The 115,343-nt window shown below is 59.9% G+C and carries 97 protein-coding genes, 1 tRNA gene and 2 pseudogenes (2 of these 100 running past the window's edge); 69 read left to right on the top strand and 31 right to left on the bottom strand.

Annotated features, from left to right (window positions below; all coding sequences use genetic code 11):
* The 10 genes from pstC to LOY70_RS17415 all read left to right on the top strand — a co-directional run.
* On the top strand, positions 1-147 hold the 3' portion of the coding sequence (gene pstC / locus LOY70_RS17460) for a phosphate ABC transporter permease subunit PstC (protein WP_265028638.1). The gene continues 717 nt to the left of window position 1, outside the view; only the last 147 of its 864 coding nucleotides appear in the window; the start codon falls outside the window, past its left edge; its stop codon occupies positions 145-147.
* Entirely contained in the window at positions 134-997 is an 864-nt protein-coding gene (gene pstA, locus LOY70_RS17455; RefSeq protein ID WP_265028637.1) for a phosphate ABC transporter permease PstA, read from the top strand. The genes pstC and pstA overlap by 14 nt, the downstream gene beginning before the upstream one ends.
* Positions 988-1,833, top strand: coding sequence for a phosphate ABC transporter ATP-binding protein (locus LOY70_RS17450; RefSeq protein ID WP_265028636.1), 846 nt, complete (start codon positions 988-990; stop codon positions 1,831-1,833). Before pstA ends, LOY70_RS17450 begins: the two co-directional genes overlap by 10 nt.
* A gap of 39 nt (positions 1,834-1,872) precedes the next feature.
* The gene (locus LOY70_RS17445; RefSeq protein ID WP_265028635.1) at positions 1,873-2,937 is read left to right on the top strand and encodes a methyltransferase domain-containing protein; all 1,065 of its coding nucleotides are present in this window, start codon (positions 1,873-1,875) and stop codon (positions 2,935-2,937) included.
* Positions 2,938-2,971: 34 nt separating this feature from the next.
* On the top strand, positions 2,972-3,628 hold the full coding sequence (locus tag LOY70_RS17440; protein ID WP_265028634.1) for a class I SAM-dependent methyltransferase: 657 nt from the start codon (positions 2,972-2,974) through the stop codon (positions 3,626-3,628).
* 58 nt (positions 3,629-3,686) lie between these two features.
* Positions 3,687-4,946, top strand: coding sequence for a cytochrome P450 (locus LOY70_RS17435; RefSeq protein WP_265028633.1), 1,260 nt, complete (start codon positions 3,687-3,689; stop codon positions 4,944-4,946).
* A gap of 16 nt (positions 4,947-4,962) precedes the next feature.
* Positions 4,963-5,772, top strand: a complete 810-nt coding sequence (locus LOY70_RS17430; RefSeq protein ID WP_265028632.1) for an alpha/beta fold hydrolase — start codon at positions 4,963-4,965, stop codon at positions 5,770-5,772.
* A 114-nt stretch (positions 5,773-5,886) separates the two neighbouring features.
* Entirely contained in the window at positions 5,887-6,390 is a 504-nt protein-coding gene (locus tag LOY70_RS17425) for an arsinothricin resistance N-acetyltransferase ArsN1 family A (RefSeq protein WP_265028631.1), read from the top strand.
* Positions 6,391-6,634: 244 nt separating this feature from the next.
* Positions 6,635-7,033, top strand: a complete 399-nt coding sequence (locus LOY70_RS17420) for an arsenate reductase (azurin) small subunit (protein ID WP_265028630.1) — start codon at positions 6,635-6,637, stop codon at positions 7,031-7,033.
* A gap of 13 nt (positions 7,034-7,046) precedes the next feature.
* Complete coding sequence (locus LOY70_RS17415; protein ID WP_265028629.1) at positions 7,047-9,530, top strand: arsenate reductase (azurin) large subunit; 2,484 nt, start codon at positions 7,047-7,049, stop codon at positions 9,528-9,530.
* A 95-nt stretch (positions 9,531-9,625) separates the two neighbouring features.
* Here LOY70_RS17415 and LOY70_RS17410 read toward each other — a convergent pair whose 3' ends face one another.
* Positions 9,626-10,354: a hypothetical protein gene (locus LOY70_RS17410; protein WP_265028628.1), complete on the bottom strand. Its 729-nt coding sequence runs from the start codon at positions 10,352-10,354 to the stop codon at positions 9,626-9,628.
* Between the two features lie 402 nt (positions 10,355-10,756).
* Here LOY70_RS17410 and LOY70_RS17405 point away from each other — a divergent pair, with 402 nt between their 5' ends.
* Both LOY70_RS17405 and LOY70_RS17400 read left to right on the top strand, forming a co-directional pair.
* Entirely contained in the window at positions 10,757-11,776 is a 1,020-nt protein-coding gene (locus LOY70_RS17405) for a substrate-binding domain-containing protein (protein ID WP_265038098.1), read from the top strand.
* Positions 11,764-14,793, top strand: a complete 3,030-nt coding sequence (locus LOY70_RS17400; RefSeq protein WP_265028627.1) for an EAL domain-containing protein — start codon at positions 11,764-11,766, stop codon at positions 14,791-14,793. Before LOY70_RS17405 ends, LOY70_RS17400 begins: the two co-directional genes overlap by 13 nt.
* 35 nt (positions 14,794-14,828) lie before the next feature.
* Here the strand turns inward: LOY70_RS17400 and LOY70_RS17395 are convergent, their stop codons facing one another.
* From LOY70_RS17395 to LOY70_RS17385, 3 genes are all read right to left on the bottom strand, one after another.
* A complete protein-coding gene (locus LOY70_RS17395; RefSeq protein WP_265028626.1) occupies positions 14,829-15,392 on the bottom strand; it encodes a cytochrome b in 564 nt (187 codons plus the stop codon).
* Between the two features lie 99 nt (positions 15,393-15,491).
* A complete protein-coding gene (locus tag LOY70_RS17390; RefSeq protein ID WP_265028625.1) occupies positions 15,492-16,946 on the bottom strand; it encodes an aldehyde dehydrogenase family protein in 1,455 nt (484 codons plus the stop codon).
* Positions 16,947-16,986: 40 nt separating this feature from the next.
* On the bottom strand, positions 16,987-18,363 hold the full coding sequence (locus tag LOY70_RS17385) for an aspartate aminotransferase family protein (protein ID WP_265028624.1): 1,377 nt from the start codon (positions 18,361-18,363) through the stop codon (positions 16,987-16,989).
* A 215-nt stretch (positions 18,364-18,578) separates the two neighbouring features.
* Here LOY70_RS17385 and LOY70_RS17380 point away from each other — a divergent pair, with 215 nt between their 5' ends.
* The 3 genes from LOY70_RS17380 (at position 18,579) to LOY70_RS17370 (ending at position 21,953) form a co-directional block, all read left to right on the top strand.
* Positions 18,579-19,541, top strand: a complete 963-nt coding sequence (locus tag LOY70_RS17380; RefSeq protein WP_265028623.1) for a helix-turn-helix domain-containing protein — start codon at positions 18,579-18,581, stop codon at positions 19,539-19,541.
* A 60-nt stretch (positions 19,542-19,601) separates the two neighbouring features.
* A complete protein-coding gene (locus LOY70_RS17375) occupies positions 19,602-20,330 on the top strand; it encodes an IclR family transcriptional regulator (protein WP_265028622.1) in 729 nt (242 codons plus the stop codon).
* 174 nt (positions 20,331-20,504) lie between these two features.
* Positions 20,505-21,953 (top strand): APC family permease, encoded by a 1,449-nt coding sequence (locus LOY70_RS17370; RefSeq protein WP_265028621.1) that lies wholly within the window; start codon positions 20,505-20,507, stop codon positions 21,951-21,953.
* 31 nt (positions 21,954-21,984) lie between these two features.
* Here LOY70_RS17370 and LOY70_RS17365 read toward each other — a convergent pair whose 3' ends face one another.
* The 3 genes from LOY70_RS17365 to LOY70_RS17355 all read right to left on the bottom strand — a co-directional run bounded on the left by LOY70_RS17365 (position 21,985) and on the right by LOY70_RS17355 (position 24,364).
* The gene (locus LOY70_RS17365) at positions 21,985-22,764 is read right to left on the bottom strand and encodes an SDR family NAD(P)-dependent oxidoreductase (RefSeq protein ID WP_265028620.1); all 780 of its coding nucleotides are present in this window, start codon (positions 22,762-22,764) and stop codon (positions 21,985-21,987) included.
* 131 nt (positions 22,765-22,895) lie between these two features.
* The gene (locus LOY70_RS17360) at positions 22,896-23,141 is read right to left on the bottom strand and encodes a hypothetical protein (RefSeq protein ID WP_265028619.1); all 246 of its coding nucleotides are present in this window, start codon (positions 23,139-23,141) and stop codon (positions 22,896-22,898) included.
* A gap of 332 nt (positions 23,142-23,473) precedes the next feature.
* Positions 23,474-24,364 carry a LysR family transcriptional regulator gene (locus LOY70_RS17355; protein WP_003200706.1) on the bottom strand — a complete coding sequence of 297 codons (891 nt, stop codon included), beginning with the start codon at positions 24,362-24,364 and terminating at the stop codon, positions 23,474-23,476.
* A gap of 168 nt (positions 24,365-24,532) precedes the next feature.
* On the opposite strand from LOY70_RS17355, the gene LOY70_RS17350 reads away from it, so the two are divergent.
* From LOY70_RS17350 to LOY70_RS17340, 3 genes are all read left to right on the top strand, one after another.
* On the top strand, positions 24,533-25,615 hold the full coding sequence (locus LOY70_RS17350; RefSeq protein WP_265028618.1) for a 4-oxalomesaconate tautomerase: 1,083 nt from the start codon (positions 24,533-24,535) through the stop codon (positions 25,613-25,615).
* Positions 25,616-25,732: 117 nt separating this feature from the next.
* Complete coding sequence (locus LOY70_RS17345; protein WP_265028617.1) at positions 25,733-27,037, top strand: CitMHS family transporter; 1,305 nt, start codon at positions 25,733-25,735, stop codon at positions 27,035-27,037.
* Positions 27,038-27,131: 94 nt separating this feature from the next.
* Positions 27,132-28,385 (top strand): OprD family porin, encoded by a 1,254-nt coding sequence (locus LOY70_RS17340; protein ID WP_265028616.1) that lies wholly within the window; start codon positions 27,132-27,134, stop codon positions 28,383-28,385.
* A gap of 12 nt (positions 28,386-28,397) precedes the next feature.
* Here the strand turns inward: LOY70_RS17340 and LOY70_RS17335 are convergent, their stop codons facing one another.
* Positions 28,398-28,976 (bottom strand): GNAT family N-acetyltransferase, encoded by a 579-nt coding sequence (locus LOY70_RS17335; RefSeq protein WP_123347083.1) that lies wholly within the window; start codon positions 28,974-28,976, stop codon positions 28,398-28,400.
* A gap of 79 nt (positions 28,977-29,055) precedes the next feature.
* Positions 29,056-29,919, bottom strand: coding sequence for a LysR family transcriptional regulator (locus tag LOY70_RS17330; RefSeq protein WP_265028615.1), 864 nt, complete (start codon positions 29,917-29,919; stop codon positions 29,056-29,058).
* Positions 29,920-30,031: 112 nt separating this feature from the next.
* Between LOY70_RS17330 and LOY70_RS17325 the strand changes: the two genes are divergently transcribed.
* The 4 genes from LOY70_RS17325 (at position 30,032) to LOY70_RS17310 (ending at position 32,975) form a co-directional block, all read left to right on the top strand.
* Complete coding sequence (locus tag LOY70_RS17325) at positions 30,032-30,640, top strand: LysE family translocator (RefSeq protein ID WP_265028614.1); 609 nt, start codon at positions 30,032-30,034, stop codon at positions 30,638-30,640.
* 321 nt (positions 30,641-30,961) lie between these two features.
* Positions 30,962-31,177: a DUF6434 domain-containing protein gene (locus tag LOY70_RS17320; protein WP_265028613.1), complete on the top strand. Its 216-nt coding sequence runs from the start codon at positions 30,962-30,964 to the stop codon at positions 31,175-31,177.
* A 670-nt stretch (positions 31,178-31,847) separates the two neighbouring features.
* Positions 31,848-31,939, top strand: a tRNA-OTHER gene (locus tag LOY70_RS17315).
* A 217-nt stretch (positions 31,940-32,156) separates the two neighbouring features.
* A complete protein-coding gene (locus tag LOY70_RS17310; protein ID WP_265028612.1) occupies positions 32,157-32,975 on the top strand; it encodes a helix-turn-helix transcriptional regulator in 819 nt (272 codons plus the stop codon).
* A 16-nt stretch (positions 32,976-32,991) separates the two neighbouring features.
* Here the strand turns inward: LOY70_RS17310 and LOY70_RS17305 are convergent, their stop codons facing one another.
* On the bottom strand, positions 32,992-34,671 hold the full coding sequence (locus tag LOY70_RS17305) for a thiamine pyrophosphate-binding protein (RefSeq protein ID WP_265028611.1): 1,680 nt from the start codon (positions 34,669-34,671) through the stop codon (positions 32,992-32,994).
* Positions 34,672-35,007: 336 nt separating this feature from the next.
* Between LOY70_RS17305 and LOY70_RS17300 the strand changes: the two genes are divergently transcribed.
* Entirely contained in the window at positions 35,008-35,280 is a 273-nt protein-coding gene (locus LOY70_RS17300; protein WP_265028610.1) for a CopG family ribbon-helix-helix protein, read from the top strand.
* Positions 35,268-35,561 (top strand): type II toxin-antitoxin system RelE/ParE family toxin, encoded by a 294-nt coding sequence (locus LOY70_RS17295; RefSeq protein ID WP_265028609.1) that lies wholly within the window; start codon positions 35,268-35,270, stop codon positions 35,559-35,561. The genes LOY70_RS17300 and LOY70_RS17295 overlap by 13 nt, the downstream gene beginning before the upstream one ends.
* 120 nt (positions 35,562-35,681) lie before the next feature.
* On the opposite strand, the gene LOY70_RS17290 is transcribed toward LOY70_RS17295, so the two are convergent.
* The 7 genes from LOY70_RS17290 to LOY70_RS17260 form a co-directional block, all read right to left on the bottom strand.
* Entirely contained in the window at positions 35,682-37,856 is a 2,175-nt protein-coding gene (locus tag LOY70_RS17290; protein ID WP_265028608.1) for an HlyD family efflux transporter periplasmic adaptor subunit, read from the bottom strand.
* A complete protein-coding gene (locus LOY70_RS17285; RefSeq protein ID WP_265028607.1) occupies positions 37,853-39,229 on the bottom strand; it encodes an efflux RND transporter periplasmic adaptor subunit in 1,377 nt (458 codons plus the stop codon). Before LOY70_RS17285 ends, LOY70_RS17290 begins: the two co-directional genes overlap by 4 nt.
* Positions 39,226-39,987, bottom strand: coding sequence for an efflux RND transporter periplasmic adaptor subunit (locus LOY70_RS17280; protein ID WP_265028606.1), 762 nt, complete (start codon positions 39,985-39,987; stop codon positions 39,226-39,228). Before LOY70_RS17280 ends, LOY70_RS17285 begins: the two co-directional genes overlap by 4 nt.
* Positions 39,984-41,885: a TolC family protein gene (locus tag LOY70_RS17275; protein WP_265028605.1), complete on the bottom strand. Its 1,902-nt coding sequence runs from the start codon at positions 41,883-41,885 to the stop codon at positions 39,984-39,986. The genes LOY70_RS17280 and LOY70_RS17275 overlap by 4 nt, the downstream gene beginning before the upstream one ends.
* 35 nt (positions 41,886-41,920) lie before the next feature.
* The gene (locus LOY70_RS17270) at positions 41,921-51,112 is read right to left on the bottom strand and encodes an Ig-like domain-containing protein (RefSeq protein WP_265028604.1); all 9,192 of its coding nucleotides are present in this window, start codon (positions 51,110-51,112) and stop codon (positions 41,921-41,923) included.
* A 458-nt stretch (positions 51,113-51,570) separates the two neighbouring features.
* Complete coding sequence (locus tag LOY70_RS17265; RefSeq protein ID WP_265028603.1) at positions 51,571-52,107, bottom strand: GNAT family N-acetyltransferase; 537 nt, start codon at positions 52,105-52,107, stop codon at positions 51,571-51,573.
* 130 nt (positions 52,108-52,237) lie between these two features.
* Entirely contained in the window at positions 52,238-52,735 is a 498-nt protein-coding gene (locus tag LOY70_RS17260) for a DoxX family protein (protein ID WP_265028602.1), read from the bottom strand.
* 418 nt (positions 52,736-53,153) lie between these two features.
* Between LOY70_RS17260 and LOY70_RS17255 the strand changes: the two genes are divergently transcribed.
* The 4 genes from LOY70_RS17255 (at position 53,154) to LOY70_RS17240 (ending at position 58,018) form a co-directional block, all read left to right on the top strand.
* Positions 53,154-54,005 (top strand): IclR family transcriptional regulator, encoded by an 852-nt coding sequence (locus LOY70_RS17255; protein WP_265028601.1) that lies wholly within the window; start codon positions 53,154-53,156, stop codon positions 54,003-54,005.
* 118 nt (positions 54,006-54,123) lie between these two features.
* The gene (locus LOY70_RS17250; RefSeq protein WP_265028600.1) at positions 54,124-55,515 is read left to right on the top strand and encodes an MFS transporter; all 1,392 of its coding nucleotides are present in this window, start codon (positions 54,124-54,126) and stop codon (positions 55,513-55,515) included.
* Positions 55,516-55,648: 133 nt separating this feature from the next.
* Positions 55,649-56,578 carry a dihydrodipicolinate synthase family protein gene (locus LOY70_RS17245; RefSeq protein ID WP_025214160.1) on the top strand — a complete coding sequence of 310 codons (930 nt, stop codon included), beginning with the start codon at positions 55,649-55,651 and terminating at the stop codon, positions 56,576-56,578.
* A 216-nt stretch (positions 56,579-56,794) separates the two neighbouring features.
* Complete coding sequence (locus LOY70_RS17240) at positions 56,795-58,018, top strand: OprD family porin (RefSeq protein WP_265038096.1); 1,224 nt, start codon at positions 56,795-56,797, stop codon at positions 58,016-58,018.
* Between the two features lie 110 nt (positions 58,019-58,128).
* On the opposite strand, the gene LOY70_RS17235 is transcribed toward LOY70_RS17240, so the two are convergent.
* A complete protein-coding gene (locus LOY70_RS17235; protein WP_265028599.1) occupies positions 58,129-59,136 on the bottom strand; it encodes an NAD(P)-dependent oxidoreductase in 1,008 nt (335 codons plus the stop codon).
* A gap of 110 nt (positions 59,137-59,246) precedes the next feature.
* Here LOY70_RS17235 and LOY70_RS17230 point away from each other — a divergent pair, with 110 nt between their 5' ends.
* The gene (locus LOY70_RS17230) at positions 59,247-59,852 is read left to right on the top strand and encodes a TetR/AcrR family transcriptional regulator (RefSeq protein WP_265028598.1); all 606 of its coding nucleotides are present in this window, start codon (positions 59,247-59,249) and stop codon (positions 59,850-59,852) included.
* 76 nt (positions 59,853-59,928) lie between these two features.
* Here LOY70_RS17230 and LOY70_RS17225 read toward each other — a convergent pair whose 3' ends face one another.
* The 3 genes from LOY70_RS17225 to LOY70_RS17215 all read right to left on the bottom strand — a co-directional run bounded on the left by LOY70_RS17225 (position 59,929) and on the right by LOY70_RS17215 (position 63,366).
* Entirely contained in the window at positions 59,929-60,198 is a 270-nt protein-coding gene (locus LOY70_RS17225) for a YceK/YidQ family lipoprotein (protein WP_265028597.1), read from the bottom strand.
* 155 nt (positions 60,199-60,353) lie between these two features.
* Positions 60,354-62,138 (bottom strand): IlvD/Edd family dehydratase, encoded by a 1,785-nt coding sequence (locus LOY70_RS17220; RefSeq protein ID WP_025214155.1) that lies wholly within the window; start codon positions 62,136-62,138, stop codon positions 60,354-60,356.
* On the bottom strand, positions 62,131-63,366 hold the full coding sequence (locus LOY70_RS17215; RefSeq protein WP_265028596.1) for a fumarylacetoacetate hydrolase family protein: 1,236 nt from the start codon (positions 63,364-63,366) through the stop codon (positions 62,131-62,133). Before LOY70_RS17215 ends, LOY70_RS17220 begins: the two co-directional genes overlap by 8 nt.
* Before the next feature lie 115 nt (positions 63,367-63,481).
* On the opposite strand from LOY70_RS17215, the gene LOY70_RS17210 reads away from it, so the two are divergent.
* The 5 genes from LOY70_RS17210 (at position 63,482) to LOY70_RS17190 (ending at position 69,154) form a co-directional block, all read left to right on the top strand.
* Positions 63,482-64,420, top strand: a complete 939-nt coding sequence (locus tag LOY70_RS17210; RefSeq protein WP_265028595.1) for a LysR family transcriptional regulator — start codon at positions 63,482-63,484, stop codon at positions 64,418-64,420.
* Between the two features lie 298 nt (positions 64,421-64,718).
* On the top strand, positions 64,719-66,098 hold the full coding sequence (locus LOY70_RS17205; RefSeq protein WP_265028594.1) for an MFS transporter: 1,380 nt from the start codon (positions 64,719-64,721) through the stop codon (positions 66,096-66,098).
* Entirely contained in the window at positions 66,095-66,835 is a 741-nt protein-coding gene (locus LOY70_RS17200; protein ID WP_265028593.1) for an SDR family oxidoreductase, read from the top strand. The genes LOY70_RS17205 and LOY70_RS17200 overlap by 4 nt, the downstream gene beginning before the upstream one ends.
* A 37-nt stretch (positions 66,836-66,872) precedes the next feature.
* Positions 66,873-67,721, top strand: a complete 849-nt coding sequence (locus LOY70_RS17195) for an ureidoglycolate lyase (RefSeq protein ID WP_265028592.1) — start codon at positions 66,873-66,875, stop codon at positions 67,719-67,721.
* Between the two features lie 182 nt (positions 67,722-67,903).
* Positions 67,904-69,154 carry an MFS transporter gene (locus LOY70_RS17190; RefSeq protein WP_265028591.1) on the top strand — a complete coding sequence of 417 codons (1,251 nt, stop codon included), beginning with the start codon at positions 67,904-67,906 and terminating at the stop codon, positions 69,152-69,154.
* Between the two features lie 34 nt (positions 69,155-69,188).
* On the opposite strand, the gene LOY70_RS17185 is transcribed toward LOY70_RS17190, so the two are convergent.
* Positions 69,189-70,094 (bottom strand): LysR family transcriptional regulator, encoded by a 906-nt coding sequence (locus tag LOY70_RS17185; RefSeq protein ID WP_123417069.1) that lies wholly within the window; start codon positions 70,092-70,094, stop codon positions 69,189-69,191.
* 125 nt (positions 70,095-70,219) lie between these two features.
* Between LOY70_RS17185 and LOY70_RS17180 the strand changes: the two genes are divergently transcribed.
* From LOY70_RS17180 to catA, 3 genes are read left to right on the top strand one after another with little or no spacing between them, the layout of a single operon-like run.
* Positions 70,220-71,368 (top strand): muconate cycloisomerase family protein, encoded by a 1,149-nt coding sequence (locus LOY70_RS17180; RefSeq protein WP_265028590.1) that lies wholly within the window; start codon positions 70,220-70,222, stop codon positions 71,366-71,368.
* Between the two features lie 10 nt (positions 71,369-71,378).
* The gene (gene catC / locus LOY70_RS17175) at positions 71,379-71,669 is read left to right on the top strand and encodes a muconolactone Delta-isomerase (protein ID WP_265028589.1); all 291 of its coding nucleotides are present in this window, start codon (positions 71,379-71,381) and stop codon (positions 71,667-71,669) included.
* Between the two features lie 54 nt (positions 71,670-71,723).
* Positions 71,724-72,653 (top strand): catechol 1,2-dioxygenase, encoded by a 930-nt coding sequence (gene catA, locus LOY70_RS17170; RefSeq protein ID WP_265028588.1) that lies wholly within the window; start codon positions 71,724-71,726, stop codon positions 72,651-72,653.
* Positions 72,654-72,779: 126 nt separating this feature from the next.
* Here the strand turns inward: catA and LOY70_RS30220 are convergent.
* Positions 72,780-73,340: pseudogene (locus tag LOY70_RS30220) on the bottom strand (methyl-accepting chemotaxis protein); the annotation flags it as partial.
* Between the two features lie 297 nt (positions 73,341-73,637).
* A pseudogene (locus LOY70_RS30215) lies at positions 73,638-74,831 on the bottom strand (HAMP domain-containing protein); the annotation flags it as partial.
* A gap of 343 nt (positions 74,832-75,174) precedes the next feature.
* On the opposite strand from LOY70_RS30215, the gene LOY70_RS17160 reads away from it, so the two are divergent.
* The 3 genes from LOY70_RS17160 (at position 75,175) to LOY70_RS17150 (ending at position 79,550) form a co-directional block, all read left to right on the top strand.
* Positions 75,175-76,623, top strand: coding sequence for an APC family permease (locus LOY70_RS17160; RefSeq protein ID WP_265028586.1), 1,449 nt, complete (start codon positions 75,175-75,177; stop codon positions 76,621-76,623).
* 87 nt (positions 76,624-76,710) lie between these two features.
* Entirely contained in the window at positions 76,711-78,132 is a 1,422-nt protein-coding gene (locus LOY70_RS17155; RefSeq protein WP_265028585.1) for an aldehyde dehydrogenase family protein, read from the top strand.
* Between the two features lie 95 nt (positions 78,133-78,227).
* Positions 78,228-79,550, top strand: a complete 1,323-nt coding sequence (locus tag LOY70_RS17150; RefSeq protein ID WP_265028584.1) for an alginate export family protein — start codon at positions 78,228-78,230, stop codon at positions 79,548-79,550.
* A 30-nt stretch (positions 79,551-79,580) separates the two neighbouring features.
* On the opposite strand, the gene LOY70_RS17145 is transcribed toward LOY70_RS17150, so the two are convergent.
* The gene (locus tag LOY70_RS17145) at positions 79,581-80,339 is read right to left on the bottom strand and encodes an IclR family transcriptional regulator (RefSeq protein ID WP_123417061.1); all 759 of its coding nucleotides are present in this window, start codon (positions 80,337-80,339) and stop codon (positions 79,581-79,583) included.
* A gap of 271 nt (positions 80,340-80,610) precedes the next feature.
* On the opposite strand from LOY70_RS17145, the gene LOY70_RS17140 reads away from it, so the two are divergent.
* From LOY70_RS17140 to LOY70_RS17100, 9 genes are all read left to right on the top strand, one after another.
* Positions 80,611-82,152, top strand: coding sequence for an acetolactate synthase large subunit (locus tag LOY70_RS17140; RefSeq protein ID WP_265028583.1), 1,542 nt, complete (start codon positions 80,611-80,613; stop codon positions 82,150-82,152).
* 10 nt (positions 82,153-82,162) lie between these two features.
* Positions 82,163-83,653, top strand: a complete 1,491-nt coding sequence (locus tag LOY70_RS17135) for an aldehyde dehydrogenase family protein (protein WP_123417059.1) — start codon at positions 82,163-82,165, stop codon at positions 83,651-83,653.
* A 26-nt stretch (positions 83,654-83,679) separates the two neighbouring features.
* Positions 83,680-84,474 carry an SDR family NAD(P)-dependent oxidoreductase gene (locus LOY70_RS17130; RefSeq protein ID WP_186653024.1) on the top strand — a complete coding sequence of 265 codons (795 nt, stop codon included), beginning with the start codon at positions 83,680-83,682 and terminating at the stop codon, positions 84,472-84,474.
* Between the two features lie 12 nt (positions 84,475-84,486).
* Positions 84,487-85,527: a VPS10 domain-containing protein gene (locus tag LOY70_RS17125; RefSeq protein ID WP_265028582.1), complete on the top strand. Its 1,041-nt coding sequence runs from the start codon at positions 84,487-84,489 to the stop codon at positions 85,525-85,527.
* An 11-nt stretch (positions 85,528-85,538) separates the two neighbouring features.
* Entirely contained in the window at positions 85,539-85,988 is a 450-nt protein-coding gene (locus LOY70_RS17120; RefSeq protein WP_265028581.1) for a VOC family protein, read from the top strand.
* 16 nt (positions 85,989-86,004) lie between these two features.
* A complete protein-coding gene (locus tag LOY70_RS17115) occupies positions 86,005-86,607 on the top strand; it encodes an amino acid synthesis family protein (RefSeq protein WP_265028580.1) in 603 nt (200 codons plus the stop codon).
* Between the two features lie 87 nt (positions 86,608-86,694).
* Positions 86,695-88,302, top strand: coding sequence for a bifunctional 3-(3-hydroxy-phenyl)propionate/3-hydroxycinnamic acid hydroxylase (locus tag LOY70_RS17110; RefSeq protein ID WP_265028579.1), 1,608 nt, complete (start codon positions 86,695-86,697; stop codon positions 88,300-88,302).
* A complete protein-coding gene (locus LOY70_RS17105; RefSeq protein WP_265028578.1) occupies positions 88,299-89,078 on the top strand; it encodes a 2-keto-4-pentenoate hydratase in 780 nt (259 codons plus the stop codon). The genes LOY70_RS17110 and LOY70_RS17105 overlap by 4 nt, the downstream gene beginning before the upstream one ends.
* A gap of 74 nt (positions 89,079-89,152) precedes the next feature.
* Entirely contained in the window at positions 89,153-90,094 is a 942-nt protein-coding gene (locus LOY70_RS17100) for a helix-turn-helix domain-containing protein (protein ID WP_265028577.1), read from the top strand.
* Positions 90,095-90,172: 78 nt separating this feature from the next.
* Here LOY70_RS17100 and LOY70_RS17095 read toward each other — a convergent pair whose 3' ends face one another.
* Complete coding sequence (locus LOY70_RS17095; RefSeq protein ID WP_265028576.1) at positions 90,173-91,000, bottom strand: AraC family transcriptional regulator; 828 nt, start codon at positions 90,998-91,000, stop codon at positions 90,173-90,175.
* 185 nt (positions 91,001-91,185) lie between these two features.
* Between LOY70_RS17095 and LOY70_RS17090 the strand changes: the two genes are divergently transcribed.
* From LOY70_RS17090 to LOY70_RS17070, 5 genes are read left to right on the top strand one after another with little or no spacing between them, the layout of a single operon-like run.
* Positions 91,186-92,325 (top strand): tyramine oxidase subunit B, encoded by a 1,140-nt coding sequence (locus tag LOY70_RS17090; RefSeq protein WP_265028575.1) that lies wholly within the window; start codon positions 91,186-91,188, stop codon positions 92,323-92,325.
* A gap of 30 nt (positions 92,326-92,355) precedes the next feature.
* Positions 92,356-92,778, top strand: coding sequence for a RidA family protein (locus tag LOY70_RS17085; RefSeq protein WP_123417050.1), 423 nt, complete (start codon positions 92,356-92,358; stop codon positions 92,776-92,778).
* A gap of 57 nt (positions 92,779-92,835) precedes the next feature.
* Positions 92,836-94,128 carry an NAD(P)/FAD-dependent oxidoreductase gene (locus LOY70_RS17080; RefSeq protein ID WP_265028574.1) on the top strand — a complete coding sequence of 431 codons (1,293 nt, stop codon included), beginning with the start codon at positions 92,836-92,838 and terminating at the stop codon, positions 94,126-94,128.
* Positions 94,129-94,163: 35 nt separating this feature from the next.
* Positions 94,164-95,012: an alpha/beta fold hydrolase gene (locus LOY70_RS17075; RefSeq protein WP_265028573.1), complete on the top strand. Its 849-nt coding sequence runs from the start codon at positions 94,164-94,166 to the stop codon at positions 95,010-95,012.
* The gene (locus LOY70_RS17070) at positions 95,009-96,229 is read left to right on the top strand and encodes a multidrug effflux MFS transporter (RefSeq protein ID WP_265028572.1); all 1,221 of its coding nucleotides are present in this window, start codon (positions 95,009-95,011) and stop codon (positions 96,227-96,229) included. The genes LOY70_RS17075 and LOY70_RS17070 overlap by 4 nt, the downstream gene beginning before the upstream one ends.
* A gap of 6 nt (positions 96,230-96,235) precedes the next feature.
* Here LOY70_RS17070 and LOY70_RS17065 read toward each other — a convergent pair whose 3' ends face one another.
* From LOY70_RS17065 to LOY70_RS17050, 4 genes are all read right to left on the bottom strand, one after another.
* Positions 96,236-97,168 carry a helix-turn-helix domain-containing protein gene (locus LOY70_RS17065; RefSeq protein ID WP_265028571.1) on the bottom strand — a complete coding sequence of 311 codons (933 nt, stop codon included), beginning with the start codon at positions 97,166-97,168 and terminating at the stop codon, positions 96,236-96,238.
* 72 nt (positions 97,169-97,240) lie between these two features.
* The gene (gene feaR, locus LOY70_RS17060; RefSeq protein WP_265028570.1) at positions 97,241-98,146 is read right to left on the bottom strand and encodes a transcriptional regulator FeaR; all 906 of its coding nucleotides are present in this window, start codon (positions 98,144-98,146) and stop codon (positions 97,241-97,243) included.
* Between the two features lie 106 nt (positions 98,147-98,252).
* On the bottom strand, positions 98,253-99,737 hold the full coding sequence (locus LOY70_RS17055; RefSeq protein WP_123417044.1) for an aldehyde dehydrogenase family protein: 1,485 nt from the start codon (positions 99,735-99,737) through the stop codon (positions 98,253-98,255).
* Between the two features lie 163 nt (positions 99,738-99,900).
* Positions 99,901-100,377, bottom strand: a complete 477-nt coding sequence (locus LOY70_RS17050; RefSeq protein ID WP_265028569.1) for a MarR family winged helix-turn-helix transcriptional regulator — start codon at positions 100,375-100,377, stop codon at positions 99,901-99,903.
* Positions 100,378-100,578: 201 nt separating this feature from the next.
* Between LOY70_RS17050 and LOY70_RS17045 the strand changes: the two genes are divergently transcribed.
* The 15 genes from LOY70_RS17045 (at position 100,579) to LOY70_RS16975 (ending at position 115,273) form a co-directional block, all read left to right on the top strand.
* A complete protein-coding gene (locus LOY70_RS17045) occupies positions 100,579-101,712 on the top strand; it encodes an amidase (protein ID WP_265028568.1) in 1,134 nt (377 codons plus the stop codon).
* Complete coding sequence (locus LOY70_RS17040) at positions 101,712-102,242, top strand: nuclear transport factor 2 family protein (RefSeq protein WP_265028567.1); 531 nt, start codon at positions 101,712-101,714, stop codon at positions 102,240-102,242. Before LOY70_RS17045 ends, LOY70_RS17040 begins: the two co-directional genes overlap by 1 nt.
* A gap of 557 nt (positions 102,243-102,799) precedes the next feature.
* Positions 102,800-103,972 carry an indole-3-acetate monooxygenase gene (gene iacA / locus LOY70_RS17035; protein ID WP_265028566.1) on the top strand — a complete coding sequence of 391 codons (1,173 nt, stop codon included), beginning with the start codon at positions 102,800-102,802 and terminating at the stop codon, positions 103,970-103,972.
* A 17-nt stretch (positions 103,973-103,989) separates the two neighbouring features.
* Positions 103,990-104,352, top strand: a complete 363-nt coding sequence (locus LOY70_RS17030; RefSeq protein ID WP_265028565.1) for an IacB protein — start codon at positions 103,990-103,992, stop codon at positions 104,350-104,352.
* Positions 104,353-104,468: 116 nt separating this feature from the next.
* Positions 104,469-105,743 carry an aromatic ring-hydroxylating oxygenase subunit alpha gene (locus LOY70_RS17025; protein ID WP_265028564.1) on the top strand — a complete coding sequence of 425 codons (1,275 nt, stop codon included), beginning with the start codon at positions 104,469-104,471 and terminating at the stop codon, positions 105,741-105,743.
* Between the two features lie 15 nt (positions 105,744-105,758).
* Positions 105,759-106,235 (top strand): aromatic-ring-hydroxylating dioxygenase subunit beta, encoded by a 477-nt coding sequence (locus tag LOY70_RS17020; protein ID WP_092396441.1) that lies wholly within the window; start codon positions 105,759-105,761, stop codon positions 106,233-106,235.
* A 10-nt stretch (positions 106,236-106,245) separates the two neighbouring features.
* The gene (locus LOY70_RS17015) at positions 106,246-106,986 is read left to right on the top strand and encodes an SDR family NAD(P)-dependent oxidoreductase (protein ID WP_265028563.1); all 741 of its coding nucleotides are present in this window, start codon (positions 106,246-106,248) and stop codon (positions 106,984-106,986) included.
* 52 nt (positions 106,987-107,038) lie between these two features.
* Positions 107,039-107,998 (top strand): PDR/VanB family oxidoreductase, encoded by a 960-nt coding sequence (locus LOY70_RS17010; RefSeq protein WP_265028562.1) that lies wholly within the window; start codon positions 107,039-107,041, stop codon positions 107,996-107,998.
* 11 nt (positions 107,999-108,009) lie between these two features.
* Positions 108,010-108,507: a flavin reductase gene (locus LOY70_RS17005; protein ID WP_123417035.1), complete on the top strand. Its 498-nt coding sequence runs from the start codon at positions 108,010-108,012 to the stop codon at positions 108,505-108,507.
* 206 nt (positions 108,508-108,713) lie between these two features.
* Positions 108,714-110,162 (top strand): APC family permease, encoded by a 1,449-nt coding sequence (locus tag LOY70_RS17000; RefSeq protein ID WP_265028561.1) that lies wholly within the window; start codon positions 108,714-108,716, stop codon positions 110,160-110,162.
* Positions 110,163-110,462: 300 nt separating this feature from the next.
* Positions 110,463-111,131: a GntR family transcriptional regulator gene (locus LOY70_RS16995; protein WP_123417032.1), complete on the top strand. Its 669-nt coding sequence runs from the start codon at positions 110,463-110,465 to the stop codon at positions 111,129-111,131.
* Between the two features lie 77 nt (positions 111,132-111,208).
* Complete coding sequence (locus tag LOY70_RS16990) at positions 111,209-112,015, top strand: ABC transporter substrate-binding protein (protein WP_265028560.1); 807 nt, start codon at positions 111,209-111,211, stop codon at positions 112,013-112,015.
* Between the two features lie 12 nt (positions 112,016-112,027).
* A complete protein-coding gene (locus tag LOY70_RS16985; protein ID WP_024616527.1) occupies positions 112,028-112,804 on the top strand; it encodes an amino acid ABC transporter permease in 777 nt (258 codons plus the stop codon).
* 2 nt (positions 112,805-112,806) lie between these two features.
* Positions 112,807-113,586: an amino acid ABC transporter ATP-binding protein gene (locus LOY70_RS16980; protein ID WP_025214131.1), complete on the top strand. Its 780-nt coding sequence runs from the start codon at positions 112,807-112,809 to the stop codon at positions 113,584-113,586.
* Between the two features lie 76 nt (positions 113,587-113,662).
* Positions 113,663-115,273, top strand: a complete 1,611-nt coding sequence (locus tag LOY70_RS16975) for a gamma-glutamyltransferase family protein (protein ID WP_265028559.1) — start codon at positions 113,663-113,665, stop codon at positions 115,271-115,273.
* A gap of 41 nt (positions 115,274-115,314) precedes the next feature.
* On the opposite strand, the gene LOY70_RS16970 is transcribed toward LOY70_RS16975, so the two are convergent.
* Positions 115,315-115,343, bottom strand: the 3' end of a protein-coding gene (locus tag LOY70_RS16970; protein WP_265028558.1) for a LysR family transcriptional regulator. 841 nt of this gene lie beyond the right edge of the window; 29 of the gene's 870 nt are visible here — the last part of the coding sequence; its start codon lies off the right edge, out of view — the gene reads right to left on this strand; it ends in the stop codon at positions 115,315-115,317.

The raw sequence follows: 115,343 nt of genomic DNA, 5'->3' as shown, positions 1-115,343 counted from the left end.
AATATTGCATTGGAGATGGCCTATGCAGCAGATGTTCATAGGTCGGCACTGTTCGCGAGTGGACTTGCGCTGATGTTTTTGGTGATTGCACTCGTCATGATGTCGAGCTTGTTTAATCCCAAGGAGGTGATGCGTGACATATCGTAAGCTTCCGACGAAAAGTGGCACATTGTTGACATCTCTTGTGTGGGGGTGTGCTGGTTTAATTGTGTGCGTCTCCGTCGCTATGTTGGCGGATATCTTGATGAGTGGAGTCTCGCAAATAGATTGGGCGTTCCTTACCCAGCCACCAAGCGATAGTGGGAGAAGTGGAGGTATTGGCCCCATATTGGTATCTACCCTGCTGATTTTATTTGTGTGTCTTTGCGCTGTTATACCTATAGGACTTGGAGGGGCTATCTTGCTGGCAGAGTACCTTCCCAGTGCATCCCCGCTTGGGAGAAGCTTTCGAGCGACGTTGGAGATATTGTCGAGTATTCCTTCTATCGTTTTTGGTCTGTTTGGAAATATATTGTTTTGCGATCTTTTAGGGTTGAAGTTCTCAATTCTTTCAGGAGGCCTGACCTTGGCGTGCATGGTGTTGCCAATTTTTATAAGGTCGACTGAACAGTCGCTGCAGTCAATCTCCAATACTTATCGCTATGGGGGAGCTGCGCTAGGGATGAATAAAACGGAGGTGATCTTCCAGATCCTCGCTCCGGCAGCGCTGCCAGGAGTCACTGTAGGTTTATTAATCGGAGTAGGCAGGGCCCTTGCAGAAACCGCAGCTCTTATATTTACGAGTGGCTACGTGGACAGAATGCCATCTTCGCTACTCGACTCTGGCCGCTCGTTGTCAATTCATATTTATGATTTGTCGATGAATGTTACCGGGGGGGACGCCAATGCTTATGCCACCGCCTTTATCCTGATTGTACTTATCGTTTTGATTAATTGTTTCACTGTCGCGATGAAGGATTTATGGATGCGCCAGAGAGGGGATATAGAATGTCTATAGGTTTAGAGTTCAACCGCTCTTTTATTGAAGCTAACGGTGCGAGCGATTATGTCGATATCGGGCTCGCTCCCCTTGTCGCGTTTGAAATCAGCGATTTGGCAGTGGCTTATTCGAAGAAGTCAGTCTTGTCTCATGTGAATCTAAATATTCCGAAGGGGGCAATTACGGCGTTGATAGGCCCATCAGGGTGCGGAAAGACGAGTTTTTTGAATTGTCTTAATCGAATGGTGGATCTCATTCCTGGTTGCTCTGTAACAGGACGAATTAATTACAACTCACAAAATATCCTTGAAGAACGGCATGACGTTATCGAATTGCGTCGCCGCGTTGGAATGGTATTTCAACGACCGAATCCATTTCCGACAACGATTAAGCGCAATTTGGAACTGGCGCTCTACCAGGCCGGTTTTCGAGGCGCCGAGGAAACTCATATATCGATGGAGGCTCAGTTGCGCAGGGTCGGTTTGTGGGAAGAGGTGAAGCATGATCTTAATAAACCTGCTACTCGACTGTCTGGCGGGCAGCAGCAGCGTCTCTGTATCGCACGAGCGCTTTGCCTCAGCCCGGATGTCTTGCTGATGGATGAACCTTGCAGTGCTCTAGATCCAATATCCAGTGCAAGGGTCGAAGAGCTTATAGCCAGCCTGAAAGAGCAGTGCACTATTGTTATCGTTACTCACAACTTGGCTCAGGCACGCAGGATTTCTGATCATTGCGTGATGTTCTGGATGAATGGAGCCTCAGGCCACATTGTCGAAAGTGGGGCAACAGAGTCATTGTTTGGTAAGCCACAGAACGCTATCACTGCGAGTTATATAAGCGGTGCGCTCGCTTAATTTATTAATTGAATCAGCGGTATAAACAGGGGTAGGAAAATGACAGATCATATCGGAATTTCCGTTCGCGAGGATTACGCTGCTCTGGCTGAAAAACGCGCAGATGCCCTCCTTGCATCACAGACCCAAGTGGTCTGCTGCAGTGAGGCATATGATGTAAATCTTATGAAAAAAGTGCCTAAAACGGTGGTTGATGCCGATTTTGGGTGCGGGAATCCTACCAAGTACATCCGTCCGGGGGATGTCGTCTTGGATCTGGGCTGTGGGGCTGGTATGAATTGCTATATCGCAGCTCAAATCGCTGGCCCTTCGGGCTCAGTTATCGGTATCGATTTCAACGACGCTATGCTCAGCATTGCTCGTAAGGCCCTGCCTGAGTTCTCGGCCAGCGTGGAAGCCGCGCCATTGGCATTTCGGATGGGATCTGCGCACGATCTGGCCCTCGACTTAGATCAGGCAAATGATTATCTGCGATCAAACGCACCCAGCGATGTAGCGGCCATCCAAAAATATGAGGACTTGGCCGATAAGTTGCGCCATGAGAAAACACTCATTTCGGATAACAGTGTTGATGTGGTGATTTCAAACTGCGTCATTAACCTGTTGGCAGACAGAGATAAAAATCTGGTTTTTCAGGAGATTTTCCGCGTATTGAAGCCGGGAGGACGGTTTGCAATTTCGGATAACGTTTCAAATATTCCTGTGCCGGAGTCGGTAAAAAATGATGCGATGCTTTGGTCAGCATGTTACGCAGGGGTGCTTCAGGAACAACAATTCTATTCCAGTCTGGAGGCTACGGGTTTCGCTGGGATTACAATTGAAGTCAGAAACGATGATCCCGCGAAAATCATTGAGGAGCTTGAGTTCTATTCCATTACTGTGACGGGTGAAAAGCCACTAAAAAGTTGTGGTGTGGATACGCCAAAAGTTATGTATAAAGGCCCATCAAAAGCTATTGTTGGAGACAGCGGTAAGATGTACCGGCGGGGTATTCCTGATACGCTCTCAGTTGCTGATCGGTATTTGATTGCCTCTGATGGCCCATTTTATATTTTGGATGCCGAAGTGATTAATCAAGCACCCGCTAAAAGCTCGTGCTGCTAGTTATTCGATACCTGGGTGAATGGGAGGGTTAGTCATGTCTGCGAGTCTTGAAGATAGAGCGGTTGACGGAGCGACCACGCGTGCTTTTTTCAATGAAAGATCAGTGTATTGGAGTGAGGAGCGGAAGACTTATTTTTCGGATGACGTGCGCTCCTATGTAGTTGATTTGGGGCAGTTTCAGCCAACTGATACCGTTATGGATTTTGGTGCTGGATCTGGTTTTTTGACCGAGGCTCTGCTGGAAAGTGGCTTGAGAAAAGTCATCGTCGCGGACATTAGTCCCAACATGCTCGCGGAAATAGAAAAAAATCCGCGTTTAGGCGGTAAAGTTGAAATGCGTATTGCTGAAGAGCATGGTGTCCCGGCTCAGGAAGCTGAACTGGATGGCATTGTAACAAATATGGTTCTTCATCATCTGACCTCGCCGGCACAGTTCTTTGTTGATGCTAGGAAATGTTTGAAATCAACCGGCAAATTAATTGTTACTGATCTGATTGAGCACACTCAGTTCGACTTTCAAAAGGAGCAGCATGATCGTTGGCCAGGATTCAGCATCATGCAGATTGAAGACTGGATGAGAAATGCCGGTTTCTCCTCATATACCACCGGGAAGGTGGGTAAAAAATGTTGCGGTAGCATCGTAGGGGCCGCAGGTGGTTTTGACGTTTTCTATGCTTTGGGCGTCCGCTAACGTAGGGCTTTAAATACTGTTTTCAATTTGACCACCACCGGGATGATGGGGAATCACAATGAGTACTCTCAGTTCGCTTCGATCACCAGAGACTGCCATTCACTACAATGTTTTGTCAGATGAGTTTAGAGCGAATCCTTACCCTACGTTCCAATGGTGGCATAAAAATGAAGGTATTTTTTATGATGACCAACAAAAATACTGGATCGCTTTCAAGTACGATACCGTTAGGAAACTGTTAAGGGACCCGGCATTGACGGTGGAAAGGTATGTAGAGTCTCCCAGTGGCGATGAACTTGTCTATGATGAAAAGATCAGGGAGATGCTTTCAATATGGATGTTGAATAATGATGGCGAGAGGCATAAACAGGCTAGGAACTCGTTAATTCCGTTGTTTACAACTCGTGCGTTAGCGGATTACGAAGCACTTATTCGTGAGCAGGTCGCGAGTGCGTTGGATGTTTTTCAGGCGGGTAAAGGCGCTACCGAAATATATCAGGAGGTGGCGTTCCCTCTGCCGGCAAAAATTATCATGTCAATTATGGGGCTGGGGGAACTCACGGAGCATCGGTTGAGAGATCTTCAGCGTTACTCGGATGTTATCTCCACTTATGTAGGGAGTGCAGGAAGAGCGCCGGGTTGTATTAAACCCACCTATGATGTGCTGATGGAGTTCTGCGATTTGCTCATGGAAAGCCTGGCCAATCGTCCTGTGAATTTTGATCAAACATTGACCGCGCGTCTCATTGAGATTTACGGAGATGGAACGACTCGGGAGGAACTTCACGCGACGTTGTCGAATATAATTTTATTTATTGTTTCCGGCTTTGAGACTACTACAAATTTGATTCTTAATACGTTTATGGCTCTCGCAAAAAACCCGGATATAGAAGGTTCTCTTAGGGAAAATCCCGGCTTGATCGATTCATTTGTGGAGGAGACGTTACGGATATATCCTCCTGTTAACCGAACGGCCAGGAAAGCGCGCGAGGCGATTGAGATCGATGGCGTTTGTATTAGTCCGCAAGATCTGGTTATCTTGTTTATGGGGGCCGCCAATCGAGATCCAGATGTATTTCCTGAGCCTGACTCCTTTAAACTGATGCGTCCAGAATTGAAGGAAAATCAAGCGCTCTCATTCGGCTATGGACCCCATCTGTGTATCGGTCGGATGCTCTCTCTTTTAGAATTGCGCATATTTTATCAAGAGCTGCTGACACGTTTTTCAAGTCTTAATGTGGATATTGATACGTTGAAGTGGCGTGATAACTCAATATTTAAAGGTATTCAGGCGCTAGAAGCATCTCCTTTGGTATAGCTTTGGAGTGGTGGTTATGCAATATGTGACTAATGATGGCGTTACGATTGATTATGACCGCTTGGGCGAGGGCGAGCCGGTTCTCTTTATACATGGTTGGGCGTCCAGTGCTTCTACGTTCAGTAAGCAACTGAGTTATCTGTGCGACGATTTCCTGCTATTGGCTCCAGACTTGAGGGGGCATGGTCGCTCCGCCAAGGTTACTCGGGGCGGACGTATAAGTCGCCTCGCCATGGATCTTCATGAGCTGTTAGAGCATGAGGGGCTAGAGCGCGTCAGCCTGGTTGGATGGTCTATGGGGTGTTCCGTTATATGGAACTATATAGATCTCTTTGGCGAGGGGCGGATCAATAAATTGGTATTTATCGACGAAATCCCTTTTGTACTTGGAACCTCGTCGATGATGACTGACTGGAGCGATGCGGAGCTGGATGTTCGGCCACTGACTAATCTTTATAAGCGATTTATCCCCGAGTTAACGCGTGAAGCCGAGAGCGCAAATTTCATTTCGAGTATGTTGAAGACCGCTTCGCCTAGCGAAAGGGAGGAAGTGATCGCCACTGCGAAGTTGGCATCCAGCTTCTCGGCGGTCAACATGATTATCAACAATAATGTGACTGACTGGCGGGATCTCTTTAAGCACATAAAATCGCCAACGCTGCTGGTGTCTGGCAGCGCTAGTTTCTTTCGACCCGAATTTTATGAATGGATGGGACAGCAGATTTCTGACTGCCGGATTGTGAGAAAGGAAGGGGCGGGTCACTTTTTGCATCTGGAAGAAGCGGAATGGTTGAATCCTATACTGCTTGATTTCCTCGGCGGCTGAATCACCCGTCCGTTGCAGTGATGGTGTCTATTTTGAGATGTGCAAAGGGCGGGGTCCCTTAAAGCTCCAGGCGTGGCTAGCCGCGCGGTGGACGATCGTAAGGATGAAACACAGATGCCTATTCGCTTGGCCCAACCTAATGATGCTGCAGCGGTAGCAGAGATTTATAACCAGGGGATTGAGGATCGTACCTCGACCTTTGAAACGTTACCGCGTACAGCTGAAGAGATACTCGGCCGGATCAACTCAATGGAGCGTTACCCCTATTTGGTGTATGTGGATAAGAGGGGACAGGTTGTCGCGTGGGCCAATTTGAGTCGTTATCGAGCACGTGCCTGTTATGACGGTGTCGCTGATTTCTCAATTTACCTACACCGAGACGTACGTGGTCGAGGCATAGGGAAGCGGCTGCTTTTTGCGCTTCTTGAAGAGGCCGAGAAACGTGGTTTCTGGAAACTGCTATCACGCATTTTTACCTTCAATGCCGCCAGTCTTGCGCTCTGTCGATCCTGCGGCTTTCGACAGGTTGGGATCTATGAAAAGCATGCCTGTCTTGACGGCCGCTGGCTTGATTGCGTGATCGTCGAGCGCCTTGTCCCATCCAATCAACCAGAGTGACAGTCTCTACAGATGATTCAACAGGGTCTAACCGAAGCGTCGACTGTTTACACCAAGTCCAATTAAGTGAAAGTCGCTTACTACACAGGGCCGCCCGCATCCCGGGCATAATGCGGAGGCAGAGATGACATCAATACCCAGAAGAGTCTTCCTGAAGGTGGGAGGCGGTGTTGCAGCGAGCGTGGCCATCGGAGTACCTGAGTTCACACAAGCGGCGATATCCCCGCCAGTGATAGAGGGGCGAGTGAATCTCCCTTACCCGATGAAAGCGATCACCAACGCGCAGAAATTGCAGGTCAACATACCCGTTCTATTTTTCTATCCTGACGCGGCCTCACCTTGCGCGTTGATCAAAATGGGCGCACCTGTTCCGGGGGGCGTCGGCCCGGAGCGCGACATTGTCGCCTATAGCACGCTGTGTACACACATGGGGTGTCCGGTCGCTTATGACGCAGGGCAGAAGTTGTTTAAATGCCCCTGTCATTTCAGCATTTTCGACCCTGAGAATATTGGCCAAATGGTTTCCGGCCAAGCGACTGAGAACCTGCCGAGCATAGTGCTTGAATACACTCCCCAAGACGATTCGGTACGTGCCGTTGCCGTCGAAGGATTGATCTACGGACGTCAGTCCAACCTCCTGTGATAAGGAGATTCAAATGGCAACTAACAAAGATCGTGTGGCGCTCCCGCCTCCAGGGGCCCAAAAGACCAATCTGACCTGTCACTTCTGCATCGTGGGTTGTGGTTATCACGTGTACAAATGGCCGGAAAACCAGGAAGGTGGACGGGCACCGGATGAGAACGCGCTAGGGCTCGACTTCCGCAAGCAGTTGCCCCCCTTGGCTGTCATCATGACGCCGGCAATGCAGAACACGATCATCGACAAGGATGGCAGGCGCTACAACGTCATGATTGTGCCCGACAAGCTGTGCGACGTTAATAAAGGGCTGTCGTCCACGCGAGGCGGTCAACTGGCTAAGGTTATGTACACCGCCGATGGCGTGGGTAAAGATCGGTTGCGCAGTCCACGCATCTACATGGCTGACCAGTGGCTAGACACCAGTTGGGATGATGCGCTCGCACTGTATGCCGGCGTGACCAAGAAGATTCTCGATAATGACGGGCCCGCCGAGCTCGCCTTTGACTGCTTCGACCACGGCGGCGCTGGAGGCGGGTTCGAGAATACCTGGGGCACCGGCAAGTTGATGTTCACAGCGCTGAAAACACCGCTGGTACGTATCCACAACCGGCCGGCCTATAACTCCGAGTGCCACGCTACTCGCGAGATGGGCATTGGCGAACTCAACAACAGCTATGAAGACGCCGAGTTGGCTGACGTCATTGTTGCTATCGGCTGCAACTCGTACGAGACCCAAACCAACTACTTCCTGGCCCACTGGGTACCCAACTTACAAGGGCAGACGGTCGACAAACGTAAACGGCGTTTCCCCGGGGAAACCGTTGCCCCGGCGAAAGTGATTTTTGTTGACCCTCGCAGGACACCGACCATTGCTGTAGCCGAACAAGCGGCAGGCAAGGACAACGTGCTTCACCTGGATATCGAACCGGGAACGGATATTGCCCTGTTCAACGGTCTGTTGACCTACGTGGTTGAACAGGAATGGCACGACAAACAATTTATCTCAGCCCATACCAAAGGGTTCGACCAGGCACTGCAAGCTAATCGGTTGTCGCTCGAAGAAACCAGCCGGATCACCGGCGTGCCGGTGGATAAGCTCAAGCTTGCCGCAGAGTGGGCCTACAAGCCCAAAGCTTCTGGTCATCGCCCCCACACCATGCACGCCTACGAAAAAGGGATCATCTGGGGCAATGACAACTATCTCATTCAGTCTGCCTTGGTCGATTTAGTGCTTGCGACCAACAACGTAGGGCGCCGGGGTACGGGGGTGGTGCGAATGGGGGGGCATCAGGAGGGTTATACGCGTCCCCCTTACCCAGGTACGACCAAGATCTATGTGGATCAGGAAATCATCAACGGCAAGGGCATGATGTATACCGCGTGGGGGGCCAATCCATTCCAGACCACCCTCAATGCCGAGCAACATCGCACAGCCATTCTGAAACGCGCCAATATTGTCAGGGAGGCCATGGCCAATGTTCGCGGTGGTTCAACGGCGCAGAGGGTGGATGCGATCTACGATGCAGTGAAAAACAAAGGAGGGCTTTTCCTCGTCAATATCAATCTCTACCCCACCAAGCTGGCAGAAGCCGCGCACATGATGCTGCCGGCTGCCCATCCTGGTGAGGTCAATCTCACCTCTATGAATGGGGAGCGCAGGATGCGCTTATCGCAAAAGTTCACCGATCCTCCTGGTTCGGCGAAAGCCGACTGCCTGATCGCAGCGGCTATCGCCAACACCCTTCGGCAGATGTATACCGTCGAAGGGAAACACGATATGGCGGCGCGCTTTACAGGGTTCGACTGGAAAACGGAGGAAGACGCTTTCAATGACGGCTTCCGTATGGCCGGCCAACCCGGTGCCGACCCTATTGATAGTCAGGGCGGTACCACGGGTAATCTTGTTACCTACGAGCGGCTGCAAGCCATGGGCAACAATGGAGTCCAGTTACCCGCCAAGGAGTATCGAGACGGCAAACTGATCGGCACCGAAATGCTCTACACCGACTACAAGTTCGACACACCGGACGGCAAAGCTGAGTTCAAGCCAGCGACGTGGCCAGGCTTGCCGAAGCCGGTGGCGGAACAGAAGGAGAAGCACCCGTTCTGGATCAACAACGGACGTATTAACGAGGTGTGGCAAACGCTCTATCACGACCAGTACAACAGTTTTGTGCAGCGCCGCGTGCCGATGGCTTATCTGGAAATCAACCCTGACGATGCCCTGGCGTTGACTATTGCATCCGGGGACGTGGTCGAGGTGTTCAACGACTACGGTTCTTCCTTTGCGCTGGCCTATCTAGAGCCGGATATCAAGCGGAATCAGACATTCATGCAGTTTGGCCACTTCAATGGCGTCATGGGAGATTTAACCACGCCATGGACTGATCGCAACGTCGTGCCCTATTACAAAGGAACATGGGCGAGTATTCGTCGTATCGGGACAGTGGAAGCGTTCAAAGAGACGATCAGCTTCAAGTCTCGCAGATTTAAGACATAGCGATTGGCGTCAGGGCTGCTTCGGCCAGATCAAAGGTAGATCTCCGAGCAGCCAACGCTGCCCAGATACGGCTCCGTGCTCAAGCGTGTGCGGAGTCAGACCCTCACATCGACCTTATTGACGCTGCGTTCGGTCATCACCTGCGCGACTATTTCATGCGGCATCCGCTCACCTTTACTCCACAACTGAGAAGAGAAGAAACCGTTCAGAGTCTCAGCGTTTGGCATCGCCCCTTTTTTGAGGAACAAGGCACCCAGATCGATGGTGCTGGCGAAGTTGTCCTTGTTCAGGATGTACCCACCCGTGAAGTTGCCACCCCACTTAGCGTCGGCGGCCACCAAGTCAATGGAGGCATCGCGGTAACTGCTCGCTGCCGATTTCAACGCACTGGAAGCATTCAGCAGTTGGTTCAGCCGATCCATGTCGGCAGCGCTGAGCTGGCCTGAACTGTCGAGGGCCTTGAGGTTGCCATCCGCTTCAATGGTGAAGCCAAATTTTTTGTCGGCCAGATCCGGATAGGTGTAGGCCAATGCTGACTGGAACTCTTCGAAAGAAAGTTTCAGCGATAGATGGGCGTTCTTGTGTTGCTCGGCAATTTGCGGGAAATCCGGCGACTGGGTCCGCGCGATCATGCTCTCGATCGATTCCGTTGTCGGGATCGGCACTGGGGTTTCATCGACGGGATGGTAGATCGCCGCCGGATTAATGTTAACCGACGTTTTCAGCAGGTCTTCACTGAGCGTCTTCACGGTCAATGGCTGGCTGGTTTGGCGCAGTTGAGTGGCTGAAGGCTGGATAAACGTAGCGTTAAAAGAAATTGTCATGTCGTCATCCCTGAACGTCTGAAGTCAGTAATGTATCGACGGCCTATGGAAAAACTTGAGTGCCGCACAGTGAGATCCTGACGGGCTGAAGCCCAACCCAGGCATGCCACTGAACTGGGCGTTTCTGGCGGCCCAGTTGTACTTTGCCGACAAAAAACCAGATGACAGCAGAACCGACTATTCTTTCGTAACACAGCATTCTTGGCAAAAAGGGACGTCATGCCAGACCATGATCGCGCTATCGGCTCCGGATCCGGCATTTCCTGCGGTCATCGAACCCGTCTGATCAGGCCCTGGCCATTCTGGATGGCTTCAATGGCGGTTTGCTGTCTTGTCACGGCATCTTCGGGGTACGGCCAGAGCCTGCCCGCCGCCGCAGGTGGCGAAAACGCCACGGTTACGGTGATTCAAGCACAGGAAATGGTTTCCAGGGCCACCCTCGGGGCCGTTCGCTGGAGCGGTCCTGAATCCGGCCCGCAAGCCCTGCGGGGTAAGAGCATCGCCCTTGTCGCAGAGGATTTGCGTAACGGAGGCATTGTCGGGGTTGCGCAGGGCGCTCGCGAGGCCGCCAAGGCGATGGGCTGGACGCTGAAGATATTCGATGGCGCCGGATCATCGGCCGGGCGCGCAAAGGCCTTTTCCGATGCCTTGGCCGCGAAACCCGACGGCCTCATCCTGTGCGGCTCCGATGCCATTGAGAACAAGGCGTCGCTGACCCTCTTCGCCAACAAGGAGGTACCGGTGGTGGGCTGGCACGTCGGGGTGCGCCCCGGGCCGATTGACGGCACTCCGGTGGCCATGAACGTCACGACTGACCCACTCGAAGTGGCTCGCCTCACGGCCATGGCGGCAGTGGCACAGTCAAACGGACACGCCGGAGTGGTCATCCTGACCGACTCCAAGTACAGCATCGCCATGGCCAAAGCCAAGGCCATGGAAAACGTCATTCGGGCCTGTCGGGAATGTACGTTGCTGGAAGTGCGCGATGTCGCGATCTCCGAAAGTAGCGAGAAGATGCCGGTGATCACCAAGGAGCTGCTTCAGCGCCATGGCAAGCGCTGGACCCATACGTTGGCCATCAACGATATTTATTTCGACTACTCGATTGCCTCATTGACCAGCGCCGCAGTACCCAGTGACGGCCTCAGCCTGTTGTCCGCCGGTGATGGCAGCGCCTCGGCTTTTTTGCGCATACAGGCGAAAACCTACCAGACCGTCACCGTGGCCGAGCCGCTCAACCTGCATGGCTGGCAGGTGATGGACGAGTTGAACCGGCTATTTGCAGGGCAGCCGGTGAGCGGCTTCGTCGCGCCGGTTCACCTGGTCAATGCCGACAATATTACGCTCGACGGCGGCGAAAAATTTCAGTACGACCCTGACAATGGCTATCGAGACATCTATCGCCACCAATGGAATCCCTGATATTGAACGTGACTTTCCGGCTCGCAAGGCTGTATCGCCGGTTATTGCCGCGATCGCTGCGCGCACAGTTCACACTGGCGTTTCTGACGCTGGCGCTGCTGATCCTGGCGGGCGGGGCAACGGCGGTCTACGCGCTGCGCACGTCAAACAGCGCCACCCGCCAGCTGACGGATGAGCGACTGGTGCGCATGCAAGATGGGCAGGACATGCTGCAGCGTACCTTGTTGATCGAGCGCCAGACCGATCAGCTCCTGACAACCCGTTCTCCCGACACGTTGCGCTCAAGTTATGCGGCGACCGTCGAACAGCTTGAAGCCCTCGATCAATTGGTGCAGCAGCTGACTGCCTCGAACAGTGGCGTGGCGATACTCGACATGCATCAGTCGAGTCAGATGTTTCGCAATACCGCCAACATCGTTGCACAGCTGCGAGAAAGCCTGCTGCAAACCGAGGTCACCTTCGAGCAAACCCTGAAGGATCAGACGGCCCGGTTAACCGCGACCCAGACCCGGGCCAACCTCGAACTGGCGGTGTTACTTTTCGAGCTGCCGCAGGCTGTCGACAGTGACGCCGTGCAACGGCTGCGGATCCGATATGAACGCCTGTCACAGGCCGCAGGACAGTTACCCGACGCTGATGGGGTGACGCCCGATCTCTTTTCCCAACGATTGAGGCTCATCAATCAACACAACGTCATACAGCGCTTCAATGAGGAGCTGAAGAATGAGGCAGGGGTTCTGGTGGCGGTGGCCCGTACTCAATCCAGTGCTTACACCGAAGACTATCGCGAAGCCGTGCAGCGCCTGGTCGAGGCCTCTAATCGCAGCCAGCAATGGGTGCTGATCATGTTGGGCGCCAGCCTGGTATTCGCCTGGTTCGTGACCCGGGTTTTCATGGGCCGTCATGTGCTCGCGCGCCTGAATGAAATAAGCCGGCAATTGCGTCAGGAACACACGGAAAAAACCCATTTGATGATGGCCGAACATGGCAAGGACGAGATCGGCAACATGGCTCGCGCGGTGAATCAGTTCCTCAAGGATCGAATTCAACTGGAGAAAAAAACCGTTCAATTGAGCATCGCCACCGAGCGCCTCGCCGTGCAAAACAACCGATTGGAGCAAGAAGCTATTATTCGGGCCGGACAGGGTCATGTCCTGGAGCTGATCGCCAGGAGCACCGAACTGGCAGAAGTCCTCGAGAGCCTGGCTCACCTGGTCGAGTCCCAGCTGAAGGGGATAAGGGTGTCGATCCTGGTATTGGATGAAGAGGGCAAGCACCTGCTACACGGGGCTGCGCCCAGTTTGCCGAAAGCCTACAACGAGATTATCGACGGGATTGCGATCGGTCCGAACGTCGGTTCATGCGGCACCGCGGTGTATCGACGAGAACCGGTCATCGTCACGGATATCGAGCTGGATCCGCTGTGGGAGCAATACCGTTCAATCGCTGCGCTCTATGACATTCGCTCATGCTGGTCGACGCCGATTCTGTCCCACGAACGCAAGGTATTGGGCACGTTTGCCTTGTACTCCAGCACCGTACGCAGCCCAAGCGCGTTCGAGGCGCGGCTGATCGACATGGCCACACCGCTTGCCGGCATTGCGATAGAACGGCAACTGACGGAAAAGCGCATTCGTTATATGGGGGACCATGATGCGCTGACCGGATTACCCAATCGCACGCTGCTCGAAGACCGTCTCAAGCAAGCCATACTTTATGCCCAGCGCTATAACCGTTTGGTAACGGTGGTATTTCTCGATCTGGACAAATTCAAACTGGTCAATGACAGCCTTGGACACAGTGCTGGAGACGAGCTGCTGAAAACCGTCGCACAGCGCATGCTGGGGTGTGTCCGCCGCACCGATACGGTCGTGCGGCTGGGGGGCGATGAGTTTGTGATCGTCCTGTTCGACCAGCCCTCAGACCTTGATGGCGTGACCCCGGCCCTGCACAAAATCCAGGAAGCCATCCTGCGGCCGATCCAGCTCAGCGGACACACACTCCACGTCACCTGCAGCATGGGCTTGGCGACTTATCCCACCGACGGCAGCGATACCGAGACGTTGCTCAGCAACGCGGACGCCGCCATGTACCGGGCCAAGGAACTGGGTCGCAACAGCTACCAGTTCTATACGAGCGAGATGAATAACAAAGTCCAGGGCAAGCTCGCCATGCAAGACGGGCTTCGAAACGCACTCAACCATGACGAGTTCCGCCTGTTGTACCAGCCACAGGTGGATTTGCATTCGGGCCGGATTATCGGCGTAGAGGCATTGATCCGCTGGCAGCACCCCGAGCTCGGCATGGTGTCTCCGATCAAATTCATTCCCCAGGCCGAAGAAACCGGGTTGATCGTGCCCATCGGCGACTGGGTGATTCATGCCGCGTGCAGACAGAACAAAGCCTGGCAGGATGCGGGTTGGCCGCCGATCACCATGTCGGTGAACATTTCCGCGCGCCAGTTCATCGAAAGGAACCTGATCGACCGGGTAAGGCATGCCTTGCAAGAAAGCGGGCTGGACCCGATGTACCTTGAGCTCGAGTTGACCGAAAGTCTGATCATGCAAGACCTTCAGCAAGCCATCAGCAAAATGAAGGAACTGCAATCGATGGGGATCAGCCTCTCGATCGACGACTTCGGCACCGGTTACTCCAGCCTCGCCGCATTGAAAACCTTCCCGATCGCGAGACTCAAGATCGACCAGTCTTTCGTGCGCGACCTGCCCGACAACGAGAACGACAAAGCCATCGCCACCGCCGTGATTTCGTTGGGGCACAAATTGAACCTGAAGGTCATTGCCGAAGGTGTCGAAACCGAAGAACAGCAAACGTTCCTGTATGAAAACGGCTGCGATGAAATCCAGGGCTATTTGTTCAGCAAAGCGGTCAGCGCAGAAGAAATCGGTCTATTGCTGCGTACGCCTCGGTTGCCTCAATCGAGCCGCGCTGCGAACCCTGACTCGGCAAGGCAAAAGCACGATGTAAAGGGCCCGGGCAGTCCGTTGTCCAGGCATTGATGACTCAGCGTGCGGTCAAACGCGGCCTCATTCAATCACAGCATGCGACGCAGGACGTCGTTGCGAGGGTCGCGGTCGAAGACCCGGTGCTTGAGGGCGCCCGCGACATGCAGCACGATCAGCCCGAGCAGGGTATAGGCGAGCACCTTGTGCAACCATTGAAAGACGACGAACCAGTCGTCATTTTTCGGAAGGAGCTCGGGCAGGTTGACCCCAAAGAAGAACACGCCGTCGCTCATTGTGTAGGTGCTCGACATCGAGTAGCCCATCAGCGGTACGGCGACGATCAGTACGTACATGGCGCGTTGCACCAGGCGTGACAGAAACCGCTCATGGGCGGCCAGTGTTTCCGGCGGCAACGGAAGTCTGGGGGTGCGCCAACGCAAGGCGATTTGCACCAGCACCAGCAGAAACGCCAGCACTCCGAAGGACTTGTGCCATGGGTAATAGAGCTCGTACTTGCTCGCCACTTCGTCGTCCATGCCGGTCATATGCCAGCCGGCCCAGAGGAGGCCGGCGATAAGCCCGGCGCGTACCCAGTGCAAAACTCGCAGGGATGCTGGATACCGATCAATTGTCGCTTGTTTTATGGCGTTCATCGCAGCCTCTTCATTGATCATCAAGACATCGAAAATGCACGGTTCAATACCACCCTCGGCGACACAAGGCCTCGAGGGTGGTCGGTGCAGTGATTGTTTTCAGGTCGGCAGCAGGACGGTGATGACCTTCTCCTCGGTGTAGGCCAACGCGCCGCCAAACCCGCCCTCACGGCCAATGCCGCTGGCCTTGACGCCACCCCAGGGCAGGTTGGCGTCCAGCGGGCTCCAGCAGTTGATACCCACGGCGCCAGCCTTTACCGCAGCGGCTACGCGGTGTGCTCGCACCAGGTCGGCGGTCCAGACCGTGGCCGCCAGGCCATAGGTGGAATCGTTGGCCAGGGCGACCGCTTCATCTTCGCTGTCGAAGGTGATCACAGTGCCGACGGGCCCGAAGATCTCATCCTGGGCGATCGCCATGTCATTGCGGGCATTGGCGAAGATCGTCGGCTGGACAAACCAGCCCTGTTCAGGGCTCGATACCCCGCCGGCCAGTAGCGAGGCGCCTTGGTCGATGCCCAGCTGGATGTAGCGGTTGACGCGATCGAATTGCGCTTTCTTGGCCACCGGCCCCATCTGTATGTCGGGCTGCCGGGGATCGCCCACCTTGACCGCGCGCGCAGCATCGGCAAGCGCCGCGGCGAAGCGATCGGCGAGGCTGCGGTGCACCAGGATGCGCGAGCCCGCTGCACAGATCTGGCCTTGGTTGACGAACAGGCCGAGCGCGCAGCCGCGCAGCGCGTCCTCGAAAGAGGCGTCGTCGAAGACAATCTGTGGGCTCTTGCCGCCCAGCTCCAGTGCCACGCGCTTGAACAGCACGCCGGCGGTGCGCTGGATCTCGCGTCCGGCCTCGGGGCTGCCGGTGAAGCTGATCTTGGCGACGTGCGGGTGTTCGCACAACGCGCGACCCACCTCGCCGCCGTAGCCGGTGACCACGTTGATCACGCCATCAGGGAAGCCCGCTTCCTGGGCCAGTGCCGCCAGGTGCAGGGCCGACTGCGGGGTTTCTTCCGACGGCTTGATGACCACGGTGCAGCCTGCTGCCAGCAACGCGGCGAGCTTCCACACCGTGATCATCAGCGGTGAGTTCCAGGGCACGATGGCGCCGACCACGCCCACCGGCTCGCGTATCGTGTACGAGAGGGTCTTGGCGCCGAAGTAGCCACCGGAGGGAATGGTGCGCCCCTCGAGCTGGTTGGCCCAGCCGGCGGCGGCGCGCAGGTTGGCGATCGCGTTGGGCAGGTCCATCCGGCGCGGTTCGAGCGGTGAACGACCGATGGCGTTGGCGTCCAGGTCGGCCAGCAATTCGCTGTCGCGTTCGACCAGGTCAGCCAGTTTCGACAACAGGCGAGCGCGCTGGCCGCCGTCAAGCTGGCTCCAGGCGCCACGCTCGAGTTGGGTGAGCGCCGCGCCCACGGCACGGTCCACGTCCTCGGCCGTGCCGCGTGCAGAGCTGCCGTATGCCTGTTCTGTCACGGGGTTGATGAGGGTTATGCGACGACCGTCGGAGGCTTCGAAGGACGCGCCTTGGATGAAGTGATTCAGGTGCTGATTCATTTGGGGGCCTGCGTGATAGGGAAGGGTCGGGCTGCACGCCTCATGCCTTGAGGGAAGCCAAGGCATCGCCAAAGATGTCCAGGGCCTTGAAGAACAGCGAGCGTGAGATCGTCAGCGAGGGCATGACCCGCATCACGTTGCTGTAGCGGCCGCAGGGAATCATCAGCACGCCGTGGTTCAACAGGTAGCCCATGAGCTGGCCGATCTTCTGGGGTTCCAGGGGCGCCTTGGTGACCGGGTCTTCCACCAACTCGATACCGATCATCAGGCCGCGGCCGCGTACTTCACCCACCAACGGGCTGTTGAATCCGCGGATGCGTTCCTGCGCCTCCAGCCCCAGCGCGTGGGCGCGGTTGAGCAGATCGAGTTCCGGGTCCTGCAGGATGCTGATGTTGGTCAGCGCCACTGCCGCGGACAACGAGTTGGCGGCGAAGGTATTGGGCATCGAGCCGTCAGGAATCTTGGCCGCCAGGTCCGAGCGCATGATCAGGCCGGCCATCGGCAAGTCGCTGCCGATACCCTTGCCGAAGGTGAGCATGTCGGGCTTGACGCCGGAGTGCTCGACCGCCCACATCTTGCCGGTACGCCCTGCGCCGGACTGCACTTCATCAACGATCAACAGCGTGCCGCTGCGGTCGCAGGCCTTGCGCAACAGTTGCAGGAACTCTGCCGAGGGCGGCACGTAGCCGCCTTCGCCCTGCACCGGTTCCACGATCACGGCGGCCACATCATCGGCGGCGGTGTAGGGGGTATTCAGCAGGTAGTCCACGTAATCGCCGGCGATCTGCTCGGCGCTTTTGTGGGTGGTGTCGAAGGGAAAACGGTAGGCGTAAGGGTAGGGGGCGTGAATGACGCCGCCCATTTGGGCACCGTAGCCCTTGCGGTAGGCCGTGCCTGTGGTCAGGGAGCCCGAAGCGTTCCACACACCGTGATAACCACCGTGGAAGGCGATGATCTGGTGCCGCCCGGTGATGCGCTTGGCGAACTTGATGGCGGCTTCCAGCGCATCGCTGCCGCTTTGCGTGAAGAACGTGATGCAGTCGCCACGCAAGCCGTCGGGCGCGATCTCGGAGAGCTTGGCTGCCAGTTCGGTGCGCCGGGTGCTGTTGACTTCCAAGGCATGCATCAGCACCTCGGACTGTTCGCGGATGGCCTGCACCACCTTCGGGTGGCAGCGGCCCACGCTGCTGACACCCACGCCTGCGGACAGGTCAATGTAGGTGTTGCCGTCCGGGTCCTTGAAGGTCGCGCCGAACGCACGGTCCATGGCCACGGGCATGCGTCCGCCGCCGCGCGCCATCGACTCGGTGCGCTCCGACAACGCCAGGGCCTCGCGGGTCCTGGGGCCGGGCACGGTGCCGGAGGTGATTCGCGGGGCATCCGCGAAGTGCAGGGATTCAAGTTTGGTTTCACTCATGACGGCCTCTCAGGATGTCGGTTTCAGTGTGCCGATCATCCTCGTGGCGTGTTCCTGGCCGGTAGCCCGAATCGGCACATGGGTGGGCCGCCTCGAACGGGAGGTCCAGTGGATTGACTGTTCGTCAGAGAATTGTGCAGTATTTTATCTATGTGCGAATATCACACAGGAAGACGACCTAAAAACAACAAAATTGGCAGAGGCTTTCGCGCATTATGAGAAATCAGAGCATAAGCCATTTTCGAGACATCCATGTCCATGCCGCCACCGTCCAGGAGTGGAACCAGGACTACAACCAGTTAACCGCCGGTTTGGCCGAGAGTTCGCTCATGCAGTTGACCACGGCGCGATGCCACGTCTTTCGCGAGCAGATCAACCAGCGTGTCGTGCAGCACGGCGTGGCTCCCCGGGGCAAGATGTGCTTCGCAGTGCCGATCACCGTCCCGGGCTCGACGCGGATGCAGGGGCGGGAAGTGGATGACAGCAGCCTGTTCTTTCTCCATGGTGGCGAGGAGTTCATGTTCCATATGCCGATGGGCATGGAGCTGCTGTCCATCACGTTCGAACGTGAATGGTTCGAGCAGGCGTTGGCGCAAACGGCGTCGGCCAAGGAAATCGGCCAGTTGTTGCGTCAACCGGTGATCAGGGTTTCCAGCCAGCGCTTCGCCCATGCTCGCCGCCGATTGCTGGCAGTGTTCTCCCAGGCCCTGGCGCACGAAGAGCTCGACAGCGCGGGCGATCCGGCGTTGGAGCAGGCCATGCTCGTTGAGTTGCTGCAGCTCATGACCGATCCGGCCTGCGACAAGCAGCAGCGCATCGCAAGCTCCACGCGCAGCTTCATTGTAGAGAAATGCCACCGTCTGGCGACCGCAGAGATGATCAACGTGCCCAGCGTGAACGAGCTGTGCCAGCGACTCCAGGTGAGCCGGCGAACCGTGCAGAACAGCTTCCGCTCGGTTGCCGAGACGACGCCGCTGAACTACTTGCGCTCCGTGAGGCTCAACGGTGTGCGCCGAACCTTGATGTCTACCCCCGCGTCGCACCTTTCGATCGGCGATGCCGCTGCCCAATGGGGTTTCTATCACCTCAGTCATTTCGCGGCGGAGTACCAGGAGCTGTTCGCCGAGTTGCCATCCCGTACCACGCGCGCAGCCATCCTCGGTTGCGCCCATGCCTGAACATCAGCCCGCTGCACTCAGTGTCGGGCGGCCGTTGACGCCACAAGGATGTAGAAAAAGATGAATAGTCTTCGCCGCCTGCTCATGGTCTTCGACCTGTTTCGTCCGGAACAACCGGTCATCGATGTGGACATCATTTGCCGGGAGCTCGGCTACACGCCCGCCACGGCCTACCGTTACCTGCGCGAACTCGGCGACGCGGGCTTGTTGAAGCGATTGCCGCGCGGCTACGCACTCGGCCCGCGAATCGTCACGCTGGAGCATCAGATGACCCACTACGATCCGTTGTTGGCATGCAGCCGGGACCTGGTCGACAAACTGGTTGCCGACACTGGCCTGGATGCACTGGTCAGCGAGTGGCATGGCGACTCAGTGGTCAACGTGCTGATTCGTCGCGGCTCGGATGCCGGCCCGGTCGGTGGTGACAGGGGGCGGTCGATCGATCTTTTCCACAGCGCGACCTCTCGGGTCGTATTGGCTTATCTGCTGCCGCGCCAGATCCGGCGCCTCTACGACGCTCACGCGGACCAGTCTCAATTGTTGGAGTGGAAGCCGTTCACCAAGAGTCTGCTCGCCATCCGCAAGCAGGGGTACTGCATCAGCGAAAACGAGCTGCACCCGGGACGCAGTGGCGTCGCGGCGCCGATCTTCGACGAAAAGCGGCGAATCCTCGCAAGCATGACCCTGGTTGGGAACAGTGAGCGGTTCCGTGCGTTCCAGCAGAGCTACCTGTGTGAGCTGGTGACTGGCGCGGCGGCGGGACTGACGGCGCGTATCGCCTTGCAGTAAGTCGTTGCCTTGGCCTGTTATGAAACGAGGTACCGATTTGGGATATCGGGGCGTTCACGGGGAGGCATAGGATCAGGTCCAGCATGCACAAGAGCGACAAGCTATTCGGTGATGGTGAGCGGCTGACTGCACCGACCCTACAGCGATTGCCTCATACAATAAGGTCAAGAAAAAATGACGGTATCTGTTCCGATCAACAGTTCGACTGGGTTGAAGCGCGGTGCCTTGGGTGTCGGCTTCATCATCTTCTTCGTGGTTTCGGCCGCCAGTCCTTTGAGCGTCATCGCCGGTGGTTTTCCCATTGGCATCATGCTGGGTAACGGTGCGGGTACGCCGGCCCTGCTGATATTGACGCTGCTGGTGTTGTTGGCCTTCTCGGTGGGCTATACCACCATGGCTCGTCATGTGACCAATGCCGGTGGTTTCTATGCCTTCTCATCCCGCGGCTTGGGTGGTTTGGCTGGCGGTGCCGCCGGGATGCTGGCGATGTTTGCCTACAACATTCTCCAGATCGGACTCTACGGTATGTTCGGGGGCGTGGTGAGTAGCACGATGGCCAGCATGTTTGGGCTGGAGCTGGCGTGGTGGTCTTACTCGCTGATGGCGATGGCCAGTATCGCGATCCTCGGCTATCGCAAGATCGATCTGTCTGCCCGGGTGCTCTCGATTGTGGTGATTGCCGAATACCTGGCCATCCTGACCCTGGATTTCGCCATTCTCAAAACCGGTGGCGACAGTGGTATCAACCTGGATTCGTTCAGTCGCAGCCATGTGTTCAGCGGTACGCCTTCAATTGGCGTGTTGTTCTGTTTCGCCGCCTTTATCGGCTTCGAGGCCACGACTATTTACGGCGAAGAAGCCAAGGACCCGCAACGGACCATTCCGATTGCCACCTACTGCTCGGTATTGCTGATCGGCAGTTTCTACGCACTGTCGGTCTGGTCAATGATAGTCGGCGTGGGGGCGGATAAAATCGTCGCCACCCTGCAAGCCTTGCAGGACCCGACGACGTTTATTTATGGCATGTCCGACCACTTTGTCGGCCCGTACCTGACCCAGATTATCCGGGTGCTGTTCATGGTCAGTATCTATGCCGGGTTGTTGGCCTTTCATAACGCAGCGGCACGTTACTTCTACGCCATCGGACGTGACGGGCTGTTGCCGAGCCGGTTGGGTACTACCCATCGCGTTCACCAGAGCCCCCATATGGGGTCGGTGTTGCAGAGCCTGATCTCAGCCGTGGTCGTGCTGATTTTCGCAGCAATGGATGCCGATCCGATCCTACAGCTGTTTGCCTGGTTCTCGAACTTGGCCACCCTCTGTGTAATCTTGTTGATGGCGCTGACTTCGGCGGCAGTATGGGCCTACTTCCGGCGTCATCCTGAACTCAAGATCGGTCTCTGGCGCGGCCGGATCCTGCCGGGGATTTCCTGCCTGGCGCTGCTGGTGGTGCTGATCCTGGCGGTGGTTCATTTCGATGTGCTCACCGGGGCCAGCACGGTCCTGTCCTATGGCCTCTGCGCCATCATCCCCGCGGCCCTGCTGGCTGGCGTGTTCCTGGCGGCTCGACTGCGCAAGGCGTCGCCGCAGCGTTACCTGGCATTGGGTAGCCACAAGCTTTGAGATCTCACGCCATGGCGGGGCCGGGTAGGGATTAAACGGCCTTGTTCTCGACCAAACAGTTGCCGCCGTCCACCACGATGACCTCGCCAGTGATGTAGCTCGCGTCTGGAGATGCAAGGAAAGCGACCAATGCAGCCACTTCCTCGGGACGTCCCGCTCGGCCCATCGGCGTGTAGCCTGCGGCCTTGACTTCTTCGGGCGTACTCGAGCCTGTATTGATCCAGCCGGGAGCGACGCTGTTCACAGTGATTCCCTGCTGGGCCACTTCAAGCGTCAGGCCCATGCTCATCCCGACCATTGCAGCCTTCGCGGCGCTGTAAGCCGTTTCGCCGCGATTGCTGCACCGCGTGCCGGTCGTGGAGCTGATATTGATAATGCGCCCGTAGCTGCGCGCCTGCATACCGGGCAGGACAGCTCGGGTAAGAAGAAAGGCTGTTGTCAGGTTTCGAGCCAGCGAAAGGTTCCACGTCTGCAGATCCATGCTCGCCAGCTCCGAAAAAGTCTCCGGACTTCCTTGCATGGCCATGCCCGCGTTGTTCACCAGTATGTCGATATGTCCCCAGAGGGACTCCGCCCAAAGACAAAACTCACGCACCTGGTTTTCATCGGTGAGGTCGATGGCCCGTCCTTCGACTTCGAACCCTTCGGCGCGCAGGTCTTCGACTCGATCAAGGATGCGGGCGCTGCTCGCCGTGACGATCAATTTGGCGCCGGCTGCGCCAAGCCTGCGGGCGATGGCCATGCCTATTCCGATCTCACTTCCAACACCACTGACGAGTGCCACGTGATCTTGCGCGATAGCGTTCAACATGCTGATCTCCGGATACGGTTGAAGAGCGTACCGTAGTTCAGATTCATGTTTTGTGGGCATCTTTCTTTTGCAGTGTCTGAGCGTCTGTAACGGGGCGATCTGTCCAGCGTCACCCGCGTAAATCGGCACGCCTAGGGCTGTCCTTTAGCGCCGGTCGAGACGACGCTTTCGAAACCGGCTGCATGCGGCATCTCATTGGGCACCACCAGCGACCGCTCGCGGCGACATTTGAATTTCACGCCTTTGCGCGGCGCCATGTCCCTGGCCGTTTCCATGCAGATTTCTTTGGTGGCATAGGTAGGCCCAGGCTTGCGTTCTTCCACGCAACCTTCGTTGCCACTGCAAATCGCCATAACCACAAAGTATACGGTCATCATCCTGTGTTGCTCCCATCGAAGCGATGCGATTGATGCGTCCTGCGTTAGCCCTGAAGGGCCCAAACGAGTAGCAATGACAGGCGGATGATGAGCCTTCATTCAAATCCCCAGCAATGGCACATTGATGCCTTTTGTCGGAAAAATGGCACTATTTTAAACTTTTATTATTTCGTCAAAATCGACGCCAATATGTTGGCGTTTTTGCCGGCTGAAGCGGGTAAATCCTATGAGGAGGGTCTCCCGGATCAAACAAGGAAATTCGCCTTGAAGTCCGGGGTTTTTCCGGTAGATACACGCGGTTTGCGCTGTGCAGCGCAGCTTTCAAATAAGCCTCACTGCGGCCACTGCTCAAGCAGAATCGAGACAAATTTCTCTGCGGCGGGGGACAGAGAGGCACCTCGTCGATAGACCAGGCCCAGCGATCGGTTTACCACCGGTTCGATCAGCGGCACGCTGACCAGGGTCGGATGATCCCCGGCAGGCATTGCCAGGCTCGGCATTGCCGACACCCCCAGGCCAGCCTCGACCAACCCCAGCGACGTGGACAGGTGTTGCACTTCGTAGAACCACTGCGGACGCCAGCTCAGACCCGACAAGGCATGGTCGAGCAGCATGCGGTTGCCGCTCAGGCGACCGACACCGATCAGTCGATAATCACTGAGTTCCGACCAGGTGACGGCGCTGCGTTCAGCTAACTCATGGTCGCGTCGGCACGCCAATACGAAGGGTTCGTTGACCAGGGGGACGAATTCGATGTCCGGATGCTGGCCGCTCATCATGTTGATGCCGAAGTCGGCTTCGCCTCGTAGCACCGCCTCCAGGCCTTCATTGGCACTGAGGTCGAGCAGGCGAATACGAATTTTGGGATAGCGCTCGTTATACAAGCGGATCACCGAAGGTAAAAAATAGAAGGCTGCAGTCGGGATGCAGGCCAAAGTCACCCGGCCGATCTGTCGCTCCGCCAACTCGCGAATATTGAGAATCGAGTCGTCGAAATCGTCCAGCAAGCGCCTCGCCTTGGGCAAGAAATCCCGCCCGACGCTGGTCAAGCTGACTTTGCGCGTTGTGCGATCAAGCAAGGCTGTACCCAAACCTTCCTCAAGTTTTTTCATCCGTCGGCTCAGGGCCGGTTGTGACAGATGCAGCGCATCGGCGGCTTCATGAAAGCTGCCTAGTTCGGCGATTTTCACGAAAGATCGTATGTCCTGAAGCTCATATTCCATGTCTTTTCCCACCCGAAAGAGCCCTGCGTGGCTTAAATTATCCTAAAATAATTCATTCGTGAAACGCAATAATCTCTCTGATCTTTGCATTGGAAACACTTTTGAAAGCCTGCCACTCTTGTTCCTAGAACATCAATTATCCAGATTGATCAACAAGAGTTAGTGTTCATGCAACGAATTCCATGTGTGCTAATGCGTGGCGGTACATCCAAAGGACCGGTATTTCTCGCCTGGGATCTACCCACTGCAATTGCCGAACGCGATGAGCTGCTGCTCAACCTGATGGGCTCCGGCCATGAGCTGGAAATCGACGGTATCGGTGGCGGCAGTCCGCAGACCAGCAAAGTGGCGATCGTCAGCCCCTCCCTGCATTCCGAGGCGGATGTCGATTATCTCTTTGTCCAGGTCATGGTGTCCCAGCGTCGGGTCGATACCGCGCCTAACTGCGGCAACATGCTTTGCGCCGTTGGCCCATTCGCCATTGAGCAGGGATTGGTCAAGGCTTGCGGTGACTTGACCCAGGTGCGTATTCGCAACCTCAATACCGGGACCTTCGTCATTTCCGATGTGCAAACCCCTGGAGGCAAGGTCTGCTATGAAGGCGACACCGCCATCGACGGCGTGCCAGGCACCGCCGCTCCGGTGCAATTGACCTTTCTCGATGCGGCAGGCAGCAAGACGGGGAAACTTTTCCCCACCGGGCAACCGCTGGATATGATCGACGGCATTCCGGTGACTTGCATCGACATGGCGATGCCGATGCTGGTCGTCGAGGCGAGTCAGCTCGGCAAGCGCGGCGACGAAAGCCCCGCCGAGCTGGACGCCGATAAAGTCTTCCTGCAGCGCCTGGAGTCCCTGCGGCTGAAAGCCGGCCTGGCCATGGGCCTCGGCGACGTCAGCGGCAAGGTGATCCCCAAGCCGGTACTGGTGTCGCCAGCAAAGTTTGGCGGAACTCTTCACGTGCGCTACTTCATGCCGCATAGCTGCCATCGCGCTCTGGCGATCACGGGCTCCATCGGGCTGGCCACCGCTTGTGTGACCGAAGGCAGCGTAGCCGCTCAATTACTCGGCGGAACCCGCAAGCCACGCTTGCAGCAGGTTCGCATCGAGCACCCAAGCGGCGCAATAGATGTCGTGTTGTCCTACACCGGCGACGAGGGGAAGACCATTCGTGCCTCGGTGGTGCGTACCGCCCGCAGGCTTTTTTCAGGTTTCGTCTACGCCACGACTTCGCATCGCCTCGCCGGATAGCCCAGACAATCATTGGCGTTCGCGTCCAGTCAGGCACACTGAGTGTGTTGCCAGGCAGGTTGGAGGCCGTGCGCCAGGGTGTTGGTGAAGTACTCATAACAACAAGAGATCAAACATATGCTCGCTTTACTTGGCTTGGCCATGGTGGTGGTCTTCACCTTCCTGATAATGACCAAACGTTTGTCGCCCATCGTGGCCCTGACGGTCGTGCCGATTGTCTTTGCGGTCATCGGCGGGTTTGGCGGTACCACCGGCAAGATGATGTTGGACGGCCTGAAAATGGTCGCTCCTTCGGCGGCCCTGTTGCTGTTCGCGATCCTGTTTTTTGGCCTGATGATCGACGCCGGCCTGTTCGATCCGCTGATTCGCAAACTGCTCAAACGGGTCAATGGCGACCCGATGAAAATCGCCGTAGGCACGGCTCTGTTATCGCTGGTGGTGGCACTGGACGGTGACGGCACCACGACCTACATGATCACCTGCGCCGCCATGTTGCCGCTGTACAAACGCATCGGCATGAACCCCATGATTCTGGCCACCGTTGCAATGCTCTCCTTGAGCATCATGAGCGGCATGACCCCTTGGGGTGGCCCGGCGACCCGTGCGATCGCTGCGTTGGGCCTGGATGCCGGTGAGTATTTCGTTCCGTTGCTGCCCACCATGATCGGTGGCGCCATGTGGGTGGTGTTCACTGCCTTTCTGCTGGGCCGTGCCGAGCGCAAGCGTATTGGCAATGTGCAGCTGCAAAGCGGCGGCAGTCATTGCTATATCCAGGCGATCATCGAGGATACCCCGCACAAGCGTCCAAAACTGGCCTACGTCAATCTGCTGCTGGTGATTGCGGTGATGGTCGCGCTGGTGATGGGGCTCATGCACTCGGCGATCCTGTTCCTGATTGGTTTCGTCCTGGCGCTGATGATCAACTATCCGCAACTGGATATTCAAAAGGAACGTATCCTCGCGCACTCGGGCAATGCCATGACAGTGGTTCTGCTGGTATTTGCCGCTGGCATCTTCGCCGGGATTTTCTCCGGGACGAAAATGGTCGATGCGTTGGCGCAAACCCTGGTCGACTGGATTCCGCCATCCTGGGGGCACCTGTTCCCATTGGTGGTTGCGATCACCAGCATGCCGTTGACCTTCGTGCTCTCCAACGATGCGTACTACTTCGGGGTCGTGCCTATCCTGGCCAACGCTGCGGCTGCGTATGGGATCGATCCGGTGGAAATCGCACGGGCTTCCATTCTCGGTCAGCCGGTGCACTTGATGAGCCCGCTGGTGGCTTCGACCCTGTTGTTGGTGGGCATGGTTGATCGCGATCTCGGCGATTTCCAGAAAGCCACCGTCAAGTGGGCGGTGCTCACGTCCCTGGTGATTACCGCGCTGGCCTTGCTGACCGGGGCGTTGACCCTGTTTTCCTGATTCACCCAGACACTTTTGCTGTTCTGCCTGACACGCCTCGCCATCGAGGTGTGCGCTGGCCCGCACGCCAAATAACAACAACGAGAAGTTTGACATGACTACTTTTCTTACCCGTGGGGCTTTGTTTCCAATGCTTGGCTTGTTGCCGTTGGCCACCGCCAGCGCCGAAGGCTTCATCGACGACAGCAAGCTGAAGCTGCAACTACGCAACGTCTACTTCAATGAGAATTTCCGCGACGAGCACGGCATGAGCGCACGCGCGGCGAGAACCGCGAAGAGCGAGCGCACTGAATGGGCCCAAGGCTTTCTGTTGGATTACCAGTCAGGTTTTACGCCAGGCACCGTCGGCTTTGGCGTCGATGCCTTGGGCCTGCTCGGGGTCAAGCTCGACTCCGGGCCTGGCCGCAGCGGCACCGGCCTGTTACCGGTGCACGACGACGGCCGTGCGGCCGACGAGTTTGCCAGCGCCGGCATGACCGCCAAGGCCAGGGTGGCCAAGACCACGCTCAAGTACGGCACCTTGTTGCCCAAGATGCCGGTGCTGATCTACAACGATGCGCGGTTGTTGCCCCAGACTTACCAAGGCACACAGGTCAGCAGCACTGACATCGACAATCTTGCCCTCACCGCAGGTTCCCTGGAACGCTTCAAGCTGCGGGACTCGAGCGACAGCATGCCGATTGTGCCTGACGGCTATGGCGGCGATGAGTCAGGCGATTTCAATTACGCCGGCGCCGATTACAAGTTGGGCAAGAACATCCGCCTGAGCTACTTCTACGGTGAGCTGGAGAATTTTTATCGGCAGAACTTTGCCGGTATCCAGCACGATGTGCCGCTGGGCGCCGGGGTCCTGACCAGCGACCTGCGTTACTTCAACAGTGTCGATTCGGGTTCGGCCTACGGCGGTAAGATTGACAACGACATGCTCAGCGGTCTGCTGTCCTATGCTGTTGTCGGCCACACGTTCAGCGCTGGCTACCAGAAACTCAGCGGTGAGGCCGGTTTGCCTTACATCAGCGGTGCCACAGTCTATTCCTTCAGCAATGCCGGGATCGGCAAGTTCATTGAAGAGGACGAGAAGACCTGGATGCTCGGCTACGGCTACGACTTTGCCCGCCTCGGTGTTCCCGGCCTGACCTTTTCCAGCCGCTACCTTAGCGGTAACGATGGCAAGTCCAATACCGCAGTCAAGGAATGGGAGCGTGACGCAGAGATTGCCTACGTTGTGCAGCAAGGCACCTTCAAAGGGCTGGGTGTGAAGCTGCGCAATTACGTCTATCGCTCGGATTTTTCACGTGGCCGGGACAGCAACCGGATTTACGTTTCCTACGACATTGCCCTTTGGTAGGGGAAGGGCGCATCAGCGAGCCAGCTGGGCCACTAGCATCGCTTTAACCTGCGGCCATTCGGAATCGATGATGCTGAAGCGGACCGAATTGCGCTTGCGTCCATCGGGCATGATGCGTTCGTGGCGCACGATGCCCTCCTGCACGGCACCGAGGCGCAGGATGGCCGCGCGGGATTTTTCGTTGAGTTCGTCGGTGGTGAACTGCACGCGCACGCACTCCAGCACTTCGAACGCATAAGTCAGCAGCAGGTGCTTGGCTTCGGTATTGATCCCGGATTTCTGCGCCGATTCAGCCAGCCAGGTATGGCCGATTTCCAGCTTGCGATTGACCCGGTCGACTTTCCAGAAACGCGTACTACCGACCACCTGGCCGGTGTCACGACGGACGATGGTGAAGGGAATCACCGTACCGGCGTCACGCCCTGCCAGAGCAGTGGCGATGTAGGCGTCGATGGTGTCAGGGCCGGGCACGTTGGTGACCTTGAGGTTCCACAATTGACCGTCGGCGGCGGCTTCCAGCAGCTTGCTCGAGTGTTCTCGTTGCAGGGGCCGGAGTTCGACGAGGGTGCCGCTCAAGGTGATCTCGGTCATGGGAATGCGCCTTCCAGGTGATCGTCAGTGGCCAAGCGTGCAGGCGCTGCGTGGGTGCAGGCAAGCGGTTTTCAAATGATTACGCCTGAACCCTCAGCGCGCTGATGATGAACGCATGAAGGCTATTGACCGCCTTGGACCCGCGAGAGGCCCGGCTGCGCAGAATCGAAACGTCCATGGGCTCAATGTTTCCCAAACCGTGCTCGCTGCTCAAGACCTGGAGCGATGCCTGCACGGTGCACTGGGTGATCGCGGCAATGGCGAGACCACCCTCGACGGCGGCCACCTGGCCCGCAAGGCTGGAGCTGTTGTACACCACCTTGAATTGGCGTCCCTGTTGGCTCAATGAGTTCACCGCATAGCGCCGGGCCAGGCTTTCACTTTCGTAGACGGCGATAGGCAACGGGTCCCGCCGCCACAGTTCGAACTGGGGTGAGCCCACCCATACCATGGGTTCCTTGAAGAGAAATGTACCGCTTTGAGGTGAGTCCCTGGACACCAGCGCCAGATCAAGATCGCCGCTTCGCACACGCGGGATAAGCGTGGTCGACTGTTCACAGGTCAGTTCTATTTCCACGCCTGCGTAGCGCGGCGAAAAACGCTTCAGGACGGGTGTGAGGTACCTGGCCGCGTAATCCTCCGCGACGCCAAGGCGAATTCGTCCGGTAAGCGCTTCACCGTGAAAGGCCGCTTGGGTCTCGGCATGGAGTGCTAGCATGCGCCGGGCGTAGCCCAGCAGCGTCTGGCCGTCGTCGGTCAGTTGAAGGTGCCTCGGGCCACGACTCAACAAGGGCCGTCCAAGCGCGGTCTCCAGTTTCTTCATCTGCATGCTGACAGCAGACTGCGACCTGTTGACCTCGTGGGCGGCGCCGGAGAACGAACCTGCATCCACTACTGCGACGAAGCACTTGAGCCAATCGATCTGCAAATCGCTGGCAGGCATCGTTATGACCTCTATTCGTTAATCGAATGGCTAAGACGTGAATTATGCGCTTTTCATGATAGTTGCTCACCTGCAAGATGCTCGCTTGAATCAACACACAGTGGATTTGATCATGCCATTCGAGACCTGGTTGCTCTACCTGGTTACCTGTTGCGGCATCGCGGTAGTGCCAGGGCCCAATGCGTTGTTGGCGCTTACCCATGGGGCCATTCACGGGAGTCGGAAAACACTGTTCACGATCACGGGCGGTGTGCTCGGCTTTGCCATCGTGCTTTCGTTTTGCGCTTTGGGATTGGGTGCACTGATCCAGGCGTCGGCCACCGGATTCACCGTATTGAAGGTGGTCGGCGGGCTCTATCTGATCTGGCTGGGTTTCGGGCTGTGGCGATCTCCTCCCGTCAGTCTTGATCCGACCGGGGCTACCCACTTGCGACACTGGTCGCTGTTCCGCCAAGGGCTGGTATCGGCCATTTCAAACCCCAAGGCACTGCTGCTGTTCACCGCGTTCATTCCACCCTTCCTGGACCCGCAGCGAAGCATCATCGCGCAGACGATCGCCATCGCGCTGACCTACGCAGTCGTGGAGTTCATCGTTGAGTATGCGGTCGCCAGCGCGGCGCACCGGGTCAGACCTTGGTTGGCTCGAACGGGCCGTCGTTTCAATAAAGTCTGTGGTGGGTTTTTTGTACTGTTTGGGTTGGCCTTGCCCATCCATACCTGAAGGCACGACTGCCTAGGAGATACCTCGCACCAGCGGCATGATGGCTCCAATGAACACCACGCCCTCCATGAAAAGCGAATGTCCACTTGGCGTCACGTTGCGCAGTAGATAGCGGGCAACGAATGCCCCGGGCACCGTTGCCAAGCCAATCAAAAGCCAAAGCGTAGCCGTCCAGACATCACACCTTCTGATTCCGTTTCGAGAGTACAGATCGCATGTTCCTCGTCCAATCTGAAGGTAGACCATTCTTTAGACTATGATTTTTCGCGGAGCTGTTTAGGCATTTGTGTCGCACGCGAAAATCGCAAGGAGTCTTCATTCATGATCTTTAACTGGCACAGTGACCCGCTAACAAGAAATACCAACGTCTGTGAGCATTATAAAAATACGCAAAATGTACGCAGGTTCATGGTGGAACACTGTGGCGCGGGCTTTAAATTTGACAGGGAGTTTATGGCTTGGATACGTAATGGAGAAGCTAAAACCATGGGCGATGTCGTCGATGAGTGGATACGACGACATCGTGATTCCAATTGAGCGGTTACGCTCGCTACCTGATTCAATGACGGCTTCCGGTCAAAGTCAGGCATTCGAAGGGAAGAACCTGATGGGGCGCTCACAGGTGACTTCTCCAGACGTTCACGCAAGCGCTTCGCGTGGCTCCCCCTCACGTTCCGTCCCAAAGGCTTGCTGCGGTAAGCGTGGTGTTAAACCCTCACTTAGTTATCCAAGAAATCCGTGAGTATGTCTGTGGATAACCACGCTGCCGCCAAGTGGACAGGGCCTTTTACCCGACGATCAAAAAATAGCCACATCGCCGCAAATGATCCCTTTCAGCATGGGCTTGAGCAGATTGAGTGTGCCTCTGAATCGACAGAGCGTTTCGGCACAATAGTTGAGCGTTTCGGCACAGTAATCACCTGGTGCGCTCTCTAGACTCGTGCTTCTCACCAAGACTCAGATGAGGTCACGATGAACATCAGAATAATCCTATCCGCATTGTCCATGGGGGTCGTCCTCACCGGTCATGCTGCCGAATTTTCGCTGACTAGCCAGGACATTGCGCAAAACCGTCCGCTGACCAATCGCGAGGTGTTCAATGGGTTCGGTTGTGAAGGCGGCAACACTTCGCCCGAGCTTTCCTGGAGCAACGCCCCGGTGGGTACCAAGAGTTTTGCAATCACGGTCTACGACCCTGATGCACCGACCGGCAGTGGTTGGTGGCATTGGACGTTGGTCAACCTGCCAACATCAACCAACAGCTTGCCCAGGGGCGCGGGTTCGAACCTGCCTGCTGGCGCGGTACAAGGCCGGACCGATTATGGCCAGCCGGGATTTGGCGGGGCTTGCCCTCCGGTTGGGGATAAGCCCCATCGTTATCAATTCACCGTATGGGCGTTGAAAGTCGATAAGCTACCCCTCGACGATCAGGCCAGTGGCGCCTTGGTAGGCTATATGCTCAATGCCAACGTCCTGGCCAAAGCGACCATCACTTCAATTTACGGACGTTAAAACGATGCGCCCATGTGTCGGCATACAGCACCGGGAAAATACCATCGATGCGTGTGTCATACGGGCGCGGCAGCCTCATACCTTGCAGCGAGTATCGATATTCGCCACCACCCTGTGTCGAGTACGCCAAGGGGAAAAGCTGCTGCAATGGGATGACCGGCAGATGCGCGTCGGGCCGCAACATCTGATCCTGATGCCGGCCGGACGCGAGCTGGGTATTTCAAACTTCCCGGGTCACCAAGGTCACTACATCGCCGATGCCGTGACCTTTCCCAGTTCGGTACTGCGTGACTTCAGCGCCCGGTATGGCCAGCAGGTCATGGATCGCCACCCTGCGTCGACGGCCGATCTGTGTGTCCCGCTGGACCGGCACATCACACAGGCGTGGGACCAGTTACTGGCGGCCATCAATGCGCAGGCTCCACACGCATTGCGCACACACTATGGGGAAGCGGTTCTACTGAGCCTGGGCCTTGGTGGCTTGGCCGGACCGCTGCTGATGGATCGCAACGATCCACTGTGCGAGCGCGTTCAGCGACTGGTCATGGGCAGCCCGGAGAAAGACTGGACGGTTGCCAGCGTCGCACAGCAGCTGAACCTTGGTGAGTCGACGTTGCGCCGGCAACTGGCCAATGAAGGGGACAGCTTCAGGAATATCCTGGAAAGCGTCCGACTTGCAATGGCGTTGCAATGGTTGCAAACCACTTCTCGCCCCATCGGTGAAATTGCCGGTGCCAGCGGGTATGCGTCGGCCTCGCGTTTTGCCGTGCGCTTTCGCTCGCACTACGGCCTGTCGCCACGGGATTTGCGGGCGGCGATCTAGGGGGCGAGCGATCCGCTTACCTTTTGCTCGATTGCTCTCTGATCTGAGTCAGGCTGAGTCGAGGTGTCAATGCTTCAGGGTCGACTCTGATTTCAATCAAGGAGGGCCGGGAGACTGCAAGGCAGCGTTCAAACGCTGGCGCAAATTCCGACGTGGCGGTTACCACCTCGCCATGCAGTCCATAAGCTTGGGCAAGGGCGGCGAAATCCGGGTTGTGCAATTGCGTGCCGGAGACGCGTCCAGGGTAATTGCGTTCCTGGTGCATTCTGATGGTGCCGTACATGCCATTGTTGATTACCACGAAAATCACATGGGCCCCGTATTGCGCTGCGGTCGCGATCTCCTGGCCATTCATCAAGAAGCAGCCATCCCCGGAAAACGACACCACCACGCGCTCCGGACAAGTCAGTTTGGCGGCCACGGCAGCAGGAACGCCGTAGCCCATGGAGCCATTGGTAGGGCCTAGCTGGGTGCGGTAATGGCGGAACTGATAGAAGCGTTGAAGCCAGACGGCATAGTTTCCAGCGCCATTGGTCAGGATCGCGTCATCGGGCAGCCTGCGATTCAACCACTCAATGATGTCGGCCATTTGGACAGGGCCTGGCGATGACGTAGGCGCCAGGTTCCGCTGATAGTTTTGGTTCAGTGTGCGCGTCCATTCACTGTGTCTTTGCGAGGTTGCCGCCGGGAGTCTCGCTGCCAGTTTTGCGAAGGTCGACATGCTGCTATTGATCGCCAACGCTGGTTGGTAGACCCGTCCCAGCTCCTCGATCCCCTGGTGGATGTGCACCAAGGTTTGCTGGGGGACGGGAATATCCAAAGCCGCGTAGCCGCCGCTCGAAACCTCTCCCATTCGCGAGCCTACGACCAGGAGCAGGTCGGCCTCTTTCACGGCCGATGACAGCTGTGCCGACGCCGCAAATCCAAGATCGCCAGCATAGTGGGGGCGTCGATTGTCGAACAGGTCCTGACAGCGGAAGGAGGCGGCCACCGGGATATTCTGCTGTTCAGCAAAAAGCCGGATGTCCTGCACAGACTCGGTATCCCAGCCGCTACCACCCAGCACCATCAATGGACGCTCCGAGCGCTCGAGCAGTTGCTGCATGGCCGCCATTTGTTCGGCTGCCGGGGTCATCAGGACACGTTTGAAAGCCCCGGCATCATTGACTTGCGCCATGTCGGTCAGCATATCTTCCGGCAGTGCGACCACCACAGGCCCTGGCCGGCCATTGACTGCTCGATGGAACGCCTGGCTGATCAATTCGGGAATTCTGAGGGGGTCGTCGATTTGCACGACCCATTTCGCCAAGGGGCCAAACATCTGGCGAAAATCTACTTCCTGGAAGGCTTCGCGATACTGTTGATCGCGAGCGACCTGGCCGATGAAGAGGATCATCGGTGTAGAGTCCTGGAACGCGGTGTGAACGCCAACAGAGGAGTTTGTTGCCCCTGGCCCCCGGGTCACGAAACAGATGCCTGGCTCTCCAGTCAGCTTGCCGTAGGCCTCTGCCATGTAGGCCGCTCCACCTTCCTGGCGGCACACGATCAGATCGATTTCTTCCTGCACGTCATGCAAGGCATCGAGCACCGCGAGGTAGCTTTCTCCCGGAACACAGAAAGCCCTTTTGACGCCATGGATGCGCAAGGCATCCACCAATATCTGACCTCCGCTGCGACGAGAAATGGTTTTATTCATTGTTTTCTCCTTAATCGACTGGTTCGGTGTAAATAGGGGGGAGGGCTCGCTTTCCGGCAGGTATTGACTCGATCAATGACAGAGCGACCGTGCTCAAAAAAGCACAGTGCTGCGCAAGGGATTCTGAGCATCATCGGGCAGGGGGACAAACGATGATTGGTCTGGAGTTCATTCCCTCTGCTATTGAAGTCGAGTTCGACGCCTCGTGGGGTACGCCTTAGGTTGGCTGGAGGGATGCCAAGACACCATTTGTCCAGGTGTTCTCCGAATAGACAGGCTCCCGTGTGCTTGCTATCGTATTAAAAGGTAATACCTGTGAATATCAGAGAGGCTGGCATGGCAACGTCAATCAAAATCGATGAGGATTTGAAGTACCGCATCCAGCAATTGGCGAGTGCCCGGCAACGTTCGGCTCACTGGATCATGCGTGAAGCCCTCTCTCAGTACGTCGTGCGAGAGGAGGCGCGGGAAAGTTTCAAGCAAGAGGCGCTGGCTTCGTGGACGGCCTACCAGGAAACGGGCCAGCACCTGACTGGGGCCGAGACCCGAGACTGGCTTAAAACCTGGGGAACCGACGAAGAGTCGGAGCTTCCCACGTGCCACGACTGATTCTTACCGCGGGTGCGGGTGAAGGATTGGAGCGTTGTCGTCGTTTCCTGTTAGAAAAAGACCCGCAGGTGACGCGCAGGGCAGCTCAAGCCATAGAGCAGCAGTTGATGCGCCTGGAAACCGATCCCCATGTCGGTCGACCCGTTGATGATATGCCCGAGTTGAGAGAGCTGGTGATTGCTTTTGGTGACGCGGGCTATGTCGCGCTTTATCGTTTTGTTCCCGCAGAAGAAACCGTGTACGTATTGGCGTTCCGGCATCAGAGAGAAGCGGGTTACTGATAGCCAGGGCTCACTTCCCCACACTCGACACCTGCCCAAAAAACCATGCCCAGCTACCGTTGATCAAGACCCCTGCTAATAAAGTGGCCGGCATTTTTAGCGGCGTCGAATCGATACGCCTCAAAAACCGCTTTCCCTCACCAGGATCGACAACGTATCGGTGAACAACTCGGTAACCGGGCTGACGCGGGTAGCCTCTATCGAAACGTTGCCCAGGCGCATCATCATTTGGGTGGGCGGGGCGCCCAGCTTGATTCTGACCCGGTAGAGCGCGTCACGAACCTGCAGGTTGCTGTCCGACTTGCCGGAAACGGCAATCGGTCCACCATAGGCCGTGCTCAGCATGAGGTGAGGAACGTTTTGGGTCCGTGAATCATCGATGCTGATCACTTTGCCTTCGAGCGCGCTGCCACTGTCACCGTGGGCATAAAAACGCGCACGGGCGCCAAGGGTCAGCCGTGACAGGTCCTGTTGACGGACGAAGGCTTCCACCGTCCAGCTATCGGGATTGACCAGTACCCCCAGCGGCTGATTGGGTTTGACCCAGACGCCAGGCTGCACGGAGGGGTCGACATCCGTGAGCATGCCCGCCATTGGGGCGCGTAGCGTCAGGCGTCGGAGCTCGGCTGACTGCGCCGCTGATTCGGCTTGCTGGCGGCTGAGCTGATTGGCAATCGAGGCATATTTTTCTGCCCCGCTGGCCGCCCCGGTCAGCCCGTCCAGTTGAGCGCGCAGCGCGAGGGCGGCCTTGCGTGATCGTTCGACCCTGTCACGTATTTGCGCGGAGTCGAGAACGGCCAGGACGGCATCGGCTTCGACTCTTTGACCGGCTGGCGGCATCTCCAGCAGCCTTGCCGGCAAAGGGCTGTAGAGCGTGTATTGGATTTCCGCATGCAGCCATGCCGGCGCTTGCACTTGGTTACTCCAGGGCAGGGCAGCCATCAGCATCAGCGCGCCGAGACCGAGCAAAAGCACGCGGCCACGGTGCACGGGTATTTCCTTGCGGCGGCGCCACCAGACCTTCAGTTCACGTTGAATGGGCATTATGACGAACCAGGAAATCTCAACCAGAAACAGGAAGATGCCCAGCGCCTTGAAAAACAGGTAGTACACGGCGACGGCGATCCCGAGAAAGACCACCAGGCGATAGATTCGGGTGATCACGGCAAAGAGGATGAGGAAATGCCGCAGGCGCGGGGTCAGGACTTCGGGGTCCGGTTCGTCCCAGGACAATAGGCGACGGCGCATCCAGGCTTGCGCCAATGCCCCTGAACGTTCATGAAGGTTCGGCAGGTCGAGCCGATCGGACAGCAAGAAGTAACCGTCAAAGCGCATGAACGGGCTGGCGTTAAGGGCCAGCGAAATCATCCAGCTGGTGGTGGCGAGAAAGAACAGGGCACTTTTGAGCATCGGGTTTTCGCACAGCCCCCAGCCCAGGGTGGCAAGCCCCGCGATGATCAGCTCCACGAGAATGCCGGCGCCGGCAATGTGAAAGCGCTGGCGTCGGTCGGCCAGTTTCCATGACTCGCTGGTGTCGGTGTAGAGCACCGGCCACAGCACGAGAAACGCCACGCCCATGTGCGCGACCCGCACGCCATAACGGGTGGCGGTATAGGCGTGTCCAAGCTCGTGGAGGCATTTGGTAACGGCCAGCGCTATCAGGTACCCGACCAGTCCTTCGGGAGAAAGACTTTGCTGGAAACTGGCAACGAACACGTCCCACTGCTGCCCGACGAGGAACAGGCCCAGCAGGATGGCGACGGCCACGGCGCCCAGAAACGTCCGGCTGAACAAGGGCGCGATCCAGGGCAAGGTTTTTTGCAGCAGGCGTTGTGGCCGCCACAGCGGTATCCGCATGAACAGGTAGTTATGCAGCAACCATTGCCAGCCCGTGTGCCGGCGTTGCCTGGCCATTTCTTCCAGCCGTCGGGTGCCGCTCATGTCGCTGATATGCAGCAACTGATGGCGACTGAGGAAGGTCAATAAAGCGGCCAGCTCCGCCCGGCTGACGTGCAAGGGCGTTTGTGCCGCCAGTGCGTCCAGTAACTCGGTCGGACTGCCCAGCGACCAGCGCGACAGCATCTCGAATTCGAGCCAGCCGATAGTGAAGAAACGGTTTCCGACCGGATCCTGAATCATCCACGCCGGCGAGCCATCACGTTGCGTGGCCGCCGGAATCAGACGCAAGTCTTCCCGTATCGCTGGCAGGTGTTCCGGCAGCTCGATGTTCGAATCGTCTGCCATCGCGCCGGTGGAAGGCGCCGGCAGCATGGTCGTGAAGTCGTGCTCACTCACAGACCGCTCCATTCACGTAATGCGGCCAAAGGACGCCGTAAGACGTAGTAAATCAACGGCACTTGTTCGCCGTAGAGCTTGGCGGTGCCTTTGAGACCGATCCGTGCCAGCTGGCTGGCATCGCCCTGGAACTGCCCGCGAATCCGATAGGAGGGGATGTTGTCCGGCGACAGGGTGGCTTGGTAGCTGGTCTGGACCAGGCTGGCGGTCAGTGGTGACAGCGGCGCCACGTGCAGGAACAGACGAATCTCGGAGCCGGCATCGAGGTTGATGGCATTGGCCACCGGTAGCCAGACCAACACCCCGGCATCTTGCGGGTCGGCGAGCTGCATGATGCGCTCACCCGTGACCACGGGTTTGCCGACCCAGTCATTGCTGTCGCCAAAAATCGCGATGCCGTCCCGTGGCGCCCGAACGCTGTTGCGCTCGAGCATTTCATCGATCCAGGTGACCTCGGCCTGTTTCTCCTGCACTTGCCCATTCAGGGCGGCCAATTCACCTTTGCTTTGTGTGTTGTCGAAGGCTTTCTGCGCCGCGAGCAGTGCCTCGGAGCGGGCGACTTCCAGCGCTTGCCGGGCCACTGCGCGGCGGTTGCGCAGGGTCGTGTCATCGAGGCTGAACAGCGGTTGGTCCTTTTTCACCATCTGGTTGGGCTGCACCAGAAACTCCCGCACCACGCCGTCCTGGGGGGCGGCAATGGCCATGGCGTTGTGTGCTTCGATCTCGGCCGGTGCCAGGGCACTCAGGCGGACCGGGAACAGACAGGCCAGGGCGACGGCGCAAGCCAATCCGAAAATACGTAACGGGCGTCGTCGCCAGGTTTGCCAGCGGGCACCGAGGGTGGGGCGCTTGTCCGTCAGCGCCGCGAGGCAGTACGCATAGGTTTGCCCCAGCCGGGCGAGCAGCGCCTGGGTGTGTTCGTCTGGCTCGGCGTCGCAGGCGAGCAGCAGCATGCCGCGGCGCGAATTGTCGCGACCGGGCAGTTGCAGGCACAGCAGATGCGTCGGCATCCACTCGGCCCAGCCCTCAGCGAAGCGCTCACCAAGCTCTGGTACGTGCCAAAGGCGCACAGTGGGTAAGCGAGCCGAGTCGGCCGTTACCGCAGGCGGCCGCCAAAGATGATGGGCCAGGCCTTTGAGCCAAACGGTAAACGGCGACTCCTCCGGCAGCACGGCCAGGCTCGAGACATTGCTCAGGGCCGGTTTGCCCAGCACGTCGCTGACGAAGATAAATGCCTGGCGATAGCGCAAAAGCTGCCAGGTTTCGTTGACCATCACGAAACCCAGTTCTGCGGTGCTGCGAGCCGCTTGCGCGCGTTGTTCCAGATGCAGCAGCACCGCGACGGGGTTTACAGGCGTGGCTTGGGCGTTCATTTCGGTGCTTCAAATAACGCGGTGCCACTCATCCCTGCCAGCAAATCAGTTGGCTGACCTTCGATCACCCCCTCAAGCTCGATGGTCTGGCTGACGGCATCGACTTGGGCGTTGATGGCTTTGATCCTGGCTGGATAGCGTTTGCCGGTTTCCCCCAGGTCAACCTGGAAGGTCTGCTTGGGTTTGAGCCAGGCCAGCCATTTGGAGGGCACGTTGACGCGCATCTTCAGCGGCCCGTTGCTGATGATGTCGAGCAAGGGCTGGCCCAGGTTGACGCCCTGGAAGGCTTTGACCTGTACCTTGACCACACGCCCGTCAAACGGCGCCAGGACCGTGCATTGTTGTTGCTGGGCACGGTACTGGGCGACCTGGGCAGAGGCTTTTTCCGCCGCGCTGGCCGCCAGTGAGACCTCCACCTCGCCGGCCGACTGCAACCCTTGCAGGCGCAGTTTGGCATCATGGGACTCTTTCGCGGAACTCAGGTCGGCCTGGGCCATCTTCAGGCGTGCGGCCTGTTCGTCACAGTCGAAACTGACGAGCACGTCGCCCTTGCGGAACGCCGAGCCCAGCGACGCGTTGACCGCACGCACCCGACCCACCAGTTGGCTGGCCAGGGTGGTTTCCTGATCGGCCACCAGCAACACGCGCACGCCGGCGTCGGCTTCGCTTTGTGCCCAGGCCGATTGGCCTGCTACCGCCAGGCCGAGCAACGAGCCGGTCAGCATGGACAATGAAAGACTACGGTATCGGAGGCTCATTTCAAGGCGACCTGTATGGAGGCTGATTTCAACCACTCTCGCAAGTTCGGCATTTCCGCCACCGTGGCGGCTTCGCAGAACGCGTTCAATGAATCGTTATCCGGCTGGGCCCGCAACGTGCTTTGGTAGTCACTGGTGCCTGCCACGCTGCCATCGGCACGGAGTAGGCTGACACGCCATCGGCCGCGACGGATGCCGTCCTGAACGTTGGAGACATGGAGTTGCAAGACCAGGATGGGAGTCTGCGGGTCCTGCTCGGTGAGCACGAACTGGTTGCGTTTGAGCGCCTGGCGAGCTACTTCGAGCATGCCCTTGGTCGCTTGAGCATCGCCTGAGTATTCAAGGCGAATGGCCAGGGGTTGCTGGGACGGCAGATCACCTATCGCCGTGGTGAAAGCCTGTCGCTCTGAGCTGCTCAGGCTTTTTTGCAGTTGTTGCGAAAGCTGTCGCAGGTTGCTGGAGTCGTCGACGTTTTCGGGCAGCACGTCCAGGCCCAAGGAGTTATAGATACGCCCGAACGCGGTTTGCGCAGTGGCATAGGCTGAGTAACGCTGGAACTGGGCGAGCAGGGCGCGGGTTTCGGTGCGGATCACTTCCAGCTCGGAGTCGGTACGCGAGGTCAGCGAAGCCCGGGCGAACTTGGCCATGCGCTGATCGACCTGGCTTGATTGATCGGCCAGATCGAAATCGACCAGGGCGAGTTTGTAGCGTTCGACTGAAATGCGTACCTGCGTCAGTACCGCCATCGACAGCGCCAGGCGACGAGCGTTGTCGGTCTTTTCCTGCGATTCACTGGCTTTTTGCGTGGCTGGAATGGCGGCCAGCCTGAACAGATTGGCGCTGAGCTGCACGCCGCTGTCGACCCAACTGTTGTTGTAGAGGTATTTGTTGGAGTCGTACTGGCTGTTGATATTGATGCCAAGACTGGGCAGCAAGGCCAATAGCTGGCGCCGGGCTTCGTCGGCTGAAATGCGTTTGCGGTAGTCCTCTTCGCGCAATTCAGGGCGCGCCTGCAGGGCAATTTCCTCAAGCTTGGCAATGTCGGGAGGGACGCCGGGCAGCGACGGTTCGCTTTCTTCGGCCAAGGTGAATTGGCTACCGGGCGGGATGCTCATCAGTGCCGCCAGTTCGCGTTTGGCGAACTCCAGGTCCTGGCGTCGAGCGTTGAGCAAGGTGGTCGCATCCAACAAGGCACTTTGATAAGCCAGGGCCTGGGCTGGAGGCAGCAACCCCTGTACTTCGGCTTCCCGGGATTTGCCCAAGGCGACGCGCACGCGGTCAAGTAAATCGTCGGCCTGGCTTTCAAGGCGCTGGGCGCCGAGGGCACGCCAGTAGGACGTGCGCAAGTCCTGCAGGACGGTTTGCATCACGCGCCGACGGCGCTCCTCTGCAATCAGATACTGGTCGGCACTTTGCTTGGCTCGGTAATAACTGACACCAAAGTCCAGCAGGTTCCAGGAAAACTCGGCGCTGGCCAGCGTGCGGTCGCGTTCGACAGAGGAGGAGGGGATCAACGAAACGGTGTGGGTCTCGATGCCCACGCTGGTACCGCCGGACTCGTTGCTGCGCGAGGCGTAGCCGGCCGAGACCAGCATCTTGGGCAGCATGTCGTAGCGCGACACGTCATGCAGCCCAGCCGCGAGGGCCGACTCCATCAGCTTCAGGCGGTAGTCAAGGTTGTACTTGAGCGAGCGCGCCAACGCATCGGCGAAGGTCAGCGGTCCCGTGATCGGCTCCTGGTCTGCGTAAAGCTGGAGTTGGTCACCGGCCACGCGCTGATGGACTTCATCTTCTTTCAACGGCTGCGGGGCCACGGAACAGCCCGTCACCGCAACGAGCACGGCGGCAGCGACCAGGCTGAGGGCCAGCACTGAACGATTTTTTTTCATCAAGCGCATTTGATTACCGTTTCATAAGGTGCGAAGAAGTGGATTCAGCCTTTGCTTTGCGGTGCGGGTGACGGTTTGTTTTCACTGAACAAATGAGGATGGCGCTCGGCGGCGGCCTTTTTCACTTGCTCACTGAAAGCAACGGCGGTCTTGGGTGGACTGGGGGCGACGTCATCGGTGGAAACTTCGTTGACGCGGGGTACCCAGGTGTTGAAGTCATCGAACAAACTGTCGCCGCCGGTGAAATACGCGCTGTCCTTGAATTTGAGCGACCGCTCTTGGTCATCAACGGTTTCTTGCGAGTCTTGTACGGCCAGCGTGACGTGCAGGTCAGGAACGAAACCGAGCCCCAGGCCAATCGACTCCGATTGCATTTGCCCGCTGACGGCAGCGTTATAGCCTGACAAGAGGGGGTCGAGTCGGTCGTGGGTCTGGGCTTGGGAGTCCATTACCGGCAGCGTGACGAACAGGCCGGGCACCATCGAGCGCTGCACACTCGCCAGGTCCAGATGTCGGTCCGGATAGTCGTAGCGATCCACGCCTGTCGGTGGCAAATGTTGATCTGGGGTTATCCCGGAGGCCGGCGGTTGCGGTAACACCGAAGAATCGATGCGCAGTTGCAATTGCGCCGTGGAGAAGCCGCCATGATCGTCGGTTATCCGGTAATTGATCGTCGGTACCGCGCCAAGATAGTTGTTGTCCGGCACGAATTGATAGCTGCCGTCGCCCGCCAGGGTAAAGCTACCGACGCCGACGATCACCACGCTGTTTCCGGCCGCATGGGTGCCGGTAACCCCATTGATAGTGAAGTCGACTACGTGAATCGTGTCGTTCTCCGGGTCGCTGTCGTTGCCCAGCACGGTGCCGTTGACGGGATTGCCTTGAAGTCCGGCCTGGACACCGTCATCGACCGCCACGGGGGGCTCGTTGATATGGATTCGAACCTGGGCGGTGTCGCTGCCGCCGAGACCGTCGCTGATCACGTAGGTAATGAGCACGTCTCCCGTCACACCGGCTGCCGGTGTGAAGTCCAGGGTGCCGTCGGGGTTGATCGAGACGCTGCCCTTCGGGCTTGTGGCGCGGGTAACGGTGAGTGGCGAGCCGTTCGGATCAGTGTCGTTGCCCAGCACATTGATGGACCGGATCGGTGTGTCGCGGTCCGTCAGCAAGACACCGTCGTCGTTGGCGAGCGGCTTGGGGTTGACCCGGATCGTCAGGTCGGCGCTATCAGTGCCGCCCACGCCATCGCGGAGGCTGTAGGTCACCACCGGCAGATCACCGTGGAAGGTCGACAGCGGGGTGAACAGGTAGCTGCCATCGGCATTCAGGGTGAAGGTGCCGACGCCGGTAATCGTTGCGGTATCGCCAGGGTTGAAGCTGCCGGTAACGCCGGCGATGGCAAACCCACTGACGCTGAGGGCATTGCCCTCCGGGTCACTGTCGTTGGGCAGCACGTTGCCGCTGGCCGGATCACCCTGTTGAATGGTGTGCAGCCCGTCATCCACCGCCACGGGAGGCGCATTGACGCGAATGCTCAAGTCGGCGCTGTCAGTGCCACCCACGCCATCGCTGATGCTGTAGGTCACCACCGGCAGATCACCGTGGAAGGTCGACAGCGGGGTGAACAGGTAGCTGCCATCGGCATTCAGGGTCAGGCTGCCCACGCCGGTAATGGTCGCAGTGTCGCCAGCGTTAAAACTGCCGGTGACGCCGATGATAGTGAAGCCTGTGACGCTGAGGGCATTGCCCACCGGGTCGCTGTCGTTGGGCAGCACATTGCCGCTGGCTGGATCACCTTGCTGAACGGTGTGCAGGCCATCATCCACCGCCACGGGTGGTGCGTTGACGCGGATAGTCAGGTTGGCGCTGTCAGTTCCCCCTGCGCCATCGCTGAGGCTATAGGTCGCCACCGGCACATCGCCGTGGTAGGTCGACAGCGGCGTGAACAGGTAGCTGCCATCGGCATTCAGGGTGAGGCTGCCGACGCCGGTAATCGTCGCGGTGTCGCCAGGGTTGAAGCTGCCGGTGACGCCATTGATGGTAAAGCCGCTGACGCCAAGGGTATTGCCGTCCGGGTCGCTGTCGTTGGGCAACACGTTGCCGCTGGCCGGATGACCTTGCTGGACGGTTTGCAGCCCGTCATCCACCGCCACGGGTGGCGCATTGACGCGAATGCTCAAGTCGGCGCTATCAGTGCCACCCACGCCATCGCCGATGCTGTAGGTCACCACCGGTACATCACCGTGGAAGGTCGACAGTGGGGTGAACAGGTAGCTGCCATCGGCATTCAGGGTGAGGCTGCCGACACCGGTAATCGTTGCGGTGTCGCCAGGGTTGAAGCTGCCGGCAACGCCATTGACGGTGAAACCCGTGACATTGAGGGCATTGCCATCCGGGTCGCTGTCGCTGGGCAAGACATTGCCGCTGGCCGGACCACCTTGCTGGACGGTGTGCAGGCCATCATCCACCGCCACGGGGGGCGCATTGACGCGAATGCTCAAGTCGGCGCTGTCAGTGCCACCCACGCCGTCGCTGATGCTGTAGGTCACCACCGGTACATCACCGTGGTAGGTCGACAGTGGGGTGAACAGGTAGCTGCCATCGGCATTCAGGGTCAGGGTGCCGACACCGGTAATCGTCGCGGTGTCGCCAGGGTTGAAGCTGCCGGTGACGCCATTGATGGTAAAGCCGCTGACGCTAAGGGGATTGCCGTCCGGGTCGCTGTCGTTGGGCAACACATTGCCGCTGGCCGGGTGACCTTGCTGAATGGTTTGCAGGCCATCATCCACCGCCACGGGTGGCGCGTTGACGCGGATGCTCAGGTCGGCGCTGTCAGTGCCACCCACGCCGTCGTTGATGCCATAGGTCACCACCGGCACATCACCGTGGTAGGTCGACAGCGGCGTGAACAGGTAGCTGCCGTTGGCATTCAGGGTCAGGCTGCCCACGCCGGTAATCGTTGCGGTATCGCCAGGGTTGAAGCTGCCGGCGACACCCGTGATGGTGAAGCCTGTGACACTGAGGACATTGCCATCCGGGTCGCTGTCGTTGGGCAACACGTTGCCGCTGGCCGGATGACCTTGCTGAACGGTGTGCAGACCGTCATTCACCGCAACGGGTGGTGCATTGACACGGATAGTCAGGTTGGCGCTGTCAGTGCCGCCCACGCCGTCGCTGAGGCTGTAGGTCACCACCGGTACATCGCCGTGATAGGTCGGCAGCGGGGTGAACAGGTAGCTGCCGTCGGCATTCAGGGTCAGGGTGCCCACGCCGGTAATCGTCGCGGTGTCGCCAGGGTTGAAACTGCCGGTGACGCCAGTGATGGTAAAGCCGCTGACGCCAAGGGTATTGCCCTCCGGATCGCTGTCGTTGGGCAACACGTTGCCGCTGGCCGGATCACCTTGCTGAACGGTTTGCAATCCGTCATCCACTGCCACAGGAGGCGCATTGACGCGAATGCTCAAGTCGGCACTGTCAGTGCCACCCACGCCATCGCTGATGCTGTAGGTCACCACCGGCACATCACCGTGGTAGGTCGACAGTGGTGTGAACAGGTAGCTGCCGTTGGCATTCAGGGTGAGGCTGCCCACGCCGGTAATCGTTGCGGTATCGCCTGGGTTGAAGCTGCCGGCGACGCCGTTGATGGTGAACCTCGTGACACTGAGGGCATTGCCCTCCGGATCGCTGTCATTGGGCAGCACATTGCCGCTGGCCGGGCTCCCTTGTTGGACGGTTTGCAGGCCGTCATCCGTGGCGACCGGTACGGTATTGAGGTGGATGGTGATCGAGCGGGTCGTATTCTTCTGGCCTTCGGCCCCTTGGTCCTGGCCACTACCGGCAGTGCCGCTGTCGGTGGTGTTCGGGTTCTGGTCATTGAGGACGAAATCGACTTGCACGTCGGCACTGGCGGACGTCGAAGGGTTGGTGTTGCTATAGGTCACCGCGCCCATGACCTTGCCGACTACCGAGCGGTCGGCAGCACTATTGAAGGTGACCTGCAAACTGCCCGAGGCATTGCTGAGGGTGCCGACCGTCACGCCGTCAACGATCAGGTCGTTGCCATTGATCTGGACGCCGACCGCGTCATTGCTGGTGTCGCTGTCGAAGAGACCCAAGACATCGTTGGCATTGCTGGCGCCGTGACGGCTGATGGTCAGGGTCGCGCCCAGCCATTTGCCCGGACTCACATCCAGCTCAGTATCGCTGACGGTCACGTTGCCATCGCTGTCCAGGCGGATCGGGCTGCCACCTTTGGTCACTGTCTGGACATTGCTCAGGCCGGAGGCCTGCGGCGCGTCATTGACCGGGGTCACTGTCACGTTGATCGTGCGGGTGGTGATCAACTGGGCGCTGGAGGCATCCGCGTAAGCATAATCACCGGGGTTCTGGCTGGCATCGTTGGTGTCGCCGCCCAGGGCGCCGGGGCGCTGACCGATGCTGCCGCCATCGTTGACGGTGACCGTTACAGTGAAGGTGCCCGTGTAGTCGGCTCCCGCCGGCGCGCCCGCAGCGGTTGGATAGGTGATGGTCAAGGCTTGCAGGCGGGCATTGACCTGGGCTTGGGTGGCACCTGTGAGCGTGATCGTATCGCTGCCAAGTCCGCCAACGGTACCGCCGCTGCCGCCCACGGCAGAGATGACGCCTTGGCTGACGTGAATGGTTGCAGAGAAGGTGTTGGCGCCGTTGGCATCCGGGTCGCTGATCGAGAACGCGCCCACGCTGCCGGTCAGGTTCAGGGTCGCCGAGCCTTCCTTGACCGTGACATTGCTCGCAGTGATGCTGGTCGGGTCGTTGATGCTGGAGACGAACAGGTTGCGCGTGTTACTCGCCATATTGAGCGCCAGCGAGCCAGGCAAGGCGGCATAGGGATTGATCACGGTGGTAGGTGCGCTCACCACCGTGGCGCCCGAAGGGTTCAAGCCGCCGTTGGCCAGGCCCGCAGGGTCCAGCGTGCCGGTTGCCACGTTGCGCATGCGATCATCGGCGATCACTTGGACCTTGTAGCTGGTGTCTGTGTTGGCGAGGCCGCCACTGAGGGTGACCTGGAGCCCGGCGAGGTAGGCGTTGACGTTGGCTCGGGTGCCACGGATCACCAGCGCGTTGCCAGTGCCGGTGTGGGTGTCATCGATCTCGAATGTCGTGTGGTCTTCGGTCGGTGGACTGGTCGACCCGAGCAGGATGTCGGCATATGCCGCCTGGCTCAGCGGGACGCTGCTGGCATCGGTCAGGCGCACGGTGACCTGGATGAAATCCTGTTCGGGCGAATTGGTTTCACCGGCGGGTGCGGTAATGCCACCGCCGTCGCTGTAGTCCGGATCGGACACCACGAAGCCAGGCACGGCCACGGCTACACCACCTTGGCCAATCGACAGGTTGCCACCGCCGGCCGCTACCGTTGGCGCGTCGTTCGTTGCCTGCAGGGTGATGGCTAGCTGGCTTGTCTGCGACACCGGCGCGACGCTGCCGCTGCCTGTGTCACCGCCGATGGCGGCGGCGCCTTCGTCAATTCGCACACTGAGCGTGACATCGCCCGCCGCTACGCCGTTGACATCATGGTTGGCGTTGGTTGCACTGGTATACGTCAAGCCGTTGCTGGCGTCGTTGAGCAGCGACTGGATATCGTCGGCGCGCCCGACCAGCGTCACGCTGTTGCTGTTATCACCGCTGATGGTGACGATGCGCCCGGAGGGCAGGGTGATGGACGTCTGTGCGCCGGTGCCGGCGACCCCCAGCACGCCTTGCCCCGCTGGAACACTGACGGTGACAGAGACAGGGATGTCGAATGCCGTGGACTCGGTGTCCACCACCGTGATGCCATTGATGGCGGTTCGACGGTCCTCGTTGATCTGTACAGAGGCCGGAATGGTTACGCTGGGCGCACCATTGACGGTAGAGACGCGAATCAACACGCTGGCCTGGGCAAGGTTGAGATCCGTGCCGGCCACACTGTCGGCATAGCCGTCGAATTCCACGGTGGATATGGGTTGCCCGCTGCCACCCGGGACTGCCGCCTGGTTTTCCAAACCGCCATTGGCACCGGCGATCAGATTGCCGCCGGCGTCACGCAAGCGGTCATCGACGACGACCTGGATGCGGTATTGATGATCTTCGTTACTGGGGTCGTTGACGCTGGCGCTGAGGGTCGCCAAGGCCGCGTTGACCTCGGCGCGCGTGCCGCGCAGCACCAGGTAATCGCCATTGCCGTCTTTATCACCATCGCGAGTGGCGCCGCCGCCGAGGCCGACCGACAGGGTGACGCCCGCATAGTCGCCCGCCGTAAAGGCCGTGCCGTCAGTCTGGGTCAAGCGCACGATGACCTGCACCGCATCCGGTGTGCTGGGGCTGCCGCCCAAGTCATCCGGGTCGCTCACCACGAAACCACCGACCGGATTGTTGCTGGCGGTGGTGCTGTCGAGGTTGATGGGACTACCGGGGGCGGTCACCGTTGGCTTGTCGTTGGTCGGCAGGATTTCGATGTTGTAGGTCGATGCAGTGGCGGCAGCGCCTTGGGCAAACGAGCCGTTATCGTTCGCGCTGAAATCGCCGTCACTGACGATGTAGGAGAAGGCGTCGTTGCTGGTTTCGCTGCCGTCGTGCTGATAAGTGACGCGGCCGGCGTCCAGATCGGCCTGAGTGAACACCGAGCCAAGCCCCAGCACGCCGCCATTGAGGAGCAGGTTACCGTTTTGCGGAATGGCGGTGAGTCGGTATTGCCGCTGCACGCTTGAGTTGTCGTCATCGCGATAGACCAGGTGCGCACCTGCCACCGAGCCATTCACGGCCCCCGAGCCATCGCCATTGGCGTAGCCGGTGGCACCACCAATGACGGCGGATTGACCTTCATGGATGGCGCCGGCCTCACCATTGACCAACTGGGATTTGGAACTTAGTTCAGGTGCGTCGTTGACCGGTGAAATGGTGACCGGTACGACCAGGGCCGCGCCGGTACTCGATTGATTGGTGCCGGCCGCGACGGCCACGCCCTGATCGTCGACCGGTACAACGGTGAAACTGTCGGTGAAATTCTCGCTGCCATCATGGACATATTTCAGATCGCCCGCAGCGAGTTGCGCCGTGGTGATCGTCTGGTTCAACGTGACGTTCACGCCGTTCAAAGTCAGATGACCGAACTGCGGCAGCACAGTGACCTGCAGCAGCACATCGTTGGTCGCGGCGTATTGGGTGCCGCCGCTGGCATCGCCTTGCCTGTCCGGGTCGGTGACCACGATATTGCGGTCGGTGACGGTGACGGTGCCGCCTTCGGAGGTGAACACCCGACCATCATTGGTGGCGGTGGGCGTGTCGTTCTTCGGCACGATGTTCAGGCTGAAGTTCTCGGTCGCGGTGGTCAACGTGCCGTCGGAGACCGAGAACTGGAAACTGTCGACGAAGTGTTCATCGCCGCTGTGCTGGAATGTCACAAGCCCGTTGTTCACGTCGGCTTGAGTGAACGTGCCGAAGGCGCCGATGGCGACGCCATTGACCAGCAGGGTGCCGCTGCCCGGTGTGACCAGCACGCGGTAGGTCAGCCCGTCGGCGGCGGTGAAATCGTCACTGGTATTCAGGTCGGCGGCAGCCAGCGTGTAAGTGCCGGCTTCATCAAGCGTCGCGGTCTTATCGCCACCGACGACGGGCGCGGTATTGGACGGTGGATCGGCGGGAATCGCGCCAGGTACGGTCACTACCTCGGGCGGTACGTTGACGCTGAAGGTATTGACCGTCAACGCACTGTTGGCGGCGTCGGTGTCATAGATGCCGCCATCCCGTGAGTTTGGATACAGGCGAACGCCACCGTCCTTGACCGTGAAACTCATGCTGTCGGTGCGGGCCGTACCGGTGTAGGCGCGGACGTGATACACCACGTTGCCGGCGTTGACATCGGCCTGGGTGAATTTCGAGCCAACCACCAGCAGGCCACCGTTGAGGGTGAAATACCCGACGTTCCTGTCGGGCACCGCGGTAAGCGTATAGCTCAGGCTGGACGAGAAAGAGTCGGTGTCGGTGACCTGCAACATGGCGCTGGTGACCACCCGCGTCATTTCACCGGGGGCCAGGGTCTGGGTAATGCTGTGGTCCAGGACCGGATCGTCGTTGTTGGGCAGGAGAGTCAGGTTGACGGTCAGCGTCGAGGTTTTCGGAGCATTCGTGCCGCCGCCGTCGTCGGTGACCTTGAGGTTGAAGCTGTCAGTCGTGCCCGTTGCGCTGGGCTCACTGCCATTGTGGCTGTAGGTGAGCTTGCTCAGGTCGTTGATGACGAACCCGGTATTGGTAATCGCCACCCCGTTGTAGAACAGTGTGCCATGGGTCGGCAGGGAATCCAGCGTATAGCTGAAATCGACACCGGGGGCCTGGTCTGGATCGCTGATCTGAATGGACCCGCGCGGGGTGCCAATGGGCGTGATCAAGTTGCCGTTATCGGTGAGGCTGACGTTCTGCTCACCCTCGATAATGGTGATCGTGCCGCTCGAAGTGGGCGCCTGATCGACTGGATTGATGTGGATCTGCACGACCTGGTCGCGGAGGACGCCACCGGCACCGTCATCGATGGTGATGGTGAAGGCGTCCATGAGGCCGGCAGGGGCGGTGACCTGGTCGCCGTTGTGGCGATAGCTCAGGTTGGCGATCTGGTCGATGGAAAAGCTCGAGCCGATGCCCAATTCCTTGCCGTTGAGCAGCAGGGTGCCGTCGTTGGCTAATGAAGTGAGCTTGACGATGACCTGTTGCTGAACGTTATCGACATCGCTCAAGCCCAGGTTGGCCTGGGTGAAACCTTTGCCATCCGCGGTGTTGACTGCCCCGGAGAAGCTTGCGGAGCCCCCTTCATTCACCTGCAGCGCCGGACCGCTGCCGGTAATCGCAGGCAGATCGTTGACGGGGGTTATGTTGATGCTAATGGTCTTGCTGGTGATACTGCTGCCGTCGTCGCTGGTCAGGGTAAACGAGGCACTGCCATTGAAATTCTGGTCGCCTGCGAAGGACATGCCGTTGAGAGCGGCATTGATGTCCGCCAGGGAGCCGCTGAAGCTGATACTCGTGCCGCCGTTGCCCGTCAGCCCGGTAAGGCCATTGGTGTTCGCCAGGCTCAACGTGCCGTGGCTGGCATTCAAGGTGATGTGCTGTGTGGCGGTGTCATCGCTGACACTGACGCCGCTGATCGCTACATGAGTATCTTCGGCACCGCTACGCGGCACGACGGCGCTATCGGCAATGACAGCCGCCGCACCGTCAAAAAGCATCCGCTGTTCGAGCGCGAACAACCTGTTGCGTGACACGGGGGACGCATTGGGAGGGGATTGGAGGCTTTTCACCGGTTTGATCCTGGCTTGTTGATCTTATTAGATTTTTTTCTGGCAGCCGTTAATCAAGTATGACCCTTTCAAGGTGCTAGGCGTCCTGCGCAACCCCCTAGAGGACTCGGATGACAAGCCTCTATTACGTCAGCGTTTTTTCTATCCCTGTGCAAACGTTTGCTAATGTGTGGCGCCCGGAGCGCCTGCGATCTGCCGCTATGTCGGTCCCACGGGGAAAACCTTGAGCCGAGCCAGCTTCTTTTTTCGTCGAATCAGGAGAGCCAAGTGGCAGCGTCGTTGCGGCCCTCGTACATCACATGATGGCGAGGGCACGCTGCAGCGTGACTGAGAGGCGTTATACCGCGATTGCATTGTGCTATCAATGCTTGTGAGCTTCGATGTGATCAGCTTGAGTTTTTGCCCGGATCTCCGGGCTGCGCCCTGAATACCAGGCTTGGGGCCTTGCCCGGCACGTCATCCAGTTCACCGAACAGACGCATGCCGATCTTCTCGAGCACTCGGATTGACGCCTCGTGATCAGGCCGGACCAGCCCGAACACCTCGCGCACACCAAGCCTTTCAAAAGCATCGGTTAATGCATTTCGGCCCAGCTCGGTCGCATAACCCTGGCCCCATGCTTCGACGGCGAAGCGATAACCGAGGTTGACGCGTCGTTCGGCGAGGTAGTCGTGAGCGGCAATGCCGCCGAAACCGATGATGTGTTCCGGGGCGCCACTGCGGGCAATCGCCCACCAGCCATAGCCGTGGGCAGACCAATGTTCGAGCCAATGCTCCAGCAGTGCCTGAGCCTCGACGACGGTCGCCATCGGGCCCGCGGGATTGAAGAGGTTGGTTTGAGGATCGCGGTAGATAGCGAAAAGCCGGAGGACGTCAGCAGGTTTCGGTTTTCTATAGATCAACCTTGAACGAGTGCCAGGCATGCTGAAGTTTCCCATTGACCGTCAAACCGCGAACCTACTCGCGAACACCGGGCAGGGCAACGTGCTCGTTCGCGGCACGGCGTTTGAAGATGCCTCGCGTTTCAATCATGACTTGGCAACCTTCATGGCGTCAGCGGTGGCTCGTCACGCCCAGGCGCCTGCCTAAGCGAGCGTCCAATGAGTAGACGCCGCCTCCGCGCGCGACGATGTAGAGGGCAAGAAATCCCATCAGTACCGGAAACTCAATGCCTCGGTCTATCCAGGGCCATGTCGGTCCGAGGGCGTAGCTTATGGCAAGCATTTGAAGGGTGATGAGCAGGGCAACCAACCTCGTGGCCAGCCCCATCGCCAGCATCAGTGCGCCGGCCGTCTCCAGGAGCATGACCAGAAAGCCGAGCTGCGCGGCGAAGGGCAGTCCCATCACGTTCTGGATGAGGTTGATAGACGCGGCCATGGGGTTGGCCATCGATCCATGGGCGGTTCCCAGCACCTTCGGCAATCCGTGGGTAAAAAGGACGACCGCGAAGGCGATTCGCAGCAAGGTGTAAAAATACGGTTCGAAACGGGCGCCCCAGGTATTCATGGCGGCCAAAATGGAGTCCGGCGACGATCTGTTTTCAGGGGGCATGAGTCATTCCTGGCAAGGGTGCTTGACGTGCTGACATGTGGCTTCGGTAACGACCCCGGCATGGCGTGCGGGGTCGATGCGCCTCGGATTATTCGAGCGCATTCTTCTTGTTTGGGACGAGGAGATAAATCCTCGGATGTTGCCATGTGAATTCAATGAGAGAGAACAATCGGCGCAGTGGCCAAAAAGGAGTGCAGCAAAAGTCGGAAGCGCGGAGGTGAAGAGGCGGACGGGGAGAGGGGAAGACTGCTGATGCTAACTTATTGAATAATAAGAGTTAAATAATTTTTTATAACTAAAATAAATAACAAATAAAAATAAACGCCCTAATAGATATAGGACAAGAACATCGCAAAATAATACTCTAATTGAAAGAAAATTATTTCGCAATCCGAAAAAACAAAAAAGAGCGAAAAAAATGATCAAGACACCAAGACATGCAACGGGCGATTCCGAACTGTCCTCGGACCTGGATGAAAAGAAAGCCCGCAGTACCGTCCAGTCACTGGCCAAAGGCTTTCGCGTGCTGGAGGCGTTCACCGCCGAGAACGATGAGTTGACCCTGAGCCAGATCGCTGTCACTGCCGATCTCGATCCGGGGACCACCTTTCGCATGCTCAATACGCTGGTGGACTTGGGCTACGTGTCCCGGATCCCGGAAAGTCGACGTTTTGCGCTGACGCTCAAAGTGCTTGACCTGGGTTTTCACGCCATTGCCCGCACAGACTTGCGCAGCATTGTGCGGCCCATTCTTCGAGGACTGGTCAGTGAAACCAATGAGGCCGCCAGCTTCGCCGTACTGCAAGGCGCCGATGTGCTGTACCTGGAGCGAGTGCGGGCGGGTATCACCCGGTTGGGCGTGGATATCCGTATTGGCACCACCGTGCCCGCGACCCAGACGGCGATAGGCCAGTCGATTCTGGCTTTTCTGCCGGAGCAGCAGGTCCACAAAGTGCAGGCGCTCACCCCGACGATGCCCTTCAGCATGCGTCCACATGCCATGGAGCGTCCGCTTTTGGAGTTGCTGGGGCAAATTCGTGAAGATGGCTTTGTGTTGACCGAATCCCTGTTCACCGATGGCCTGAGAATTCTCGCGGTACCGGTGCTGGACATCGACGGACATCCCGTCGGGGCGATCAGTATCGCAGCCCCCTCTATCCGGTGTACGGCGGAAGAACTTAGAGGCCGGGCATTGGGTTCTACGCTGGAAGCGGCCAAGTCTATCGGCAAGGCATTGGAAGCCAATGGAAGTATTGGCTCCAACGTTTAGATATTCATAATGAGTCACGCGGACTCACACTGAAGTTCGCATGAGTTTAAGCATTGTAAGTATTTACGATGTTCGCACCTGCACGCCCCGACAATGTGAAAATAATAAAGGAAGTGCCATGTTGATGCAGAACTTAAAAATAGAGCCTGTCGCTGAAGAGGTGAAAAGCCAGGCAAATATCAGTGCAAGACTTGAACGTTTACCGATTACCCGACAAGTCTTCTGGGCCCGGAACATTATTGGTGCGGCCACGTTTTTCGATGGCTATACCGTTATCGCGATTGCCTATGCGATGCCGGTACTGGCCAAGGAGTGGAACCTGACCGCGACGCAAATCGGCATGATTCTTTCTTTTGGCTATCTCGGCCAATTGCTCGGCGCTGTGTTCTTCGGCTGGTTGGCTGAGCGTATCGGTCGGATGAAGGTGCTGACCTTCACCATTCTTCTATTCGTCGCCATGGATGTGGCCTGCCTGTTCGCCTGGAGCGCGGGATCGATGATCCTGTTCCGCTTCCTGCAGGGCATCGGCACGGGGGGCGAGGTGCCGGTGGCCAGCGCTTACGTCAATGAACTGATCGGCTCGAAAAAGCGCGGCAAGTTCTTCCTGCTCTACGAAGTCATGTTTCTGTTCGGGCTGGTCGGCGCGGGCATCATTGGGTACCTGTTGGTGCCGGTCTACGGCTGGAAGGCCATGTTCGCGGTGGGGCTGGTCCCTGCCGTGATTTTGATTCCACTGCGTTTCTTTCTCTTTGAGTCGCCGCGCTGGCTCGCGTCAAAGGGCCGGCTCCAGGAGGCTGATCGCATTGTGACGCGCTTGGAAAGTAGCGTATTGAAATCCGGCAAACAGCTCGCCCCCGCGGTGGAAGTACCACCAATACCCAAGCCTGCCGGGGTTCAAGGTTGGCGAGAGCTGTTCCATGGCATGTATTTCAAACGCTCAATGGTTATCTGGGCGATGTGGTTCGGGGCCTATATGGTTGCCAATGGGCTAATCACTTGGTTGCCGACGCTGTATCGCCAACATTTCAATCTGCCGCTCGACACCAGTCTGGCTTATGGCTTCATCACGTCGGGCGCCGGGGTGGTCGCCGCGGTCATCTGCGCTTTGTTGATCGATCGGTTCGGGCGCCGTCGCTGGTACATGGGGGCTTTGTTCCTGGGCGCCATACCCTTGTCGGTGCTGGCCCTGACGGGTGCGACATCACCCTTGCAGATTCTGCTGCTGGCGGGTCTCGGGTACGCCCTGGTACAGACCGTGACGTTCTCGCTCTATCTCTATTCGGCAGAGCTTTACCCCACGCGTCTGCGTGCGTTGGGGACCGGCCTGGGCAGCGCCTGGCTGCGCCTGGGGTCGGCCACGGGGCCGTTGATTGTGGGAATGACGGTATCCCATGTTGGCGTGCATTACGTATTTGGAATATTTGCCGTGATATTAATACTCACCGGCTGTATCACTGCGTTGTTTGCCATTGAAACCAAGGGCCGAATACTGGAGGAACTTTCGCCTTGATATAAAGATAAGCGAGATCCCTGATTAATCCGCTGCACCGTTAAATTTCAATAAACCCCAAGCGATCGTTGTTTGTATTGCTTGCGTTCCTGCACGCGTCAGTTGCGGACACTGAGTAAACAGAGGAAATAATATGAGCACTAAGAACACAATCGATCTCAAAGGCCTGGTACCAGCGCCGGTCACTCCGTTCACCCGTGATGGCAAGGTCGATCATGACGCTATTCAGAAACTGGGTTCCTGGCTGGGCAGCTTCGAGGGTGTCAAAGGCTTGGTGGTGCTGGGTCATGCGGGCGAGGGCACCTTCCTGACCCAGGCCGAGCAAGCCTCGGTGATCCAGAGCTTCAAGGAGTCGGTCGGCGGGCGGATCCCGATCATCGCCGGCATCACTGGCGAAGGCACCCAAGTGGCCGCCGAAGAAGCCCAGCGGGCCGTTGACGCAGGTGCCAGCGCGGGCCTGGTTTATCCTTCCCACGGCTGGCTGCGCTTCGGTTATCAGAAAGGGGCAGCCCAGGATCGTTATCGCGCGATTTACGAGCACAGCGGCCTGCCACTGATCCTGTTTCAATATCCCGATGTGACCAAGGCCACTTACGACTTGGAAACTCAGTTGGAGATCGCCAAACAGCCTGGCGTTTTCGCCATGAAAAACGGTGTGCGTAACATGCGCCGTTGGGACACCGAAATCCCGGTGGTCCGTCGTGAAGTCCCGGATCTGCAGATTCTCACCTGCCATGACGAGTACCTGTTGCACACCATGTTCGACGTGGACGGGGCGTTGGTAGGCTACGGCAGCCTGACCCCCGAACCGCTGATCGAACTGATCGCCGCCGGCAAGCGTCGGGATTATCCTGCGGCCCGTGCCATTCACGACAAGCTGCTACCCGTTACCCGCAACGTCTACCACCGTGGCTCGCATATGGAAGGCACCGTGGCGCTCAAGCACGGCCTGGTGGCGCGCGGCATTCTGGAGCATGCCACCGTGCGCTCGCCGTTGCTTCCACTGGCTGAAGGCGCCGACCGCGAAATCGCCGACGCCTTGCGCTCCGCCGGCCTGATCTGACCCAGGAAGGAGGGGACGGTGTGCCCCTCCCATTGTTCTAGCCGCACAGGGTCTCGTGTTCTCGGGACCCTTTTGGCCCACCCATTGAGATAACCGCTGCAACCTTCGATCAATTCCGTCCCGCCAGCGATTCGGTGATTCGTCTGGCCCGGGAGCGGACCGCTTGTGCCCTTCAATAACAACAACAGGGGAATCACGGTCTTGAAAACACTCACACTGCGTTTCGCGGGCATTCTATTGTGTGTCGCGCTGTCGTCGCCTCGCTTGTTCGCCGAGGGACTGGTTGACGATAGCAAGGCCACGCTGACCCTCCGCAACTTCTTCTTCGAACGCCATTTCACCGCGCCTGATGCCGCACAAGACCATGCGCGGGAGTGGACACAAAGCTTCATTTTCGATCTTCGATCAGGTTTTACCTCCGGCGCTGTCGGGTTCGGTGCCGATATCCTGGGCAAGTACGCGGTCAAGCTGGACGGTGGCGCGGGGCGTTACGGCGCGTTGTTATTGCCCAAGGATGGCGACGGGGAACCAGCCAGCAGCTTCGGCCGGCTTGGCGTTGCCCTCAAGGCGAGAATTTCCGCTACGGAGTTGAAGGCCGGTGAATGGATGCCCAATCTCCCCATCGTTACCGCCGATGACTTCCGCGCACTGCCCCAAACCTTCGAAGGTACGCAGTTGTCGTCCCAGGACGTGAAAAACTGGACGCTGTTCGCCGGGCAGCTCAACAAAACCAGCCTGCGCAATGATTCCTCCATGGAAGACCTCGCGTTCGGCAGTGCTCGCAGCGATGCGTTCAATTACTTGGGCGCTGACTACCGTTCAGCCTCGAAAAACACCACCGTTCGTTTATGGAGCGGCCAGTTGGAGGATATCTACCAGCAGCATTATGTCGGCCTGAACCAGCGCTGGTCCTTGTCCCCGGCCGTCGCATTGAACACCAACCTGGGGTATTTCTGGGGCAAGGACGACGGCGCCGCCAAGGCCGGACGTCTGGATAACCGTACGGCATCGTTGCTGGTCGGCCTGGGCATCTATCAGCACACATTCAGCCTGGGTTTGCAGCAGGTCAGCGGTGAAACGGGCTGGATGAGAATCGCCGGTACCGGCGGTATCTACCTGGCGAACAACACCTTCAACCATGCCTTCGACAACCCACGGGAGCGATCCTGGCAGCTACGCTACGACTTGGATTTCGCGGGTTATGGCGTACCAGGATTGTCGTTGATGACCCGCTATGTCCACGGCGACGACGTACGGTTGCAAAACGTCCAGGATGGCTCGGAGTGGGTGCGCGAGTCCGAGCTGGGGTATGTGGTCCAGAGCGGCAGCCTCAAGAATCTGGCTTTGCGCTGGCGAAATGCGAGCGTGCGTCGAGGGTTCAACAGTGCCGATTACGATGAGAATCGGTTGATTGTCAGTTATCCGATTGGGTTTCTATAAGGATTGATAGTGGTCGACGGCTATCATTGGGCAGCGGACTGTCAGGAAAAATGACAAGCTGTCGACCAATCCCTGTGTGTGGCACCACCTGGCGATAGCCAAGTGCTTGGTCATTGCACCTGCAGCTCGCGCAACTCACCTCCCTCTTGCCTCAAGCGCTCCAGATATGTGGCGGCGTCCAGCAGTTGATAAGGAAAGTAGAGGCCTGGCGGTGTGGCGGGGCGACCGTCCAGCCCGAGCAGTCGTTCAAGGTTCATGGCGACGCTGAGGCCGGTCAGTGGTGCCGCCCCTCTTGGGTGGACGACGGCATGACGTGTGCGCAGCGGTTCGCCGTTAAGGTCCTCGCCCCTGAGTTCGATAATGATCTCGGTGGACATCGGCTTACCCTGGCGTCGGGTCGAGCTCACCCCGATAGCCATGTTGAACTGGACATTGGGCGCACCCGTTGCAGCCGCCAGGCCGACGACGTCAATGGACGAGAAACCGGACGCTTCGATTTCTGTACCATCCACCGCACGGAAGATGACCTTGGAATCCTCACCTTCGCGCCAGACGTACACGCCATCGCGCCGTGTCAACGCGGCGGGCAGCATTCTGTTCAGGTGTTCGAAGTCGGTGGCGACGGTGGGCCCCCCGGTGTCCTGTTCATCGACCAACGCGTTGATGCTGATATCGTCGATCCGGCCGAATGCCTTGGCAATGTCCAGCGTCGATACGGTTGTCGCACCGACCAGCCATTCATAACCGAGCACGATGGCCGAGGTTCCGGGAGAGTGCATGTAGGTCGCGATTTCCGGCGCGATCTCGAAAACCCCCGATGAGATGCTGAGGTGTGGCACGCCGCGCTTTTGGGCGTAACGGAGTCCGGCAAGGGCATGGTCCATATAGAAGACTGCTACACCGCTGACCGAACGATTTCCAAGGCCCAGATCTTCTGCCGCGGGATCGATCACTACGCCTTGCGCACCGCCGATTTGCTCTGCGGCCCGCTGAGCCTTGCCAAGGTCGCGTCCGCCGATCAGCAGCGGCACGTCGGGATGGGCTGCGCGCAGCGCACGGGCAGTGTGGTGGCCGATAGCGCCAGATCCGCCCATTAAAAGGATAGGATTAAGTGACATCGTATGTTCTCCTTCTTGCTTGGGTTTAACCTACTATTGGTAGGTACCCTAGCACGACTTCATACCTTTCAACCTACCATTGGTAGGTTTTATTATCCGGAAACGACAAAGTGCAAAAAGACGCTGTCTCTAATTCAGCTGCGCGCCGGCTTTCGAAAGCCGAACGGCGACGACAATTGCTGGATACCGCATTGCTGATCGTGCGCGAGGAAAACGCCGACCGACTGACATTGGGTCATCTGGCGGTTCGTGCCGGGGTATCCAAGCCGGTTGTCTACGATCATTTCGGCACCCGGTCGGGCCTGTTGATCGAACTCTACAAGTGGATTGATACCGAGCGCGTCAATGCTTTCCGCGACGCGATGACCACGGCTGTACGGAGTGTGGAGGAGACGGCTCAGGTCCTGGCCAGTGCCTACATCCAATGTGCGGCAGACAACACTGACGAGTTCCATGCAGTGGGCGCCGCCCTGGCAGGCAGCGATGAGAAGGCGGCGGTTTTCCAGGAGCTTCTGGATAACTGCGTGCAAATGTTCGTGGCTGTGCTCGAGCCTCACGCGACCTGCTCAGGGGAAGCGCTCGAGCAATGCTGTACTGGCCTGGTCGGCGCTGGGGAAGCGCTTGCGGGTGCGTTGGTACGGGGGCGTTATAGCGAGGACGAGGTGATTGAAGCTTTCGCTTCGCTGATCCGGGGCCTGCTACAGGACGCCGACTGAGATTGGAACACGATGAAGGAGCGGGGCGAGCTATTGGCTGTCAGCGGCCGATTCGTGAAGACATTTCGGGATCTCCCTACTCATCGTCTTCCTTCATATGAAAAATCGTATAGGGCAGGATCAGCGTATCGGCGACGAAACTGAACGGCAGGTCGATAACTGCAAACGGTGCCAGGGCACTCATGGCGCCAGCGTTTCCGGTCGTCGAGTCTTTGATGATCGCCATATCGACAGTAACGCCGCAGTAAGGATGAAGGCCGCACATGTGCCCGTAGCTGGAGCTTTCGTTGATCGTCGCGCACCCTGTCAGCAGTGCCATTGCCAAAGCCGTTACTACGATCCGCATAGCGTCGCCTCATCCTGAAAGTACGCGACTGTAGCACTGATGACGGGTGGGCTATAGGGGCTGGCTGCTTTCCCTCGCTGTAAAGTGAACAGCCCGGCAGTGTGCGTCCGGGCTGCGGCAGAGAGGCTTCTGATTCCTGCTGCATTGCAGGCTTGTCAGTGAGAATGTCGCGGCTCACCGCTACGAGCGATCACGCGCAGATGCAACGTGGCTGGCTCCAGGCAGCCCCCCGTGGAAAGTTGTCCCACCAGTTGCCGATACAGCTCCTGCCAAGGCGTTTGCGACGGCGGAATATTGGGTGTCCATTCGAGTCGGCGCTGGGCCATCTCGGCCTCGTCGATCAGCAGGTTCACGGTCCGGGTATTGAGGTCCACTTTCAGGCGATCGTTGGTTTTGAGCAACGCCAGACCACCACCCACGGCGGCTTCAGGGGACATGTTGAGGATCGACGGGCTCGCCGAGGTGCCGCTCTGGCGGCCGTCGCCGAGGCAGGGCAGGGAGTCGATGCCTTGTTTGATCAGGGCGGCGGGCGGCGCCATATTCACCACTTCGGCACTGCCGGGGTAGCCCACGGTGCCGACACCGCGGATGACCAGGATGCAGCGCTCGTCGATGTCCAGCGCCGGATCGTCAATGCGGGCGTGATAATCCTCCGGGCCTTCGAACACGATGGCCCGGGCTTCAAAGCTATTCTCGGCGCCCGGTTCGGAGAGGTAGGTCTTGCGAAACGCTTCGCCCACCACCGACATCTTCATGATCGCGCTGTCGAAGAAGTTGCCGCTGAGTACGATGAATCCGGCGCGGTGCTTGAGCGGGGTGTCGAAGGGATAGATCACATCGGCGTTGCTGGTCAGGCTGCTGCTGACGATTTCGCCGATGGTCCTGCCGCTGACCGTGGCACAGTCTTCATGCAGGCGTCCGGCTTTTTGCAGTTCATGCATGACCGCTGGCACGCCGCCGGCCCGATGGAAACCTTCACCCAGGTATTTGCCGGCTGGCATGCAGTTGACCAGCAGCGGCACGTCCTCGCCAATCCGTTGCCAATCATCCAGGCTCAGCTCGACGCCCATGTGCCGCGCAATGGCGATCAGGTGCGGCGGGCAGTTGCTCGACGCGCCCAGTGCCGAGGCGACGGCGATGGCGTTCTCGAAGGCTTCACGGGTCATGATTTGCGAGGGGCGTACGTCTTGCAGCACCAGTTCGCAGATGCGCTTGCCGGTGGCATAAGCCATTTGCCCGCGCTCGCGATAGGGCGCCGGAATGCTCGCACAGCCCGGCAGCGACATGCCCAGGGCTTCGGCCAGGGCGTTCATCGACAGGGCGGTGCCCATGGTGTTGCAGTGGCCTACCGACGGCGATGCCGCAGTGGTCATTTCCATGAAGCCTTCGTAATCGATCTCACCAGCAGCCATCAGATTGCGCGCATGCCAGAGCACGGTGCCCGAGCCGATCAGCTCGCCCTTGTGATGGCCGTCGAGCATCGGGCCGCCTGACAGGACAATCGCCGGCAGGTCGGTGGTCGCGGCGGCCATCAGGCAGGCAGGCGTGGTCTTGTCGCAACCGGTGGTGAGCACCACGCCATCCAATGGATAACCATGGAGGATTTCCACCAGCCCCAGGTAGGCCAGGTTACGGTCCAGCGCTGCGGTGGGGCGACGCGACTGTTCGGCAATCGGATGCACCGGGAACTCCATGGGAATCCCACCGGCATCACGAATACCAGCCTTGACCCGTTGCGCCAGCTCAAGGTGGTGACGATTGCAGGGCGTCAGGTCGCTGCCGGTCTGGGCGATGCCAATGATCGGGCGTCCCGATTGCAGCTCTTCGCGGGTCATCCCGTAATTCATGTAGCGCTCGACGTACAAGGCTGTCATGTCCGCGTGGGCAGGATCATTGAACCATTGCTCGCTGCGCAGGCGGCGTCTTGGCGTGTCACTCATGATTCATTTCTCTCTTGTAATTAGTTGAATCGACAGACTGTCTTGCATCAGCGGGCGAGCAACCCCGGGAGGCGAGGTTGCGCAGCAGGGCGCTGAGGCCGAAGGTCCAGGGGGCGGCGTCAGAGCTGTGGGTGACCTGGTTATGCAGGCTCCCGAGCAACGGGCTGCTGATACTGACCCGGTCACCCAGTTTGTGGGTGAAGCCGCTGCCGACATGATCACGATCTTCAGTGGGGGCGAACAGCGTCCCCAGGAACAACAGGAAACCATCCGGATACTGATGATTGGCGTTAAGGGTCTGGCCTGTCAGGTCCAGCGGGTCACGACTGATCTGGCTCATGGAGCTGGAGCCGCGCATGCGATAACCGTCCTCGCCTTGTACCTCCAGATCGACCACGCAGGCCCGCACATCATCCAGGCTGAAGTGCTCGTCGAACAAGCGAATGAAGGGCCCGATGGCGCAGGATGCATTGTTGTCCTTGGCTTTGCTCAGCAACAGCGCACTGCGGCCTTCGAAATCCCGCAGATTGACGTCGTTGCCCAACGTGGCGCCGTGGACCTGGCCGCGGCTGTTCACGGCCAGCACCACTTCAGGTTCCGGGTTGTTCCATTGGGAGCCCGGATGAATGCCGATGCGGCTGCCAGTGCCGACCGCCGCCAGCACCGGCGCCTTGGTGAAGATTTCCGCGTCCGGACCGATGCCGACTTCCAGGTACTGCGACCACATACCCTGTTCGATGAGCAAGGCTTTCAGGCGCATGGCTTGCTCGGAACCTGGCACGATCGAGCGCAAGTTGTCGCCGATCACGCTGTGCACGGTGGCGCGTACGGCTTCGGCTTTGGCCGCGTCGCCGCCTGCCTGTTCCTCGATCACCCGCTCGATCATGCTGGCGGCGAAGGTCACGCCGGCGGCCTTGATCACTTGCAAATCCAGGGGCGGCAACAGCGATGGCTTGGACGGGTCGGCATCAGGGCCTGTGTTGGCCAGCAGGGCTTCGACACTGGCGATGAAGGTGCCGGGTGTCTGCCTCACGGCGGCCAGGGGCGATTCTGTTTCCAGCAAGTCACTCAATGTCGCAAAACGATCCGACAGGTCGAACACGCCGTCGCTGCGCAGCACGATGGGCGAAGGCCCGGCGATCCGGCCAGGCACCCAGGCGCGGCCAATCAGGGTTCCGGCGACCCCATCGGCCGGCAGGGTGTTCTCGGGAGTAAGCAATGGCGACATGGAGAGGCTTCCTGATTTTTGTAGTGCTTTCACGCTAGGGTGGGCTGTCGATAAACTCCAATGAGATATATTCAGTATTCGATAACGCCAGGTTATTGCCGGCCGAGGGATGTCCATGTCTGATCTGTCCTTTTCCAACTTCTGCGGTTGGCTCAAATTTCGCCACCTGCTGCTGATCGATACCTTGGGGCGCACCCGCAATATGCATGTGGCGTCGCAGCAGATGAACCTCAGCCAGCCGGCCGTCAGCAAGATGCTCAAGGAGATCGAAAGCCTGCTCGGCTTCGCACTGTTCGAACGGCTGCCGCGAAGCATGCCGCCCACGGCGTTGGGCGAGCACGTGCTGCGTTATGCGCAGATCGCCTTGAATGACGCGCGTTCGTTCGTCGAGCAAATCAGCAGCCTGCGCGAGGGCGGTCACGGTTACCTCAAGGTCGGTGGGATTTTTGCCGCGACGGCAGTGGCCTTGCCCGAGGCGATCCTGCAAATCAAACAGCGGTGGCCGTTGCTGTCGATTGAAGTCGTGGAGCAGACCAGTAATCACCTGATGGAGATGCTCGAGGAGAAGAAGCTCGACCTGGCGGTGGCCCGCTTTACCGATCAAAGCCAGCAGCAGCGCTATGACTTCCAGCCCCTGGCGCCGGAACCGTTCTGCATCGTGGTCAATAGCCGCCATCCGCTGGCAAACGCCGGGCCCGCGTCCTTGCAGCAATTGGTGGACTTGCCGTGGATTCTCTATCCGGTCGGTACGCCCATTCGTGCCCGCATGGAACTGGCCTTCGCCGAGGCCGGAGTCGGGATGCCGCGCAATACCATCGATACCATCTCCATGCAGACTTTCCTCCAGGTCCTGCAACGTGGGCCCATGATCGGGATGCTGCCCGATGCCATGGTTCATCCGCTGCTCGAAAGCGGCCAGTTGAAAACCCTCGACACCCCGTTGCACCTGGTGCCGCAGGACTACGGCATCCTTACGCGCAAGAACGAACCGCTGGTAGGTGCGGCGCTGGAGTTCGCCGAGATTCTCAAGGACAACGCCCGTCTGAGCGGTTGAATGTGCCGCCGCCATCGCGAGCAAGCTCGCTCCCACAGTTGTTTTGTGTTGACTGAAAGATCCGCCACACTCCCGCCTCCTGTGGGAGCGAGCTTGCTCGCGATGGCGGCGGATCAGCCTGCGCTGAACCCTGTGGCAGTAGCCCCCTTGCCAAACCCAAGCCTCGATAACAATACGTTATCGACTAATCCAAAAATGCCATTGGGAAGAATCAATTCCCGACAGTAGAGTCCTCGTTCAATCGCCGGATGAGTCACTCATTCGACGTGACCCAATAAAAACAATCAGGGGTTACCTCATGCAAACCATCTCCGAGCCGTTGCCCGCCCAGGCCGCTTGCGAACCGGATTTCGAAGACCGAACCTACCGCAAAGTCATCTGGCGGATCCTTCCCGTCCTGCTCTTGTGCTACATGGCGGCGTACCTTGATCGGGTGAACATCGGTTTCGCCAAGCTCGACATGCTCAACGAGCTGCAATTCAGCAACACCGTGTATGCCCTGGGCGCCAGTATGTTTTTCTGGGGCTATTTCCTCTTCGAAGTCCCCAGCAACCTGTTGCTGCATCGCTTTGGCGCGCGGTTCTGGATTGCCCGGATCATGCTGTCCTGGGCGGTGATCTCCATGGCCGTGGCCTACACCGTGCCGCTGGCGGGCTTCTTCCACATCGAATCGAGCAGCATGTTCTACGTGTTGCGCTTCCTGTTGGGCATCTGTGAAGCCGGCTTTTTTCCAGGGGTGATCCTGTACCTCAACTATTGGTTTCCGACCCATCGGCAAAGCCGCGTGATGTCCGGTTTCCTGCTGGCGCTGCCGGTCAGCTTGACCCTGGGCGGCATACTTTCCGGTTGGCTGATGAACAGCATGCAAGGGGTGCATGGCTTATCCGGCTGGCAGTGGATGCTGCTCATCGAGGGCGTTCCTTCGATCATCATGGCGTTCGTCGTGATCGTCTGCCTGGCCGACAACATCGACAAAGCCAAATGGCTTTCCGCGGCGGAAAAAGCCCTGCTCAAGGCCAACCTGCACACCGACAACCAAGGCAAGGCCACACGCTTGAGCGAAGTGTTCTTCAACCCTCGGGTGTGGCTGCTGGTGTTGATCCTGCTGACCTTCAACACCGGCTTCTACGGCCTGGCCTTCTGGATGCCTTCGATCATCAAGAGCACGGGGATCACCAACAGCCTGCACATCGGTTTGCTCACCGCGATTCCTTACTCGGTGGCCATCGTGGCGATGCTGCTCAACGCCCGTCACTCCAACCGCACCGGGGAGCGACGCCTGCACGCGGCCATTCCGGCCTTCATCGGTGGCGTCGGTCTGATCCTCAGCGCCTTCTTCGCGGATAACCTGGTGTTGTCCGTGCTGTTCCTGAGCGTCTCCGCTTCGGGGATTCTCAGCCTGATGCCGATTTTCTGGACCCTGCCCGGCACGGTGCTGTCGGGTGTCGCCGCTGCCGCCGGTATCGGCATGATCAATGCCATCGGCAACTTGTCGGGGTTCACCGGTTCGATGATCACTGCCGTGGCGGAAACGCTCACGGGCAACATCAACAACGGCACCTATGTACTGGCCTTGTGTCTGCTGGTCAGTGGCGGGCTGATCCTGGCCATTCCCGCGTCGATGCTCGGCAGGACGCCGAAAGACGCGCCCATGGCAACGAAACTGGAAATCGCATGAATATGCAGCACAAACGGGTACTGGTCACGGCGGCGGGGCAGGGTATCGGTCTTGCAAGCGCCGTGGCTTTTGCCCGGGCCGGTGCCGAAGTGTTCGCCAGTGACATCGATATCCAGGCGCTGGCGGGCATCGACGGGATCACCGCCATGACCCTGGACGTTACCTCGGCAGATGCCATCAACGCCGCCTGCGCACGAATCGGCGGGCTGGACGTGTTGTTCAATTGTGCCGGTTACGTGCACAGCGGCAACATCCTCGAGTGCGACGAAGCGGCCTGGGCGCGTTCGATGGACCTCAATGTCACGGCCATGTACCGGATGATTCGCGCCTTCCTGCCGGGCATGCTGGCGCGTGGCGGCGGCTCGATCATCAACATGGCGTCGGTGGCTTCGAGCATCAAGGGTGTGCCGAACCGTTTTGCCTATGGGGCCAGCAAGGCGGCGGTGGTGGGCCTGACGAAGGCCGTCGCCATCGACTTCGTCAGCCAGGGCATCCGCTGCAACGCGATTTGTCCGGGTACCGTGGACTCTCCGTCGCTGCGTCAGCGCATTGCCGCCCAGGCCGCGCAACAGGGTGTCGATGAAGCGCAGGTCTACCGGCAATTCCTCGAACGCCAGCCCATGGGCCGTATCGGCAGCACCGAAGAAATCGCGCAGTTGGCCTTGTACCTGGGCAGCGATGCGTCGACCTACACTACCGGTGGTGTGCATGTCGTTGATGGCGGCATGACGCTCTGAGCCCGGTTTTCACGTTGAGTTTGAGCAGGAGAATTCCATGAAACTGTTGCGTTACGGCGAAAAAGGTTCGGAGAAACCCGGGCTGCTGGATGCCGATCATCAGATCCGCGACCTGTCGGGACATGTACCGGACATCGCTGGACAGGCCCTGAGTCCAGCCAGCCTGGCAGCGCTCGCCGCGCTCGATCCACGCAGCCTGCCGATCGTCGCCGGCCAACCACGGATCGGCGCCTGTGTCGGGCAAGTCGGAAAATTCATCTGCATCGGCCTGAACTATGCCGACCATGCGGCCGAGTCGAACATGGAGGTGCCGAAAGAGCCGATCATCTTTAACAAATGGACCAGCGCCATCTGCGGGCCGAACGACGACATCCAGATTCCACGGGGCTCGCTCAAGACCGACTGGGAAGTGGAACTGGGCGTGGTCATCGGTAAAGGCGGGCGCTACATCGATGAAGCGAACGCCCTGGAGCATGTCGCGGGCTATTGCGTCATCAACGATGTGTCTGAGCGCGAGTGGCAGTTGGAGCGCGGCGGCACTTGGGACAAAGGCAAAGGCTTCGATACCTTCGGCCCCCTTGGACCGTGGTTGGTCACCCAGGACGAGGTCGGTGATCCCCATGACCTGGATCTCTGGTTGGAGGTCGACGGGCACCGCTATCAGAACGGCAATACTCGAACCCTGATCTTCAGCGTGCCGCAGCTGATCGCCTACCTGAGCCGTTGCATGAGCCTGCAACCGGGGGATGTGATCTCGACCGGGACGCCACCCGGTGTAGGCTTGGGCATCAAGCCCCAACCGGTTTTCCTGCGCCCGGGACAGACCATGCGCCTGGGGATCGCGGGGCTGGGCGAACAGCGTCAGGTCACGGTGCAGGCGGATTGATCCTGCCGCCCTCGGCATTGGGCGGGATGGGGACGCATCGATTTCCCAACAGACGACCAGCAGGAAGGAACCCGGTAGCGAGGCAAGCTGTCTCGTTGTAGGGGAGCATCCTCAATTCTTGATGCGCTCTCTGGCATCATGGAGGTCAGTTATTTTGGGGCTATGCTCTCGCCGAGGCCGATGTGGATCAAAACCGTCGTAACGACCTTTCCCTGGATGGTGTGAATTTTTTCCTCGCCGATGTACGCGATGGGCTGGGTCCTTACCTGGCGATCTATCTGTTGGCGGTACACCGTTGGGAGCCGGCCAGCATTGGTGTGGTAATGACGGTGGCGGCCATCGTCGGGCTCGTTGCCCAGGCGCCCGCTGGCGCATTGATCGACCGGGTTCGCAGCAAGCGCACCGTGGTGGCCGCTGCGGCGTTGCTGGTAACGCTGGCTTGCCTGGTGCTGCCATTCACCTCTTCGTTCGGCCTGGTGGCATTGACCCAGGCAGTCAGTGCGGTGGCGGCCTCGGTATTCGCCCCGGCCATTGCCGCGATTTCCCTGGGTATTACCGGCCCCAGGGCCTTCCCGCGGCGCACCGGGCGCAACGAGACCTTCAATCATGCGGGTAACGCCTGTGCGGCGTTGTTGGCCGGCGGGTTCGCCTGGTTGTTCGGCCCCATTGCCGTGTTCTACCTGATGGCGGCGATGGCCTTGGCCAGCGTCGTGGCGGTCAGTTGCGTGTCGGCCGAGGCCATCGACCATGACGTGGCAAGGGGGCTCGAGGCCGGGCAGCCGGCCCAGGGTCCGCTGCCCTCGGCACGACGTGTGCTGCTGGATAACCGCCCGCTGCTGCTGTTCGCCATGTGCTGCGGGTTGTTCCACCTGGCGAACGCGGCAATGCTGCCCTTGGTCAGCCAGAAACTCGCCCTGGCCAATGCGCACCTGGCCACGCCGCTGACCTCGGCCTGTATCGTCGCGGCTCAATTGGTGATGGTGCCCATGGCCTGGCTGGTTGGCGTCAAGGCCGATGCCTGGGGACGCAAACCACTGCTGCTGGCGGGCTTCCTGATCCTGCCGATTCGCGGCGTGCTGTACGTGCTCTCAGACGACCCTTACTGGCTGGTGGCCGTGCAATTGCTGGACGGTATCGGCGCCGGGCTGTTTGGCGCGTTGTTCCCCTTGGTGGTCAAGGACCTGACTCAGGGCTCCGGGCACTTCAATGTCAGTCTCGGTGTGCTGTCGACCGTGTTCGGGCTCGGTGCCGCGTTGAGCAACAGCCTGGCCGGTTTCGTGGTGCAAGGGGCGGGCTACAGCGCTGCGTTCCTGACGCTGGCGGCGATTGCGACATTGGCATTTGGACTGCTGCTGGTCATGCCGGAAACTTCCATGCCCGGGCGTGCTTCTCAGCCCCGCTCCGTTCCCGTATCTGAGAGTGGCGTCGCCTGAATAGCGACATGAGAGCGCTTGCAGTTGGGTCAGGTCACGGTGCAAGCCGATTGACGCCGACCTGGCCGAGCAGCTCATCAATCATGTGCAGGCAGTGACTCAAGCCTGCTGACACATCGCCGACGCGCCGGCTCAGGATGATCGGTGACGTCGCGTTGTCTTCCAGCAACGGCGTGAAGCCTATGTCGTCGCGGTGCAGCAATTGCACCGAGGCCGGTACCAGCGTCACGCCTATTCCCGCGCCTACCAGCCCGATCGCGGTTTGCAATTCGTTGGTCCACTGCGCCACCTCAATGCCAAGGCCGTGGGATTCGAACAAGGCGATCACATGATCGGCGTAACTGGGACGGGGGTTGCCGGGGTATAGCACGAAAGGTTCCGCGGCCAGTTGCTGCAGGCTGATGGGCCCGGCCAGCAAGGGGTGGCCAGCCGGCAGGGCGGCCACCAGCCGGTCTTCAGTCAACACCGTCTGGACAATCGCCGGATCATCGATCCGTATTCGACCAAAACCGATGTCGATGCGTCCGGCTTTCAGTGCCTGCACCTGCTGCAAGGTGGTCATCTCCGAGAGGCCCAACTCCAGTGCCAAGGTCTCGCCGCTGCGCAATCGCCGGATCAGTTCTGGCAACACGCCGTACAGGGTCGACGGCGCAAAACCGATGCCCAGCCAGGTCTTCTCGCCCAGCCCAATCCGACGCGTGTTGTCACAGACCTTGCCCAGCTGTTCGAGCAGGGTTGCGCAGTGCTCGTGGAAAAAACGCCCGGCTTCGGTCAGCTTCAGTGGCCGCCCGCGTTCCAGCAGCGACACGCCCAGTTCTTCCTCCAATTGTTGAATCTGGCGGCTCAGCGGCGGTTGGGCGATGTGCAACAGCTCGGCGGCGCGAGTGAAGTTGAGGGTTTGGGCCAAGACCTGGAAATAACGCAGGTGACGCAACTCCATGGACAATCTCCGGAGGTTCGGTGGATACCTTAAAGGTATCATGCCAGACTAATTCTATATTGGCCCCCCAGAAAGACCCGTACGAGAATCGGTTCCAGAACTCCAAGAACCTGACGGGTATTGCCATGCTTGCAACAGCCATTGAGGCGATCGAGACGATCATCGTCGATCTGCCCACCATCCGCCCGCACAAACTGGCGATGCACACGATGCAGAACCAGACCCTGGTGATCATTCGCGTGCGCTGCGCCGACGGAATCGAAGGCATCGGCGAATCCACCACCATCGGTGGCCTTGCCTACGGCAACGAGAGCCCGGAAAGCATCAAGACCAATATCGACCGGCACTTTGCGCCGCTACTGGTGGGCCAGGACGCCAGTAATGTGAACGCTGCCATGTTGCGCCTGGAGCGCAGCATTCGTGGCAACACCTTTGCCAAGTCAGGGATCGAGACCGCATTGCTCGATGCCCAGGGCAAGCGTCTTGGCCTGGCGGTGAGCGAGCTGTTGGGCGGTCGCGTGCGGGATGCCTTGCCGGTGGCGTGGACCCTGGCCAGTGGTGACACCGAAAAAGACATTGCCGAAGCCCAGCAGATGCTCGACCTGCGTCGCCATCGCCTGTTCAAACTGAAAATCGGTGCCGGTGAGGTCAATCGCGACCTGGCCCATGTCCTGGCGATCAAGAAAGCCTTGGGCGACCGCGCCAGTGTGCGGGTCGACGTCAATCAGGCCTGGGACGAAGCGGTGGCGTTACGGGCGTGCCGGATTCTCGGTTCCAACGGCATCGACTTGATCGAGCAGCCGATTTCCCGTCATAACCGCGCCGGCATGGCGCGCCTGAACGCCATGAGCCCCGCACCGATCATGGCCGACGAGTCGATCGAATGCGTCGAGGATGCATTCAACCTGGCCCGGGAAGGGGGCGCCTCGGTATTCGCCTTGAAAATCGCCAAGAACGGCGGTCCTCGTGCAGTGCTACGCACCGCTGCGATTGCCGACGCGGCCGGCATCGGCCTCTATGGTGGCACCATGCTCGAAGGCGGCGTGGGCACACTCGCTTCTGCCCACGCCTTCATCACGCTCAATAAACTGACCTGGGACACCGAGCTGTTCGGGCCACTGTTGCTGACCGAGGATATCCTCAGTGAACCGTTGGTTTACCGTGATTTCGAGCTGCATGTGCCCAATACCCCCGGCCTGGGCGTGACGCTGGACGAAGAGCGCCTGGCGTACTTCCGTCGCGACAAAACCTCCACCGTCGTTCATCAAGCCTGAGGAGAACGCCATGCTGTTTCACGTAAAGATGACCGTGCAGTTGCCGCTCGACATGCATCCAGAAACGGCCGCCAGGCTCAAGGCCGATGAAAAGGCCCTGGCCCACCGGTTGCAGCAACAAGGCAAATGGCGCCATTTGTGGCGCATTGCCGGGCTCTATGCCAATTACAGTGTGTTCGATGTCGACAGCGTCCAGGAGCTGCATGACTTGCTCATGCAGTTGCCGCTATACCCCTACATGGCGATTGAAGTTGCCGCGATGTGTCGCCATCCGTCTTCCATCCATGAGGATGACCGCTGAGCCCAGTCGGTTCAGTTCGTTACGCTAATAATTAAAAGATGAGGAAGCCACGCAATGAACGTCAAGATTTCCCACACTGCCGATGTCCAGAAGTTTCTCGAAGAGGCCAGCGGTCTGCTCAACGATGGGGGCAACCCTCGGGTCAAGGATCTGGTCTACCGGATCTTGCGTGACTCGGTGAACATCATCGAGGACCTTGCCGTGACGCCGGAAGAGTTCTGGAAAGCGGTCAATTATCTCAACGTGCTGGGGGCTCGCCAGGAGGCGGGATTGCTGGTGGCCGGGATCGGTCTGGAACATTACCTCGACCTGCTGATGGATGCCGAAGACGAGCAGGCCGGCAAGGCGGGCGGCACGCCGCGGACGATCGAAGGACCGTTGTACGTGGCAGGCGCGCCGTTGTGCCAAGGTGAGGCTCGACTGGACGACGGTAGCGATCCGGGCGTGCCGCTGTTCATGCAGGGTAGGGTGTTCAACACCGCTGGCGAGCCATTGGCCGGTGCGGTTGTCGACGTCTGGCACGCCAATACGGGCGGCACTTACTCCTACTTCGATACCCAGCAGTCGGCGTTCAATTTGCGTCGGCGCATCGTCACCGATACCGAGGGACGCTATCGCTTTCGCAGTATCGTACCGTCAGGCTACGGCTGCCCTCCGGACGGTCCGACCCAGCAATTGCTGGATCAGTTGGGACGTCACGGCCAGCGTCCAGCGCACGTGCACTTTTTCATCTCGGCGCCGGATCATCGCCACCTGACGACCCAGATCAATCTCGACGGCGACAAGTACCTGCACGACGATTTCGCCTACGCGACCCGTGATGAACTGATCGCCAAAATCACCTTCAGCGAGGATCAACAACGTGCGGCGGCGCACGGCGTCAATGGTCGTTTTGCTGAGATCGAGTTCGATTTCACCCTGCAGCTGTCCGCCCAGCTTGAAGAGCAGCAGCGCTGTGAGCGGGTTCGTGCCTTGGAAGATTGACGGTTTGCCGCTGTAGCCAGGGCCGTGGGATAGCGAACAGTTATCCCACGGCCTTTTGCATTGTGCGCGGCGCCGGCTCATCGGACCGAGCGCCGCAGGGGCCAGGAGCAGGGCTCTCCCGGCTCATCAGACCCGGAAATGCCCCACCAGGCGCTGCTGATGATCCGCCATTTCATAAAGTGAGTCGCTGGCCTTCGAGGCGTCGCCCATTCGCGTGGTCAGCGTTTCACTGATGCCGCGAATGTCGCTGACACGGTGGCTGATGTCATCCACCACGGTGCTTTGTTCCAGGGCCGCGCTGGCAATCTGTTGGTTCATCTGTTCGATCACGTCCACGGCCTGGGAGATGTTCTCCAGGGCCGTGCGCGTCTGCTGGACTTGCAGCACGCTGCTGCCGGCTTGTTCGCGACTGAGCTGGGTGCTGTGCACCACGTCCTGGCTCAGTTGCTGTAGCGATTCGATGACCAGGCGCACCTGTTCCACCGAACTTTGGGTGTTACTGGCCAGGTGCCTGACCTCGTCAGCCACCACGGTAAAACCCCGGCCCTGTTCGCCCGCCCGAGCCGCTTCGATAGCCGCATTCAAGGCCAAGAGATTGGTCTGTTGTGCGATGGCGCAGATGACGTCCAGCACCTGGCCGATCTGGGCGCTGTTTTCGGCCAGGGCACGCACTTGCTTCAGGGTTGCGTCCAGGCGTTGGTCCAGGTTTTCGATGTTGTGCACGGCGGTAGCGAACACGGCCTGGCCTGAGCGGCTGGCGTTTTCGGCAGCGGACGCGGCATCGGCGGCGCGGTGCGAGTTGCGGGCGACTTCCTGGGCGCTGGCACTCATTTCATGCAGGGCAGTGGCGGCCAACTCCACTTCGCGGTACTGGCGCTGCATGCCCGCGCTGACTTCGCGGGCAATGCCCAAAGAGGTGTCGGCGCTGTTGCGGGTGTCCAGGGACGCCGACTGGATATTGCGGATAATGGGTTGCAGCTTGTCCAGAAAGCGATTGAAACCATTGGCCAGGCGACCCAGTTCGTCGCCTCGTCCGGCCGGCAGCCGTTGGGTCAGGTCGCCGTCGCCCTCGACGATGGCGTCGAGCAGGCTGGCCACTTTCAGCAGTGGCCGTGTCACGCCATAGGCGGCGAGCCAGATCAGCAGCATGCCCAGGAGGCTGGCCAGCAGACCCAGGCCGAGGTTGAGCCAGTTGGCCTGGCGGCTCTTGTCGTCGAGTTGGGCCTGCATTTGTCGGGCGGGCGCCTGTACCAGGGCTTGCGGAACCTTTATCTGCAACTGCCAGGCGGGGTTGTCGGGCGTGGTTTGCAGGGGCTGACGGATGTCGATGGCGGCGCCGGTCACCGTGCCACTGCGTCCAGCCACTTGGCCGGAGGCCGAGAGGATACTGACCTCGCTGTCACCCTGATACAGGTCCTGGCTGAGATCGGCGGCCAGTTGTTGCAGCGTGTCGAGGCTGATGTCCATGCCGACCACACCGATCGGCTTGCCATTGACGAGCAGGGGAATGGAGATGCTGCTCATCAGCACTTTCTGACCCTCGACCTCACTGGTGTAGGGTTCGATCACGCAGGTGCGACGTTGTTCTTGAGGGCAGACGTACCAGGCGTTTTCCGGCTCGCTGCCGACCGGTGCATTGTTGGCGGTGATTTGTGGCTCGGTCAGCACCTCCTGGACCAGCCGCCCCGGTTGGCTTTGTGACCAATACAGCGCGAAGCGGCCTTTCTCGTTGCCTGCCAAGGCGCGCTGCCCGACAAAATCCGCATCTTTACCGACCAGTGCATCGGGCAGCAGCACCACATACAGGCCCAGCACTTTCGAACGTTTTTGCAGGGCCTGTCGCGTGATGCTGATCAGATCCTCGCGCAATTGCGCCGGCGTGAGTCGTCCATCGAGGGTTTGCTCGCGCAGCTGCAGGACCTGCTGCGCGAATCCTTCACCGTAGAGTGCCGTTTCGTTGAAAAAGCGTTCGACATGCTGGCCGTGGGCAACGGCCTGGGCGTGCAGGCGTTGCGAGGCCGCCTGGCCCAGCAACTCGCTGCTCTGTTCCTTCAGCAGGCTGGCGCTTTGTTGATTCTGATAGAGCGAGGCGCCGATCAACGCGCCGACAACGGCCAGCAGACATAGGCCGCTCAGTAGCGTAATTCGCCACTGGATCGTGAGGTGAGCGAAAGGCATGGCTGACGTTTCCTGCATTTGGGAGGGCTTTGGAGGCGAGGGGGCAAGACGCCCTCGTTTTTTTTCTTATGAGCGCGCCGAATCTGGAGCGGCTGGGCAGAGCATGAGGGGAGGCCGTGCAGGGGGCTATCCCAAATCGGCAAGAGCTGGCGGATTGGCAGCGCCGTTCCGACCCGTTTTGGGGCGGTGCCGATGATGCTACCGATTTGGGATAGCGAGCGGTTCGACGGGGGGCATAGGATCGATTCCAGCGCGCATCTAAAACAAAAACGCTACCCGGTACCGATCGTGTCTTGATCGGACCAACCCTATAGCGACTGCCTCATCTAATAAGGTCAAGAAAATGAGTGTATCTATCCCGGTCAACAGCTCGATGGAGCTCAAGCGTGGCGCCCTGGGTGTGGGCTTCATCATCTTCTTCGTGATTTCGGCAGCGAGCCCGTTGAGTGTCATCGCCGGTGGCTTTCCCATTGGCATCATGCTGGGTAACGGCGCCGGCACGCCGGCATTGCTGATCCTGGCCTTGCTGGTACTGCTGGCGTTCTCGGTGGGCTACACCACGATGTCCCGGCACCTCACCAACGCCGGTGGCTTCTATGCGTTCACCTCACGTGGGCTGGGTGGCCTGGCCGGCGGCGCGGCGGCGGTGTTGGCGATGTTCGCCTACAACATCCTCCAGATCGGGCTGTACGGCATGTTCGGCGGCGTGGTCAGCGGCACCATGGAGAGCGTGTTCGGCCTGGTGTTGCCCTGGTGGACGTATTCGCTGATGGCGATGGCCAGCATCGCGATCCTCGGCTATCGCAAGATCGATCTGTCCGCCCGGGTGCTGTCGATTGTCGTGATTGCCGAGTACCTGGCGATCCTGACCCTGGATTTCGCCATCCTGAAAACCGGCGGTGACAGTGGCATCAACCTCGACGCATTCGATCGCAGTCATGTGTTCAGCGGTACGCCGTCAATCGGGCTGCTGTTCTGCTTCGCGGCGTTCATCGGTTTCGAGGCCACGACCATCTACGGCGAAGAAGCCAGGAACCCGCAACGCACCATCCCGATAGCCACCTACAGTTCCGTGTTGCTGATCGGCGGTTTCTACGCTTTGTCAGTCTGGTCCATGGTGGTGGGAGTGGGCGCGGACAAGATCGTCCCGATGCTCCAGGCCTTAGAGGACCCGACGACCTTTATCTACGGCATGTCCGATCATTTTGTCGGGCCGTACCTGACGCAGATTATCCGCGTGCTGTTCATGGTCAGTATCTACGCCGGGCTACTGGCGTTCCATAACGCCGCGGCGCGCTACTTTTTCGCCATTGGCCGAGATGGCCTGCTGCCCAGCCAGTTGGGCACCACCCACCGCATTCACCAGAGTCCGCACATGGGATCGGCGTTGCAAAGCCTGATCGCTGCGGTGGTGGTGCTGATCTTCGCGGCCCTGGATGCCGACCCTATCCTGCAGCTGTTCGCCTGGTTCTCCAACCTGGCTACCCTCTGTGTGATTCTGTTGATGGCGCTGACCTCGGTCGCGATCTACGTGTATTTCCAGCGTCACCCGCAGCTTAAGGTCGGGGTCTGGCGCGGGAAAATCCTGCCAGGCTTTTCTTGTCTGGCCCTGCTGACGGTGCTGGTCCTGGCCATTGTTCATTTCGATGTGCTCACCGGTGCCAGCCAATTGATCTCCTATGGTCTCTGCGCCGTGATACCCGCCGCACTGATCTGCGGCCTGTTTCTGGCCGTGCGGCTGCGAAGGACCTCGCCACAACGGTTCATGGCCTTGGGCAGCCACAAGCTCTAGGGCACCCCTGCGGTACCACTCCACTACGAATACATCTGCCGGCCGCCGTTCGGTACGGCTCGTCAGCGCGTGAAAGGAAGGTTTCAAATGCACACATACAAGATGCTCATCAACGGCGTTCAGGTGGCCGGTGAAAACGGACAGTTTGACGTCATCAACCCCGCCACGGGAGCCGCATTCGCCCAATGTCCAGCCGGGTCGCTGGCGCAACTGGACCTGGCCGTGGATGGCGCGCGGGCGGCATTCGGCGAGTGGCGGCACAGCACTCATCCTGACCGTTGCGATCGCCTGATGAAAGTCGCTGCGGACATCGAACAAGAAGCCGAGTCCCTGGCCCGGCTGATCGTCCAGGAGCAAGGCAAACCGTTGGCGCTGGCTTTTTCCGAAGTCATGGGGGCGGCCGCCTGGACGCGTTATGCGGCGCAACAACAGATTGCCGTGGAACTGGTGGAAGAAACCCCCACCCAGCGCATCGAACTGCACCGCAAGCCTCTTGGCGTGGTGGCTTCGATCACCCCGTGGAACTGGCCGTTCATGATCGCCGTATGGCACATCATGCCGGCGCTGCGGGCCGGCAACTGTGTGATCAGCAAGCCGTCGAGCCTGACTCCCCTGAGCACCTTGCGCCTGGCGGAGATCATCGCCCGTCATGTGCCCCATGGCGTGATCAATTGCGTGACCGGCGAACAAGGTTTTGGCAGTGCGATCACCACGCACACCGGCATCCAGAAGATTGTCTTCACCGGCTCGACCGCCACCGGGCAAAGCGTGATGCGCGGTGCCGCCAGCAATCTCAAGCGCCTGACCCTGGAATTGGGCGGCAACGACGCCGCCATCGTCCTGCCGGGTACGCCGGTGGAGGCGGTGGCCGAGGAGATTTTCCAGGCGGCCTTTCTCAACATGGGCCAGACCTGTGCTGCGCTCAAGCGCCTATACATCCATGAGTCCCAATACCAGGCATTCGCCGATGCCTTGACCGCGATTGCCGCCCGCCAGGTCGTTGGCGATGGCCTCGAGCCTTTGGTCACCTTCGGTCCGGTGCAGAACCTTGAACAACTGCAGTTGGTCGATGCGCTGGTCGCCGATGCGCGGGCCCAGGGTGGACGGGTCTTGTGTGGCGGTGCGCGCCTGGATCGCCCGGGCTTCTTCTATCCGCCCACCCTGGTCGTGGATGTGACGGATGGCCAGCGCCTGGTCGATGAGGAGCAGTTCGGTCCGGTGTTGCCGCTGATCGCGTACCGGGATGTCGAGGATGTCCTGCGTCGCGCCAATGCGGGCGACATGGGTTTGGGCGGCTCGGTCTGGGGAGTGGACATCGAACAGGCGCAGGCTTTGGCCTGCCGTCTCGAAAGCGGGGTGGCGTGGGTCAACTGCCACGCCCAGATCCAGCCGAACACGCCGTTTGGCGGTAGCAAGATGTCCGGTTTTGGCGTCGAGTTCGGCCTTGAGGGGCTACTGGAATTCACCGGCCAGCAGCTGTTGTTTGTCCGCAAGCGTGACCCTGAGTAATCCCGTTCGCCTTGCGAAGTCGGTGCGGCCAGCCGTGCCGGCGTCATGCCAATACCTAAGACAGCCTATGAAGGCGCACCAGAGGAGCATCACCCATGCGGTATCCATCCAGTCCATTGCTCGGCGGCACGCTCGCGTGCTCATTGGCGCTTTGCGCCATCAGTCAGGCCCAGGCCTATGAGCTCTACAGTGATGAGAGCCGTCATCTCAACGCAGACATGACGGCGGTCTTCGGCCTGTTCAACAGTCGCAAGAACTATGACGGCACCTCCGGTGGCTCAACCTGGCGGGAAGGTTTCATCAAGTACGGCTTGAGCGGTGACCAGGCCTTGGCAGGCAACGGCACGGCCTACGGCGCCTTTTCCCTGGTCAGTTCCGCCACCTGGGGAGATGGCGACCCGTCGGGCAATACCCTGGGCAGCGAGCGCACGACGAAGATCGAGGATGCCTATCTGGGCTGGCGCTCCGGTGATTTGTTTCCAGCGTTGGGCAAGGACGGCGTCGACGTCTCCGGTGGGCGCCAAGTGGTCAAACTGGGCCGTGGCTTCCTGATCAACGATGACGGGCCGAATCTGGGCAAGGGCCCTGCCGACGGCGCCCTGAACCGTGGTGGAGCCTACTACCTGGCCGCACGGCACGCTTTCGACCAGACCGCCTACTTGCGCCTGGGCGGGCAGGATGGCCTGCATGGCAGCCTGCTCTGGCTCAAGTCCGACAACCGCGCTCAGGCTGAGACCGAACTGGCCGCCGGCACCCTGGACTACACCACCAAACCCGGTACGTTGGGGCTGACCTGGGTGCATGGCATCGATGTCGATGAGCAATGGGCCAGTGATTTTCAGCGCCAGCGCAAAGGCATGAATGTCTACAGCGTGCGGGGTGAAGGCGATGCCGGTATCGAGAACGCGAGTCTGGCGTTCGAGTATGCCTGGCAGGACAAGGACAGTGGTCCGGAGAAAGCCTGGTACGGGGAGGCGGGGTACACCTTCGCTGACGTCGCCTGGGCGCCGAAGGTGACGTATCGCTACACCCGCTATTCGCAGAAATGGGACTCGCTGTTCACCGGTGTGAGCATGGGCTATGGCACGTGGTTGCAGGGCGAAGTCGCCAGCAACTACGCGGGGCCATTCAACAGTAACACCAGCATCCATCACGTCGGCCTGAAAGCGACGCCCTTGGAAAACCTGACCGTGGGCGCGCTGTACTTCGATTTCGACACGTTGCGCAAGCGCGACTCGTTGAATCTCGATGCCCAGGAACTGGATCTCTATGCAGAATGGGCAGTCAACCCGCACCTGATCATCAGCCCCTTGGTCGGCCTCTACAAGCCCCGGCAGGACTCAAACTCGGGTGGCAACCAGGTCGGCGGAAACGGCACCAACCTGTACAGCCAGCTGACGGTGGCCGTTCCGTTCTGACCGTTCAGCCACTGCGTCCAGGCCTGAGGCCTATGGCCCATCGGCGTCTGGCTGGGTCCGCATGTTCTCAGCGATGCGCCGGGTGGTGTCCATGACCATCTCGACCACGGTTTCCTGGCGCAGCAGCTTGAAGCTTTGCGTGCTGCCCACGGCGGACAGGCTGCCCACCACCTCATCGATATCCGGTTGGATGATGGGCGCCGCGATGCCGGTCAGGCCCAGGTTGAGTTCATCGTGGGTCAGGCAGTAGCCGTCCTTGCGGATCTTCTTCGTGGCCTTGGCAAACCCTGCCCAGTCATACGGACTGTCAGGGTCATTGGCCATGTGCTCTTCGAACAGGCGCTGCAGTCGACGGCCCTTCTGGAAGGCGATCAGTACCTTGGATTGCGCGCCGCGAAAAAACGGCAGCGGCTGGCCACGCCCGAACGCGAATTGGTAGGTATCCGTCGGTTCGGCGATGTAGGTGTTGATGATGCGCCCGTCATAAAAAACGCTCGCAAACACCGCCAGGCCGGTTTGCGCGGACAGCTCGTGCATCAGCTCGCGCCCGGCGAGCAGGATGGGATCGTACTGACGCATCATCCAGTCCAGCTCGATGACGCGCGGTCCCAGGCCGTAGCTGCCGGCGTCCACTCGCGTCAGCAGGCCGGCATCACACAGGTCCTTGACATAGCGGTACACGGTCGCGCGTGACAGTCCCATGCGCACGGCAATGGTGTCGGGATCGATCTTCAACGTCTCTGGGCCGAACAGGTCCAGGACGCTCAGCATTTTACTCAGGCTGCTCATTGGGTTCCTAAGGGGGAAGGCATGCGGGTGGCCGTTTGGTGAGCACTATAGGTAGGCGCAGCGGCGATGGAAAGCCTGCCTGCCGGATGAGAAGCGTGCCGTCACCTTACTCCGCTGCTTGAGAAATACAAGTTGTAAGCTGGTGTTTTTAGCTTATAAAAATGCATAAAATCTCATAATAAGAGTTTTATGTAGAAAAATAGCTTGTTGTGTGGGCTTTTGTATGTGATAAATCTCAGCCATTGCAAACGCACGACCGAGAGGGCTGGAAATGAATGGTGCGCAACTGATAGTGAAGGCGGCGGTGGCAAGCGGTATCGAGTACTGCTTCGCCAATCCCGGAACGACTGAAATCCCTCTGGTGGCAGCCATGGCCAGTGCCCCGGGCCTCAAGCCGGTGCTGTCCTTGTTCGAAGGGGTGTGCACCGGCGCCGCGGACGGTTATGGGCGCATCGCCGAGAAGCCGGCCATGACCCTGACCCACCTCGGTCCTGGGTTCGCCAATGGCATCGCCAACCTGCACAACGCACGCCGCGCCAATACCCCGATCGTCAATGTCATCGGCGACCACGCGTCATGGCACGTCAACTACGATCCGCCCCTGGCCAGCGACATCCAGGCCTTGGCCGGGGCCGTTTCCGGTTGGGTCCGCACATCGCGTACGGCATCGGGCATCGGCGACGATCTGCAGGACGCCATGCGTGCGGCCTGGCAAGCCAAAGGTCAGATCGCCAGCCTGATCCTGCCCATGGACCTGCAAGGCAACCCGGCGGAGCATCCGGGAGTATTCGCGCCTGTGCAGCCGCCGGTTCGCCGGTTTGCCGGTGATCGGGTCGAGGCGCTGGCGCAGGCACTGCGTGACGGTCAGCGCCTGGTCTTCATTGTCGGCGACCAGGGCTTGTCCGTCGCAGGACTGGAAGCGGCGGGGCGCCTGGCGCAACTGCCCGGGGTGCGGATGTTCGCCGAGACCTTCCCGCGGTTGAGCTACCGCGGCGGTGGTTTGCCGGACCTGGATCGCTTGCCGTACTTCCCGGAAGTGGCGATCGAGATTCTCGACCAGTTCGACAAGGTCGTCTGTGCCGGTGTCCCGGAACCCATCAGTTACTTCGGCTATGAAGGCATACCTTCGCGGCTGGCCGAGCGTGAACGCCTGCTGTTGTTGGCCGAAGTCGGCGACGACGTGGCCGGTGCCATGACGGCGCTGGCCGATGCCCTCGACGCGCCCGCTTACCGGCCGACGCCCCAGGGCGTCGAGTTGCCGCCCGCCCAGGCGGAGCTGACGCCTCAGTCCATCGGCCAACTGCTGGCCGCCTCGCTGCCGGACGACTGCATTGTCTCCGTGGAAGGCGGGACGTGTGGCTATCCGTTTTTCACCGCCTCCGCCCATGCCGCGCGGCACCGCGTGCTGACCAATACCGGCGGTGCGATTGGCCAGGGCATTCCAGTGGGTTTCGGCGCCGCCCTGGCGGAGCGTGGCAACCGGGTGTTCTGCCTGCAGTCAGACGGCAGCGCCCAGTACACCATCCAGACCCTGTGGAGCATTGCCCGTGAGCAATTGCCGGTGGTGATCCTGATCGCCGCCAACCATCGCTACGCAATCCTGCAAAACGAGCTGCGCCGTTTCGGCATGACCGAACTCGGTCCGCAAGCTCTGAACCTGACCGTGCTGGACCGCCCGCGGATCGATTGGAAGGCCCTGGCCAAAGGTTACGGCGTACCCGCCTGCACGGTGCACACCAATGCCGAACTACAACGGGCCCTGGCCAATGCCAGTGCCGACAGTGGTCCTTGCCTGATCGAAATGGCGCTGTGAAGGAGTCGCTATGAACCCGTTCGAAGTATTACCCGCCGTCCGGGCGTTCCTGTCCCAACCCGGTCGCCTGTTCATTGGCGGCTCATGGCAGGACGCTGCTGGAGGTCGCCGGTTTGCCGTGGAAAATCCAGCCACCGAAGAAACGCTGACAGAAGTCGCCCAGGCCGATGAGCGTGACGTCGATGCGGCGGTCGCTGCCGCCCGTGCCGCGTTCAGCGGGCCCTGGGCGCGGCAGTCACCGGCCCAGCGAGGCCTGCTGCTGTTCCGCCTGGCGGACCTGTTGGACCAACACCGCGAGGAACTGGCTCAACTGATCACCCTGGAGAACGGCAAGCCCATCGCCGCCGCCCGCGGTGAAGCAGCCAGCGCCGCGAATATCGTTCGCTACTTCGCCGGTTGGCCGACCAAGATCGAAGGCAGCACGCTGCCGGTTTCGCCCGCCAGCGGTGCGCCGATGCTCAACTACACCCTGCGCGAGCCGGTGGGGGTCTGTGCGTTGATCGTGCCATGGAATTTCCCGCTCAACATGTGCGTGTGGAAGCTCGGTCCGGCGCTGGCAACCGGTTGTGTCGCGGTGCTCAAGCCGGCCGAGCAGACGCCGTTGGTCGCGATCCGGTTGGTGCAGTTGATCGAAGCGGCGGGCTTCGAGCCGGGGGTGGTCAACCTGATCACCGGGCTCGGTGCCGAGACCGGCGCACCGCTGGCGCGGCATCCTGGCGTGGACAAGATCGCCTTTACCGGCTCGACCCAGGTCGGTCGACTGATCGCCCAGGCCGCCACCAGCAACATGAAGAAGGTGTCGCTGGAATTGGGCGGCAAGTCACCGAACATCATCTTGCCGGACGCTGACATCGTGCGGGCCGCCAAAGGGGCCGCCGATGGCATTTTCTACAACCAGGGACAGGTCTGCACCGCCGCGTCGAGGCTATACGTGCACGCCAGCGTACTCGACCAGGTTCTCGAAGAACTCCAGCGTCACGCCGCCGCCCATGTCCTCGGGCCTGGGTTGGATCCGGCCAGCAGCATGGGCCCGCTGGTTTCCGCGCGCCAACTGAGCACGGTCAAAGGCTACCTGCAACGCGGTCAGCAAGAGGGCGCCGAACTGGTCTGCGGCGGAGGGCGCCCCGAGCACCTGGAGCGCGGTCACTTCATTGAGCCCAGCGTGTTCCTCGACCGCTTCGAAGGGGCCTGCGTCGCCCGCGAAGAAATCTTCGGTCCAGTGCTGACCGTCATGAGCTGGACCGAGATCGACGACCTGGTGCTGCGCGCCAACGATTCGCCCTATGGCCTGGCGGCGGGCCTGTGGACCCGCGACCTCAGCTCGGCCCACCGGGTGGCGGCGCAACTCAAGGCCGGGTCGGTCTGGATCAACTGTTGGAACGTCGTCGATCCGGCTTCGCCGTTCGGTGGCTACAAGCAATCCGGCTGGGGCCGGGAAATGGGTAAGAACGTGATCGATGCCTACACCGAGACCAAGAGTGTCTTCGTCGATCTCGCCTGAACCGAATCATTACAAGAGGAATCGCTATGGATCTGGAATTGAAAGGCCGTGTGGCCATCGTCACCGGCGGCGGTATGGGTATCGGTAAGGAAGTCGCACGCTTTCTCTCCGAAGAGGGCTGCAAGGTGGTGATCTGCGCGCGCCGCATGGAGTATCTGCAGCAGGCCGCCGAGGAGATCACGGCCCAGACCGGCAACGAAGTGCTGCCCTTGTTTTGCGACACCAACCAGATGTCGGCCGTATCGGACATGGTGGAAGCGGCGCACAAGCACTTCGGTCGCATCGACATCCTGGTCAACGGTGCGGCGGCGCCATCGGGCGTGGTGCGCAACGACATCGAGCATGCCGGCGACGATGAACTGCTGTCGGACCTCAACACCAAGGTCATTGGCTATTTCCGTTGCGCCAAGGCCGTGACCCCGCACATGAAGGCCGGCGGCTTTGGTCGCATCATCAACATCGGTGGTCTCACCGGCCGCGGCAGCAAGGTCCTGTCGGGGATGCGCAACCTGGCCATCGCCCACATGACCAAGACCCTTTCCGACCAGTTGGGCCCTGCCGGCATCACCGTCAACCTGATCCACCCCGGCGTGGTGGACACCCCCCATATCCAGGAGTTGTACGAGCGCGAAGGGATCAAGCAGGGCAAGACCCCGGAACAGGTCGAGCAAGGCTACATCGATGCCACGCCAATCCGCCGCACCTTGGCACCCATCGAGATGGGCTGGCTGATCGGCTTCCTGGCGTCACCCAAGGCCGGGGCCGTGACAGGTGAGTCCATCGGCATCGACGGTGGTTTGACCCGTGGCATCTTCATTTGAGGAGCATCAGCGATGAGTAACGGAACCCTTTTGGTCGCCACGGTGGGCCAGGCCGTCATCCGCAGCGCCGACGATGGCCGGACCTGGCATCGCCTTGGCTTGGACCAGGACCTGGAATTCGATGCGATCACGCGGTCCTTGAGTGTCCACCCGGGCACCCCCGAAGTGATTTATGCCGGTACCGACGTAGGCTTGTGCGTCAGCCACGACACTGGCGGTCGTTGGGAGCGTGTCGATTCACCGTTCAATGGCCAGACCGTCTGGAAAGTCGCGGTCGACCCGCAGGATGCCCAGCGTATTTTTGTCGGTACCGGGGCACCTTCGCGCGCTGTTTTGTGGCGGACCCTGGACGGTGGCCAGCACTGGGACCGCGCGCCGGTGGAAATCCCGGAATTCTGTGACGGCGTCAGCCGTCCCCGTCTATTGGCCTTCGCCTACGATCCAACGGACCGCAACCAGTTATGGTTTGGCCTGGAGGAGGGCGGGTTGTTTCATTCGCGCGACGGCGGCGACAGTTGGACACGGGTCGATGACCGGCTGATGTGGGATTACAACTCCGACGTCCACAACATCCTGGTACTGCCCAACCATGGCCAGAAAGTCATCGTGGTGGTCTGCGTCAACGCCGTCTACCGCAGCCTGGATGAAGGGCTGACATGGACCGGCATCATTGCCCGCGAAGCATTCGGCCTTTACTACGTGCGTGCCATGAACGCGCCGCTGGATACGCAAAGCAGCCTGTACTTGAGCATCTCCGACGGTACGCCCGGCACCACCAGCAAGGTCCTCGTTTCCCATGATGCCGCGCTCAGTTGGGAGGTGTTGCCTCTTCCGCAACAACCCAACTCCTGTGTCTGGGCCATCGCCTGCAACCCGGCCAACCCACGGCAAATCGTCGCGGGCACCAAGTACGGCCACCTGTTCACCTCGGAAAACGGCGGGGATGGCTGGCAAAAACAGTGGCGCGAGTTCAGCGAGATCGCGGATGTGCTCTGGACCCCCGCAGTGGCGCAGATCAAGGCAGGACACCAATCCATCGTCAAGAAAACCTGAGGTATGACGCGATGAAAGTCGAAGTCCTTCGTACTCATTTATCGCTATCGGTCAGTGACCCTGAAGTGTCGGCACGCTGGTACGCCGACATCCTCGGCATGCATGAAAGTGCACGAGGCGACAGTTGGATCATGATGGCGTTTGGTGCCAAGCATCACGACATCGCATTGATCCGTGCAGAGCCGGGTGCCCATCAGGGCGGGCTGGGCTTGCAGCATTACGGGCTGGAAATCGCCGGTGACATGACCACCCTGCGCCAGCTCTACGGCATGTTGCTGCGCAAGGGCGTGGAGGTTGTGAAGATCACCGACCACGAAATCGGCAACGGTGTTTATTTCCACGATCCCGATGGCAATCGCATGGAGTTCTTCCTCGAGACCGAACATGACGATGCCCGGGGCAAGGCACGCTTCAGGGCCGCTGGCGCCCCGAGCAGGAATTTCGATCTGGACCCACTTTGAACATGAGGCAAGTCTGATGAAAACCGCGAATTTCGCTACTTATCACATCCGTAAATGGTACAGCTTCATCGAAGAGACACTGGCCAACGAAAGCGGCCAGTTGGCCGATGGCGAGCCGTTGTTCAAATATGCGATCGCCGCCGTGATCGCCAACCCCTATGCGAACCGCTACAGCGAGACGCTGTCCGAACTGGTCGAGCCATCACCGCTGCTGGGCGAGGAGTTCGGTCGGCGTATCCAGGCACTGGCCGGCTCGCGGGAGATTGTCAGTTACGGCAAGGCATGCCTGGTGGGCAGCTTGGGCGAGTACGAGCACGGCAATGCGTTCCTGACCAACCCGGCTGCCGATCCGGTTCGCGTGGCGCTGGGCGGCGGCAAGTCCTGGGTGCCGTCCACCGGTAAGCGCGGCGGCCCTGGCACGACTATAGACGTGCCGCTGGCACACAAGGATGCGCTCTATGTGCGTTCTCACTACGACAGTATTTCCCTGTCGCTGGGGGACGGCCCGTCACCCGATGAAGTCGTGGTGATCTGGGCCTTCGCCACGCGTGGTCGCCTGCATGCACGACTGGGTGGCCTGCAGGCGGCGGACGTCAAGGGCGTCGATGGCTTGCATTGACTCCAGGGGTTAGGCTGCAGGCAAAGCCCACAAGGCATGACTGACTCAGTCCACTCTTAAACCAAAACAAGAAAGCGGTGAACAGTGATGAAGCAGGAGAAGACCCAGGTTGTCATCGTCGGCGGCGGCCCCAACGGGATCACCGCCGCGCACTATATGGGCATGTACGGTATCGACTGCGTGGTCCTCGAGCTTGCCGACTGCATACTGCCTTACCCGCGCGCGGTGGGCATGGATGACGAGGCGCTGCGAGTGTTGCAGGGCATTGGCATCGCCGAGCTGGCGGCCAGGGACATGATTTGCGACGTGCCGCTGCGCTACTACAACTCGCGTGGCGTGTGCTTCGCCGAGGTCAAGCCGAGCACTGCTCATTACGGCTGGCCGATGCGCAACATCTTCATGCAGCAACTGCTCGAAGGCACGTTGCGCGAGCAACTGGGGCAGCACCCCAGCGTACAGCTGCGTCAAGGCCATGAAATGCTCGAGCTGGAGCAGGACGCCCAAGGGGTGACGTTGCAGGTGCGCGATGCCCAGGGCGCCCTCTACCAGTTGCAGGCCGAGTATGTGATCGGCGCCGATGGCGGGCGCTCGACCGTGCGCAAAAAACTCGGCATCGAGTTGCTGGGGCTGACCCATCCGCGCAAATGGGTGGTGGTCGATACCGCCAATGACACCCTGGACGCACCCTACACCGCACTGCATGCCGACCCGCAACGGCCGTTCGTGTGTATTTATCTGCCTTACCAGCAGCGTCGCTGGGAGTTCATGCTCCTGGAGGGAGAGGATGAGGTGAAGATGTGCGAGGAGGGCACTATTCGCAAGCTGATCCGTGGGCACATCGGCGATGCGGTCGATCAGTTGAACATCATCCGTATCCGCGCCTACACCCATCATTCCCGGGTCGCGGCGCGTTTCGTCGAAGGACGCGTGGTGTTGGTGGGCGATGCGGCGCATATTTCCCCGCCCTGGGCCGGGCAGGGTCTCAATTCCGGCTTGCGCGACGTGGCCAACGTGGCCTGGAAGCTGGCAGCGATCATTCAGGACCGTGCGTCAGCCTCGATTCTTGAAAGCTACGACCAGGAGCGGCGCGGGCACGCCACCGAACTGGTGGCCCTGGCCGACAACATGGGGGCGGTGCTGGGGCTGACTAACCCTCTGATGGCCGGCGTGCGCGACTGGTTGTTCCAGGCCGTCAACAGCGTCGACAACCTGCGCTCGCATTTGTTGGAGTTCAAGTTCAAGCCCAAGGCAACCATCACCAAAGGGCTCGTGTACCACGAGCGTGCCGAGTTGCGCGAGGACGACCTGGTCGGGCAGTTGTTCGTCCAGCCCTACGTCGAGGATGCCCAGGGGCAGCGGCAACGGTTGGACAGTGTCCTGGGATCGTCCTACGCGATATTGGGCTATCGGGTGAATCCGCGCGAACAGGTGAGCGCTGAGATGGCTGACTATTGGGCACGTTGGGAAACGCGCTTCATCCAGGTCAATCGCTCGCGCAGCGGCGTTGGACGCAACCAGCCGTTGACGGCTGTCGACGCCATCAGTGTGGAGGATGTCGATAACCGATTGGGCGAATGGTTCTCCCGCGTGCGTGACTGCATCGTGGTGGTGCGTCCGGACCGGTTTGTCGCGGCCATTACCACGCCGGAAAGGCTCGACGGGGTATTGCGCAAGCTGGCGGGGCAGCTGTCGTGAAGGGCGGCCAGAAGGTACTCGACCAGCTCTTCGACGCTACGCGCAGCGTCCAGGCGCTACCGGCCCTCGTCCCGGAAGCGATCGACGTGTCCACCGGTTATGCGCTGCAGCGCCAGGCCCTGGAGCAGCGCCTGGCGAGCGGAGAACAACTGAGCGGATGGAAGATTGCCTTCGCGGGCAGTGCCGCGCAGGCGCGTTTCGGTCTTGACGAACCCGCCTATGGCAGCCTGACCGATGCCATGTTCGTCGAGCCGGGGAATCCGGTGTCGCTCCCGCGGTTGATACAGCCCAAGCTGGAAATTGAACTGGCCTTTGTCTTTGGCCGCAGCTTGCCTGCCGGTCACTGTCGAGATGAAGACATCCTGGCGGCCATCGGTGAGGTCGCGCCCGCGTTCGAGATCGCCGATTGTCGATGGCAGCAATGGCGTTTCGGGGCCGGGGCATTTCTCGCCGACAACGCGGCGGCGGGGCTTTACAGCCTTGGGCAACGCGTGGCATTCGATGCCTTGCGCCATGCCTGTGTCGCCTATCGGCTGGAATGTGACGGGGTGCTCTGCGGTGTCGGCGATACCCTCGACCGGGAGGACAGCCCGTTGCAGAACCTGTGCTGGTTGGTCCGCCGCCTGCTGGCCGACGGGCAGCGGGTGGAAGCAGGGCAGGTCGTGCTGTCCGGATCGCTGCTGGCGCCCTTGGATGTCCAGCCTGCCACTTACCGACTGCACATGCTTGGCACGGAACTGGCTTTGGTTTTCGTGGCGGACCCTGCCCCCGCGTGAACGATCACTGTCGTCACGGATGACCAGCCCCTGCAGACCAATAAAAACAACGGGGCCACCGAGGAACGACGAATATGCTCGCTGAAGTCCGCACCTTCAATGACCCGCAGCAACATGCCGGCTCCATCCAGGGCTGGCAGCAAGTCTATGACCAACTGGGCCGTGGTTGCCTGACCAGCGAACTGCGGCAGCTGTCCGCTGATCGCTTCCAGATCTTCCAGGAGGTGCTGGACAAACGCGTGGTGCAGCGCGGCTTCGCGCCCAAAGGTCGGTTGTGCGCGGCCATGTCACTGGGCGGTGCGCCCGTCGTTCAAGGGCAGCAGGTGGGGGCTCATAGTGTCGTGCTGTTGCGTGACGCCGAAGAGTTCGTCCTGCATGCGCCGGAAGGCACGCACTTCCTGGCGCTCAATGTCGACACCGTACGCTTCGCCAAACTGGCGGCGTTCGAATTATCGAGCGAGCAACTCCGGCGCTTGAAGACCGTGTCACAGGTGAGTGTGGATGAGGCGTTACTGTTGCGTATACGGCAACGTATCCTCCCGGCGTTTCGTCACTTTTTGGAACATGCGGACGCCATCAACCCGGCCTCGGAGAAAATGCTCGAGGACGTCATGCTCAATGCCTTCCTCGATTTGTTCAGCCATGCGACCGATGACACACGCTCGCGCCGGAGCAACTTTTCCGTCAGTGCGTACTTGGTCAAGCGCTGCCAGGAACTGATCGTCGCCAGTGGCGATACCCCATTGAGCATCCTCGACCTGTGCGAGCAATTGCGCGTCAGCCGGCGCACCCTGCAGAACAGTTTCCAGGCAGTGACGGGCATGCGCCCGGTGGAGTACTTGCGCAACCTGCGCCTCAACGCGGTGCGACGGCGCTTGATCGCTACGCCCGCCTGCGCCATGAACATCGGCGAGGTCGCGGTGGCAATGGGCTTTTTTCACCTGAGCCATTTCGCCGCGCATTATCGCGAGCTATTTGGCGAGTCCCCTTCCGATACACCCAGGGCGAAGCGCTGACGCCCATGCCTGCGTGCTGTGGTTCAGGGCACGATGCTCGTATGGAGGGGGTTAATGCGCTATTTGCAGGCAGGCCGCTCAGGCAAAACTGATCCGGTCGGCGTAGGCATTCTGAGCGATCTTGCGCTGGTAGTCATAAGGCGTGGTACTGACCAGCTTCTTAAAGTCCCGCAGGAAATGCGACTGGTCGGAAAAGCCCAGGTCGAGCGCCAGCTCCGAGAACGAGACGTCCTGATGGGTGTTGAGGGTTTCCAACGCGGCCTGGCAGCGGATGATCCGGCAAAAGGTCTTGGGCGACAGGCCGGTGTCCTGGCTGAACTGGCGGTGCAGTGTGCGGCTGGTGTAGCCACTCAGGTCCTCCAGGTGCTGGATGCGGATATCGCCGCGATGCCGCAGCGCCTGTTGAATGACCATGCTCGTCAGTTGTGATGTCTTGCCCATCAGGCGCGGCGCCAGATGATCGTTGAAGAGCCGCATCTGTTCGGCCAGCAAGGGGGTCTGGACGATACGCTCGAAGATCCGCTGGGCGAACCCTGAAACCTCCAGCAGATCGAGTTCCTGCTCGGTCAACTCCTCAGCCAGCACATTGATGAAACCGGGAATGATACCCGGCGAAAAACGCACGCCGAAATAATGGTGACCCTGGTGCAGCACGACGGCCTGGGCCGCCAGGGGCGTGCCACAGATCCTGGCGGTCGGGCGCGTGGCATCACAGTCAAAGACAATGTCCACGCAACCGTCCGGTACGGCCAATATGTCGGTGGAGAGCGCCACATCGAAGGCATAGAAATGCGAGATCGCCGGGTGTTCGGAGGGCATGACCGAATACCGCGAAGAGTTGAGCACGAACCAGGGTTGTTCGTACGCAGTGTGGTGCCGGGGAGTCGGCGCGCACAGTTTGGCCATGGTGAGACCTTCAATGGGCTGCTTACGGGAATTTTCACGCATTAATCGCGCCAACTCGTGCGCATGGCCAATCGCGGCATGTCCGAAATCTACAATACCGCCGCAAACCCCAGCGTGATACTCGACGTTGACAGCGTGGAGCTGCGCCTACCGCAGCGATGTCACCTTCAGCCCGAGAAAAACCTATGTCTAATAATACAAAAATCGACTTCATCTACCTCTCCGAGCAGGACATGATCCGCGCCGGTGTCACGGACATGCTGGCTTGCGTCAACACCATGGAGGAGATGTTCGGCCTGCTGTACATCGGCGACTATCGCATGGCCGGACCGAACAACGACTCCCACGGCGCAATGGTGACCTTTCCGCAGGACTCACCGTTCCCCAACATGCCCAAGCCCACGGCTGACCGCCGGATGATGGCGATGCCGGCCTACCTGGGCGGCAGCTTCTGCACGGCGGGCGTGAAGTGGTACGGCTCCAACATCGCCAACCGCGAAAAAGGCCTGCCGCGCTCGATCCTGATGTTCACCCTGAACGATCCCGACACCGGGGCGCCATTGGCGCACATGTCCGCCAACCTGCTGTCCGCTTACCGCACCGGTGCGATTCCCGGCGTGGGCGCGCGTCATCTGGCTCGCAAGGATTCGAAGGTGGTAGGCCTGCTCGGCCCTGGTGTCATGGGCAAGACCACCCTGGCGGCATTCATCGCCGTTTGTCCGCAAATCGACACATTGAAAATCAAAGGTCGCGGCCAGAAGAGCCTCGATAATTTCATTGCCTGGGTCAAGGAAACCTATCCCCAGGTGACCACGATCGAGGTGGTCGATACCCTCGAAGAAGTGGTCCGTGATTCCGACCTTGTTACTTATTGTAGCTCCGGTGAGGTGGGCGACCCCGCAACCTACCCAATCGTGAAGCGCGAGTGGGTCAAGCCGGGCGCCTTCATGGCCATGCCTGCGTGCTGCAACATCGACGCCGACATGGAGCGATCCGACGTGCGCAAGGTGTTGGACAACACCGGCCTCTACGAAGCCTGGTTCGAAGAATTGCCCAAGCCCGCGCACCACTGCGTTCCCGTGATCGGCGTGCGCTTCATGGACATGATTGCCGAAGGCAAGATGCGCCCGGAAGAACTCGAAGACATCGGCAAGATCGTCGCCGGCCAAGCGCCAGGCCGTCGAAACGATGAAGAGATCATCATCATGTCGGTGGGCGGCATGCCGGTCGAAGACGTCGCCTGGGGCACGGTCGTGTACCGCAATGCCATCGAGCAGGGCATCGGCGTCAAATTGAACCTGTGGGAAACCCCCGTCCTCAGCTAACGCCCCCATTCCTTTGAAGAGACTTTCGACATGACCAAAATCATCAAGCTCAAGACCGGTTCCCCGTTCGAAGAACAAGCCAGTTATTCGCGCCTCGTGGTCGTGGACAACTGGATTTACGTTTCCAACACGGCGGGTCGCAACCCACAGACCAAACTGATTCCCGAGGACATCCTCGAACAGACGCACCAGGTATTCGCCAACATCGAGACGGCCCTGGCGGCCGTCGATGCAAGCCTGGCTGATGTCATCTGCTCACGGGTGTTCATTCAGGATCCCAAGGATGTGCCGGCCGTGATGAACCTGATCGGCGAGAAGTTTCGCGGTGTCGATCCAGCCAGCACGGTGACCTGCCCACCCCTGGGCTCGACGGTCTACAAGGTGGAACTGGAAGTGACGGCCTATCGCAATGCTTCGAAGGCGCAAGTCGAAGTCATTCGCCTGTCCCAGTGACTGTTACACGGCCGCGCACGCGCGCGGTCGTCCTCAACCGCTTATCGAGTTTTAATCATGGCACCGACCATAGAGCCCGTGAACACGTCGACCGCTTTTCCTTCCACGACCTCTGTCGTCATCATTGGCGGTGGGATCATTGGCCTGACTGCTGCGTTGACGCTGGCTGAGCGCAACATATCGGTCGTCGTGCTGGAGAAAGGGCGGATTGCCGGCGAGCAGTCCTCCCGTAACCTGGGTTGGGTGCGCAAGACCAATCGTCACCACGATGACATCCCGCTGGCCCTCGCGGCGGATCGCTTGTGGGCACAGATGCCTGAGCGGGTAGGGGCCGATGTCGGCTATCGTCAGGCGGGCATCATGTTCCTGGGCCGCAACGAGGCGCAGATGGCAATGCATGCCGGCTGGCTCAAGTCGGTCGAGCACCTGTCCCTGGACTCGCGATTGCTGAGCAAGCGTGAGATCGAAAAACTGGTGCCGGGTGGCGTGGGTGACTGGGCCGGTGCAATCCATACCCCCTCCGATGCGCGTGCCGAGCCGACGTTGGCCAGCAGCGCTATCGCCAAGGCCGCCATGGCCAAGGGCGTAGTCATTATCGAGCAGTGCGCGGTTCGTACCTTGCAGATGTCCGCTGGCAGAGTCAGTGGCGTGGTCACTGAGAACGGCGAGATCCGCTGCGAACACGTGCTGCTGGCCGGTGGCATATGGTCGCGGCGGTTCCTGGGCAACCTCGGCGTATCGTTGCCAACCTTGCCGCTGACCTGCTCGGTGCTGCGTACCCTGCCGATGGAAGGCCCCACCGAGATCGCTGTGGGCGCGCCTGATTTTTCCTTCCGCAAGCATAAGGACGGCGGTTTCATCATCACCCAGCGCGGTAAGCTGGACGCCTTCCTGACCCTGGATCACCTGTTGCTCGCCAAGCAGTACCTGCCGCAATTCCGGGCGCAACGCAGTGTCCTGGAAGTGTCCCTGGGCAAGCCTTTTTTCAACGACCTGGCACTCGCCCGGCGTTGGCAGGCCGACTCTGTCAGTCCGTTCGAACGTGTGCGGGTGCAGGACCCGGCCGCGAACCAACGACTCAATAACGATGCGATGAATAACCTCAAGGCGGCGTGGCCAGTCTTCGAGAATGCCCGCATCGCCCAGGCATGGGCCGGCACCATCGATGTCACACCTGACTCGAATCCGGTGATAGGCGCGGTCGCGAAAATCCCCGGCTTGACCGTGGCCACCGGATTCTCCGGGCATGGCTTCGGCACCTCGCCGGCGGCGGGGCACCTTGCGGCGGATCTCGTCAGTGGCCATGCCCCCATCATTGATCCAAGGCCTTATCGCTTCGATCGTTTCTGACCGACCGTCCAGCACCTTCATTGTGCGGAGCATTTATGCCTACAGAGAGTCGTTTCTTTTTCAATCGCTCAGGCCTGCGCCTGCATTATCTGCGCTGGGGCGAGCCGACCGGGGTGCCCTTGGTACTGCTGCACGGGCTGCGGGCCTACGCCCAGACCTGGACGTCGCTGGCGCAATCGCTGGGTGATGGCTACTGCATCTATGCACTGGACCAGCGTGGTCGCGGCCTGAGCGACTGGGCTGAACCCAGCAGCTACCACACCCAGTCGTATGTGGAGGATCTCGAGGACCTCGTCGCCCATGTGGGCCTGCAACGTTTCGTGTTGCTGGGGCATTCGCTTGGAGGCGCCAACGCCCTGGAATATGCGCGGCTCAATCCGGGACGACTGATAGGGCTGATCATCGAGGACATCGGTCCCGGTTCTTCGAGCCAGGGCGATGGCGCGGCGCGCATTCGCCGGGAAATGAGCCAGACGCCCCAGCAGTTTGATGATTGGGACGCGGCTCGTGCCTTCTGGCGGGCTTCGCGCCCCGGCCTATCGGAAGAGGCCCTGGCCTCCAGGTTGGCCCATTCGATGAAACAGAGCGGCCCAGTGGTCACCTGGCGCCACGATCAACAAGGCATTGCCGAGGCGCGCCTGAGCATTGAGCCGACCGATCTGTGGCCGGCCGTCCGCGTCCTGGATTGCCCGAGCCTGTTCATTCGCGGCGGTCGCTCGGACTTCCTGCCGCCGGCGACATTGGAGGCCATGAGTGCCAGTAACCACCATGTCCAGACGGCGGAAGTCCCTGGGGCCAGCCATTATGTGCACGACGATCAGGGCGAGGTTTTCAACCAGCTGGTCGCAGGCTTCCTGAAAAGCCTGGCGATCTCGGCTCGATGAAATCCCCGGCCCGGCTGATTGCATTGTTGTCATCGCTTACGGCATTCGTGCCGTTTTCAATCGACACTTACTTGCCCAGTCTCCCGCAGATCGCTCGCGACCTGTCGGGCAGTGCCGCCCAGGTACAACACACCATCAGTGCTTTTCTGCTCGGTTTGTGCCTGGGCATGCTGTTTTATGGTCCGCTGTCCGACCGCTATGGCCGTCGTCCGTTGTTGTTGGGCAGTCTCGTCGTGTATGGGGTGGCGACCCTGGGATGCCTGTTCGCCGACAGCGTCGAGCATCTGATCGCCTGGCGATTTCTCCAGGCGATCGGCGGAGCAGGGGCCTTGATACTGGCCCGGGCCATTGCCCGGGATCTGTTTGGCCTGGCGCAAGCGGCCAAGGTGCTGTCATGGATGCACTTGCTGACGATGATGGCGACGTTGGTCGCGCCCATGATCGGTACCTGGCTGGTATTGATCCAAGGCTGGCGCACGATTTTCGCCGCGCTGTTCATGCTCTCCAGCCTGTGCCTGGTCATGGTGACGTTCGGTTTGAAAGAGAGCCTTGCGCCACGGGCCGATGGCGCCTCGGTGAAAGGGGCCTTTGCCGCCTACCTTGCCATCGCCAGGCAGCCCCGGGCCGTGGCGCTCATTGGCTGCATGGCCCTGTCATTCGGCGGCATGTTTGCCTTCATCACCGCCTCGCCATTCGTGTATGTGGTGTTCTTCGGCGTCTCGCCACGGACCTTCAGTGGCCTGTTCGCCTTGAACATTCTCGGCATTATCGTGGTGACCCTGATCAACGCCCGCTGGGTCGGCCGGTTCGGGCCGCAGCGCATGTTGGCGGTGGGGGCCGTACTGGCGGGCGGGGCCGGGGGCGCGATGATGCTGGTCGGGTTCACGCAATGGGGCGGTTTGTGGCCTATTGTCGGCTGCACGGTGCTGTACATGGGCGTCACGGGGTTGCTGGGCGCCAATTGCACGGCGAGCCTGATGGCGATGTTCCCGCACCAGGCGGGCGCGAGTATCGCGTTGGGCGTGTCGGTGCAGTTTGCCGTCGGCGCGCTGGCAAGCCTGTGGGTCAGCTACCTGGCCGATGGCACGTCGTGGCCAATGTGCCTGGTGATGGGGATCTGCGGGCTGGGCTGCCTGGTCGCGTGTGGGTTCTCGGCCCGCACGCCCATCGAGCCCGGCGTCGTGGGGGATGACGCGTGCGCGCCGTTCCAGCCTTGATAGGGATTATTGCGAACGCAGGGTTTTTGACGGCTGCTCGGCGAATAGCGCCTTGTAGGCGTTGCAGAAATGCCCCAGGTGGGTGAAGCCGAAATCACTCGCCACGCGGGCAATGGTGAAATCGTCGGCAGATGTGGCGTGCAGTCGTCGACGCACGGCATTGAGTCTGACTGACCGCAGGTATTCCACCGGACGCATGCCGGTTACGCTGAGGAAACTGCGTTGTAGCGTGCGGCGGCTGACTCTCAGCTGCTCGCAGATATCCAGCACCGTGATCGGCGTTTCGTGATCGGCGAGGGCCAGTTCCTGGCTCTGCCTGACCAGGTAGGCGCTGACGGTGTGGTTGCCCAGGCGTGTGCGATCCTGTTCGCAGCCTTGTTCGAACAAGTCCAGCATCGATTGCAGGGTGGCATCCTCGACCACATTCTCTGGAAAGCTAGGATTGGCCTGGGCGGCGCCGACGAGCGCCAACAAGCGCTGGCGGATGGCGTTCAACGAGGATTGCGGCAGCGCCAGGTGGGTGATGCGGCCGAGCTTGCGCAGCCCGCTCTCGGTAAACTCGCGCTCGGCGAAAAAACCGAACCTGTCGGTGGCTACCGTGATCGCCAGCAACTCCATGCCTTGGGCCGCCTGCACGGAAAAGTCCTGGCCACCGTGAAGAAGCGACACGGATTGCGCATTGAGGCGCTTGCCTTGAAACAACAGCGGTTCATTCAGTGACATTGGCATGGCCAGGCACAGCCGACCCGCCGGCGCGATGCCTTGTTGCACTACGCGCTTATCGAGGGTTTCGTGGAAAATCTGGAAGCGTTCGCCGTTGATGTACCTGAGCAGGGTATGGGCGCAGCCGTTGCTCAGTTGGTCATAGGTTTGCTGCCAACCGGTGATCGCACAGGCATGCAGGTGTATGTCGTCAAAACGTTCGGTTCGCGTTTGCATGATCTTTGCGCTCCACCCATGGCTTCTTTCACGCTTGGATTCCAGAGCAAGTCCCAGGCCATCGTGCTCCAGTCAGCGGCCCTGCGCGCTGCGATAACTGCGCGGGGACTGTTGGTACTGCTGGCGAAATACCCGGGAAAAGTGCGCGGCATCCTGATAGCCACACTCGAAGGCAATGTCGGTGATCGAACTGTGCGCACGGTTTGGATCGCCCAGGGCCTGGGCGGCCTTTTCCACGCGCAATCGCTGGATGTATTTGCAAACCGGCTCGGCCTCGCCTTCGAACAGGCGATACAGTCGGCGACTGGAAATGCCCATCTGCTCGGCCAGGCGCGCCGGATTGAGGTGCGGTGAAGCGAGCTGTGCCCGCAGCAAGCGTTCTGCCTGCAAGCGCAGCGGATCGCTGCTGCCCAGGTTCGGCTGGCGACCCAGGGCGGGGCGCAGCAGGGCAATCAGGGCGTCTTCCAGGGCGCCCTCATCCTCGGTGTCCGCCCAGTGATCGAGTTCACCCGAGCTGACCTGCAGCAGCAACGTCCGCAGCAGGTGGCCGCTCATGCCATCGGTCGACACTTTGCCAAACCGTGTGCCGGCCTTGAGCTTTTCCCGTGGCAAGTGGATGGACACGTGGCGGAACAAGCCCCTGGGCAGCATCTCGATGTCCAGGGAAGAGTCCAGCAAGGCCATGTCGCCCTCGGAGAGTTCGATCCTTTCATCGTCCAGACGCACCTGCATGGTCCCCGAGCGCTGCAACACCAGGAAGCAGAAGCGGTCTTCGGCGCGGTCGCTCGCGCCTTTATGGCGCACGATGGACCGGGCATTGCTGCGGATATGGGCGATCTCCGTACCGGCCAGATTACGCAGCTCGATGTCGCCGATGAACAGTGCGTTGTCATGGGCAAACCGAGCCGTGAACGCACCGCAAACCGCCTCGACTTTGCGCGACCAGGTGTGAAGGCGGGTATCAGCTTGTTCGATCATGAAACCTCCGTACACACTACCGTGCGTAAATACATGCACTTTTCACGTGATTATCTGAGTAATCGCAGGATCGAACAAACCTTGCACGCTTCAGGCCAGAGTCCCGTCAGTAGCGGATCATCACCGATTTGAGCTCGGTATAATCGTCGATGAATGCACTGCCAAATTCACGACCGATTCCCGATGCCTTGGTGCCCCCGAACGGCACCGATGGGTCGAGGAAGGTGTGCATGTTGACCCAGACCGTCCCGGCTTCGATTTGCGGTATCAGCCGCAGGGCCTTGGACAAGTCGTTGGTCCAGATGCTGGCAGTCAGCCCGAACGGACTGTCGTTGATCATCGCGACCAGTTCCTGCTCATCGTCGAAGGGCAATACGCACACCACCGGGCCGAAGGTCTCTTCGTGCAGCAGCGGGTCATCCTTGCCGGTCGCCAGGACCAGCGTGGGCTCCACGTAAAAACCGGCACGCTCGACAGCGCGGGCGCCGCAGATCACCTGGTTGTGCTGCTGGGCGCGCTGAAAGAAACCAAGGATCTTGTCGTAGTGTGCCTTGTTGGCCAACGGACCGAACTGAGCCTGTTCATCCAAGGGTGAACCGATGACCATCTGTGACAACGCCGCGCCCAGCTTTTGTGTCACCTGTTCGACGATGGAACGGTGCACATACAGTCGCTCGGGCGATGCGCAGACCTGCCCCTGGTGCACATAGGCCGACTGCACCAGGCGTGCTACCGCATCGTCGACATTGGCGTCCGCCAGCAACGCGGCGGCGTTCTTGCCTCCCAGCTCCAGGGTGGCGCGGGTCAGGTTGGCGGCCATGGCGGCCTTGCCCACGGCGATGCCGGTCGGCACCGAACCGGTGAACGAGACCTTGCGTACAGACGGATGCTCGATCAACTGCTGGCCCACTTGGCCGCGTCCGTTGAGAACGTTGAAGGCGCCGGCCGGGATGCCCGCCTCGATGGCCAGTTCTGCCAGGCGTAGCAGCGAGAGCGGCGTATATTCGCTGGGCTTGATGACCACGGTGCAGCCGGTGACCAGGGCGGCGCCCAACTTCCACACACCGATCATCAGGGAAAAATTCCACGGCACGATGGCGGCCACGACGCCCACCGGTTCGCGCAACGTGAAGGCGGTGTACTGCTCGCCCTCGATGGAGGGAATCGACGGCGTCATGGTCTGGCCGCCGATCTTGGTGGCCCAGCCGGCGAAGTAACGCAGGAACACCGCGCTCTGGGCCACTTCCAGATGGCGCGCGAGATTGATCGACTTGCCGGAGCACACGGTTTCCAGCTGAGCCAGTTCTTCCCCGTGGATCTCGATCAGGTCTGCCAGGCGATTCAGCGCGATCCCCCGCTGGTACGGCGAGACGCGGGCCCAAGCGTTCTGGAACGCGCTCACGGCGCTGTCGACGGCAAGGTCGACGTCGTGGGCCTGGGCATCGCGCAGGTGGGCTACCGCTTCGCCAGTGGCTGGGTCGATCACGGCGATGCGCTCCTCGCCAGCGCTGATTTGTGCAGCGCCATCGATGAAGTTGGAGTGGTCGCGGGCCAGGAAGGCAACGACCGAGGGCAGTAAGGTGATGTGCATGGCAGCACTCCAATGAAGGGTTCGTCGCACCCGACCGACTCAGGTCGTGGCGCGCTCGAAAGACCCTTGCATTAGAACCGTGTGCATCAGTGACTGCTTGCTTCTGCCTGCCTGAAACTTGGATGTGCCTGACAGTGCCGGTAGCCGTCGACTATCGGAACGGCTAAGGCTCGCCCAGGTTGTCGAACACGGTTTCCAGCATGCGGTTCAGGCGCTGGATCTGGGCTTCGGTCATGCCAGTGAAGCTGCGCTTGAACACATCGCGGGTCGCGACCTGGATCCGTTCGATGGCCGCGCGGCCTTCCTCGGTGATCCGTACCTGCGTGACGCGACCATCCTCCTCGCAGGGCGCGGTATCGACCAGGCCATCCTCCTTCATGCGATAGACCGTCTTGGTGATGGTCGACAGCTTGGCAATGGCGTGGGTGGAGATCTCCGAAATACTGGACTGGCCGTTCTCCTTGAGGATGAACAACACCCGCCAGCGCGGGATATCCAGGCCGATTTTTTTCAGGGCTTTTTCCATGTATTGGCTGTAGCGGCCATGGACCATTGCCAGCCAATAGAACGGGAAATCTTCTTTGTGGAAGTCTTCGCTGCCGGGGTCGTAGCGGCCTGCGTGTTTTTTTGGAAGGGTCATGGTGGACTCATGTCGGAAGCGGCAGGCAATCATAGACTTTTCTCGTGATTTGGGCACGTTTTCGGTAGGCAGGCAGAACGGAAAAAGCTCGCTGGGATCGGCTGAAAATTAATTGACAATTCACGTAAATTTCGGTGAGTGTGAAAAAAGAAAGGCGCATCAGGCGCCCATGAATGCATTCGGCCCAGAGGTGGACGTGACATGACCATAGTGATCGAGCAGTTTTCCCTGGGGGGCAATGGGCCCACCGTGATGGTGAAGGACACCATCGACGTGGCGGGCCTGGCGACCCGCGCATCGAGCCAGGCGTTGGCTGACGCGGCACCCGCCACCGCCCACGCCGATGTGGTGCAGGCACTGCTGGACAAGGGCTGTCGTCTGGTGGCCAAGACCAGCCTGCATGAACTGGCGTTCGGCACCACCGGGATCAATCGCTGGACAGGCACGGCGCCCAACCCACGTTATCCCGGCCGGATCCCAGGCGGGTCTTCCAGTGGTTCGGCGGCTGCCGTGGCCGCCGGCCTGGCGGACTTTTCCCTGGGTACCGACACGGGGGGCTCAGTGCGTATTCCTGCCTGCTGCTGCGGGGTGTTCGGCTTCAAGCCGACGTTCGGCCGTGTCAGCCGCCGCGGCGTCATGCCAGCCCACACCAGCCTCGATTGTGTGGGCCCGTTTGCCGCGAGCCTGCCGATGTTGGTCAGCGCCATGCAAGCCATCGACCCGACGTTCGTTCCGGTGGCGGCGCCTGACGCGCCACGCCTGGGCGTGGTGAAGGTACCTGCCAGTGCACCGGTACAACGAGTTATCGACGCCGCTGTCGCTGACAGCCGGTTACCCACTCAAGCCATGACACTGACCGGCCTTGAAGCTGCCTATGAGGCCGGGATGGTGGTGATCAATCGGGAAACCTACGACGCCTGTGGCCATTTGTTGGAGACGGGTCGGGTTGGGCCCGATATCGCCGCGCGGTTGACCGCAGCCGGTACCACCACGGCGCAAGCCCTGGCGCAGGCCGAGCAGGTCCGGGCGCAGTTCACGGCTGAAGTCGACCAGGCATTGAGTGAGGTCGACGTGCTGGTACTGCCGACCATGCCCGAATTTCCACTGGCGCTGATCGATGCTACCGACACCCGCGCAGTGTTGGGCATGACGGCGTTCGTACGGCCCTTCAATCTTTCCGGACACCCGGCGTTGAGCATTCCGCTGGGCAGCGCCGAGGGTTTGCCGGTGGGCCTGCAACTGGTGGGGGCAAAAGGCGCCGATGAGCTGTTGCTGGCCATCGCCGGCCGCCTGCTTGAACGACTTTATGCCAGGCACGACACGGTGGGGCGGTGATGAGCGAAACCAAAACGATTGAAGCCTTGGAGCGACGCCTGCGTCGCTTCGAGATCGAATCCAGCGTACGCGCCTGCATGAATCGCTACATGGTGTTGTGCGATGCCTTGGATGCGCAGACGCCGCTGGATGAATTAGCCGCTCTGTTCACCCGCGAAGCCCTGTGGGAGGGCAAAGGCGCCAAGTACGCCAAGAGCTTTGGTGGCTACCGCGGGCGAGAATCGATTGCCGCGATGTTCGCCGGGTACATGAAGTCGCCGGCGCACTTCGCCCTGAATGTCCATTTTCTCACCAGCGAGTTGATCGAGGTGCAGGACGACACGGCCATGGGGCATTGGGTCATGCTGCAGACGTCTACGTTCAACAGCGGTGCGTCCCATCTCAATGCGGCGCGCCTGACCGTGCGATTCGCCCAGGAAGACGGGCAGTGGCGGATGGCGCATTTCCAGACAGAGAACCTGTTCAGTCGCCCGGTGCAGGCCTGGAACAGCGACGCCGACCTGCCAGTACCCCCGCCCACTGCGCAGTAGTGCGCTGATCCGTTAGCCAATCCTTTCCTCGCCAGACATCTCGTAGAGCGCCTCGACCGGCCTTCACGGTTCGGTCCGGGGTGCGCTGTCGATGGCGCCTGCCCAATGGAAAACCCCGCGCCGCGGCTGTTTTATCTACGCCGGTGTTGGTCAGTATTTGGCTAAAAAAATAGCAAAAAATTTTAGTGTGCTTGGGTGCTGATACCAGTGAAGAAGATTGGTCGTATTCTAGAAAATTACTTATTAAACATGTAGATAAATACTAATTTCATAGCGTTTAGTGCTTTTGTGATGTCCGATAATCGAACGATATTACATGACTAATCAATTGACAATTCACGTAATTGAGCCCAGATTTATTCCAACGGCACCCCACAAAAACAAAGGTAACCACCATGCCGATCCAACCTGTTCGCTTTGCTTGCGCTGCGATCCTTCAAGACGAAGACCCTTCGATTTCGCCGGCAACGCCCATTCGATTTGCCTGCCTCTTCACCCAGGCCCGGGTCCTGATTCCAGGCCGGGCCCAATACCATTCCTGATGACGGAGTAGACGTATGCATTCGCTAAATGCCTCAGCGGTCGATGCTCCGAGCGCGCTTGCCAGTGGTCCCGCTTTTGATGCGCTGCTCGACGATGTCCGCAAGCGTGCCCGCGCCGGTGAGTTTGACCGTCAACGGTATATTTCCCAGGACGTGATCGACTCGTTCAAACACCATGGTATCTACCGCTCACTGGTGCCCAAGCGCTTCGGTGGCTTGGAATGTTCGCCCGCTGATTTTTGCCAGATGATCGAACGCATTGCCCAGGCCGATGGTTCCGCCGGTTGGGTGGCCAGTTTCGGCATGAGCCCGGTCTACCTGGCTGCGCTGCCGATCGAAAGCATCGCCAAGGTGTACGCCAATGGCCCGGACCTGGTCTTCGCCGGTGGCATCTTCCCGCCGCAACCGGCCGAGGCGGTGGTGGGTGGCTTTCGGGTCAACGGTCGCTGGAAATATTCCAGTGGTTCGATGGGCGCCGACATCGTCGGCGTGGGCATCGCGCCAAAAAATGGCGACACATTCGGCCTGCCGCGTATCGCTGTGATGCCGCGCAGTGCGATCCGTATCGAGCAGACCTGGGACACGGTCGGCTTGCTGGGCACGGGCAGCCATGACCTGGTGGCCGAGGACGTAATGGTTGCCGAGCAGTGGACCTTCGTGCGCGGTGGCCTGCCGAACCTGGACGAGCCGTTCTTTCGCTACCCGTCACTGTCATTCGCCACCCAAGTGTTATCGGTGGTCGGCCTGGGCGTGGCGCGCGCCGCCCTGGATGCGCTGGCCGACATGGCCAGCGGTCGGGTATCGGTGACTGGTGCTCCCGCGATTGCCGACCGGCCATTGGCCCAAGTGGACATCGCCAAGGCCGAAGCCGACCTGCGGGCGGCCCGGGCCTTCTTCTACGAATCCATCGACCAGGCCTGGGCGTTCGTTCTGGCCGGCGATGCGGTTCCCGTGACCATCACCAATCTGCTGCGGCTGTCTTCGACCCATGCCACCCGTGTCGCCGCTGATGTGGCGCGCACTGCGCAAATGCTTTCGGGCATGAGCGGTGTGTACAACGACAGCCCGCTGGCTCGCTGTGTCAACGATGCTCAAGTCGTGACCCAGCACGCTTTCATGGGCGATATCACCTATCAGAATGCCGGGGCGATGTTCTTCGGCAAACAGCCTTTGCCTGGCTATCTCTAACCGTCGAGAACAAAGAAATGAGTGATAAGAAAATGCTGCGCGTGCTGTTTTGCATGGGTATCAACCAGAACTTTTTCGACGCCCCCCGCGACGAGCAACTGCAAGTGTGGGCAGCGTTCAGCGCCATGTGGAACGGCATTCACGACCTCGCCGGAGTGAAGGTGCTGGGCAACATGGACGACGACCAGAGCATGGTCGGGCCTTCCGATGGCTTCCCCTGGACCACCTACCTGCTGGCCGACGTCGCGGATATCGAGACGGTGCACGCGGCGTGCAACCTGTTCCGCAGCACGCCGGTGGGCGAGGGCCTCTACAAGTTGTGGCGTTACGCCAAGGTCGAAGCCCGGGTCGGGCGCGAACTGATCATCCAGCGCGCCTGACGCTCGCGAGCGTATTTCGAATGACCGCGAGCGGCGCGAGACGCCCTTGACTGCCCGGGCCGCGCCCACGCGACCCGCTATTGATCTGCCGGCATCTGCGCCGACGAGGAGATACCGTGACCCAGTTGATTCCAGCCGTAAACCTTGCCATCGATCCTGCCGATCTGGTGCAGCCTGATCGTGTGCACACCTCGATGTACACCGATGCACAGCTGTTCGATGCCGAGCTCGAGAAAATCTTCTATAGCACCTGGATCTGGGTGGCCCACGAAAGTGAGATCCCTGACAGCGGCAGCTACAAGACCACCTACATTGGCAAGCAGCCGGTCATCGTGGTCCGCGACCGCAAGAAAGACGTGCATGTGCTGCTCAATCGCTGCCGTCACCGCGGTGCCACGGTGTGCGAGCACAAGAAGGGCAAGACCAACAGCTTTGTGTGTCCCTATCACGGCTGGGGCTACGCCCTGGACGGCTCGCTTCGTGGCATCCCGCATCCAGAGAGCTACGCCGATTGCATCGACAAGGCCGAGTTGCCTTTGGTCAGCCTGCGCACCGAGCGCTATGCGGGCATGATCTTCGCCACCTTCAAAGACGACATCGAACCGCTGGAGGACTACCTCGGCGCGGCGAAGAAATGGATGGACTTGTTCATGAAGCAAGGCGCCGGTTATGGCATCAAGGTGCCAGGCGAACATCGCTTCCGCTTCCCGGGCAACTGGAAAATCCAACTGGAAAACACCACCGACGCGTATCACTTCCCACTGGTTCACAAGAGCTTCCTGTCGTCGGTGGACGAACAGACCATGGAACTGTTCGATTTCGTCAAAGGGCCTGGTTATGTCGAGGACCTGGGCAACGGTCACAGCGTGATGGTGATGATCCCCGATCTCATCGACCTGGAGGCTGACCTGGACAGGCCGATCCCCGAGCGGTTCGAAGCCCTGGCCGCCGAATTGCGCGCCGAAGGCATCGAAGAACAGCAGGTGCGCCGGATCGTGCGTGCGGTGGGCGGTACCGGCTTCAACCTGAACCTGTTTCCCAACGTCGCCTGCTCGATGGCGTTTTTCCGGGTGTTGCAGCCGATCTCCGTCAACGAGACCGAGATTCATCATTCGGTGATCACCATGGACGGCGGACCGGCCGTGGCCAACCGCTACCGCTTGCGCCTGCATGAGCATTTCCAGGGACCGATGGGTTTCGGCACGCCGGATGACTCCGAAGCCTGGGAACGTGTCCAGAAGGGCGCCAATGCCGGTGAGGACCTGTGGATCATGCTCAACCGTGGCCTGCCCGGCGAGCAGTCCAGCCAGGATGGGCGGGTCTCTGACGTGAGCGCCGAAACCGGCATGCGCGCCGGTTATCAGCAATGGAAAAAGATGATGTCGGCCTGATCCTTGGAGAACCTTATGAACCTGCAATTGCTGCAAGAAGTCACCGCTTTCATCTGGCAGGAAGGCGACATGCTGGATCACGGCGAATACGACACCTGGTTGAAGATGTGGACCGAAAAAGGCACCTACATCATCCCGATCAACCCCAAGGAAACCGACTTCGAGAACACGCTCAACTACGCCTACGACGATCACCACATGCGCGAGTTGCGCGTGCAACGCCTGATTGGCGGGGAGTCGATCTCCACCAGCCCGCAGCCGCGTACCGTGCGCACCCAGTCGCGCTTCCGGGTGCTGCGCGATGACGGCATGACCGTCACCGTACGTTGCGCGCAGAACGTGCGCGAATTCCGCAAGGAGAGCCTGAAGTTCTACAGCGCCGACCTGACCTACGAACTGGTGCGTGCCGATGGCAGCTTCAAGATCCAGCGCAAGCTGGTCAGCCTGATCAACAGTGACGATGCCCTTGCCGGTATCGGCTACATCCTCTAAGGGGGCTGACATGAGCCATATCGCATTGGTGACGGGCGCGGGGCAGGGGTTGGGGCAACATTTTTGCGCCAGCCTGCTGCGGGCGGGCTACGCCGTGGTGATCACCGACATCGAGCTGCAGGCGGCCAAGACTTGCGCCCTGCAGTTGGACCCCGGTGGCAAGTCCACCCTGGCGCTGCAATTGGACGTCGGCCACAAGGCTGATTTCGAGCGCGTACTGGTCCAGGTACTGGAGCATTTTGGCGGCCTGCACGTCGTGGTCAATAACGCAGCCGTCACCAAGACCACGCCGCTGATGCAGATCAGCCCGGAGGAATTCGACGCCGTCGTGTGCCTGAACCTGCGCAGCGTGTTCCTGGGTTGCCAGGTCCTGGGTGCGCACCTGGCCGAGGCCGGTTACGGCCGCATCATCAACATGGCCTCCCTGGCGGGACAGAACGGCGGGACCGCCACCGGTGCGCACTATGCCGCCAGCAAGGGCGCCATCGTCACCCTGACGAAGATTTTCGCCAAGGAATTCGCAGCGCAGGGCGTCACCGTGAATGCCATCGCGCCGGGGCCCATCGATTCGGCGGCGGTCCGCTCGGCGGTACCGGCGGAGCGCTTGCCAGGCCTGCTCGCCAATATCCCGGTGCAACGCTTGGGCGATGCGGATTTCCTGGGCGACTTGATTGTGCAGTTGGCCCGCCCCGAAGCCTATTTCACTACGGGGGCGACCTGGGACGTGAATGGCGGCCTGTTCATGCGTTGACTGATACCGGGCCGCCGCGGGCGGTCTTCTCGAACTCGTTGGAATGACGGTCATGAATGAAGAACTGTTGGACGTAGTCGTGCGCAAGCGCGAGCTGCAAGGGGACGGCGTCGTCGTCCTGGACCTGAGTCGTCGCGACGGCGCCGACCTGCCGGTGTTCGACGCCGGGGCGCACATCGATATTCACCTGGGCCAGGGGCTGGTGCGCCAGTATTCGCTGTGCGGCAATCCCGCCGATCCAAGCGTCTATCGGCTGGGTGTACTCAAGGATCCGGCTTCCCGTGGCGGGTCGATCAGTGTGCACGACACGCTGCTCGAAGGCTGTGAATTGAAGATCAGCGCGCCACGCAACCTGTTTCCGCTGGCCACGCAGGCGCGTCACTCGATCCTGCTGGGCGGGGGCATCGGCGTCACACCGATGATCGCCATGGCGTATGCCCTGCACCAGGCCGGCAAGTCTTTCGAACTTCATTACTGTGGGCGTGAGCGTTGCCGCAGTGCGTTTCTCGATGAACTGGCCAGTGCGCCATTCGCCGCGAACGTGTTCACCCACTTCGACAACGAAGGTCCCGGGCAGGCACTCGACCTGGCCAAGGTGTTGGGCAAGGGAGAGGCCGGCGTGCACATGTACACCTGCGGGCCTGGCGGATTCATGGACTGGGTGATCCAGGGCGCACTTAAGCAAGGGTACGCCGAGACGCACATCCACAAGGAGTATTTCCAGGTGGAGGTGGACGGTTCCGGCGCCGGCTTCGAGGTGGTGGCCGCGCGCAGTGGCAAGACCGTACAGGTTGCCGAAGGACAGAGCATTCTCGCCGCGCTGGCGCAAGTGGGCATCAAGATCGAGATTTCCTGCGAGCAAGGCGTCTGCGGGACTTGCCTGTGCGATGTGCTCGAAGGCGAGCCGGATCATCGTGACGTGTACCTCACAGACGATGAAAAAGCCGGCAACGATCAAATCCTGGTGTGCTGTTCACGCGCCAAATCCAAGAAACTCGTGCTGGATATCTGAGGGGAACGACCATGGTAGACGTAAGCACTTTCCGCAATGCAATGGCCATGCTCGGTGGCGCTGTGTCGGTCATTACCACCGATGGCGAGGCGGGTCGTTTTGGCTTTACCGCTTCTGCGGTGTGCAGTGTGACCGACTCGCCGCCAACGCTGCTGGTGTGCATGAACCGCTCGTCGCATTCCAACGAGCATTTCAAGCGCAACGGCGCAATCTGCATCAACATTTTATGCGGCAATCATCACGAACTGTCCGGCGCCTTCGCGAATCGGGCGCTGACGATGGATGAACGCTTCGCTGTCACCGACTGGACCACGCTGCAAAGCGGTGCGCCTGTCATGCTCGAGGCATTGGCCAACTTTGATTGCCGTATCGCCCAGGTGCACGAGGTCGGGTCCCACAGCATCTTTTATTGCGAAGTCCAGACCATCCGCCAGAGCGGCGCGGACGAGGGCCTGGTGTATTTCAACCGGGCCTATCACCGCCTGTGCGAGGCCTCCAAGGCCTGTTGACCCGTGCGCAATGCCGGGCCCGCCGAACGGGGCGCCTCGTGCCGGCGGCAGGTCCCGCAAACTAGGCCAATATGGGATAGCCGCCGCGGCGCACGGCGTCCTAACATCCGGTTCAATGGACGAACCTAATAATAATTCGCCACCTGCCTTGCCTGTCACGGTGGCTTTTCCCGCAACGACTGCCCTCATAAAACAAGGTAAATAAAATGAGCGTATCAACCTGCGGCAGTTCCGCCACGGAACTGCGCCGAGGCACCCTGGGTGCCGCCATGATTATCTTCTTCGTTGTCTCTGCAGCCAGCCCGCTCAGTGTCCTGGCGGGTGGGTTTCCCATCGGTATCATGCTGGGCAACGGTGCCGGCATGCCGGCGCTATTGCTGGCCACTTTGCTGGTGTTGCTGTGTTTCGCCGCAGGCTACACCACCATGGCTCGTCATGTCGTTCATGCCGGGGGCTTCTACGCCTTCATTTCCCAGGGCCTCGGCGGCCTGGCGGGAGGCGCGGCCGGGGTGTTGGCGATCGTGGCCTACAACATTCTGCAGGCAGGCATGTATGGGCTGTTCGGCGCCGTGGTCGCCGGTAACCTGGAAGCGGCGCTGGGTGTCCAGGTGCCGTGGTGGAGCTGCTCGTTCGCGGCCTTGGGGCTGATCGCTTTTCTCGGCTACCGCAACATCGATCTGTCCGCACGGGTGCTGTCGGTGGTGGTGATCGCCGAGTACGCCGTGGTGTTGATTCTCGATGTGGTCATCATCGGCCACGGCGGCGCCCACGGTGTCGATTTCAGTGCCTTTACGCCGACGCAGGTGACCCAGGGCAATCCGTCCATCGGGCTGTTGTTCTGCTTTGCGGCATTCATCGGTTTCGAAGCCACCACCCTGTATGGCGAAGAGGCCAAGGACGCCAAGCGCACCATTCCCATTGCCACCTATGCATCGGTGTTGTTGATTGGTGGTTTCTACACCCTGTCGGTGTGGGCCATGGTCGTTGGTGCGGGCAGCGATGAGATCGTTGCGCGTCTCCAGGCCATGTCGGATCCGACCACGTTCCTGTATGCGCTTTCGGACCAATACGTGGGTAGCGGCCTGACCAACCTGATCAGGCTGTTGTTCATGGTGAGTCTGTTCGCTGGTTTGCTGGCCTTTCACAATGCCGCCGCGCGGTATTTTTTCGCCATCGGCCGCGACGGCCTGATCCCCCGGAAACTGGGCACCACCCACTTGCTCCATCAAAGCCCGCACGTGGGCTCCGGCCTGCAAAGCCTGATCGCCGTGCTGATCGTGTCGGTTTTTGCCCTGCTTGGCGCTGACCCGGTGATGCAACTGTTCGCCTGGTTTTCCAACCTGGCGACGCTGTGCCTGATCCTGTTGATGGCCATGACCTCACTCGCGGTCATCTTCTACTTCCGGGCCAATCCGCATCTGGCTACCAGCAAGTTGCGGTGCCTGTTCTTGCCAGCCTTTTCCGGCTTGGCGCTGGCCGGCATCTGGCTGATGGCGCTGATGCATTTCGATGTACTCACCGGTGCCAGCAAGGAGCTGTCGATCGTGTTGTGCTCGATCATCCCGCTGACGGCCCTCATTGGCGTGATACTGGCGGCGCGCTTGCGCACCACGGCGCCATTGCGGTTCCGGTCATTGGGGCACCAGGCGGTGTGAAACGCCGGTAACCTGCATCACGCGCAGAAAATGCTCCGTATCGAATGATCCGGGGCATTTTTCGTCTCCCCAATCCTTACGGTGTTACCTGGCTACCGCTTTGCACATGAATGGGCAGGGCGTGCGCCGTTTGGTAGCACTTTTGTGCGTTTTTCGTCTGTTTCCACCGATGTGCCGAAACTGGGTTCGTCGAGGATTTCTCCTGAATCAATCACTTGCGCCTTGTCGGATGCCGTTGGCACGTATTCTGCTCTTTTGAATTTATGGATAATTGGATACAAAAATTCAAAAGGTGCCACCATGCAATTCGTTCCGACTTTTGCTGAACGTCCGCCGATGACCGCCGAGGAGGAGGCATACAGCTTCTTGCTGGACGCCATTTGTGGCGGTCGGTTACGCAAGGGGGACCGGCTGATCGCCGAGGACATCGCCAGCGAGATCGGTATGAGCCGGATGCCGGTACGCGAGGCCTTCCGCCGATTGGATGCCCAAGGCCTGGTGACGCTTCGGCCCAATCGCGGCGCCATCGTCAGCGGCCTGGATATCGATGAGTTGCACGAAGTCTTCGAGATGCGCAGCGCCCTCGAAGGCCTGGCAGTGCGCGTCGCGGTGGAGCGTATCGGCCCGCGCCAGTTGGCCGCCCTGGAGCGTTTGCTGGACGAGATGGACGACTACCGCGAGGAAAGCGCCGAGTGGGTCAGCCGGCACCGCGCCTTTCATGAATACCTGTGCAGCCTCAGCGGCCGGCCTCGCTTGCTGAAGCAGATCAGTGCCCTCTACGCCCTGATCGAGGCGCCCATGCGCCTATGGCTGCAGCACGTGGAAAAACCCTTGAGCGCGCGCGAGGAGCACGCGGTGATTCTCGACGCCATTCGCGCTGGCGATGCCGATAAGGCCGAGGCGGTGGTCCGCGCGCACATCGAAGGCACCGTCCCTGAGCTGATCAAGTTTCTGCAAGCGAAAAAATAACGAGAGCAGGTCATGAACCTGCCCCGTGTTTTGACTTTGAGTACTGCCCGTTACTAACTGAACTGGAGTGTCTGGTCATGCATAAGCCTCACCTGTTGGTTGCCGCTTTATCCTTGGGATTCTGTGCTCAGTGGGCGGTTGCCGCGCCCGTTGTTCCGGAGCGCTTGCTCAAGGTCGACAAACTCGTCTATTGCTCGGGCATGGATTCGCCGCCCCTGGTGTCCTTCGATGAAGCGCAGAAGCCCAGGGGCTTGACCGTTGACCTGGGGCTGGAGATTGCCAAGCGCCTGGGAGGCAAGAAGGTCGAATGGCGCGTCATTCCCTTTTCCGGACTGCTCCCGGCCTTGTTGGCCAAGCAGTGCGACATGATCGTCGACCAGCTGTTCGACAAGCCCGAGCGCCGCGAGGTGATCGATATCGTCAACTACATGTACTCCAGCCAGGCGGTGGTCGTGCCCAAGGGTAATCCGAAGGGCCTCAAGACGCTTGCGGACCTCTCCGGACACAAGGTCGCGGTGCTCAATGGCTCCACCATCAAGACCCTGCTCGACGCCGAGAACGAAACCCTGGCCAAGGCCGGCAAGCCTGGGATGAAGCTGGTGGTCTACAACACCGACACCGATGCTTTCCAGGCCCTGCGCATCAGCCAGGTCGACGCCTACGGCACCACCGTGGAAACCTCCGGTTATTACGCCGCCATGGCCCCGGACTTGTTCGAGGAAGGGGTTCCCGCGTTCAGCCGGATTCTCACCGGCCTCGGGATCCGCAAGGACGATCCGCAACTGACGGCGGCGGTGCAGCAGGTGATCAGCGACATGCGCAGCGATGGCAGCTATAGCCAACTCCTCAGCAAATGGCATGTCGCCAGTGACACTCTCGATTGAGGTAAGGCGTCGATGAATTTCAATTGGGATGTGTTTTGGCAGTACCTGTTGCAGCCCAGCGGGGTCTACCTCACCGGGCTGTGGCTGACTTGCCTGATCAGTGTGTTGGCCATGCTGTTGGGCTGTGCGCTCGGGCTGGCCGCGGCGTTGCTGCGGTTGTCGAGCAATCCGTTGCTGCATTTGCCGGTGCGCTTTTATGTGTGGCTGATGCGTGGCACGCCGTTGCTGGTGCAGATTGTCTTTCTCTACACCGCACTGGCCGCCGGCGGGATCTTTCGCTTCGAAGACATCGACCTGTTCGGCCTGGTGATTCCCGGCAATATCCAGGCGGCGATCATTGCCCTGGGCCTCAACGAAGGTGCCTACATGGCCGAGATCATCCGGGCCGGGATCGGGGCGGTGGACAAGGGCCAATACGAGGCCGGGCGCTCCCTGGGCATGACCTTCGCCAAGCTGATGCGGCGCATCGTCTTGCCCCAGGCGTTCCGGGTCATCGTTCCGCCACTGGGCAACGAGTTCAACGTGATGCTCAAGAACACCACGTTGGTCAGCGTGATCGGCGTACAGGAACTGCTGCTCAGCACCCAGATGGTCACGTCGGCGACGTTCCGGGTGTTCGAACTGTACCTGGTGGTGGCGATCTACTTCCTGCTGCTGACCACCCTTTGGGGATTCTTCCAGCGCTGGCTGGAGGCCCGTTTCGGCCAGTCGGACCGGCCCTCGTCACCACCGCCGGCGTCGACGCGGATGTTCGGTCGCAGCACCCTGAACCTGCTGAGGGCACGTTAATCATGGCGCACAAAAGTGAAGAACTGATCATCGAGGCGCTGGAGGTTCACAAGTCCTTTGGCGAGCTGCAGATCCTCAAGGGCATTTCCCTGCAAGTGCGGCGCGGTGAAGTGGTGGTCCTGATCGGGGCCTCCGGTTCCGGCAAGACCACCTTTATCCGCTGCATCAATCTGCTGGAAGACATCCAGGGCGGGCGCATCCGCGTCAATGGCCGGGCCATGGGCTATCGCGAACGGGCCGACGGAAGTTTGGTGCGCGATTCGGAACGCAACATCGCCCGCCAGCGCCGGGACATCGGCATGGTGTTCCAGCGCTTCAACCTGTTCCCCCACATGACGGCGTTGGAGAACATCATCGAGGCGCCGATCCAGGTGCTCGGGATGCCGCGCGCCGAAGCGCTGGAGCAGGCCCGTGTTTTGCTCGAGCGGGTTGGCCTCGCGGACAAGGCCAACCACTACCCCTCCATGCTCTCCGGCGGGCAACAACAGCGGGTGGCGATCGCCCGTGCCCTGGCCATGAAACCCCAGGCCATGTTGTTCGACGAACCCACCAGTGCCCTCGACCCGGAAACCGTTGGCGAGGTGTTGCAAGTGATGAAGGCGTTGGCGGAAGAGGGCATGACCATGGTGGTGGTGACCCATGAAATGGGGTTTGCCCGCGAGGTGGCCGATCGTGTGGTGGTCCTGGATCAGGGCGAGCTCATCGAGCAAGGGCCGCCGGAGCAGATCTTCAGTCATCCCGTCCACCCTCGTACCCGGGCGTTCCTCAGTCGGGTGCTATGACCCGTCCAGTCCGATGCCCCTGGAACGCAACCGAATCAAATCCGGTCAATGACCCTTGTGTTGAAGAGCCTTTGCCATGCTGAAATTTTCTGCCCATGAGTACCCTTATCCCTCGCAACGCCAGAGCGTTTTTGCCCGTCGGGGCATGGTCGCCGCGTCCCAGCCCCTGGCGGCCCAGGCGGGCATCGAGATGATGCAAAAGGGCGGCAATGCCATCGATGCCGCCATCGCCACGGCGGCGGCGCTGACGGTGGTCGAGCCCACCGGTTGTGGCATTGGCGGTGACGCCTTCGCCTTGGTCTGGTGCAGGGGCCAACTGCATGGCCTCAACGGTAACGGCCATGCCCCCGCAGCCTTGAGTGTCGACGCAGTGAAGGCGGCCGGCCATGAACAGATGCCGATCCATGGCTGGACCCCGGTGACTGTCCCGGGTTGCCCATCGGCCTGGGCCGAGTTGTCGCACCGCTTTGGCAAGCTGCCCTTTGCCCAGTTGCTGCAGCCGGCAATCAGCCTGGCACGGGACGGTTTTGCCGTGTCACCGGTGGTTGCCCATCAATGGCAGGTCGCCGTGGACGAGCTCACACCCGATCGCGACCAGGTCCTGGAGGCCTGGTTCGATACCTTCCTGATCGAGGGCCGCGCACCCCGGGCCGGCGAGATTTTCCGCAACCCCGCCCAAGCCCGCACCCTCGAAGAACTGGCCGCCACCCGCTGCGAAAGCCTGTACCGCGGCGCGTTGGCCGAGCGCCTGGATGCCCATTCCCGCGCCACGGGCGGCTACCTGCGGGCCACCGATCTCCAGGATTATCGAGCCCAGTGGGTCGAGCCGATCCACGTCAACTACCGAGGGGTCGATGTCTGGGAGATCCCGCCGAGCGGCCAGGGCCTGGTGGCCTTGATGGCGCTGAAGATACTCGAAGGCTTCAGCTTCGATCACCGTGACAGCCAGCAGACCTGGCATCGCCAACTGGAAGCCATGAAGCTGGCCTACAGCGATGGCCTGCACTACATCACCGACCCGTTGCACATGCGCGTGGCGGTGGCTGATTTGTTGAGTGACGAGTACAGCGCCCGACGCCGCGGGCAAATCGGTGAACAGGCCCAGCCTCCCAAGCCCGGTGATCCTCACGCCAGCGGCACGGTGTACCTGGCTACCGCTGACGAAGAGGGCAACATGGTTTCCTTCATCCAGAGCAACTACCACGGATTCGGTTCCGGCGTGGTGCTGCCCGACAGCGGTATCGCCCTGCAGAATCGCGGACAGGAGTTCAGTCTCGACGCGAAGCACGCCAACTGCCTGGCCCCGGGCAAGAAGACCTTCCACACCATCATCCCTGGCTTCCTCACCCAGAACGGCCAGGCTCTCGGGCCTTTCGGCGTAATGGGCGGCTACATGCAACCCCAAGGACACGTGCAGATGGTCATGAACCTGGTGGATTTCGGCCTCAATCCGCAGGCGGCCCTGGACGCGCCGCGTTGGCAATGGCTGGGCGGGATGAAGGTCGGGATTGAGCAAGGTGCCTCCCGCGACCTGGCCAATGCCTTGGCCCGGCGTGGTCATCAGGTGCAGATCGCCAGCGACCTGACCGACTACGGGCGCGGTCAAATCATACTGCGCGACCCGGTCAGCGGTGTGTTGTGTGGTGGGACCGAACCGAGGGCTGATTCCCATATCGCGGTCCTATAAGTTTGCGCTGATGGCCGCGGCTCTCACGATCATCAGGCCCTTCAAAGGTACTGCTTGAGGTAGTGCGCAA

It is taken from the genome of Pseudomonas sp. B21-054 (genome assembly GCF_026016345.1).
Classification (GTDB): Bacteria; Pseudomonadota; Gammaproteobacteria; order Pseudomonadales; family Pseudomonadaceae; genus Aquipseudomonas.
The sequence above is the reverse complement of the archived record's forward strand: the minus strand, read 5'-3'. Positions and strand labels throughout refer to the sequence as shown.

Bases quoted from the DNA above. Each gene is read 5' to 3' on its own strand.
- LOY70_RS17450 (WP_265028636.1), top strand. From the start codon at position 988: ATGTCTATAGGTTTAGAGTTCAACCGCTCTTTTATTGAAGCTAACGGT.
- LOY70_RS17445 (WP_265028635.1), top strand. From the start codon at position 1,873: ATGACAGATCATATCGGAATTTCCGTTCGCGAGGATTACGCTGCTCTG.
- LOY70_RS17440 (WP_265028634.1), top strand. From the start codon at position 2,972: ATGTCTGCGAGTCTTGAAGATAGAGCGGTTGACGGAGCGACCACGCGT.
- LOY70_RS17435 (WP_265028633.1), top strand. From the start codon at position 3,687: ATGAGTACTCTCAGTTCGCTTCGATCACCAGAGACTGCCATTCACTAC.
- LOY70_RS17430 (WP_265028632.1), top strand. From the start codon at position 4,963: ATGCAATATGTGACTAATGATGGCGTTACGATTGATTATGACCGCTTG.
- LOY70_RS17425 (WP_265028631.1), top strand. From the start codon at position 5,887: ATGCCTATTCGCTTGGCCCAACCTAATGATGCTGCAGCGGTAGCAGAG.
- LOY70_RS17415 (WP_265028629.1), top strand. From the start codon at position 7,047: ATGGCAACTAACAAAGATCGTGTGGCGCTCCCGCCTCCAGGGGCCCAA.
- LOY70_RS17410 (WP_265028628.1), bottom strand. From the start codon at position 10,354: ATGACAATTTCTTTTAACGCTACGTTTATCCAGCCTTCAGCCACTCAA.
- LOY70_RS17400 (WP_265028627.1), top strand. From the start codon at position 11,764: ATGGAATCCCTGATATTGAACGTGACTTTCCGGCTCGCAAGGCTGTAT.
- LOY70_RS17395 (WP_265028626.1), bottom strand. From the start codon at position 15,392: ATGAACGCCATAAAACAAGCGACAATTGATCGGTATCCAGCATCCCTG.
- LOY70_RS17390 (WP_265028625.1), bottom strand. From the start codon at position 16,946: ATGAATCAGCACCTGAATCACTTCATCCAAGGCGCGTCCTTCGAAGCC.
- LOY70_RS17385 (WP_265028624.1), bottom strand. From the start codon at position 18,363: ATGAGTGAAACCAAACTTGAATCCCTGCACTTCGCGGATGCCCCGCGA.
- LOY70_RS17380 (WP_265028623.1), top strand. From the start codon at position 18,579: ATGAGAAATCAGAGCATAAGCCATTTTCGAGACATCCATGTCCATGCC.
- LOY70_RS17375 (WP_265028622.1), top strand. From the start codon at position 19,602: ATGAATAGTCTTCGCCGCCTGCTCATGGTCTTCGACCTGTTTCGTCCG.
- LOY70_RS17370 (WP_265028621.1), top strand. From the start codon at position 20,505: ATGACGGTATCTGTTCCGATCAACAGTTCGACTGGGTTGAAGCGCGGT.
- LOY70_RS17365 (WP_265028620.1), bottom strand. From the start codon at position 22,764: ATGTTGAACGCTATCGCGCAAGATCACGTGGCACTCGTCAGTGGTGTT.
- LOY70_RS17360 (WP_265028619.1), bottom strand. From the start codon at position 23,141: ATGATGACCGTATACTTTGTGGTTATGGCGATTTGCAGTGGCAACGAA.
- LOY70_RS17355 (WP_003200706.1), bottom strand. From the start codon at position 24,364: ATGGAATATGAGCTTCAGGACATACGATCTTTCGTGAAAATCGCCGAA.
- LOY70_RS17350 (WP_265028618.1), top strand. From the start codon at position 24,533: ATGCAACGAATTCCATGTGTGCTAATGCGTGGCGGTACATCCAAAGGA.
- LOY70_RS17345 (WP_265028617.1), top strand. From the start codon at position 25,733: ATGCTCGCTTTACTTGGCTTGGCCATGGTGGTGGTCTTCACCTTCCTG.
- LOY70_RS17340 (WP_265028616.1), top strand. From the start codon at position 27,132: ATGACTACTTTTCTTACCCGTGGGGCTTTGTTTCCAATGCTTGGCTTG.
- LOY70_RS17335 (WP_123347083.1), bottom strand. From the start codon at position 28,976: ATGACCGAGATCACCTTGAGCGGCACCCTCGTCGAACTCCGGCCCCTG.
- LOY70_RS17330 (WP_265028615.1), bottom strand. From the start codon at position 29,919: ATGCCTGCCAGCGATTTGCAGATCGATTGGCTCAAGTGCTTCGTCGCA.
- LOY70_RS17325 (WP_265028614.1), top strand. From the start codon at position 30,032: ATGCCATTCGAGACCTGGTTGCTCTACCTGGTTACCTGTTGCGGCATC.
- LOY70_RS17320 (WP_265028613.1), top strand. From the start codon at position 30,962: ATGATCTTTAACTGGCACAGTGACCCGCTAACAAGAAATACCAACGTC.
- LOY70_RS17310 (WP_265028612.1), top strand. From the start codon at position 32,157: ATGCGCCCATGTGTCGGCATACAGCACCGGGAAAATACCATCGATGCG.
- LOY70_RS17305 (WP_265028611.1), bottom strand. From the start codon at position 34,671: ATGAATAAAACCATTTCTCGTCGCAGCGGAGGTCAGATATTGGTGGAT.
- LOY70_RS17300 (WP_265028610.1), top strand. From the start codon at position 35,008: ATGGCAACGTCAATCAAAATCGATGAGGATTTGAAGTACCGCATCCAG.
- LOY70_RS17285 (WP_265028607.1), bottom strand. From the start codon at position 39,229: ATGAACGCCCAAGCCACGCCTGTAAACCCCGTCGCGGTGCTGCTGCAT.
- LOY70_RS17280 (WP_265028606.1), bottom strand. From the start codon at position 39,987: ATGAGCCTCCGATACCGTAGTCTTTCATTGTCCATGCTGACCGGCTCG.
- LOY70_RS17275 (WP_265028605.1), bottom strand. From the start codon at position 41,885: ATGCGCTTGATGAAAAAAAATCGTTCAGTGCTGGCCCTCAGCCTGGTC.
- LOY70_RS17270 (WP_265028604.1), bottom strand. From the start codon at position 51,112: ATGCTTTTTGACGGTGCGGCGGCTGTCATTGCCGATAGCGCCGTCGTG.
- LOY70_RS17265 (WP_265028603.1), bottom strand. From the start codon at position 52,107: ATGCCTGGCACTCGTTCAAGGTTGATCTATAGAAAACCGAAACCTGCT.
- LOY70_RS17260 (WP_265028602.1), bottom strand. From the start codon at position 52,735: ATGCCCCCTGAAAACAGATCGTCGCCGGACTCCATTTTGGCCGCCATG.
- LOY70_RS17255 (WP_265028601.1), top strand. From the start codon at position 53,154: ATGATCAAGACACCAAGACATGCAACGGGCGATTCCGAACTGTCCTCG.
- LOY70_RS17250 (WP_265028600.1), top strand. From the start codon at position 54,124: ATGTTGATGCAGAACTTAAAAATAGAGCCTGTCGCTGAAGAGGTGAAA.
- LOY70_RS17245 (WP_025214160.1), top strand. From the start codon at position 55,649: ATGAGCACTAAGAACACAATCGATCTCAAAGGCCTGGTACCAGCGCCG.
- LOY70_RS17235 (WP_265028599.1), bottom strand. From the start codon at position 59,136: ATGTCACTTAATCCTATCCTTTTAATGGGCGGATCTGGCGCTATCGGC.
- LOY70_RS17225 (WP_265028597.1), bottom strand. From the start codon at position 60,198: ATGCGGATCGTAGTAACGGCTTTGGCAATGGCACTGCTGACAGGGTGC.
- LOY70_RS17220 (WP_025214155.1), bottom strand. From the start codon at position 62,138: ATGAGTGACACGCCAAGACGCCGCCTGCGCAGCGAGCAATGGTTCAAT.
- LOY70_RS17215 (WP_265028596.1), bottom strand. From the start codon at position 63,366: ATGTCGCCATTGCTTACTCCCGAGAACACCCTGCCGGCCGATGGGGTC.
- LOY70_RS17210 (WP_265028595.1), top strand. From the start codon at position 63,482: ATGTCTGATCTGTCCTTTTCCAACTTCTGCGGTTGGCTCAAATTTCGC.
- LOY70_RS17205 (WP_265028594.1), top strand. From the start codon at position 64,719: ATGCAAACCATCTCCGAGCCGTTGCCCGCCCAGGCCGCTTGCGAACCG.
- LOY70_RS17200 (WP_265028593.1), top strand. From the start codon at position 66,095: ATGAATATGCAGCACAAACGGGTACTGGTCACGGCGGCGGGGCAGGGT.
- LOY70_RS17195 (WP_265028592.1), top strand. From the start codon at position 66,873: ATGAAACTGTTGCGTTACGGCGAAAAAGGTTCGGAGAAACCCGGGCTG.
- LOY70_RS17185 (WP_123417069.1), bottom strand. From the start codon at position 70,094: ATGGAGTTGCGTCACCTGCGTTATTTCCAGGTCTTGGCCCAAACCCTC.
- LOY70_RS17180 (WP_265028590.1), top strand. From the start codon at position 70,220: ATGCTTGCAACAGCCATTGAGGCGATCGAGACGATCATCGTCGATCTG.
- catC (WP_265028589.1), top strand. From the start codon at position 71,379: ATGCTGTTTCACGTAAAGATGACCGTGCAGTTGCCGCTCGACATGCAT.
- catA (WP_265028588.1), top strand. From the start codon at position 71,724: ATGAACGTCAAGATTTCCCACACTGCCGATGTCCAGAAGTTTCTCGAA.
- LOY70_RS17160 (WP_265028586.1), top strand. From the start codon at position 75,175: ATGAGTGTATCTATCCCGGTCAACAGCTCGATGGAGCTCAAGCGTGGC.
- LOY70_RS17155 (WP_265028585.1), top strand. From the start codon at position 76,711: ATGCACACATACAAGATGCTCATCAACGGCGTTCAGGTGGCCGGTGAA.
- LOY70_RS17150 (WP_265028584.1), top strand. From the start codon at position 78,228: ATGCGGTATCCATCCAGTCCATTGCTCGGCGGCACGCTCGCGTGCTCA.
- LOY70_RS17145 (WP_123417061.1), bottom strand. From the start codon at position 80,339: ATGAGCAGCCTGAGTAAAATGCTGAGCGTCCTGGACCTGTTCGGCCCA.
- LOY70_RS17140 (WP_265028583.1), top strand. From the start codon at position 80,611: ATGAATGGTGCGCAACTGATAGTGAAGGCGGCGGTGGCAAGCGGTATC.
- LOY70_RS17135 (WP_123417059.1), top strand. From the start codon at position 82,163: ATGAACCCGTTCGAAGTATTACCCGCCGTCCGGGCGTTCCTGTCCCAA.
- LOY70_RS17130 (WP_186653024.1), top strand. From the start codon at position 83,680: ATGGATCTGGAATTGAAAGGCCGTGTGGCCATCGTCACCGGCGGCGGT.
- LOY70_RS17125 (WP_265028582.1), top strand. From the start codon at position 84,487: ATGAGTAACGGAACCCTTTTGGTCGCCACGGTGGGCCAGGCCGTCATC.
- LOY70_RS17120 (WP_265028581.1), top strand. From the start codon at position 85,539: ATGAAAGTCGAAGTCCTTCGTACTCATTTATCGCTATCGGTCAGTGAC.
- LOY70_RS17115 (WP_265028580.1), top strand. From the start codon at position 86,005: ATGAAAACCGCGAATTTCGCTACTTATCACATCCGTAAATGGTACAGC.
- LOY70_RS17110 (WP_265028579.1), top strand. From the start codon at position 86,695: ATGAAGCAGGAGAAGACCCAGGTTGTCATCGTCGGCGGCGGCCCCAAC.
- LOY70_RS17100 (WP_265028577.1), top strand. From the start codon at position 89,153: ATGCTCGCTGAAGTCCGCACCTTCAATGACCCGCAGCAACATGCCGGC.
- LOY70_RS17095 (WP_265028576.1), bottom strand. From the start codon at position 91,000: ATGGCCAAACTGTGCGCGCCGACTCCCCGGCACCACACTGCGTACGAA.
- LOY70_RS17090 (WP_265028575.1), top strand. From the start codon at position 91,186: ATGTCTAATAATACAAAAATCGACTTCATCTACCTCTCCGAGCAGGAC.
- LOY70_RS17085 (WP_123417050.1), top strand. From the start codon at position 92,356: ATGACCAAAATCATCAAGCTCAAGACCGGTTCCCCGTTCGAAGAACAA.
- LOY70_RS17080 (WP_265028574.1), top strand. From the start codon at position 92,836: ATGGCACCGACCATAGAGCCCGTGAACACGTCGACCGCTTTTCCTTCC.
- LOY70_RS17075 (WP_265028573.1), top strand. From the start codon at position 94,164: ATGCCTACAGAGAGTCGTTTCTTTTTCAATCGCTCAGGCCTGCGCCTG.
- LOY70_RS17070 (WP_265028572.1), top strand. From the start codon at position 95,009: ATGAAATCCCCGGCCCGGCTGATTGCATTGTTGTCATCGCTTACGGCA.
- LOY70_RS17065 (WP_265028571.1), bottom strand. From the start codon at position 97,168: ATGCAAACGCGAACCGAACGTTTTGACGACATACACCTGCATGCCTGT.
- feaR (WP_265028570.1), bottom strand. From the start codon at position 98,146: ATGATCGAACAAGCTGATACCCGCCTTCACACCTGGTCGCGCAAAGTC.
- LOY70_RS17055 (WP_123417044.1), bottom strand. From the start codon at position 99,737: ATGCACATCACCTTACTGCCCTCGGTCGTTGCCTTCCTGGCCCGCGAC.
- LOY70_RS17050 (WP_265028569.1), bottom strand. From the start codon at position 100,377: ATGACCCTTCCAAAAAAACACGCAGGCCGCTACGACCCCGGCAGCGAA.
- LOY70_RS17045 (WP_265028568.1), top strand. From the start codon at position 100,579: ATGACCATAGTGATCGAGCAGTTTTCCCTGGGGGGCAATGGGCCCACC.
- LOY70_RS17040 (WP_265028567.1), top strand. From the start codon at position 101,712: ATGAGCGAAACCAAAACGATTGAAGCCTTGGAGCGACGCCTGCGTCGC.
- iacA (WP_265028566.1), top strand. From the start codon at position 102,800: ATGCATTCGCTAAATGCCTCAGCGGTCGATGCTCCGAGCGCGCTTGCC.
- LOY70_RS17030 (WP_265028565.1), top strand. From the start codon at position 103,990: ATGAGTGATAAGAAAATGCTGCGCGTGCTGTTTTGCATGGGTATCAAC.
- LOY70_RS17020 (WP_092396441.1), top strand. From the start codon at position 105,759: ATGAACCTGCAATTGCTGCAAGAAGTCACCGCTTTCATCTGGCAGGAA.
- LOY70_RS17015 (WP_265028563.1), top strand. From the start codon at position 106,246: ATGAGCCATATCGCATTGGTGACGGGCGCGGGGCAGGGGTTGGGGCAA.
- LOY70_RS17010 (WP_265028562.1), top strand. From the start codon at position 107,039: ATGAATGAAGAACTGTTGGACGTAGTCGTGCGCAAGCGCGAGCTGCAA.
- LOY70_RS17005 (WP_123417035.1), top strand. From the start codon at position 108,010: ATGGTAGACGTAAGCACTTTCCGCAATGCAATGGCCATGCTCGGTGGC.
- LOY70_RS17000 (WP_265028561.1), top strand. From the start codon at position 108,714: ATGAGCGTATCAACCTGCGGCAGTTCCGCCACGGAACTGCGCCGAGGC.
- LOY70_RS16995 (WP_123417032.1), top strand. From the start codon at position 110,463: ATGCAATTCGTTCCGACTTTTGCTGAACGTCCGCCGATGACCGCCGAG.
- LOY70_RS16990 (WP_265028560.1), top strand. From the start codon at position 111,209: ATGCATAAGCCTCACCTGTTGGTTGCCGCTTTATCCTTGGGATTCTGT.
- LOY70_RS16985 (WP_024616527.1), top strand. From the start codon at position 112,028: ATGAATTTCAATTGGGATGTGTTTTGGCAGTACCTGTTGCAGCCCAGC.
- LOY70_RS16980 (WP_025214131.1), top strand. From the start codon at position 112,807: ATGGCGCACAAAAGTGAAGAACTGATCATCGAGGCGCTGGAGGTTCAC.
- LOY70_RS16975 (WP_265028559.1), top strand. From the start codon at position 113,663: ATGCTGAAATTTTCTGCCCATGAGTACCCTTATCCCTCGCAACGCCAG.